A 114,771-nucleotide genomic window follows, 5' to 3' on the forward strand; every position below is an offset into this window, starting at 1 on the left:
AGCCCTACCGGGTTTTTCGGCTTAGGCCAGAACTCGTTGGTGGCAGTCTCATTGATTGCCACTACTTTACCGAGGTTATCTATAACAATAACACCAGTTTTTATGGTATCGCAGGCCTCTAAGAGCAGGGCAAATTTTTCCAAAGCCAACCCCTCACTGGTTAATGCAATATAGGCTTTTGTGGCAATCGCCAAAATATGCTGGCTATTTAATTATACCATCAAGTAAGTTTTGGGGACAGGGGATCTAATTCAATGTAGCAGTTTTCATACGCCCGATCACAATTAGTTCCAGGTTTTGTTTTTCAACCAGGCGATAAGTTAACAGGTACTTGTGGTTATGTAAGTCGAACTTGTGGACAAAGACACCTTTTAAATCACCTTTCTTTTCGACGCCTAAATCTGGATTCTTGATGATGTTTTTTATCACGGAGTCCAGTTCTTTTTTATCGGTGTGGGAAAATTTCTTCACTTTTTGGGCAAAAGATCTTGATTGATATACTTTCATGTGCTTTACCCGAAGTGGTATTCGGTTTTATCACCTTTTTCGAGTTCTTCGATGCCAAGCAAAATTTCTTTAACCAAAATGAAGGTTAAATCAGGGTTTTCTTCGATATTTTTACCGAGCATAGCCCAGTATTCGATTTGCCCGGTTATAGAACGGTGTTCAACTGCGCTGTATTTTTTTGCTTCCTCGGCCAACTTATCAGAAATTCTAATCGCTGTAGACATTTTTAAGGCCTCCCAAAATTATCTGGAATACATTCTTATGATATCAAAAGTAGTAGCAATATACAACATTATATTGCATATTGCTACAGTTATAATTTATTCCTGTTCGTCCAGCTTCTTCACAAAGGGTTTCTTCTGATCAAAGACCTCGTGAATGACCGGCATCCAGCGGCTGATCGGTATTCCCTGGGGGCATTTCTCCTCACATTCCCCGCAGGATATACAGTTGGCGGCGCGGATATCCTGCTGTAAAAATCCGTTGCTGTCGTAAACATGCTTCCACCATTTATATTTACCCCGGGAGGTGTCATACTGGTCAAACATGATGCCGTTGTTGTAGTTGGCAATGTTCTGGGGAATGTCAACGTTCTGTGGGCAGGGCATGCAGTATCCGCAGTCGGTGCAGGGTATGGTGGTCAACTCCTCGTATCGGGTTCTCACTTCATCGAAAATGGCCAGTTCTGCGGGAGTAAGAACGCCAATCTCCGAGCGGCCGGCGTAGCTAATATTATCTTTAACCTGCTCCAGGGTGCTCATTCCGCTTAGGACAACCGCTACTTCCGGCTGGTTCCAGAGCCACTGCAGGGCCCATTCAACGGGATTTCGTTTTCTTTGTGCTTTATCCCAAATCGGTTCGATCGAGGCGGGCGGGATGGCCAGGTTGCCGCCGAGCAGGGGTTCCATGATGGCCACAGCGGTCCCTTTTTCGGCTGCATAGCGCAGGCCTGCTGTGCCGGCCTGGTTTTCTATATCCATGTAGTTATACTGGATCAGGCACATGGGCCAGGGGTAGGAGTCGATGATCTCCTTAAAGGTTTCAAGTTCGCCGTGGAAGGAGAATGCCGGGTAGCGGATACGTCCGTCGGCCATGGCTTTGTCAAACCATTCAATGATGCCGAGATCGCGAATCCTGGGCCAGTTATTTTTATTCATACTGTGCAGCAGGTAGAAATCAAGTTGATCCACCTGCAGTTTGCTCAGTTGTTCGTTCAGGTAAAGGTCAAAATCGGCGGCCGTTTCAACTTTCCAGACGGGCATTTTGGTAGCCAGTTTTACCTTTTCCCGGTATCCATCCTTTAATGCTTTGCCGACAACCAGTTCGCTGTCACCATCGTGATAGGCATAGGCTGTGTCGACGTAGTTTACGCCGTGGTCGATGGCATAGCGGATCATTTTAATCGCTTCCGGTTCGTCAACTTTGTGCTCTTTGACAGGAAGGCGCATGGCGCCGAAGCCGAGAGCGGATACTTTGAAATCGAGTTTACCGAATTTACGATATTGCATAATTGATTCTCCTTATAAGTTAATCACAAATTACTCAGAGTACTGTTGATTAACTTTTGTGGGTTGGTCCACTACCTTGTGGTGGAAAACCTTCATCATTTTAATTTCTTCAACTAAATGGTGATAAATTCCTGCAGGTATGCAGAAGGAACTTGTTGTTGGAAAAGTGAATAGTAATCTTTAAAGCCGATGAGCAGCTGCAAACTTTGGAGGAATGATGATGCCCGATTTACCCCAGACTATCCGGAGTGGTGAACTGAAGCTTGAAGGGGTAATTCAGATGCCGCCTGCCGGCGTAGAAAAGGCGCCGGCAGTTGTTCTCTGCCATCCTCATCCGCTGTACGGGGGGAATTTGCAGAACAATGTGGTGGTGGCGGTGAGCCAGACTCTGGTTAAGCGGGGGTTTATTACCCTGCGGTTTAATTTCAGGGGTGTCGGTTTAAGCGAGGGTGAATTTGATGACGGCCGGGGTGAAAAGGATGACCTGTGGGCTGCGGTGGAAACAGTGGCAGGATTGCCGGAAGTTGACCGGAACTACTTGGGGGTTATGGGTTATTCTTTTGGCGGTATGGTGGCCTTAGCTGCAGCAAAGAATATCGATCTGATCCGGGCTGTTGCTGCTGTATCACCCGTGCTGACCGCGGATTTGTTGAACGGTTTTAATAAACCATCTTATTTTATCTGCGGCACAATGGACCATGTTGTCCAGACTGAACTTTTGATCGGGGAGGCGGAAAAAATGACCCCTCCCGGAGAGGTTGAAATTGTGCAGGGAGTAGATCATTTCTGGTTCGGCCGCGAGGATATAATGGCTAAAAAGGTAGCTTCATTTTTCGAAAGGACTTTATAAAATAATTCTTTTCGAGCAACCGGGTTCAAAGTAATTTGGCATGGACCACAGGCAATAAGTTAATAAGAAAATAATCAGAGTACAGTTTGTTAACTTATCTGGGCCGGACGACTACATTGAGGATAGAACCTGCAAGTGGGGAAAATAGCGTTTGTAAAAACCCCGATCACGGGTTAGCAGAGTACCGGCAAGGGTAAAAGCATGACCGCCAATTAAAAAATCAGAAATGATATGCTGCCGGCAAGTGATTGTTTCTAGACATTTTGGGCAAGTGATGATCTCCCGGCTACCGCAGCCGGCGCACCGCAGTTCAGGCGTACGGTTATCTGTATAATCCCGCCAAGCCCTCGATGCTTCCCACAGAGCATCGGGTCCGGAACTAATCAAATTGATACCGGTACTCTGCAATAAATCAGTTAAAACTGCCCTATCATCAAATTGGCTGGCCAGCTCGCCGAATACCACTTCCGATATAATCAGGCTGTGGTTGCGGCCTGTTTTTTTAAGCAGATTCAGGGAGCTTTCCAGGTGTTTTTGATCGGGCAGCAGAATGTCAAAAAGTATATTTGTATCAATGGCCGCTGTCATTCTCCGCGCAATTCCCTTACAATTAAATCACTGCTTTTTGACTGTCCCAGTAAGCCTACAAAGTGGTCAAACCTGTTGATGTCAACTTCTTTTTCAATAGTATATTCTCCGGCTGTTTCTTTGATTAACAGGTAATCGCCTTTAGCGAGGCCAAGAGCTTCACGTAGCTGTTTGGGAACAGTAAGCTGCCCCTTAGCAGTTATTTTAACCCTATACATTTATTTAACCCTCCAGGTAAGGATTCATTTCCTTACTTAATTGTAAGGAAATAACCGGAATTAGTCAAGGGCCTCTGAATTAATGTTGCCGACAAGATTAACTGTCTCCTTCAACGAGTTCCACATAGTTGCCGTGGACCCAGCCTTCTTTCTGCCCGGGAGTGATCACTTTAAGCCATTGGCCCTGGGTGTCAACAACATCGAGGATTGTTCCCGAACTGAGAATATCGATTATCAGGTAGGTAATTTCCGGACCGCTCCTTAAGTTAAGATTATCCGGGCCGGTATTGACTACAACTTTGTCACCGGCTTGCGGTGTTCGCGGCCTTTCGTCCACTTCTTCCGGGCTTTCCAAAAGGGCTGCTATGCGGGTTAAATCACCGGGGTAGACCAGCCTCTCCCGGATTACGCTTTCGCTCATATCTTCTATAGTCATTGTTACCCGCGGGACAGCATCCCCGGCAGCCTGAAAGTGCTGATAATGGGCAGCCAGCAAAAAGAGTTCCGAGGCTTTCGTCAAAATGCTGCTGAATTCTTCCTGGTCCCGATCTATAACCAGGGAGAATTCTGTATATGAACCGTCATAGGACAGATCATAGACGAAAGGATTCTGCCGGCGATCTGTGAATGCATCAATCTTTGCTACAAGCTTTTTTTCCGCATCCTCCAGCAGTTTCTCTTTCCCCTGGGGAGTCATTTTGAAGATCAGGGTGTCGCCTTCCCCGGGGGTTACTTCATTAACACCCTCCATTTCCAGGGCGCGGGCAATGGCCGCTTCAATATCCTGTCCGGCAAAAAGAGCCGAGGGAAGGGCAACCACCATTTCTTGTTCAGCCGGGGCAAACCTGGCCAATACCCTTTGGAGAAGGCCGGTTTGAGTACCGACAAACCAGATCAGGCCTAGAGCAACAATTAATATTAATAGAAGGGCCAGGGGAAAGAGCCAGCGTTTTTTCTGCCTGGCCTCTTTACCGGCCCTTGATCTTCTCAGGGGAGTTTGCTTTTCCTCAAAGGATCTTTCTTCACTGTCAAAATAGTTGTCATCAAATTTATCCACCCTGGTTTAACCTCCTCCGGGTAAAACATGAAAACAGTAAATACCGCATATAAACATTCTAACGTATTCCTGGATAAAAACAAAATAATCCCTTTTTGATAAATACTATGTGCTTTCCGAAATTTAGCAATCCGGTCTCTAAGGGGGTTATTGGGGACAGGTTGATAATTTTTTAAGATATAATGTAAAATATACTTGACATATAGTATAAAATTTATTACTATATGTTTATAAGATGTTACATTGAATTGAGGGAGCGTGCCAGTTATGACTTACCAGGTAAATAAAACAATAACCAATATAGTTTCAGGGGCAGCGGTTCTGATTGCCTACTGCGTCTATGCATTCGGAAGGTATCAGGCCGGTCTGCTGGCTGCCGATGATTTGAGGGCCTGGGCGATAACCATGCTTGTATTCATCGGTATTGGTGTTGCCGCGGCCATCGTCATTCAGATTGCCTTTCATATTCTTTTCTCAATCGCTATAGCCATCAGGGAAAACCTTAAAAATGGCACAGTAGATGATAAGGAAGTTGAGAAAACGATAGAGCTGGAAATGGTTGAAGATGAAATGGATAAGCTAATCGAGCTTAAATCGTTACGGGTCGGCTTCATCGTGGCCGGAATCGGATTTGTGGCAGCCCTTATCTCACTGGTTTTGTATCATCCACCGGTGGTGATGATCAATATCCTCTTCTTATCCTTTAGTATCGGTTCTCTGCTGGAAGGATTCACCCAGCTCTATTTTTACAGAAAGGGCGTTACAAATGTCTAAGAAGAAATTTGTAATCACCAATAATATCAGGAAATTGCGGTTCTTTGCAGATGAGATGACCCAGCAGCAGCTTGCAGAAAAAGCCGGGGTTTCCAGGCAGACGATCATCGCCATCGAGGCGGGTAAGTATGCGCCTTCCCTGGAACTGGCCTTTCGTATTGCTGATGCTTTCGGGGTTAAGCTGGAAGAGGTGTTCGAGTACGAAGTCATATAACAATAAATATCATTGAAAAACTTAATTTTCAATGATATAATCCCTTATAAAGGAGATGGTCCTATGGCAATGATTATTGAACGTTCCAGGATTACCGGTAAAGGCCAGGTCCAGCTCCCGGCCAGGATCAGGCAGGCTGCCGGGGTGAAAGTCGGTGATCAGGTTACATTCAAGATGGGTGATGATGGAAAGGTGGAAGTTGAATTTGTAATTACAAGGCCATTAACGAGGTACGCCGGGGCTTTACCAAAAAGGAAGGAATATCCCGGGCTTGATGAGGAAGAAAGGCTTACCAGGCAGTTGGTAGCGGAAAAAAGGGCTAAATACGATGAACAAGAATAGATCCTGGATTGATGCAAATATTATTCTACACTTTTTACTGAAAGATGATGAAAAACTTTTTGAAGCTTCTTTCAATCTTTTCGAACAGGCGGAAAAAGGAGATTTAGTTTTACATATTCATCCGTTAACTGTTGCAGAGGTAATCTGGACACTTGAGAGCTTTTATGGCTATGAAAAAAATGAGATAGCCGCTGTTTTTGGCGGATTGCTTGAGTCAGAAGGTTTGCAGGTTGAAAGTTTAGAAGTAGTCAGGAAAGCTATAGGTGATTATGTAGGAGAAAATGTCGATTTTATTGATGCTTTTCTGGCTGCATATGCTGCATTGATAGGTCCTGCAGCTATATATACATTCGATAAAAAACATCTCTCAAAACTGGAGGGAGATCTTTAGTTAATACCTTGATAGGATCTGTTTAAAAATAGTTTAGCTGATTTAATTGTGTTATTATGATAAATGACAGGATCAGGAAGCTGGTGAATAGAATGGTCAGGCTTGGTAAACCGGGTATGATTAATTTAAACAAAGCACAAATTGATGATATGGTTCGGTATATTGAAAGCCGTGGAGATATAATCGCTTTTTATCTTTATGGTTCACATGGTACTGAGTATCAGACTGTTTTTTCTGATGTTGATTTAGCCATACTTCCCATGCCAGCATCAGATTTCGATTTCAATGAAGAATTAAATATAATGTCAAAGCTGAATGATCTGGGCAATAGTGATGATATTAACCTGGTTAACCTGAAGAAAGCGCCGGTTACCTTACAAATGAAAGTTTTAGATAGCGGCAGACTTTTGTACTGTGCTGACGCAGTGTTACTTGCTGATTTTATTGAATCAGTAATTTTGAAATATAGTGATTTTGAACCGGATTTGCGCCTGTTCAATGAAGATTATGACTACAGCCTGAAAAAGGAGTACCTATGACTGTTGATCGAGAAAAGATAAGGCAAAAACTGCATTATATCCGGGAAAAGGTTAACCTGCTCGAGCAGTTTAAAGGTATGGATAAAAGCCGTTTTACTTCAGAGCCTTTTTATGAGGATGCAGCTATTCACATGCTTCAAGTTGCTATTGAATCTATGCTAGATATTTGTGCCCACATAATAGCCCGTGAAGGTTGGGGATTGGCCAAAACATATGTTGAAATTGTCGAGTTGGCTGCTAAAAATGGGTTGATTTCAGATGATATGGCTGAAGTTTATAAAAATATGGCCAGGTTCAGAAATAGGGTTATTCATTTGTACAACCGGGTGGATACAGAAGAAATCCTCAATATTATTAATAACCGCCTTGATGATTTTCAACCCTTTATATCTGCAGTAATTCATAAATATTTGCCGTAATCAATGATGTGCCACCGCTTTAGCTTCCTTTTTTCAGGTATGTTTGGTTACCCGCTTGCTCAAATTCCGTCTTAAAGTATACACTTTAACGCTCGATCATCGCCAGGAAATTTTCGACCAGCCTGGGATTGTAGGTAGTACCACGGCCGGTCTGGAGGATTGCTTTGATCTTATCGTACTTCATTGCTTCCTGGTAAGGCCGTTTGCTGCGCATGGCGTCATAGACGTCGGCGATGCAGACCATCTGGCTGGCAATGTTGGGCTGCCAGTTCGGCTTGATCAGGGGGTAACCTGAACCGTCGTATTTAATATGGTGCTCCAGGGCGGCGATCATGGTCAGCTTCGGTATATTCTGCTGGTAACTGATATACTGAGCCCCTTTTAAGGTGTGGGTTTCCATCAGGGCGCGTTCGTGTGCCGTCAGTGGTCCCGGTTTCTTCAGGATAGTTAATTTAACATATACTAAATTTGCTTGTCAAACCAGTTATTGGTATTATATGATCAGATGCAAGTATTGTCAGGGGGACGGGGTTGTTGACAACTAAGGGGGTATCCAATTGGTACGGGAAGAACAGGCCAGGAAAGAGATAGTCGAGGTAGGCAGGCGTATTTACGAGAAGGGCTTCGTTGCCGCCAATGACGGCAATATCAGTGTGCGTCTTACCGATAGCGAGATACTGACTACCCCGACAGGGGTGAGCAAGGGTTACATGAGTCCGGAAATGCTCGTTAAAGTAGACCTTGATGGCTGTAAAATAGCGGGCGATTTAAATCCCTCATCGGAGTTGAAAATGCACCTTGAGGTTTACAGGATGCGTTCGGATGTCAATGCCGTGCTGCATGCCCATCCGCCGTTAGCAACAGCCTTCGCCGTAGCCGGCCACCCTCTTGATAAGTCTGTGCTGCCTGAGATAATAATTACCCTGGGAAGCATTCCGCTGGTCAAGTACGGAACCCCCTCAACGGAAGAAGTTCCCGATAATATCCGGCCGCACCTGGAGAAACATGACGCTCTGCTGCTGGAAAACCACGGAGTACTCACCATGGGTGATGACCTATTCAGTGCTTTCTACAAGATGGAAAGTGTCGAGCATTTTGCAAAAATAAGCCTCTATGCACGTTTTCTTGGTGGCGAGCAGGAACTATCACCGGGGGAAGTGGAGAAGCTGCTCAAGGTAAGAGAAAATATGGGGATAAAGGGTCGACATCCCGACTGTTAAATTGTTTGTTTCTGCTTTACTCTTCCAGGTTAGCTACCTGCATGGATACTTTTTTCTCTCCATTGCAGATCCATTGGCTGCCCGTTTCCCGAAAGCCGTGCCTGGCGTGAAAAGCCTGGGATGGTTTGTTGGGCGGAATGGAATTGATCTCACAGCAGACCAGCGGGATATTGTGTTTGCGGGCATAATCAAATAGGTCTTTGTACAGTAAAGAACCGATTTTTTGGCCCTGGTATTTTTGATCAACCACGATCCGGTCGATATAGAGAAATTTTTGATGTCTCGCCGTGTGCCATTCATAGTTATCATTGCGATAAGGCACGCCGTCTTTCATAACCAGGATAAAAGCGGCAATATTACCGTCGACAACCGCCACCTTGTGATAGGCAGAAAGGGAGTGCAGGTGGCGAAGCCTCTCTTCATCCATTACGCTGGTGTATTCCACTTCACTGGCATTCAGTTCGACTATCTCAGGAAAATCCTGCCCCGTGGCGCTGCGGATTATTACATTTTCCATTTCTGACTCCTCCTGAGCAATTTGGTTCTTAGAGCAGGATAAACGATAGGATAATGGTTACCCCGACCATTATCACATTACTAAAGCTGTGCATGATCATCGGGTAATACATACTGCCGGTTTTTTCGTAACAGTCGCCGTAAAAGAGGCCCAGGGTGAAAGAGAAGATCACCTGAAATGGGCTATAGGTTAACTCGAATGGCGAGAATGAAAAGCCTACGTGGGCCAGGCCGAATATAAAGGCGGCGATGATATTGGCCACACTTACTCTGCCGTTGAATAGCCTTGTTTTAACAAAGAGGGCAAGAACGGTGATTGCAAATGCTCTGAAGATCAGTTCCTCGGATGGTCCGGAAAGTAACAGCTGGAAGCCCAGTTGGCCTGATATGTTAACGGCAGTAAGTGGATATGCAAAAGGCTGGAATGAATTGGTCAGTACAGATGTTGCAAAAGCCCCAACTGTGTATATGCTGAAGTAGAGAATAAATTTATGAACTAATTTTTTACCGATTACCCTGTCGCCCCAACTGAATCCGAAATCAAGAGGTTTAAATTTACCTGTAACGTAGATAATGATAAGGAAGATCAGAGCTTGAACGATATGGTGCACCGATACCCATGCGTAAGAGCCGTCAGGGTCGATAGACTGATAGTCAAAAAGGTTGGCGACTAAACCTGAAAGCCTGGGGACGGCTAACAGCAGAATAGTCAGCAGGATAACCCATAGTATTTTTTTTAGCACCTTGGCCATAATTACTCCAAGCTTAATTTAATGGTAGCGAGTCATATAAGTCTACCTAAGAATTTTAGCATATTTTTATTGGTCAGAGAAACTTTGATATTTATAATCAGGCAGGTTTTCCGCAGATTTTATTGAAAATATCAATTAACAAAATATTGTTAATCCGGGAGGAAAGGACTGTGAAAAAGTATCAGGTTCTGAGCCTGGAAGAATATAACCGGCCGGTCGATGAAGATAAGATTGAAGCGGTAATAAACAGCATGGCCGAACAGGGCTGGACCTTCACCCAGTTAAACAGCGGCGGGGGTGGGGAGTCCGGCTTTTTTATGTCCTGGGTATACCTGGTTTTTGAGAAGGAAAGATAAATCCCTTTAACCTAAAGGAGTGATTCTATTCATCCCAATCCGGAACCGGCCGTTTTTGAACAGCTAACATAGCAGCATTAAACGCTTCGTATATATCATCTTTCTTCTTATTCTTTAAAAATTGCTTAAAGAAATCGTTTGCTTCCAGTTCTCCTGCTTCTTTGGTAAGAGCATATAAAGCGAATTGGTTCATTGAAATTCCCTGGTTTTTTGCGATTTTTTCAATTCTGGTCTTGAGATCTTCAGGTATACGGACCGTAATTACACTCGCTTTACTCATCATTTTGCCTCCACAGTTTAATAAAATCTCCGGGAGTAACGACTCTTAACCGGTAATAATGAAGTTCATTGTTTGATTTATAATGTTTTACATTTGCCGTAATTAAATATTCACTCTGACTAGCTAATGCTAATTCAATAAACTTGTTGTCAGTCTCATCAAAAAGGTTTGGCCTAAATAAAAATGATATTCGCTTTTCTAGACCAGTTAAAGCCAGCAGATCTAATATTGCTTGGATGTTTTCTATACTCAGTCCGGTTTCAATCAAAGTCTTATTTCTTTGCAAAACCTCACAATATTCGAGAAAGACCGGAACTGAAAGGGCCAACTGAACCTTCTCATCTCTTATCAATTTCAGAATTTGGTGAGAAGCTCCCTTGTTACTGTATAATGCCTGATAAATAACATTGGTATCAACTGTTATAATCATACGCTAATGATAGCATATATGATAGCATCTTTCAAGTGATCTATCAATTCAAATCATTAATTGAAATTAATGTAAGATGGCTAGCTCAGATGATTTAATTCCATCTAATTATATTCAAAAACTCCTGGTGGAACTGGCTATTTGATACAGCAATTCCCTTGCTTTTCAAATCAAGCAGGTTACCCATGTGATCAGTACATTTTCCACCGGCTTCTTCAAGAATCAGCATTCCAGCCGCAAAATCCCAGGGGGAAAGCTTATATTCAAAATAGGCATCAAATCGCCCGCAGGCAACCCAGCATAAATCGAGAGCAGCGCTGCCGAAGCGGCGTATGCCGTGAATATTGGCTTCAAAAAGTTTTTCTATACTCTCCAGTGTTTTGCGCATCATTAAATCCCGGTCGTAATAAAAACCTGTAGCGATTATCGCTTCCTGGAGGGATCGAGCTTCTGAGACGCTGATGGAAGTGCCGTTCAGAAAAGCGCCGCTGCCTTTTACTGCGGTAAACATTTCATCCCGGTTAGGATCAAAGATTACGCCGGCGACAACCTGACCCGTCCTGGTATACGCAATCGAAATGCTGAAATGAGGGATGGTATGGGCAAAATTATTTGTTCCATCGAGCGGATCGATTATCCATAGGTCTTCAGCGCCTTTGTTTAACAATAAATCCTCTTCCTCGGCAAATATACCGTGTGTGGGAAAATGTTTCCGAATGCAGTCAGTTATTGTTTTCTGTGCTGTTAGATCAGCTTCCGTAACCAGGTTGCTTTTTGCTTTATCAGAAAAAGGCGTGTTTCCCAGCTTTTCCAGGATAATCTTGCCGGCCTGGCGGGCAGCTAAAATTGCTACGTCAATTTTCTTGTTTATGCTGGAGTCCATCTATAAATCATTCACTTTCTTCTTTTATAATATATTGGCAGTACCTGTAACTATTTTTTACAAAGCAACCTGTATATATTAATAATATCATAGATAATGAACTTTTATGACCGGGCAAAATGGGCAGAGATAACATAGGATGAACAGCATGTTATAATTAGTAATTGGGTGGAGAAATTTGAGCGCAGGAAAGGATTGATCCTATGTCTTCAGTGCTCTTTCGAGATGCCGTAATTGTGACCATGGATCGGGAAAGGCGAATAATAAAAGGCAATTTACTGATTGAGGATGACAGGATAAAAGAGGTTAATGCTGTTGATGATCATGCTGATAGGGTCGTCGATTGTTGTGGAAGGGTTCTTATACCAGGCCTGATCCAGACCCATATTCATTTGGTCCAGGCTCTCTTCAGGGGTCAGGCTGATGATTTATCATTGCTCGATTGGCTTCGCAAGAAGATCTGGCCGCTTGAAGCTGCCCATGATGCAGATAGTATTTACTATTCGGCGATGCTTGGAATTGCTGAATTATTAAGAGGCGGGACAACATCCATCGTTGACATGGCTACAGTAAATCATACTGAAACGCTCTTCGAAGCCATAATTGAATCCGGAATAAGGGCGATGAGTGGTAAATGTATGATGGATATCGGTGATGATACTCCTGCCGGCCTTTCTGAATCGACCGAAAACTCACTGACCAAGAGTATTCAACTGCTTGAAAAATGGCATGGCAGAGCGAATAACCGTCTGCAGTATGCCTTCAATCCCCGATTTGTGCTTTCCTGCAGCGAAGAACTGCTCATTCAGGTGAGGGAACTGGCCAGCCGTTACAAGGTGATGATCCACTCTCATGCTTCGGAAAACAGGGATGAAATTGCCCTGGTTGAAGAGATTTTAGGCAGGAGAAATATTCTATACTTTGATGATATCGGGCTGACCGGGAATAATCTTATCCTTGCCCACTGCATCTGGGTAAATGATGAGGAACTGGATATTCTGAGAAGAAGTGGAACGGTAGTAGCCCACTGTCCTTCTTCGAACCTGAAGCTGGGGTCTGGTATCGCTCCGATTGTGCAGATGTCTGAAATGGGTATAAATCTGTCTCTCGGTGCCGATGGGGCGCCATGCAATAATAATCTGGATCCCTTCCTGGAAATGCGCACAGCAGCGCTAATTCAGAAACCGATTCACGGTCCTACAGCGCTCCCGGCCGAAAAGGTTTTTGAGATGGCGACCCTGGGAGGAGCAAAGGCGATGAATATGAGCGGCGAGATTGGCTCTATTGAACAGGGTATGAAAGCTGACCTGGTTCTGCTGGAGATGAACCGCCCTCATAACATGCCCTCTAAAGGAAAAAGTATCTACGGGCGCCTTGTGTACGAAACGAAATCAACCGATGTATACATGACCATGGTCGACGGCAATATCCTTTATTATGATGACAGGCTGCAAACCCTTGATGAAAGAAACATCCTTAAGCAATCCGACAAGGCGCTTGCCCGCATCCTTGAGCGGGTTGGAGAAAGATGAATCTACTTTCCTCCCATCAAAAGGACCATTAGTGCTTTTGAGGTGTGAAGGCGGTTTTCAGCTTCGTCGTAGACTATGGAATGAGGTCCGTCGATTACTGCATCTACTACTTCTTTACCCCTGTCAGCCGGCAGAGCATGCATGTAGTTAACATTTTCCTTGCCGAGAGCGATCTTATCTTCAGTGCAGATCCAGTGCCGGTTAGCTTCGAGAAGGTCACTGCCCATTTTGTTGTCGGGATCGGTTACCCAGCTGCCCCAGTTTTTAGGAATTACAACATCGGCATCCTCGTAGGCTGCATCCATATCATTGGTTATAGTCAGGGTGCCCCCATTTTTTTCAGCATTTCCCCGGGCCTGTTCTATGACCCAGTCCGGCAGCTCGTAGCCTTTCGGATAGGCCAACCAGACGTCCATACCGTAGCGGGGAAACAGCAAGACCTGTGACAGGGGAACAGATATCGGTTTCTTATGGCTTGTGGCGTAGGTCCAGATTATCGACACTTTCTTCCGCTTCAGATCACCCATCTTCTCCTGCATAGTCATCAGATCGGCGATTGCCTGGAGCGGATGGTACAGGTCGCACTGCATATTAATTATCGGCACTGTTGAATTATCGGCCATTTCCCGCAGGTACTTGTTTCCGATTTCCCAGAAGCAGTTACGGCAGGCAATAGCATGCCCGTAACGAGACAAGATAATTGCCGTGTCTTTTGCCACTTCACCGTGCGAGATCTGCATAGTGCTTGTATCAAGATAATTTGCATGACCGCCAAGTTGGGCGATGCCGGCTTCCATGGAATTTCTAGTCCTGGTTGATTGTTCAAAAAACATGAGAAACATGGTCTTGTTTTCGAGATAAGGCGTATTGAGCCCCATGGCAAATTTCTTTTTTAGATCATAGGAAACCTCAAGCAGGGTATCGATTTCTTCCCTGGTCCATTCCTGTAGTGTTATGAAATGCTTATTTTTAAAACAAGTTTGCATATGGATCACTCCTTCGGGCGATTTATAGCTCCGTTAAACCGGCATATTTCCGGCTGTATAGAGTCGGGATAAGGGCGTACATAGCCGCCGCTTTGACCATTTCGTTTTTCCATGTTTTTTCGTTGGGAGCATGGGCCTGGTCTTCATGTCCCGGCCCGAAACCGACACAGGGGATGCCGAATTGTCCCATAATGGAGACTCCGTTGGTTGAAAATGTCCATTTGTCCAATTGGGGCTCCTGTCCAAACAGGCCGTTGAATGTATCTACCAGGGTCAATACAGCAGGGTGACTCTCTTCAATCATCCAGGCGGGAAAGTAGGAATCCATCGGATAGACCAGCCCGGTGTAAGATGGCTGACTGTAATCATACATTTCGACTTCGGCACCGGCTTCGCTGACAGCAGGGAGGTTTTTGACCTGGCGTATTGCTATCTCGGCGGTTTCGCCGATTGTCAGTCGGCGATCAATGGAGATGGAACAGCCGTCGGCCACGGCACAGCGGGAGGGTGAGCTGAAAAATATTTCTGATACGGTCAGCGAACCATTTCCCAGGAAATAATGTTCTCCCAGGTTCTCGTTCAGTGCTCTCAGCTCAATCAGGATCGGGGCCATTTTATAAATGGCATTATCGCCCCTCTCAGGAGCTGATCCATGGCAGCTCAAACCGCGGGTCGACAACTTTATTTCCATCCGGCCTCTCTGTCCCAGGTGGATCCGGCATGATGTGGGTTCGGTCAGGATTACCAGTTCAGGCCTGATCTTGCTTTCGCCGATAATATACTGCCAGCACAAACCATCGCAGTCCTCTTCCTGGACTGTCCCGGTTACCAACAGGGTATAATCTCCCTCCAGTTTAAGGTCCCTGATTATTTTGGCGCCGTATACCAGGGAAGCCATTCCGCCCAGTTGGTCCGAAGCGCCCCGACCGATAATGATCTCGTTGTCTTCATATCCACTCAATGGATCGTATTCCCAAAGAGCCCGGTCTCCCACACCCACATTATCAATATGGGCATCCATGGCTATAAGATGCTTTCCATGCCCGATATAGCCCAGGATATTACCCATGGGATCAATTTCGATCCTGTCGAAACCTATCTCTTCCATCTCCTTCTTTATTCTGTTTATCCGTTTTTCTTCATGGCCGCTTTCGGCAGGTATTGCTATCATTTCTCTTAAAAACTGGGACATGGCTGGCTTGTAGATTTCTGCCCTGCACAAGATCTCTTTATAGTCGATTTCCATTTGCAGTTTCTCCTTTCGGCGACGATTAATCATCCAGGGCTTTTTGTACAGCCCGGATAATATTCTGATAACCAGTGCAGCGACAAAAATGCCCTGCAAGTTCTGTTTTGATTTCTTCTGCTGAATATTGTTTGTTCTTACCAGTCATAGCTGTAGCAGTAATTACAACTCCGGGAGTACAAAATCCACACTGCACTGCCCCTTCGCTGATAAAGGTTTTTTGTACTTTGGATAGTTCTCCGTCCCGGGCAATTCCTTCGATAGTTACAATATCCCTGCCATCAGCCCACACTCCAAGGTAGAGACATGAATTAATCGGGGTGCCATCGACAAGTACAGTGCAAGCACCGCATTCTCCTGCTCCGCAGCCCTCCTTGGCGCCGGTAAGGTGCAACCTTTTCCTGAGCACTTCTAAAAGCGTTTCACCTGTATCAATTTCAAAATCGGCTGTTTTACCGTTTACGGATAATCTGATTTTTTTAAGCATTATTATTACCTCCTGCCCGGGATACAGCAGTTTTAAGAGCTCTGATTGTCAGCTCCCGGATCAGATGGCGGCGGTACTCGGCGGATGCCCGCCATGAGGATCTGGGACTGGTTTCTTCCAAGGTCATACTGCCGATTTGCTTAATCATTTCTGCCGAGACCTGATTTCCGCAAGCGAGTGATTCGGCCCGGGGGCAGCGTAGAGGTGTTGGCCCAGCTACACCCAATCCGATTCGGACCTTTTCAAAGTTTTGTTGTTTATCCAGGCGGCAGGCGACAGCAACACCGATAATGGCCAGGTCCATCGCTTTTCGTGGAGCAAACTTGATATATGTACCGCTGAATCCGGTATAAGCATCTTCGTCGATGTGAATCGCTGTCAACAGTTCACCGGGGCGCAGATCGGTCTGACCAGGCCCATGATAAAAATCCTTGACAGGTACCGTCCGTTCAGCATCCTGTGATTGCAGGAGAAGTTTTGCCTCATAGACCAGGAGGGCCGGAGCGCTGTCTGCAGAAGGGACGCCGTTGCATAGATTGCCGCCGATTGTTGCCATTTCACGAAGCTGAGGCCCGCCGATAGACATAGCCGCCTCAACTAACAGTGGCAAATTTTCTCTGATCAGTGGATGGTTGGCCAGTCTGCTGAAAGTTACCATGGGACCGATGCTTATGCTGCCGTTATCGAGCCGGTTGATCGTATAGAGGGGGTTGATATTGCGAATACTGATCAGCCGGACACTCTCTAAGGGGTTATTCCGCATATCAATCAGCAGGTCGGTTCCACCGGCAATAATTTTCCGCTCCGGTTTTTCTGAAAGCAGCTTTAGCACTTCGATAATCGACTCTGCTTCGATATATTCATCGATCCGGTACATCAGGAACACCTCCTTGAATAAGGCCGGCGGCCTTGAAATGTTCAAATGCAATCTGGGGCCGGATCGGTATCCTGTTGATAGCCACTCCCGTTGCATCAAGTATGGCGTTGCGGATGGCCGGCGCCGGTGATATAGTCGGTGGTTCTCCCAGGGACTTGTTGCCGTAAGGTCCTGTCGGTTCATAAGTTTCTACAAAATCTACCTGTATTTCCGGGGTATCCAGGATGGTAGGCAGTTTATAATCCAGCAGGTTGTTGTTGAGCGGTTTTCCTGTTTTTCCTTCAAATAGCAGCTCTTCGGAGAGAGCATAACCGAGGGCCATGCTTACTCCACCGTGAACCTGCCCTTCTGCAAGCTGCCGGTTGATGATTGTTCCGGAATCATGAACATTGACAATATCTGTAACATCAACCTGGCCGGTTTCGATATCTACTTCAACTGCTGCAAAGGTTACACCAAATGAAATGGCATTACTCTGTGCATTATTTGATACATCACTGGTTATCGGTTGGGCGTTTTCCCTGTTGTAGTAGCTGTAGAGGGCTACTTCGGAAATCGGCATGATCACCTGTGCTGAGTTTTTCGAGTCTTTAAGGACTATAGAGGAATCCCTGATGTCGAGATTATCCTCGGACAGGCCGGCAATTTCCCGGGCAGCGGATATCACCTTTTCTTTTATCTCGAGGGCTGCTTTTTTAACGGCCATGCCGGATATATAGGTTTGTCTTGAAGCATAACTTCCCGTATCAAAGGGGCTGATATCTGTATCTTGGGTGGTTACAACATGGACCATATCGGTAGGAATTCCGATCGTTTCGGCTGCAATCTGGGCCAGGACCGTATCGCTGCCCTGGCCTATTTCGGTGGCGCCGATTTGCAGTTGTACGGAACCATCCTGGTTTAAAATAGCCCGGGCTCCGGCAAGTTCCATACAGGTCGGATAAGTTCCTGTTCCATAACTTAAACAGGCTATTCCGAGCCCGCGTCGTTTTTGATCGCCTTTTGCATTGATATCTCTGTGCAGGGCTTTTTTCTCATCCCAGGCGATCATCGCTTTACCTTTTTCCACGCATTCCCTGATCCCGCAGCTTAATATGCGATTACCTGTATTAGGGTCAGTATAGCCGACTTTATTGAAGTTTTTCAGGCGCAGTTCGACCGGGTCAATGTTCAGTTTGCGGGCAATATTATCAAGGTGCGACTCGAGGGCAAAAGCTATCTGTGGCGAACCGTAAGCGCGCATTGCCCCGGCCACAGGTAGGTTCGTGTAGACAGTTTTCGGAGCGAATTCGATTGCTTCAAAGGAGTAAAGATATTTGAACTTTGAACCACCGGCAGCGATAACCGAGTGACCGTGAGAAGCATACGCTCCGGTATTGGAAAAGGCTTCAGTCTTGATACCCAGCAGCTTGCCTTCCTTGGTTACTCCGGTTTGCAGTTTTATTTTGGTCGAGTGGCGCGTCCGGGTGCAGGCCATGTATTCTTCCCTGGTCAATTCAAGCCTGACCGGCCGGCCTCCTACGGCCATGGTCATGGCTGCATTAAGTGGTTCAATGCAGGCATCCTGTTTTCCGCCGAATCCGCCGCCCACGTATGGCTTGATGATCCGGATTTTGCCCCAGGGTATGCCCAGGGCTTGCCCGACAATACGCCTACAGATATGCGGTATCTGGGTGGAAGATACAATAACCAATCGTTCGTCGCTTTCCATGTAAGCATAGGAAACATGGTTTTCAAGGGCGCAGTGCTGGACAATTCCGGTCTCCGTTTCGTCGGTAAAAATGAAGTCGGCTTTTTCCATGGCTTCCCCGAGATCGCCTATAACGTAACCTGCAGAACTTAAAACATTGGTGCCACGTTCTTCGTGAACCAGGGGAGCATCCTTGTTCAGTGCCGCATCTATCGTAAAAACCGGCTGAAGTATTTCATAATCAATTTCGATCAGTTTAAGCGCCCTGGCCGCTGTAAGATCATCAATAGCCACTACTGCCGCTACTTCATCGCCGACATACCTTGCTTTGCTGGTCAGGATTGTCTTATCGGCAACATCGCCGTGCCTGGTATCGAGTGAATAAGGGTGACCGGCGGTAGGATAGATATTCCGGGGCACATTCTGATAGGTTAAAATTGCCTCGACTCCGGGAAGTGCTTCGGCTTTTGTGGTATCGATACTTTTTATCCGGGCATGAGCGTAAGGGCTGCGAAGCACCTTGCCGACCAGCATGTCGGCAACAAAGAAATCACCGGTATATTTCGCCTTTCCTGTTACTTTGGCCAGGGCATCTGAACGTTGCGGGCTTTTCCCGATACTGGAACCTGCCATGTAACCCCAACTCCTTCCTTAAAATCGCTGCCATAATTTTTCGGCCAGTTTCCGGGCGGTTCTGTTAACTTTAAGTTCATCAATACCGGTCATTATCCGGTTGTGCATCAGTATTTTGCCGGCTGCTATGGTTGTATCCACCATGCTCCCTGAAACACCAAACACCAGGTGCCCGTAATAGTTGTCGGCAGTCAGGGGAGTGGGTGGATCGTAATTGATTGCGATTATGTCGGCAGCGGCTCCGGGTGTAAGTTCACCCAATTTGGGGGCAAAGAAGTTTGACAATATGCGACTGTTGTTGACAAACTGCATTCGGGGAACTTCTATCCAACCGATACGGGGATCCCCCTGGCAATGTTTATGCAGAATATGGGCAATTTTCATCCCTTCAAACATGTCGTTGGTCATCCCATCGGTGCCCATGCCGATGAGCACACCCTTATCGAGCATCTTTACGACCGGTGCGCAGCCGACTGCATTATTCATATTGGACTGTGGGTTGTGGGCGACGTTCGTCCCGGTTCGGGCAAGCAGGTCCATCTCTTTCTCGCTGATATGGACACAGTGTGCCGCAAGAGTTTTCGGTCCGAGAAGGTCATACTTGTCGAGCCTCTCAACTACACCCATGCCATACTTTTTACGACAATCTGCCGCGTCCTCTTTACTTTCGGCCACATGGATATGTATGCCGGTGCCAAGTTCCCGGGCGGCGAGGGCGCATTTTTCCATTGTTTCAGGGCTTATTGTAAACGATGCATGCATGCCAATAGTTGCGGTTATCATCGGTGAATTTTCATGGGTGCATTTATTAATAAAAGCGATATTTTCTGACAGGCCATTGTTCATTCTTTCCGGACCATCCCTGTCGCTCACTTCGTAACAGAGATTAACCCTGATCCCGGTTTCCCCGGCAGCATGGGCGATCTGTTCCAGGCTGCCGCTGATAGCGTTGGGACTGGCATGGTGATCAAGCAAGGTGGTGGTGCCGTTTTTTATAGATCCGATAAATGTAACCAGTGCGCTGTAATAGATATCCTCGGGGGTCAGGGCTTGATCGAGCCGCCACCATAGTTTCTTAAGGACCTGGGGAAAGCTGACCGGTGGTTCTTCTTTCAGGGAGATACCTCTGGCAAATGCACTGTAGGAATGGGTATGAACGGAGGTGAAGCCCGGCATGACCAATTTATTCCGGCAGTCGATGAAGGAAGCCCGGGGAAAAGTATTTTTAAGTTCTTCAGTGTCTCCGATCCGGGCAATCGTTGATCCATCGACCAGGACAGCTCCGCCCCGAATCACCCGGCAGTCAGTACCCAAAGTCAATAACGTCCCATTTCCCAGTAACAGCATTATTGCTCTCCCTTTATTTTTTTTAATTCAGCAGCAATTTTTCTTTTTGTGGCAGGTAGATCGGTAATCCGTACTCCGGTGGCATTGTTAATGGCGTTGATAATGGCCGGTGCAGTGGGGTTGAGTGGAAGCTCACCCATACCTTTTGCCCCGTATGGTCCATCCGATTCTTCCTCAACCAGGATGATTTCCATATCGGGAATATCCCTGATCCTAGTAAGGCCGATTTTGGCCAGGTTGTCGGTTATCATATAGCCCTGTTCCATGATAAATTTTTCGCTCATACCGTAGCCCACACCCATTACTACTGCACCTTCGATTTGGCAGCAGCTGTTTTGATAGTGGATTGCCCTGCCCAGGTCCTGGGCGGCGATAATTTTTAAGACCTTTACTTCTCCGCTGGATTCATCAACCTCAACGACAGCGGCCTGAGCGGCGTAACAATAGGTGAAGTGAACATTATATTTTTCCAACGGCAGGTGTGCTTCGTGATCAGCCCGCTCACGCAGGGGGTATGTAGTTGGAGCGGTATAGGTATATTCTCCGGCCAGGGAGAATCCTGCACGGTTTGCAGTCCGGGCCAGTTCGTGATAGGAGATGAAGCGATCGGGCTGGTCCAGGATAATCAATCCGCCCGGGGCAAATTTGTAATCAATATTGGCAAATCCGAAACACTCGGCAATGCATTTTCTGAGGGTGGAATTAAAAATATTGGCGGCTCCCAGTACGGCATGTCCAGAAATATAGGTTTGACGCGATGCGGTGGTAATCCCTCCGTCAGGGGTTTGGGCGGTGTCATTTGAAAGAACCTGGAAATCCTCGTAAGGAAGACCTGTTTCCTGTGCGGCCAGCTGCGTAAGGGCGGTGTCTGAACCCTGGCCCATATCGGTGGCGCCCACCTTGAGAATTAGATTTCCTTCCAGATCAATTTCAATCTTGGCCCCGGCCTGGTCGTTTTTACCTGCTCCAAGTCCAACATTTTTATAGGCTCCGGCAATTCCGATCCCAATTCTTTTCCCCGGAGTCGGCGCATGCAGCATTTTTTTATAACTTTGCAGTGAATTTTTAACCGCTTCCAGTGCTTTAAGATAGCCGCAGTCATTATTTATAACCTGTCCGGTGATTGTCGTTTTACCGGAGGCCAGGCTGTTTATTTCTCGCAGATCAAATGGATCCATCTGCAGCGCTTCAGCCAGTTTGTCCATCTGCATTTCCGAACCGAAGGCAACCTGGGTGGTACCAAAGCCCCTGAATGCGCCTGAAGGAGGGTTATTGGTGTATACACCGTATGCATCAGTTTTTACATTGGGTATGGAGTACGGCCCGGCGGCAATGATACCTGCCCGAAACACAACCGGCTTGCTGAGCGATTCATAAGCCCCGGCATCGAGGAATATTTTTGCTTCCATGGCAATTATCCTGCCATCAGCGGTTGCTCCGTGACGGTAGTGCATTTCAGCGCTGTGCCGCTTTGTGGAGATGATCAGCGATTCGCGACGGGTCAGGGTCATCTTGACCGGCCTGCCGGTAACAAGGGTGCCTAAGGCACAGTGGATCTGGACGGTCGGTTCTTCCTTTCCCCCGAAAGCACCGCCTGCCGGTGTGTATATAACTCGAACTTTATTGGTGGGCAAATTTAAAGTGGCAGCGATCATATCCCTGAAAGCATGTGAGCCCTGGCTGGCAGTCCAAACGCTGACTACCCCGTTGCTATCCATTCTCGACACGGCCGCCTCCGGTTCAAGGTAGGCATGCTCCACAGCCGGAGTTCTGTATACACCTTCAATAATAACAGCCGCTTCCTTGAAAGCTTTCTCTGTATCGCCCTTGCGGACAGGTATGTGATGTGCCATGTTACCTTCCGGGTGAAGGGAAAATGCTTTTTCGACCAGGCCTTCTTTAGCACTGAATATGCCGGGCAGCATCTCGTAATCTACATTTATAAAGGGTAGGGCGGCTTCGGCTTCTGTTTCGCTCTCAGCCAAAACCAGTGCTACCGGTTCACCGGTGTAACGAACCTGATCACCGGCGAGGACGGGCTGGTGGGGATTGAGGAGGCCGAAACCATTTCGGCCTGGAATATCATCAGCCAGCAGTATCTTCTTAACGCCAGGTTGGGCCAATGCTTTCTGGATTTCTATCTTTTTGATTCTTGCCGACGGATAGCGGCTTAATAGTAATTTCCCGAAAAGCTGACCTTCAAAATTCAGGTCATCGGCATATATAGGCGTTCCCTGCACTTTCGGCAGGGCGTCTTTTTTTAGGGGAGAAGCTCCGATAAGGGAATTTTCAATTCGGCTATCCCGGGGAAGATCAGATTGACGTGAAAGGATTATCTCGCCCCGTATGTTTTGGGCCGCAAGTTGAACTGCCCTTACAATTGCTGCATACCCGGTGCAACGACATAGATTAAAGCGGAGGGCTTCCTTGATTTCTTCGGGTGAAGGGTCGGTATTTACGTCCAGAAGAGCCTTTGTGGCCATGATCATGCCCGGTGTGCAAAAACCGCACTGGACGGCACCTTCTCGTATAAAAGCCTCCTGTAGAGGGTGGAGTTGACCATTCGATGCCAGGTTTTCAATAGTTTCGATTTGGCTTCCAGTCAACCTGTTAATCTTAACTGTACAGGCTCTCTTTGCTTTGCCGTCGATAAGTACCGTGCAACTTCCGCAGTGCCCTTGGTTACAACCTTTCTTGGTTCCCATCAAACCAAGTTCGCTCCTGAGGTAATCAAGCAAAGAAATATTCCCGGGACCTTCAACCTGACGGGAAAGACCATTAACTTTAAAAGAGATCGGGCCTGTCATTCGCCTCACCTTTATAAAGTAATTTCGCACAGAAAAGAAAAACTCCTCCTGTGTCAGAGGGACGGGGTACTTGACACGTTTTCTATCTACCGATATATTCAGCAGGGAGGTGTTAAGATGCCGAGACAGGCCAGGAGAAAAAGTAAAAGTGGGATATATCATATTATTATTCGAGGACTTAACAGACAGGTAATTTTCATAGACGAGAAGGATAATCTACGATTTCTCGAGACGTTAAAGCGTTACAAAGAAGAATGCGGTTATAAGCTATATGCATACTGCCTTATGGGTAACCATCTTCACCTGCTGATTCATATAGTTGAAGAACCACTTGAGCAGGTTATGAGGCGGGTCTGTGGAAGTTTTGTGTATTGGTATAACAAGAAATATGATCGAACTGGAAATCTTTTTCAGAACAGATTTAGAAGTGAAGCGGTTGAAGATGATTCATACTTTTTGACCGTGCTTCGGTACATTCATCAAAATCCTTACAAAGCCGGAATTGTAATGGAACATGAAGAATATATATGGAGTAGCTATAACAGTTATCGACATCCTGAAACAAATGAATTAAATCTGATTGATAGGGATTTCCCTCTGAAAATATTTGGAAATAATAATGAAAGGGCATTGAAATATTTTATAGAATTTCACAATCAGCAAGGAAATGATAAATGCCTTGATTTTAAAGATGATATTCGAAAAGGCGATCTTGAAGCAGCAGAAATTATTGAAACCGTATGTGGTGTTAACTGTTCAGGGTATCTGAGAAATTTGGAGAAGAAAAAACGGGATTTGATACTAAGACATTTAAAGAAAGAGCATAACCTGACAATCAGGCAGTTAGAAAAGTTTACCGGGATCAACAGGGGGATTATTCAGAGGGCTTGAGTGTGTCAAGTACCCCGTCCCTCTGACACAAAAGGGGTGGTTTGGCTGTGGGTGATCGGATGAGGGGAATTTCGATCGAGAAGTTGGTGAAATGGGTTTGTGAGGAATATGAAAATGAAAAATCAGTTTTTGGTATTCCTGAGAAACAATTTTTCTACCCAGCCAATCGTAAGAATGACTACAGCTATTGTGGTGAAGCAATAAGCAGTCCTTTAGGTCCTGCTGCTGGGCCGCATACCCAGTTAGCGCAAAACCTCGCGGCTGGTTTTCTTACCGGAGGCAGGGTTTTTGAGTTGAAAACGGTCCAGGTTCTTGACAGGCTCGAGTTTCCCAAACCTTGTATTAATGCCGAAGATGAATGTTATAATACCGAATGGTCCACCGAACTCTCTATTGAAGAAGCCTATGAAGAATATGTTAAAGGTTGGTTTTTGCTGCACATTCTTTCCCAGGAGCTGTTTCAAATCAGCAATCGCACGTTCATGTTCAACTTGAGTGTTGGATATGATCTGGCCGGGATTAAATCGGAAAAAGTTGATCGTTTTATTGAAGGTTTGAAAGATGCATCATCAGTACCGATATTCAGTACTTGTAAAAATGCCTTGATAAAAATGATCAAGCAATTTAGGTTTGTTGATGAAAGATATATTGAAAAAATATCGCCGTTGATCTGCAGTACTATAGCCCTCTCAACCATGCATGGATGTCCCCCACTAGAAATTGAAGCGATCTGCCGTTATCTCATACTTGAAAAGGGTTTACATACCTCGGTGAAATTAAACCCCACACTGTTGGGTTATCAGTATGTTAGAGATACTCTGGATAAGATGGGTTATAGCTATATTGTTTTAAATGAAGATACTTTCAGCCATGATCTGCTGTATGAAGATGCTGTTCCGATGCTGCAGAAGTTGATCAACTTTGCCGGTAAACATGGAAGGAAATTTGGAGTGAAGCTTTCCAATACCCTGCCCGTCCAGATTACCGGCGAGGAACTGCCCGGTGAGCAAATGTATATGTCAGGTAAGCCTCTTTATGCATTGACGATTAATCTTGCTTCGAAATTGGCCGAAGAATTTAAGGGAAATCTAAATATCTCTTTTTCCGGTGGGGCCGATCGCCATAATATATCGGAAATCCTATCAACGGGAATTCGACCGGTTACGATGGTTACAACTTTATTGAAACCAAATGGTTATGCCCGTTTTAAAAGCCTGGCTGAAATTGTTGACGAGCAGAAACCTGAAGAGCTACCCAGTATTGATCTGGACAGGCTAAAGCAAGCAGCAGAAGATTCTATTTCAAACCGGGCTTATCATAAAAAGAGAAACCACCCTGATAAAGTTTATATTAAGTTACCCATTTTTGATTGTAGAGATTCCTGTGGATTATGTGTGGCAGTATGTCCAAACAGAGCGAACTATTCGGTTCGGGTAAACGATCCAACGTTAAAATATGATGAACAGATTCTGCATATAGATGGAATGTGTAACGAATGCGGCAACTGTGCAACCTTCTGTCCGGAAAAAGGAAAACCGTATCTGGAAAAGCTAACTCTATTTTGGAACGAGGAAGATTTCAACAGCAGCAATAACTGTGGGTTTCTTCCAGTGGGAGAAAGTATTTGGGAAAAGGTAAAATTTAGAATAAATGATAAAATATATGAGATCAAATTAAGCAAAGCGGAAGACATAGCTGCAATGTCAGGCGGCACAGCATTACTGGAGATGATCAGGGTAGTACTAAGCGAATACCTTTACCTGCTATAAAATTGTTTTATGTGTTTTTGACTGTATCTTCAGGATGACGTTTCAGATTTAAATTTTAGATGTTGAGGAGGGTTATTATGGGCGATGAGATCAGGTGGATTTTTACCGGTGATATAGGGAAGAAGGAGAGTTTTTGGGGGAAGCCGCTGGATTTAATGGGAGAGATTGCTGTAAAGAATACAAGAAAATTCATTAAAAGCTTTCCTCAATATGAAGTTACACCCCTTCGAAGCCTTGGGAACCTTGCTGCATATACAGGGGTATCGGGTATATATGTTAAAGATGAATCATACCGTTTTGGCTTGAATTCCTTCAAAGTTCTCGGAGGAGGCTATGCTATCGGTCGTTATCTGGCAGATAAAATGGAAATAGATCCGGAAGATCTTACTTTTGAAAAACTTAAATCGGGTGATGTAAGGGATAAACTGGGAGAGATCACTTTCACGTCGGCTACTGACGGAAACCATGGTCGAGGTGTAGCCTGGTCTGCCCGCCAACTGGGACATCGGGCGGTAATCAATATGCCAGAAGGTTCATCACTAATACGGCTGAAGCATATAACCGATACCGGCGCCGAGGGTAATATTACAGATGTTAATTACGATGAGACAGTAAGGATTACTGCGGAAAATGCAAGAAAGCATGGGTGGATAGTTATTCAGGACACTGCATGGGAAGGATATGAAGATATTCCTAACTGGGTTATGCAGGGATATACCGTAATGGCCAAAGAGGCTTTGGAGCAGCTGAATCAACTTGGAGTTGAACGACCTACTCATATTTTTATCCAGGCAGGTGTTGGGTCTTTGGCTGCAGCAGTTATCGGTTATTTTGCTTCGGTATTCGGTAATAAACAGCCTATTTTTGTTGTAGTGGAACCTGATAATGCGGATTGTTTCTATCAATCAGCCCTGGCAGGTGATGGCATACCGAGAAATGTTACGGGTGATTTGACAACAATCATGGCTGGTTTGGCCTGTGGTGAGCCAAATCCATTCGCCTGGAAAATATTATGGAACCTGGTGGATATGTTCATATCCTGTCCTGATTATTGTGCTGCCCTGGGAATGAGGATCCTGGGTAACCCACTGGTAGGAGATGCCCAGATCATCTCAGGCGAATCAGGTGCAGTGACTGCCGGTATTCTGACCGAGCTGTTCAGAAATAATGATATGAAGGAAGCCAGGGAACAGTTGAAGCTGGATCGTGATTCGAAGATTTTATTATTCAGCACAGAAGGAGATACTGATCCGGAAATGTATAGAAAAATTGTATGGGATGGTGCTTATGCTATGCCAAAAATGTGTCAACAACCCCGTCCCCGATACACATTAAATCATCTTGCGGCCGACCCTGCCGGATAAGACCACTAAATCGTAAACCGGGGAGAATGGTGGGGCATAGGACAGGTCGAGCTGAAATATCTGGTCAAGTGTCATTTTTGCCGTAATTGCTGTTGCATATACATCGATTCTTTTTACACTGTCAACCGGGCCAAACATCTGAGCGCCAAGGACACGCCCTTCTTTTTTCTCGGCTACCAGAACTGCGGTTAAGAGTCCTCCACCCGGATAATAGTTAGACTTACTGTTATTGGAGAGTTTGAATTTGAAGGCATCATACCCGTGTTTATCTGCTTCGGCCAAGGTGAGTCCGGTCCGGGCCAGTCCGATATCAAATAGTTTTGTTATTGCTGTCCCGAGAACACCGGGAAAGGTTTCACTTTCCACACCACTGATGTTGACTCCGGCGATAACCCCTTCTTTGTTTGCCTTCAAAGCCAGAGCCACGTAATATGGTTCGCCGGTGATAATATTTTTTGTTTCAGTGCAATCGCCGGCAGCATAGATGTAGGGGTAATTGGTCTGCATCAATTTGTTAACCCTGATTGCGCCCTTGATACCGGTTTCAATCCCGCAGTTTTTGGCCAGAGTGCTCTCAGGCTCAACACCTGTGGCAACGATAACCAGGTCATAGGTGAACTTGTCGTGTTCGGTTTCAACTTCTACCAATCCACCTTTTTCCTTAACTGCAGTAACATGCTGGCTGAGATTTAAGATCACTCCCTGCTTTTCCATCTCCTTCTTGGCGGCGGTGGATAGTTCCTTTTCCAGGTTTCGTGATAAATCCTCCCGGCGGTGAATCAGATGTGTTTCAAGGCCTCTTTCACGCAAAGCTTCAATCATTTCGATGGCTATATATCCGCCCCCGATAACTGCACATTTTTTCGGGTTTTCTTTATCGATAAATCGGCGGATCGATTCTGCATCACCTAAAGTGACAGCGTTATATATCCGCTCTGAAGGGGTATAGTCAATTCCTGTCCTGACCGGTCTGGCGCCTGTGGAGATGAGCAGGAAATCGAAACTTTCAACCGAAGTTCCTGTCGGGGTGTCAACTGAGACTGTTTTAAGCTGCGGGTCGATGGAGAGCACCTTATGCCTGGTTTTTAAATTAACTTTTCGTTTTTGGACAGCCTCCTCCGGAGTGAATGAGATTAATTGATCGAGGTCTTCAACCAAACCCTGTATATAGTAAGGTATCCCGCAGGCTGCATAGGAGATGTAATCCCGTTTCTCAAATACGATTACTTCCCATTCCGGCTGCTGTCTTTTGATCTGGCTGGCTGCGCTCATACCGGCAGCATTACCGCCGATTATTACAACTTTTTTCATCTTCATCTCTCCCGCATATTCAGACGTTTTATACAGGTTGGATTTCTTCACCGGAAGAGGTTTTCCTTCAGGGTGAGTTGGATAAAAGAGATAGTGGCTGTAGTTGAAGTTTGGAGAAAAACATCGATGTAGTTACGATTATTGAGTAGGAACTTGTTTTCTGAGCAGGTTATCGATCCCGATGAGAACGAAGCCGATAATGATGAAGATAACTGAAAGTGCTAAAAGCCAGGCCAGGGCGTCTTTGAAACCGATTTCACCGATATCCATGAAAAAATAGGTATATACTCCGCTGAAAGCTCCCTGCGAAACCGTAATAATCCAGTAGAGAAGGGGGTAAATAACCCAATACTTGATATCAAAAAATTTCATCAGGCCTTTCTGGTCAAACAGAAGCCAGTCGAGAACAAAACCTAGAGGCGCGATGGTATGGGTAAGGTGATCCTTGAAGGCCAGGCCTTCTTTGAAAAATTCAGTGTAATGAGGTACAAGAACAATATGGAATACAAGACCGGTTACCAGGATACAGAGCATGACACTGCCTCTGACAATTGCGGAGAATCTGGTAAAACGGGGAATCATTATAAAATAGAAGGTTGTCATGGCAACCAGAATATTGCTTTGAATTGAAAAGTAAGAAATGGGGAAGAGATCTTCTTCGACAATAGGTTCAACAAAGGACATGTAGATCCCGTAAAGAACCAGGGCAAGAAATAGCAGTTTATAGATTACTGACACCGGACGGCTGCTTATATACATCTGCTTCCTCTCTTTGAGTCCAGTTTTCCAAGTTCATTCCATTTTACAATATATATTGGATGAGTGGTTATTAATTTTCTACTATTATTGTTATTTGTCGCAGATTATTTAAAATAGCATTTTCAGGTTGGGTTTATATGAAAATAGTTAAATAAAGGGAAATGAGGCTGTTGCGTATAATTAATTGCACAATAAATGAGATCTTCTGGACTGGAAAGGATGGTTTATATGGATCGCGTTAAATTACAGCAATTAAGCGGCTGGATGGGCTTTGTGGGCATCATAACGATAATCGGCGGTGTTTTATCGGCAATTGCCGGGGTATTTGCCTTTGTTGTCGGAGCTATCCCCGGTATAATCGCTATTATTTTAGGGATTAAATTGCGCAGTGCCAAGCAGTATGCTGATGCCATGCTGGCCGAAACTGTGTCGGAAGAATACTCGGCTAATTTCAATCAGTTTGTCGGAAATCTGAGTTCATATTTTAAAATTCAGGGGATCTTGATTATTGTCAGCCTGATACTGGGTTTACTGGCCGCACTTTTAAGTATTCTGGCTTTTATTCCTTACAGGGTGGAAACCTTTTTCTAAAATAATATTTTGCAGGTTATTTTTATTGGGGGAGGGCTAAGATGGCCAGAGATTCATTTACTTATGCAGATGGTTCGAAGTATGAAGATGAAATGAAAAAAGGCCTGGTTGCGAAAAGTGTTCTGGCCTGGCTGGTATTCTTTGGAGTGATGCAGCCATCATAATGATCAGGCGTAAAAGGATTCCAAGAATGCTCTATTCAATAACCGGCATTTTGTTATTTGCGTTAACAATGTTGGTTGTGCTCAGTATATCTGCAGCGGCGTTGGAAAAGCTTCCGGTGCTCACCAGGGAAGAGTTCGATCTTTGGCCTGAACTGCCTGAATATACGATCTTTAATCCCTTCCCCGGTAAAGGAGGAAACTGCACCTGGTATGCTCACGGGCGAATGATGCAGCTGGGTTACAGCAAGTATGCTCTGGACAGCATGCGATTCAATGCCAATACCTGGGCCGGGGCGGCAGACAGGGGGGCTTATGTTACTGATAGTCCACAGGTCGGTTCGATTGCTTTTTGGGACAGTTATCAGTTTTACGGCAGTGCGCTGGGGCATGTCGGCGTGGTGGAAGAAGTGAAGGAAAATGGCTCAATTTTGATTAGTGATTCGAGCAGCAGCGGCAGCGCGTACCGGACATTTTCTGTAAGTCCCGGTGATAGCAGGTGGCCCACTTCATTTATTGTCGTTCCTGAAGGACCCGAAAAGTCTCTCCTCTTTTCCCCGGGGACGATGGTAAGAACAACTGCTTACAGCCTGAATTTCCGCCAGGAAGGGATAAATCAACCATCACTTCTACTGCCGAAGGATTCCTTAATTATAATAAAAGATCATGTTAGCAATGGTATTTATGCTTCTCGCCCGGGCAGCACTTCATCATATTACTACTGGTGGTACGGAACTACGGAATTTGAAGGTGAGATCAGGCACGGTTGGGTGGCAGAAGAATACCTGGAAGCTTCAGGTTTTAATGAACCTGCGCCTTCACCTGCACCTAACCCAACACCTGTTCCGGTATACATTTATGGAGATGTGAGTGGAGATGGCACGATAGATGTCCGGGATGTGGCTTTGATCATGCAGTATAATCTAAATTTAACTTTGCTGGATAATGATCAAAAAATTGCTGCTGACGTAAACGGTGACGGGAAGATAGATGTCAGAGATGTCGCATTGATCATGCGGTATGCCTTAGGGTTGATTGAAGCCCTGGCTGATTGATCAGGTAATGATCAGGGCAATAGCGATTATACAGAGAAACACCCCAAACTTCTGGGTGCGGCTGACCCTCTCCTTCAGGATAATTACTGCCAGCAGAACAGTTACAGCCGGATAGGTGCAGGCCAGCACAGCGGCTATATCAACACGGGTCAGAGTAGTAGCCGTGAGGTAGAAAATATTGCTCAGCACATCCAGAAAGCCGGCTAAGAGAGCATACGGATTGGCTTTAACCGGGGGGAAGGGCATCCTTTTTACTGCGAGAAATATTAAAGCTACTGCGGCCGCTGAGAGTTTCCCGAATGCGAGCGGGGTGTAGAGATAACCCGGTTCTATCTGGGCGATGAAAATAAAAAATCCTCCAAAGCCAAGTCCGGACAGGATTCCAGGTAACAGGCCCCTGTAGCTCTCTTCTCCTTCCACGAAAAGGATTTTTGTTGTCAGCCAGATCCCCAGGGCGGCGATAATAAAGCCGAGCAGGGTTAATGGATCAGGCAGGCCGGCAACGAAAGCAGTGAAAATAACCGGCGCTGCAGCCGCCACTACACCGGAAGCTGAAGAGGCGATAGCCGCCCTGCCGATTGCCAGTGCATAATAAAGCATGGCCAGTCCCAGCGCTCCGAATGCCCCGGCCAGGGCAGCAAAGATAATGCTTCTCATTGAAGGCAAGCCGTCTCTTAAAAGTAACGCCAGCGCCGTAAGAATGATGGTTCCGGTAAGAGAGGATAGCCAGAGAACCTGGAACTGATTGTATTTCCGGGTAGCGAAACCTCCGCTGAAGTCAGCTCCACCGGCCATGGCAGAGGCAATTAAAGCGCTTAAGGCGCCGATCAAATGTGAGGGCAAATTATTTTACTCCTTTTCGATCAATCAGGGTCAGGTGAGATATCCGGTTCTACCTGGTAAGCATCAGCCAGGCGGTTTGTTCCGTTAAAAACGTCAACAACAAACATAATCTCCGATACAGCTTCATTATCCAGTCCAAGCCGCTTCACGGCGGCGGAGTGGGAGTGTATTCAGTATGTGCAGCCGTTTGTTGCCGAAACGGCCAGGGCAATAATCTCCTTGGTTAACCTGTCCAGCTTGCCCGGCTGGGTTGCCAGTTTTAGCTTGTTCCATGTCGCTTCCAGGTGGTCCGGGTTGATGGCAAGAGCCTGCCAGAAGTTTGATATGTAGTCCGTTTCCCTTGTTTTCTTGATATCATCGAAAACTTCTCTTACCTTGCCTGTTGCATCTGCATCCGAAACAGTGCGGAAAAGAGCCATTTAAAATCCTCCTTAGTTTATATATAGTTTATTATTACCTAAAACATTACTTTGACACAAGTAAACCTATCCCGATCCAGATTGTCCAGATACCACCAATCAGGGCGGCTAGTATGATGACAATCCCTAATGCCTTCGCAAAATTCACAGACATAACTCCTCGCCACTGAGGACGAAGGATTAACATTGGTGCTGTCATGTAGATATAGAGGGCAAATGGAATTGTGAGCAAGAGAATAATACCAAGAACAATAAAAATATAAGAAAACCAGGCCATTTTTTTCCCTCCCTTATTTATTTATACACGAATTTCCGGATAAGTTAAATGAAGCCGGGTTATTTTATGAAAATAAGCTTTGAAGTATAATAGAAACATGGAACTTCTTTCACCGGCCGGAAATCTTGAAAAACTGAAAGCAGCAGTTCGCTTCGGGGCTGATGCAGTTTACTGTGGCGCCGGTGCTTTTTCCCTGAGGGCACCGGAAACCTCGTTTTCACTGGATGAACTTGCTGAAGGGATTTCTTATGCCCGTCGACATGGCAGCCGGGTCTATCTGGCAATGAATATTTTTGCCTTCGACGAAGATTTCGAAGAGATGATCGACTATTTCAAGCAGGCAGTGGATTTGGGAATAGATGCAGTAATTGTTTCCGATCCCGGCATGCTTTCGTTGGTCCGGGATATGAAATCCGGGGTAAAGATTCATTTGAGTACCCAGGCCAATACAATGAATAGCGAAAGTGTGAAGTTTTGGAGAAACCAGGGAGTAGACAGGATTATTTTAGCCCGGGAACTCAGCCTGGATCAGATCAGCTGGATCAGGAAGAGTGTTCCCGGTATTGAGCTGGAAGTTTTTGTCCACGGGGCAATGTGCATGGCTTTCTCGGGTCGATGCCTGCTGTCGAAGTTTTTGAATGATCGCTCCGCGAACAGGGGGCTTTGCACACAGCCCTGCCGCTGGGAATATAATATGCGGGAAGTAAACCGTTCTGAAGATTTAACAATCATTGAGGAAGCGGGAGGTACGTTCATTTTAAATTCAAAAGATCTCTGCATGATCGAACATATCCCTGAGCTTGTTTCCTCCGGTGTAGACAGTATCAAAATTGAGGGTCGGATGAAGACTGTATACTATGTTGCGGCCACCACCAGGATTTACCGGGCAGCCTTGAATGAATACAGCCGTTTGGGAGAAGCCTTCAGTTTTAACCCGCAGTGGCTGGATGAACTTGAAAAGGTTTCTCACCGGCCGTACACAACCGGATTTTTTATGCCTGATCGGGAAGATGATACTGAATATACGAAGGATTCATCATATATCAGGGGTTATGATTTTGTCGGTATGGTCGAACAGCATATCCCTGAAAAGAATCTAATGCGTATTAAAGCGAGAAACAGGTTTTCGGCAGGAGACATGCTGGAAATTCTGGATCCTGAAAAAAGTGAAGTTATTCTGATTAAAGTTGGTCGTATAAGTGATACAGAAACAGGGGGAGTTCTGGAGGCGGCACATAATAGCTACCGGGTAGATATAAACCTTGCAAACAACCTGAGCACTCATGTAAGCAGTGATTCAATTATCAGGAGAAAGAGCGATAATTAATTAATATATCTTTCGGCTAGTTTATCCAATCTGTAATACTCATATGCACAAGTTATTTCAAACCCGCTTTTCTTATACAGAGTTAAAGCATTCTCATTTTTGCTTTCCACCTCGATTTCAATTGTTGAAAAGCCTCTTACTGTCAAATCTTTGATAATTAGCGTTAGAAGTTCTTTCCCGAATCCTTTACCCTGAAACTCCGGCATGATCCCCAAACCGTAAATTGAAGCCTTTGGCCTTTCAAAGTATGCCGAGCCGAGGCCGATCCTATTCCCCTCATATTCGGTACAATATTGACGGCGGCTGTCTAGATAAAAAATATTGTTCAAGATTGCTTTTGTTTCTTCATAATTATCATTGAAAATTGCCTCCCATATTTTATTTGTCTAGTTCAGATAGGGACGTGCTTTGTAATCTTCGCATTCGGCTTTCCTGGCATCTTTTTTAATCCGGTAATTCATATACCAGGTAATCAAACGGCGCATCAGTGGTGGAAAGGTAAAGGTCAGAAGTTCCTGACTTTTTCCGGGTATCGGTTCCCCTGCCAGTATTGCTTCTACCGCCAGCTGGAATCCTTCGATGAATCGTTGACCTTTCGTACCCAGGTCTTCTAAGTTTGCACCGTTAATCATTGGCCCACCGCCAAAAGCTATTCCTCCGCTCCAGGCCATGCCTGTTTGCCGGGCGAAATAATGGCAGTTTTCCAGTAGGGGCTGGAGGCGTGTTTGATCGGGAAAACCACACTGTCCTACTGCGAAGAATGTTTTCCCCTCGAGTACGTTTTTGTATTCATCAGCCAGTTTTTCCAACAGCCATATATCTGAGTAGGGTAAAGTATCGGAATAAACAGGAGCAATCAATCCCAGAATATCGCAGTCCGCTATTTTTTTAACCAGGATCTGCAGGTCTGTTTTACCATTAAAAAACGGTAAAAGATGGAGTATTTCAGCCTGGTGACCGGATCTTTCAGCAAGCTGTTTTATGGTCCGGGCAAAAGAGTATGATGTACCGGATTTGCGGGGGCTTCCATTGATCAGAATTATATTTTTCAAACCCGCATTGCTATTATTCATTTCTGCCACCTCTCTGAAGATTGTTGTGGAACCATTCTTTTATGCCAGCTGCGGATAGATCCGGTTCAGTAACCAGGGCAAGGTGGGATGACTGCAGGTTATGGGCATTATGGGCCACCAGCTTCTTAAAACTTTCGACCTCATCTTCCGGTAAGTTGCCGGCCAAACCGATGCCGATCAACATCTTGGGTCCATATCGTGAAGGGTGAACCATCGTGCACATCATCTTCGAATACACAACGGCCGGGGCTTTTATAAGCGCAGGATCCGCAACTTATACAGTGCTTGATATCCAGGTCTTCCAATCGAAACATCTGAAAATCTTCGGATTCCGGTAAGCCATTTTTTATGCCATCAATCAAATTATCTTCATACAAACTAATTTCTTTGGCTGTAAGGCCATTTAAAACAACTGTAGACATTTTTACCTCCTCATGCCAAAGATCAATAAATATTTTTTCAAAACCAACACTCCTAATCTTTTAAAGCTCCTATGTTATGTGCTATATAATTATAGAGTCGCTGCCGGGGTTATTAGAGCAGCCCAAAAATTCTTGCCACAACCGGTATCCAGGCTGCAGTAACCAGCACCCAAACAATGGTGGTTAGAGAACCGCTAACAAACATATCCCTTATTGAATAGTAGCCCTGCGAGTAAGTAATCAGTGGGACTGCATCAAGGGGGACCAGGAGGCATGCTCCTCCCAAAAATGCCAGTGGAATAAATAAGATAACGGGATTTATATTTATTAAAAGTGCCAGGCTATATAATGGTGCGACAAGGATTGTAATTATCGCCGGGGCAATCGGTATGGGCAATTTTAGAAGGGCAACGAAGAGGCCGATAACTACCAGCAGCATGAAAAGATCCAGGGTAACAAGCCTGTGTATAAAAAGGTTTACCAGCCAATCGCCTAATTCAGCTTTAATCGCTGCCTGACCGATTGAAATTACTCCACCCATCATAATTATGGCGTTCCAGCTGACATCACATGAAAACTCTTCCCACTCGAGAATTTTTATACCTGGCATGAAAAGCAAAATCATGCCGGCGACAGCAATTAAAGTTAGATTAAGCATTGGCACCCACGAACTGGCAACCCAGAGGATTATTACAGCTGAAATAATTACTAATAATTTCTTCTCCTGTATATCCATTTTGCGCGGAATCTCGTCATTCATAAGAAAATCAGTTATTATACTTTTATCTAGATCTGCCGGTTTAAACAACCTGTTCAAAATCAACCAGCAAACCGGCAAAAGAACTATTGTTACCGGGATGCCAAAAACCATCCATTCCAGAAAACTGACTGTTATACCGGAATGTTCTTCTAACAAGCTGAGGGTCAGGATATTTATTGAACTTCCGACGGGGGTCATGATCCCACCGATCATGCCGGCAAAAGGAATAGATATCATTATCACTTTTCCAAAATCAGCTTTACTCTGTTTGTCTCTCATTTTAGCCAGCAATCCCAGGGCCAGACCCATAAAAAGTGACGTAACAGGAACATTTGACATGATAGATGATAGGAGTGCCGTGGCAATCATGAAAACCAGGAGTATTTTGCTTGCACTGTTTCCTGATTTCTTGAGTAAACTTCTGATTAATCGCTGAGCAAGAGGAGTTTTAATTATGGCAAAGGAAATAGCAAAGGAGGCCAATACAAAAAAGATAACCGGGTTGGCAAAGTTTGCAAATGCCTCGCCCAGGGTGTTTACTCCGAATAGTGGTTGCAGGATCATTACCAGTAGGGCTGTTACCGAGAGTGGGACAACTTCGAGAATCCAAAATATTAATCCGATCAACAATATTCCCAGGGTTCTCTGGGCGATCTCTGTCAGACCAAACATAGGAGGGGCGAGTGCAGTAAATACCAGAACTATTGATGCGAGTAAAATACCTGTAAACATTTTTGTATTCATATTTACGCTCCTAACATTTGGATAGTAGATATCGATCAGTTTTATCTATATGATGGTCAAATGAACTTGATAATTTAAAAGTTACCCGGGCTGTGTAACCCGGGTACTTTATTTACCGGATACTATTATTGGTCCAATTTGATTTTACGGCTAATTGGTGTTGATTATTTATTCACCAGTTTTTCTGCTTCTTTATGAAGTCCCAGTTCTTTAAGTCTGGCAGCGGTGGGTGTTCCATCTTTATCCCATCCCCTGACCTCATAATATTCATCGAGCATTTTATTTAAATCCTCGCGGCTGATTAGCTGCCCCTTTGAGTTGCCTTCGGGGATGGGCTCACTAAGTATTCTTTCCGGAAAAGTATCATCCTTACGGTTTAATCCTGCTAATATGTTAAATACCCTGGCTACATTGGTGATTCTCTCTCCGACTTTTAGGACCTCATCAGGTGATAGTTCTATTCCAGTCAGCGCTTTTAGCAGGTTTGCAGTATTATCGGCAGCATCTAAAATAAAGGCCTGCCCGAGGAAGAAGCTGCACATCGGTGCACTGTCACAGGTGGAGGCAGTTATATCCTGGTTATATACCGTTTCCCTGCCTTTGCCTTCAATGGCAAAGCGATCTACCGGGGCAGGAACGGGTATGCCAAATATTTCGTGGTTCGAATAACCACGGTTATGATCTGCACCTGTGTATGAAGTGGCATAATTTAAACCATGTGCTTTGGCTCCGCGAATGTCGTATGCCGGCATCTCCAATCCCTTTACATGCATGGCAATTTTTTCTGAGCCTTTGCCTATTTTTTCAGCGGCGATCCTGACTCCGTTTGTCAAAAGGGCTCCAAAGCCTCGACGGTAAGCCATATCGATCAAGAGGTCCATCATTGCTTTATCGTTACCAAACCTGAGATCTATCCCACCGGTATCCTCTTTGGTCAGAAGGCCTTTTTCATAAAGTTCCATAGCCCAGCCAATCGTAACTCCGGCGGAGATAGAGTCGAGACCCAGTTCATCACAGAGGCGGTCTCCTGCAATGACTGCATCAAAGCTGTCGATGCCTACGGTTCCTCCCAGGGAATAAACCGTTTCGTATTCCGGACCTTCCGTCATTATACCGGCATAGTTACCCTCGCGGGCAATACTCATCTGGCTGCAGCCAACAGGACAGTTGTAACAGCGATGACGACCTATTTTCATTTCTTCAGCAGCATCCAAACCAAGTTTGTCGAAAGGATCCCACGCACCGGTAGCAGACCAGTTTTTGGTGGCAAATATGCCCATTTCAGAAGTTACTGCGTAAGCCAGGGGTGTGCCGAACTTGGAAAATTTAGGGTAGGTCACTTCACTGTCTCGCAGGGCTTTTCTCATGCTGGCCAGCGCTTTTTCGTATGCTTCCGGATCAGCAATGCCAATTTCATTGCTGCCACGTATTGCAATTGCTTTCAGGTTTTTTGAGCCCATGACCGCACCCATCCCTTTCCGGCCGAGTGCCCTGCGTTCGTTAATTATACAGGCCATATTGGATAGATTTTCACCAGCTGGTCCGATTGCCGCGACACGAATATTTTGGTCGCGCAGATCATCCTTGATGATCTGCTGGCAGTCAAATGTTCTCGTATTCCAAACTTTATCAGCCGGGCGGAAGATAATTTTATCGTTGTTGATCCAAAGGTAGCTGGGTTTTTCTGATTTACCTTCTATTATTATTGTATCGTAACCGGCTAATTTCATTTCTGCAGGGAAATATCCCCCGGAAAGAGCCATTCCCACGGCTCCGGTTAATGGAGATTTAGCAGTTACTGTCATCCGACTGGCGCAGGGAATTGTAGTGCCACAAAATGGACCGGAGGAGAAAATCAACTTATTGTCGGGACCCAATGGATCTGTGTCAGGCGACACTTCATCAAGTAGAGTTTTTATACCAAAACCGGCACCGCCGATAAAATTCCGGGCCATATCTTCAGATGTCGGTTCAAATGAATATGTTTGATTACTCAGGTTGATTCGTAGTGTCTTTCCTGTATATCCGCCTTTAAACATCATATCACTCCCTCTTTAATGATTAGTGAGCTTTATTAATCATACCAATTAACTGTTTACAAATCATAAGTTTTATATAAAATATTTAAAACAGTTTCCGGGTCAGTTTCTTTTGGAATAAAGTTACCACAGTCATCATGTAATACTTCAGGGGCCATCCTGGCGAGTTCATCTTTACTGATATTCAAATCTTTCATTATGGGTAATCCCAGTTTTTTTGTAAAAACCCTGATTTCATTTGCTACAACCTTTCCCAGATCTTCCGGGCTTATTTCATCAACATTAATGCCCATTGCTTTTCCGGCTATCTTCACTTTTTCCGGTACTGCATCGGCAACATATTCAACAACTTCCGGCAAGGCAATTGCACACAGAGTGCCATGGGAAACATGGAAATATGCTCCCAGAGTATGGGCGATTGCATGACCAAGCTGGGGCGGGGCATCGTTGAATGCAATCCCGGCGATCATCGCTGCCAGGCTTAAATTACTTCTAATCTCAGGATTGGAAGGATCCATAAGAGCCGCAGGTAAATTATTATACACTAAACTGATCACCCGTTCCGAAAGAATATCGGAAACCGGGTTGGCCAGGGCTGAGGTCAGAGCTTCTACCCCGTGCGAAAAAGCATCTATACCTGTTACCACAGTTAATTCTGCAGGGAGGCCAACGGTGAAACCAGGGTCAACTATGGCCAGACTGGCTACACAGGGAGCTCCTATTACGCCGCTTTTCTTATCGGCATCTGTATCGGTTACAACACTAATAGCATTGGCTTCGCTGCCTGTACCGGCAGTGGTGGGTATCAAAATCATAGTTTTTCCGGGTTTTAAAGGAATACTTTTGTCAAAGTATCGGATAATCGGTGATGGGTTGCCCAGAAGAACGTTGATTCCTTTAGCTGCATCCAGTGCGCTACCTCCTCCGACACCAACGATGCTATCGATTTCTTCTGCTTTGGCAAAAGCGGCACCTTCCTCAATCATGCTGGCCGGAGGATCTGGCATGACTTTGTCATAAGCTACCGTTTGGATTCCTTCTTTGTTGATTAAGCTGATAATTCTGTCAGCAATTCCAGATTTCTTGATCACTTTTCCGTGGACAACAAGCACTTTTTTGCATCCCAACTCTTTGACCTTGACTCCAACCTGTTCTGAAGCTCCGTGACCGAACATAATCGGAGGCGTTGGGTTAATATTGTAAATCATTTAGTAACAACCCCTTTCAAATTTTTGTTACATGCCGAAGCAACCAGAGCCATTTTTCAATTAAATATTAAGGTTTATCAACATACAATCTATTCATTTAAAAACTAACAATGCTCAACTCGCTTGCATTTATAGCATATAAGCAGCAAATGAGTAATTATGCCAGGCAGGGGGTGAACACTAAATATTCTTGTTTGACAAAATGCTACAAATATTATATATCTATATATATAGAGATTTCAACTTATTTTTTATGAAGACAAATAAAACAGGCTCAAAGTGGGGGGTGTTAAACAATAACTTCCTAAATTATAGAGAACGGTTACAATGCCATCTGTACGGAAAAAATTTACTGGGGGTAAATTGTATGGCAAAAAAAATCCTGCTTGTCCTGTTTGTTTTCGGTTTGATATTGACTTTAATCACAGCTGGTTGTGCTCCTGAAGAAGTAGTACCGGATGAAGAACCGCTGGAGGATAAGGATGTTCTGATTTTTGGAGGTTCGAGATCGCAATCAGGCCCGTTTGCTGTTTTTGATGAAGTTGCATTCGGACCAATTTATCGCATGTGGGCAGATGAAGTTAATGAACGCGGTGGTATCTATGTGGAAGAATACGGTAAGCAGATTCCGGTTGAACTCCTGATCTATGATGATACATCCGACCTGGGCACAATGACCAGACTTCTGGAAAGACTGATGGTCGAAGATCAGGTAGATTTCCTTCTGCCGCCGGTCAGTACTGCTTTCCTGAAGACGGCATCCGAGTTGGCAAATGAAAATGGTTATATCCTTCTGGGAGCTGAAGGAGGAGCCAAGGAACTGGAACCACTGATGGCCAGTTTGCCCTACTTCTTCTCAATACTGAACCATGCAACCCATCAGGTACCAGCCCTGGTCGATATGCTGGCTGATGCCGGTGTCGAATCGGCAGCGATTATGTTCATTGCCGATCAGCACGGGATTGAGTATTCAGGGGATGCTGTTCCGCTGCTGGAAGCCAAGGGTATTGAAATTATTTTCTCCACGAGCGTTCCGCCCGAAGTCGACGATGTTTCGGCTTTGATCAGCGAAGCGCAGGTAGCCGGAGCTGACGCCTTCCTTTCTTTCTGCTATCCGGATCAGAACTTCCTGCTTATGGGACAGATGATCGAAATGGGATACAGCCCCGATGTTTTACTACTTGGTCCCGGAGGCAACTTCCACTTCTTCCCGGGGATTTTTGGACCTATGGCAGAAGGTGTTATGTCCTGGGGAGCATGGAATGAAAAGAGTGGCACTGGTGCTGCCGAGTTTTATGAAAAATTCACCGCCTACTACGGAGGAGAAGACTTATTAGATTGGTGGGGCCACCTGCCCTATTATTCCTCGCTACAGATCCTGGAGCAGGCAATAGAAAGAGCCGGGACACTCGATCAATCTGTGATCAGGGATATTATTGCTACCGAGGAATTCGAAACTGTAATGGGAACTATCCATTTTGTAAACGGCCAGCTGCCTGCCGAGGCTTATGTCGGACAGGTTGGCCAGTGGCAAAACGGAAAGTATGAGGTTATTGCCCCGGCTAACCAGGCCACGGCTGCACCAATGGTTCCCAAGCCCAACTGGGCCGGTCAGTAAGTCACAAATTCAAATCGAAGAATAGCAACTGATTCTTGAAGGGTAACAATGACAGGCTGCCTGAAAGGTGCTTAACTAAAACCGACCATTCATAAGGTAGGTATAATACCTGGAGGGCAGCCTGTAACTTTACAGATTGCACGGGCGATAGGAGTTGGTTCGATGGCTATTGCAATTATTAATATTCTTGTCAGTGGTTTGGTATTGGGCGGTATTTATGCCTTGATTTCTGTCGGTTTAAGCATGCAGTACGGAGTTGCCAGGATCTTAAATGTTGCCCACGGTGAATTCATCATGGTTGGTGCTTTCATAACCTGGTTGCTTTTTACCGGCTACCAGATTAACCCCATCTTTGCCCTCGCTGTCAGTGGGCCTTTTTTATTTTTAATCGGCTACCTGGTTCACCGGTTTCTTTTTAAAAAGCTCAAAGAAAATTCACCCACTATCGCAGCATTTGAGGGCAATTCAATTTTACTGGCATTCGGAATCATGTTTGTTATCCAGAGCCTGGCAACAATTGTCTGGGGTTCCCAGGTGAAAGGATATAGCTTCATGGCTTATTCTGTATATCTTGGCGATATCCGCTTTTCTGCAAACCGCCTCATGATCCTTGTATTTGCAGTTGTTCTTTGCGTCCTCTTCTATCTTTTTCTGACGAAAACACGGACCGGTAAAGCGATCAGGGCTGCTGCTCAGGACCCGGAATCGGCAGGGATCATGGGTGTTAATATTAATAAAATGCTGGCCCTCTGCTTTGGCCTCGGCGCTTTAATGGCCGGTTTTGCCGGGGTGCTTTTAAGTATGGTTTACCCGATTCAAACCACGATGGGCTTACAGTATACCGTAATTGCAATCATCGTCGTTGTCCTGGGCGGGTTGGGCAGTATACCGGGCAGCCTGTTGGGGGGCTTCATACTGGGCCTCATCGGGGGTATAGTAAATGCGATAGAACCCGGACTAACTCTTGCTGCCTACTATATACTGTTCATGCTGCTTTTGCTCATCCGGCCGATGGGCATCATGGGGAGGTAAGATATGAATAATATTGCCTTTATTAAAAATAACAAATTTATTATTCCCCTGATTCTGGTAATAATTTTGGTCTTTTTTGCTTTGGTTCCAACATTTGCCAGGCCATATACAGTTATATTGCTGACAAGTGTGATTATGTTTATTGTCATGACCGTAAGCTGGACAATTTTTTCCGGATCAACCGGCTATATTTCCCTGGCCACTGCGGCTTTTTTTGGCGTGGGAATCTATATGGCAGCGATTTTCAGTAAGATTCTGCCGATTCCTTTAGTCGTACTATTGGGAGGAGTGGTAAGTTTTCTGCTGGCCTTTTTAGTCGGGGCAATTACCCTCAGGTTACGTGGAGTATACTTTGCCATATTTACTTTCGGCCTGGTTGAGTTGATCAAGCACGTTACCCTCTGGTGGGAAATAAATATAATTGGGACAAGAGGGCACTTTATACAGCGGGTAGATAACATTTCAGTTTTTTATATTATGCTGACCATTCTGGTTTTACTGTTGATTACTACATTTTTTATTCGCAAATCAAAATATGGTCTGGCGCTGACCAGTATAGGCAGCAGCGAAGAAGCGGCTGCACACATTGGAATTAATGTTATTATGGTAAAAATTTTTACATTTGCCACAAGCGCATTTTTTGTAGGGCTAACAGGAGCAATTATTGCAACCAGGTGGGGTTATATTGACCCGTATATTGCTTATAACCCCTTTTATTCTTTTTTACCGGTTCTAATGGCAATATTTGGTGGGTTAGGTAACCTTATCGGTCCGATCCTGGGAGCTGCTGTCTTTGCTTATCTACAGGAGTACCTGATTACAAGGTTTCCTTACCATTACATGTTGATTTTTGGTACTATAATGGTTATAACTATCCTTTATCTGCCCAGTGGTTTGATTGGCCTGTTTCAGAAAATCCCTTGGAGAAGTATAGGAGGAAAAAAAGCAGATGCTTCAAGTTGAAGGGCTTACTAAAAGCTTTGGAGGGTTGACAGCAGTATCCAATGTTGACTTTCACATTGAAGCCGGGGAAATTGTAGGCCTGATCGGTCCGAATGGAGCCGGTAAAACAACTTTGTTCAATTTACTTTCCGGCGCACTTGTTCCCCAGGCTGGGAAAATTATTTTTAAAAATGAAAATATTCGGGGGTTAAAACCAAATTATATTTGTCATAAAGGGTTGGCCAGGACTTTTCAATTAGTCAAGGTATTCCCTGAAATGTCGGTTTATCAAAATATTTTGCTCGGATCCATCTTTGGCAAGCCTGAACAAAAAACCCGTGAAGCCGCCGAGGAGGAGACAGGGGAAATCCTTGAATTTATGGGGTTAAATGATTTACACCATATTCCTGCCGGCAGTCTGACCCTGGTTAACCAGAAGAAGGTTGAAGTAGCCAGGGCGTTGGCAACAAAACCTGACCTGTTGTTGATAGATGAGGTAATGGCGGGGTTAAATCAGACTGAAGTGACCCAATCGATGGAGCTGGTTACCAGAATCCAGGAGAGAGGTATAACCATCGTCATGATTGAACATGTGATGAAAGCGATCATGAATATATGCAAGAGGATCATAGTCCTTCATCACGGCCAGAAGATAGCGGAAGGAACCCCTGAAGAGATATCCTGCAGTAAGACGGTAATAGAAGTTTACCTGGGAGAGTGATCTGACTAAAATGCTGGAGATCAGTAAAATAAATGTTTTCTATGGAAATTCGCAGGCTTTATGGGATGTTTGCCTGAGGATTGATGAAGGAGAGATTGTTGCCCTTGTCGGAGCAAACGGTGCAGGCAAAACCACGCTGCTAAACACTATCGCAGGTTTGTTAAAGCCAAATTCCGGCGTCATATCTTTTTTGGGTGAAGATATAACCGGTCTGACCCCGGATTTAGTAGTGGCAAAAGGTATTTCCTATCTGCCTGAAGGTGGCAGACTTTTCCCTGACATGTCGGTTTTGGAAAACCTTGAGATGGGGGCTTACCTCATGGATAACTGGAAGAGGAAAAAGGAGATGCTTGGCAAGGTATACGAGATATTTCCTCGCTTAAAAGAACGGGAAAAACAGATGGCTAAAACATTAAGTGGCGGTGAACGGCAGATGCTGGCCATGGGCCGCTGTTTAATGTCAGATCCGAAGCTGGCCATGTTCGATGAATTGTCTTACGGTATGGCTCCAAAATTGGTCAAGGAATCTTTTCAGATCATCGAATCTCTCCGCAAGCACGGTATTACAGTCTTTTTAATCGAGCAAAATGTTAAACAGAGTATGGAAATTGCCGATCGGGCGTACCTGATTGAAAATGGCCGTATAGTGAACGAGGGAGCCTGTGACTTTTTGCTCGAAACAGAACATGTGAAAAAAGCATATCTTGGCTTATAGAGACTTAAAAAAATTATTTGTGGGGTAAACTAACAATGAAAGATAGCGAAAAGAAACAGTTAGTTGATTTGGCTGAAAAAAAAGCAGTTGAAGCGCAGTTGAGAGATGATACCTGTGCCAGAAGCACTCTGCATGGTTTAAGTTGCGTTTTTCCGTTTATTTCAGAAAAAATGGTTTCTGCCTCATGGGCGTTAACCGGAGGTGTGGCTGCCAGCAGTGGCAGCTGTGGCGCTCTTTGCAGCGGACTTTTGGCTGTGGGAGCAAAATATATGCCGAGTGTTGCCGAGGCAGAAGAAGGAAGCGAAGAAGCCCGGAAGAAATTTGAGTATGGCCGTGACAAGTTATTCGAATACCGTGATGCATTTTTAAAAGAATTTGGTGCGCTTACCTGTCCTGGTGTTCAGCAGAAAATTTTTGGCCGAAGCTATAACCTGCTTGATGAAAAAGAACTAATGGAATTTTTAAGTATGGAAGGGCATGAAGTTGAATGTGCGGCAGTAGTGGCAAAGGCCGCCAGGATGGCCGCAGAATTGATTCTTGAGGACGATTAACTCATAACTGGGAAAGCATAAGCTCTTTACATATTCTGACTCCTGCATCAGCTTCATTCGCCCAGTAGTCGGTTCCAACCAGATTGGAAACCGGCTCATCAATCTGGCTTCCGCCGATAATAATGTAAGGCTTTTTGGGCCACTTTGCTGTTTCTTCTTTCAGCAGGGCGATGGTTTCCTTCATGCTGTCATAGGCAGCTGTAATTAACCCGGAAAGACCTATTATATCCGGTTTTAATTTTGATGCTTCGGTTACAAAACTACCAGGTGATACATCCACGCCAAGATCGTAAACAGTAAAACCGTGGCAGGTAAAAAGCATCTTAACTATATTTTTCCCCAGATCATGAATATCGTCCTTGACTGTCCCGAGTAGGATTGTTCCTGATGCTTTTTCTTCGCTTTTGCAGTCCTGTAAAACAGGTTCGATCAGTTCCATGATCTGCCTTAGGATTTCACCGGCCATGATCAGTCCGGCTATAAAGTATTTGCCTTCACTGTAACGTTCACCGACAATACGCATCCCTTTCTGGCAATCCTGAACTATTGACAGGGGGTCTTCCTGTGCATCAAGGCGTTTTTTAACTATGGCAAGGGACTTGTTTTCATCCAGTTCAACAATGTTTGTTATAAGGTCATCCTTTTTTGACTTCATTAGGCCAGAACCTCCCTGTTTCGATAACCAATAGTTGAAGTAAAGCGCAGCCTGTCACCGCGGCATATAAACCATCCCCAGCTTACGGGCTTATCATTGTAATCGTAGAAAATGTGTTCCAAATTGAAAGCAGCTGTTCCTTCATCTGCCTGTAGAAGGCTGGCCTCATCGTCATTGATAACCGTGGTTTCGATGCTTAGATCGCCATACTTAAAATCACTGGTTTCGTCACCCTTGAATAGACCGCGCAGAGAAGTGACGCCGAGTTCGGATTCAACGACAGCACGGCCCGGGTCATAAATAAGGTATTCGCGGTGATAGAGAAGTGGTTCGTCATCACGTGAAAGCAATCTGCGGATATAGATTATCCTTTCATCTTCAGTAACTTTTAACTTCTGTGCCGCTCTCTGGTCAGCCGATACTATTCTTGCTTCCAGTATTGAAACTTTTGTCCGGTCATCATTAAAAATCTCTTGCAGCTCAAGGAGATGAAAAGAAGCTGATTCAAGTTTTATTGGTTTGACAAATGTTCCCCGACCCTGAGCTGTGGCAACTAAACCCTGATCGGAAAGGATATTGATTGCTCTTCTAACGGTCATCGGGCTGACTTGATACAATTTACAAATCTGTGATTCAGAAGGAAGGCGATCGCCAACCCTCAATTCCCCGGAGGTGATCTGTCGTTTTAAAATATAAACCAACTGAACATAAGCCGGTTCAAATGAATTGCGGTCAATGCTTTCAGCGGATGTTTCAAAACCCATCCGACTATTTTCTCTTGCCATAATATCTCCTTTTTGCTGCATGAATACTTTGCATCTTTTAAAGACGGTGTTTAATTTATCTATATGAATATACCATAACTTCACCGAAGAAGAAAGTCAATGGTATGGCTTGACAGAATTCCCTATATAAATATACAATATACCTATCAACAACATAAAAACAATTCTGTAATTGACTTCACAAATTAATAAGATTGTTTCATGAAAACCATTAATCATTAACTTTTTAAAAGGTTTATCGGTATATATGTATAAATTATTTATTAAAGGAGGTTTTGATTTTGCAGGGAAAGTTGGTAACTTTACTGTCAGATTTAAAGGAATCAGAGGCAATTGATTATGTAAATGAGGCCTTGAGTAAAGGTGATGATCCTACCAAATTGCTCGAAGAAGCAAAAGAAGGAATGACCGTTATCGGTAACAGGTTTTCGAAAGGCGAGTATTTTATCCCCGACCTTATATACTCAGGCGAAATCATGAAAAACATCGTGGGGCTGCTTGAACCAAAGCTCAAGGAAGCACGAGGTAGTGAAGAGCAGGATTTAGGAAAGGTAATTATAGCAACGGTCGAAGGTGACATCCATGATATAGGTAAAAACCTCGTTGTCTTCATGCTTGATGCAAGCGGCTTTAACGTTTATGATCTTGGGGTAGATGTTCCGGTGCAGGATATCGTCGCCAAGATCAAGGAAACGAGCGCTCCTGTCGTTGGTTTGAGCGGGTTTTTAACCCTTGCTCATGAATCAATGAAGAAAACTGTTGATGCCATAGAATCAGCCGGCTTACGTGATAAGGTTAAGGTAATGATCGGCGGAGGCCAGATTGACGATATGGTAAAAGATCACATAGGCGCTGATGCTTACGGCTTAGATGCTACTGATGCAGTTAAGTTGGCAAAACAATGGATAGGAGGTTGAACCATGGATAAAAATTGGGAACAGATGACTGCTGCTGAAAAGCAAGAAGTCCAGTTTCAAAAATTGCTTTCTCCGAAAGATCCTGAAGGGAACGACGTAAAATTTCAAAGCCCCGAAGCTGAGGCTCTCTATAAAGCAAATATAACCAGAATAAAAGATGCCATACAATTGAAAAAAACTCCGGATAGGGTTCCAGTCACCATTTACCCCAGCATGTTTCCCTACTATTTCTCAGGGGTTACCCTGAAAGATGCCATGTATGATTATGATTTATGTGTCTCTGCATTTAAGAAATATATTCTGGAATTTCAGCCGGATATGCATATCGGAGCCTCCGTGCTTGGTCCCGGCAAATTTTTTGAGTTAATGGATTACAAACTTTATGCCTGGCCGGGTCATGGTGTTGGAGATAATCACTGTTATCAATGCATTGAGAAGGAATACATGACGGAAGACGAATATGATATTCTTCTTTCCGATCCTTCTTTTTATTTCCAGAATTTTTACCTGCCCCGTGTTTTTGGCTCTTTACAGGGGTTTTCAATGCTCCCACCGTTCACCGGAATCCTCGAGATGTACGGAGTTGCCTTTAACTTTATTCCCTATGGTTTACCTCCTGTTCAGGAAACTTATAAAACCCTGTTTGAAGCCGGGGCTGAAGCGTTGAAATGGGCCGGGGCTATGGGCGGTTGTGACGCAGAATTAAGAACCCTGGGATATCCCAATATTTTGGCCGGATACAGCAAGGCGCCCTTTGATGTTATCGGTGATACACTTCGGGGAACTCATGGTGTGATGATTGACATGTACCGGCGGCCTGAAAAGTTACTTAAGGCACTTGAACAGCAGATACCGATCATGACTGCCATGGGCATTAATACGATGAAAATGACCGGTAATCCGTTGGTCTTTATGCCTCTTCACAAAGGTGCTGACGGTTTTCTGTCAGATGAGCAGTTTAAAAAGTTTTACTGGCCTCAACTGAAACAGATCGTTGAGGGATTGGTTGAAGGTGGATGCGTGCCATGGCTTGCCCTTGAAGGACGCTGGAATTCACGCCTGGAAGTTATGCAGGATATTCCGGAAGGCAAGACAATATTAATGATCGACCAGTCGGATATCCAAAAAGCAAAGAAAACGGTAGGTCAAAAAGCTTGCCTGACAGGTAATGTGCCTTCCTCGCTATTGAATCTGGGCACTCCTGATGATGTGAAGGAATACTGCAAAATGCTCATCGATACTGTAGGCAAAGATGGTGGACTCATTCTGGCCAACGGTGCATTTCTTGATGAAGCAAAACCGGAAAACGTAAAAGCTATGGTTGAATTCAGCAAGGAATACGGAGTGTATAAATAGTCTGAAATAGGCAGATATAGCATATAAATAAAACGGGGCTATCCTTATTTGTTTAAGGATAGCCCCTCTATTCTCAACATTGTTTATAATGGTTTTATCAGGCAGATGAAATTCCGAATATTTGATCCTGACTGATGAATTCACCGCAGGTACCCATATCATTAAGAGTTATTTTTTCACCCGGTTTGATCACTACAAAATCTTTTTGCCATTCATTAGTTAAAGCCCGATCCAGGATAGAAAGATCACCCTTTATTACTTTATGCTCAAGATTTAATTCAACAGCAATTTTTTTGGTTTCTTCAATAAATTCTGCGGAATCAAAAGCGCCGGTATCAATTACAATGAGATGAGTATAATGCTTAAGCATTATGCCGAATATTTTTCGGGTTTTTTCAAGGCCATACTTCTCAATACACTGTAGGTACTCATGCCATATATTATTTTCGTAACGAAGCCATCCTTTTGTCAGGTAATATGCCCTGGTGTTTTCTTCAATATTTCTACGTTCCCTGTTTCCACCGAGAAACATGGATATGCAATCATCAACTTTGGGGATAACAAGTTTTGCATGTTTTGAGGAAAGATGAAGTAGAGAATTACCACATAACCCGAAGAGTAATACAATATAATTATAAACCCCTATTTTGTCTATGCATTCCTGTAAATTTTGTCTAAGGCGGTCTGGGTAATTATGTAATCCCGAGTCGATCCAGTATATTTTATGATTAGTTTTAGTTTTACTGACTGCCAGATTTATTTCGTCCTCAAGGGTTTTGCAGGCAATTATAGCTGTTTTCATTTGTATTACCTCCATGTTAATGCTGTCTATATTGATCCATCTTAATACTTGACCGGCTTTCCGATATTATCCGCCGCTTAATAGAGGGAGGATTGAGATATGATCCCCATCTCCCAGTTCTGTTTCGAGACCTTTCAGGAAGGTGATATCCCGTCCGTTTATCAATATACGCAGTGTTTTTTCACCCTGGTCTGTCCGGGTTAGCGTTACAAGTTCTTTTCCATACTTATCGGCAAGGATGTTAAGAAGCTCTCCAATGGATGTCCCCTCAGGCAGCTTTATTTCAAGCTTTCCCTTTGTTTGGAGCAGTTTACCGACTTCCGCTACTCCTTTTACCGTAATATTGATCATTCTAGTCACCCCATCTTAAACCATGTAACATCTTTTTTAACAGTTGGTTATTCCTTTGTCAATATTTCGCTTCAAGCAGGAATCGCGATGCTATATATTTAACTATATAATATTATAATATTTTTTTGGACTTTTAACCAGGAGGTATGCAGATGGAAGTCAGATGCAATACACACGGGAAAGATTTGTTATCTACGAAAGTTTACTTTAGTGATGAAAAGGGGTTTGAGGTTTCTTCGGTTATCGTGATGGGAAAAGAGGAGTGCGCTTTGATTGATACCCAGTGGACATTATCAAACGCTCATCGGGTTATCGCTGAAGTGCTTGAAACTGGAAAAGTACTTAAAACTATCTATCTTACCCATGCTCATCCGGATCACTATTTCGGCACCGGTCATATTGCTGAAGCCTTTCCCGAAGCCAAAGTAATTGCGCTTCCCGAGGTATGTAAGACAATTAATGATCAATTTTTTGGCAAAATGGAACACTGGGAACAGGTAATCGGGGTAATTAATGTACCGCGAAAAATCATTAGGATTGAGCCATTAAACGAGCATTATTTTGAGCTGGAAGGGCATAAAATTGAGATTTTGCCTACAATCATGGGCGATCTTAAGTACAACACGGTAGTTTGGATTCCCTCGATCAGCACGTTATATGGGAGCGATGTTTTATTCAATCAAGCTCATCCATTTACCTGCGAGGTTACGGCAGAGGAACGCAGACAGTGGATCAAGGATATTGATCAACTGGAAAGTATGAATGCAGAAGTGGTTATTCCCGGCCATCAGAAACCGGGTATGCCCTTCGATGAGAGTTCATTTAGTTTCACGCGCGATTACCTGGTAGCGACTGAGAAAGTCCTCCAAAAAACAGATGATGTTGCAAATTTCTATTATTCTATGGTTACACTTTTCCCTGAAGCAAATTTGTTTATCAGTAATGAAATGAATGCAAATGTATTCAAAGGAGATCGCGACTGGAATTGGCGAGAAGATTAAATAGAAGTTCTAATGTTATCAAAGGGGTGATCATCTAAATGAAATTAAAAAATAAAACTGCCCTTGTAACCGGAGCAGGCAGTGGTATTGGCGCCGCTATAGCAAAAAGGTTTGTTGAAGATGGGGCAAAAGTTTGCATAGTAGGGCGGCGTAAAGAGTATCTCGAGAAGGTTGCCGGAGAGCTCCCTCCCGGTATGGTTAAACCGTGCCAGGGAGATATATCAAAAACCGAAGATATCAAGATGATGGTTGATGCAGCCATAGGGTTTGGTGGTGGGGTTGATGTACTGGTAAACTGTGCAGGAGTTAACTACCCCGGTGGTGTGACCAATATCGAACTCGAAGATTGGAAAAAAATATTTGATGTAAACTTAAATGGACCCTTTTTATTGATGAGATCTGTTATACCGCACATGATCAAAGCAGGTGGAGGCTCGATCATAAATATCTCCTCGATTGGAGGATTGAGGTGCTTATCCGACAGGGTCGGTTACTGCACTTCAAAAGCAGCTTTAATCATGCTTACCCAACAGGCTGCCCGTGACTATGGCAAAGATAATGTGCGCTGTAATGTGGTTTGTCCGGGTTTTGTTTTTACACCGATGACTGAAGGGCATTTTGGTGAGTTCGGAGAAGTTGACAAATCTCAATTTCGAGCAGTACCTATGGGTAGAGGGGCTCTGCCGGGTGAAATCGGAGGTATTTGCAGTTACCTGGCCAGTGATGATTCATCATATATGACCGGATCAGTCCTCGTAATCGATGGGGGTACAACCATTGTGGATCCCTTTGAGATCGGACTTAACGGTTAATGCATCTGAAATATCTTTTTTTAAAGGTCTGCCGCAAACCAGCGACAGACCTTTTCTTTAATAACAGACTACCCAACCTTTACGACTAGTGCTGCCGCCGTATCACCGGCTGCACAACCGGTGACCAGGGCATATCCGCCTCCTATAATAACTGCTTCTTCTATAGCCTCAATAAGCAGGCGCGCCACTGTAGGAGCCTGTGGATGACCGAAAACCATGGAACTGCCGTAATTATTAATTGAGGCAGCTTCAACACCGAGTTTCTTGGCCAGGTACATATCATTGACGATAAAGGGATTGTGGTTTTTGATTACAGCCAAATCTGTTGCCTTCAGGCCTGCCCGCTCAAGGGCTGTTAAGGCTGATGGAACTGGAGCCATCGGCATAAAGGCTTTTTTTGTGCGGGCGAATCCGTAAGAAATAATCTGAATGGGGATCTTGGGATCGGCGCTCAGTTTCGCCGCCTTTTCCCTGGTTGTAACTATAATTCCGGCATTTCCATCTGCAGGGTGGGTTTGCGCACCGACAGTTAGAATGCCACCTTCCAGAGTGGGACGTAAACGTTCCAGGGCCTCTTTTGAAGTAGTTGCCACTCCTTCATCTGTTTCCACCAGCAGAATTTCTTTCCTTGACAGAGTGGCTTCCACCGGGAACATATAACGTTTTTGAAATGCCCTGTCATCAGCAAGTGATTTATTATATTGTTCATAGCGGATTAATACAAGCTCATCTGCTTCCTGGCGGGTAAAACCTTCCTCTTTAACAACGTTTTCTGCCGTAACGATCATACCGTAACCTGTTGAAGGATCTGCACGCATATTATCTAAATTCCAGTTTTCCGATATGACTTCCCCTCCTGGGCCCAAGGGATTTGGCCAGACGGTATGAGGTCCGTTGGAACATCGGTCTACAAGTAAACAATAGGCAGTATCCACGTTGCCTATCTCCACAGCCATGCTTGCGTTAAATACTGTTGTGGTGGCCGTCGAACACGCCTGCATAATGGTCATTCCGGGAATATCGGGTGCACCCATCATGAAAGCGGCCCAGGTGGCGCCGAAAAAGACACGGTGCTGTCCGACGGTGATACCCAGGTACAGGTAGTCTAATTCCTGTGGATTGATATTTTTACTTTCAAACCAGCGTTTGCTGGTTTTAGCACCCAGTTCAATGGCATTATCGTTTTGCAAACTGCCCTGCCATTTGCAAAATGGCGAGCTGTAATAACCTTTGTAAGGGATATAGCTCCTGGAAAACATATTTGCACTCCTTTCTATTTACCTGAATATTTTGGTGGGCGACCCGGCGGTGATTGTAAACCGGCCAGAGCATCATCTGTTGCGAAAATATCATAAAGCCGGGCCAGTTCCAGTTCTATGGCCTCTTCAGTTGATACCCCGGATTGAGCATCCATCAGTTCGTTCGCCATCTGCAGGGCGATCGGCGCTTTGGTAGAAACGATACTTAAAGTTTTTTCTGCCAGCGCAGGATCTACACCCTGCGGCATCTCACCTTTTAATAGTCGACTGATGTTATCACTGCCGCCTAAAATTTTTGCCGCCTTAAATTTTTCCGGAATTTCTCTTGGCCGATACTTGTCGAATTTTCCATTTGCGATGATGTCTCTGATTGCATTTTCGATATCGGCTTTTTCAACCAGTTTGGTAACAATCCCGAGCGCATGAGCATCTGCTGCGTTGATTAGTTTGCCGGTGAAAATATAATATTTTGCCAGTTCAAGCCCGAGGTGACGTTCCAGGCGAAACATCCCGCCAAGTCCGGGGAAAATGCCGATTGCTGCTTCCGGGAAACCGAGAGAACCATTCGGTGTGGCTACAATAGCCTGGCAGGCCAATGCTACCTCGCTTCCGCCACCCAGCGAAAGGCCATCTAAAAGGGCGATGGTCATTTTGGGTGAGTTTTCGAGCTTTAAGAGTATATCATGTCCTTTACGGGTAAAGGCATAGGTTTTATCGACAGTTTTGGATTTTATATTATCAACAAAGAACTTGATATCTGCACCGGCGATGAAAGCCTTTCCTGCGCCCCTGATCACGATTGCTTTGACGGAGTTGTTTTTCTCGGCTTGATCAAAATTCTTTTCCAGCTGCTCCATAACAACCGGGTTTAGCGCATTCATTGCTTCCGGTCGGTTGATTGTTATGTAAGCAAGGTCGCCGGTTATTTCAAGGTCAACGTATTTAAACTCGAAGGGGGTACCTTTTTCTTTCTGCTTAATCAGAAGCTCCGGCATTTTGAAATCGGGATGCCTATTACTCAGTTCTTTTACCAATTGATAGGCTTTTTCGATGCCGAGACTGTTTATCAGTTCAAAAGGTCCCTGACGCCATGCCAAACCGATTTTGATTGCCCGGTCGACATCTTCGATAGTAACCACACCTTCGTCTACCTGGGCGCAGGCAACGCCGATGGCAACAGCATAGAGGCGCTCGGCAATGATATCCATCTTGCTCTCATCTATTTCGCCTTCCAGTGAAAAATCTGCATTTAAGTCTTCAACCTGATGCCGCAGCAACTCGGGTGGAGCATAAAAATTGCCCAATTCTCTGCCCAGGTTTTTTGCGCCATGCAATCCGATAACGGTTCCTCCGGACATATTCCAAAGTTCGAAGAGTCCGATTCCGATTCCGAAGGCCCGTTTGGTTCCTTCATTAACAGTTGGCACATTGGCGATTCCTTCTTCAATAATACGTATAGCTTCCACATACCAGGGAATAAAAATGCGGTTAACACAGAAACCGGGAGAGTCTTTTACCAGAATAGGAGTCTTGCCATGCATACTGGTAATCTGGAGAACTTTTTCCCGGGTTTCTTCACTGGTGCCATCGTGAGGGATTATTTCCACCAGGCGGTTTTTGGCCGGGTGAAAGAAGAAGTGGGTGCCGATAAACCTGTCCTGACGCCTGGTCCACTTTGCCAGGTTGCCCACATAAAAACTGGAGGTATTGGTGGCAAATATGGTTTTCGGTTCACAAATTTCATCAAGTTTTGCAAATAACTCGCCTTTAACTTTTTCGTCTTCAAAGATGGCTTCAATTACCAGGTCTGCATCTTTGAGCTCTTGTAAATCAATGGTACCATTGATCCGGTTCATGATTTCTTCAACCTGCTCCGGAGTGAAGATCTTACGTTCCACCCCCTCCTGTAGGGTTTGCCGGATATTGTTCAGACCGCGCTCGATAAATTCTGTTTTGGTATCGACCAGGGTTATTTGCAGTTTCTCCTGGGCCAGTTTTTGAGCAATTCCGCTGCCCATATTTCCGGCTCCAACGATACCTATTTTATAAGTTTTTCCCATTATAAATATCTCCTTTCCCAAGATAATTTTTAACTTTGCAATTAGCTAGTCCATATCAAATAAGGCGGACTTTAACTGCCATATCCTGATTGAATGATTTTCCTTAATTCACCCCATGAGTCAGAAAAAATGTTAACAGGCATGGTTTTCAGGTTGGGTGAAATTCTTGGTTTAAAGCCCATTTGTGCCAGGACATCTTTTTCCAGATCCACTCCCGGAGCGATTTCAATCAATGTTAAACCTTCTTGCTCGAGAGAAAAGACAGCCCTTTCAGTAACGTACAAGGCAGGTTGTTTTATCTTACGAGCATAGCCACCGCTGTAGGTGATCTGATCAACCTTATCGACAAATTTTTGTATTTTACCCTCATTTATTATGTTTAATCGGTTATTTGCAACTGAAACTTCAAGACCACTGGCAGTGAAAGAGCCGCAGAAAACCACTTTTTTTGCATTTTGGCTTATATTAATAAATCCCCCGCTGCCGATTACACGGTTACTGAATCTGGTTACATTGATATTTCCATCCTTATCGGCCTGGGCCATCCCCAGGAACGTTAAGTCAATGCCCCCACCGTCATAATAGTCAAACTGAACATGATGTTCGATTATGGCTTCAGCATTATAGGCATGACCAAAATCAGGTGGGCTCGCCGGAACTCCGCCTATAGTTCCCGATTCGGTGGTCAGATGCATCAAATCCGCAGCTCTTTCTTCTGCAGCCACGGCAGCAACATCAGCAGAAATACCTATACCGAGGTTAACTATAGCATCAGGACTGAGTTCCATGGCTGCCCGTCGGGCAATCACTTTGCGCTCGTTGAGGGTTAATGGCGGGAGAGCAGATAAAGGGACCCGGATGTCTCCGGCGAATGATGGATTAAAGTATACTCCTTCAGTTTGAAAATGGTTATAGGTATCTTTACATTGAACAACATGGTCAATCAATATACCCGGAACTTTTACCCTTTTAGGATGAATTGTATTTGGCTGGGCTATATATTCAGCCTGTGCGATAACTATTCCACCGCAATTCTTGGTTGCCTGGGCCAGGGGCAGTGTTTCCAAAAAAATACCTTCTTTATCCATGGTCAGGTTGCCGTTTTCATCGGCAACTGTACCCCTGATTAAAGCAACATCAACCTGGAAGGTTTTATAGAAGAGATATTCCTCATTTTCGATTTCTATTACCTTAACAATGTCTTCGACAGTTATAGAATTCATTTTTCCGCCTTCAACACGCGGATCGACAAATGTTCCGAGCCCTACTTTTGTGATCAGGCCGGGTCGCTTGGCAGCTATTTCTCGCCACAGTTGGACGATCACACCCTGGGGAAGGTTATAAGCTTCAATTTTATTCTCCTCAACCAGCTTGCGCATTCTGGGAGCCTGTCCCATATGCCCGGCGATCCATTTTTTAACCAGACCTTCATAGCCTAAACGGGTTACACCTCTATCCCTGCTGTCACCTGCTCCTGAACTTGACACAACTGTTAAATCCCTGGGAGCTCCTGTTTCCAGAAATCTTCTTTCCAGTGCCTGGGCTACTTCTTCAGGCCATCCCGCCAACCCCATCAGGCTTATTCCCAAAGTTGCATTATCCTTGATAAAACTAACAGCCTCGTCAGCAGTCTTTACTTTGGACAATATAATCATCCTTCCATAGTTAGTATACCGGGGAGTTATAAAATAGAATGATAAAATTAATTTAAGAAGATCAGTTAAACCTTAAATAATTGTCCTGATTTATTATATATTCATATATATAACATTATATAACATCCGCGAAGGTTATGCCATTGGAAAAAGAAGAGTGTTTTGTAATCTTTTCTTTAATGATAAACTAATATCGTCGTATGCAGAAGTTTGAAAGCAGAAATCTGAAAGGAGTAAATAATATTAAAACCAGGAGAAGATCAAATCTTAATGAAAAAAACGGTACTGAAAAACAGGATAAACTGTGGACAGTTAATTATATCCTGATATGCCTGGTTTCCTTGTTTTTATTTATGTCCTTCGACGGTATGATTCCCACTCTGCCAATATATATTGAGATACGTGAGGGGTTGGCCGGTTCAGCCGGACTACCTCTGGCAGCTTTAACTCTGGGAGCTATACTTGTAAGGCCCATTGCCGGCAGGGCTCTTGATAAGTATGGACGTAAAACAATATTTTTCTGCGGTTTACTGCTCTTTTTACTTCCTGCAATTTCTTACATATGGATGCCTTCGGCACAGGTGCTTATTATATCACGCTTCATACAGGGCATAGGTTTTGGTATAGGTACTACTGCCATGTTTACCCTGGCTTCCGATATAATTCCTCCGGGCAAAATTGGAGTTGGTATGGGCTATTTTACAGGCACAATGAGTTTATCATTGGCCATCTCTCCCGCAGTAAACTCATGGATTCTCAGTGAATATTCTTTTCGAACAGTATTTATATTGACTTCAATATTTATCCTGGCGGCATTCGCGATGGCAATTCAAATAAAATACCCGGCATTCACCCAAAAAGAGCAAATGCCGAAATTAAGATTAATATCGAAGTCCGGCTTAAAACCGGCTTTGGTTATCTTTTTTGTTGCATTGAATTTTAGTACTGTTATGTCATTTTTATCCGTTTATGCTGCCACCAAGGGTATCACTGTGGTAGGCGTTTTCTATACAGCCATGGCTCTGACTTCTTTAATTTTCAGACCGATATCCGGTTATATGGTAGACAGGTATAGAAAAAACGGCTACAACCTGGTTATTATAATGGGAATAATATTATTGATTACTGCCACGGTAATTATCGCAAACATATCTAATACATATTACCTGGTTCTCGGAGGGCTAGTATATGGTGCGGGATTTGCATTTATCCAGCCGACCATGCTGGCTCTGAGTGTCAGGAATCTCCCAATTGAGCAAAGAGGTGTGGCAAATGCCACTTACTGGACCGCTCTTGATTTTGGTGTCTTTCTCGGCGCAGTCACCCTGGGTTTCCTGGCAGCTTCATTAGGCTATCACATAATGTTTTATGTAACTATAATTCCCCTGATCATCGCCTTTTTTGCATACTTCTTATATGATTCGCTGAGCTCCAAAATAGGTAAAGATGATAGCAAATGAAGCTGGATGCTGTATAATAAAAAAAGCTGAAGTTGTTTAATCATGGGGGGTGGATCGGATTGATCATGCAGACTCTAAATCTGTATAGCCGGGTGGAACTCCCGGACTCCCCGCCACTTAACTATCCGGCTCTAGATTATTATTGAAATGCGGTGATTGAAAACGTTTGATTGGACGGATATTCAAAAACAAAGATTACAGGAACTTGGAGCAGCGGAAGCCGATTTTACACTCCATTTCAGGAGCGCTGAAGAACGAAACAGTCGTTACCAGGAGATCGAAACTGAACTGGTGCGCCGGGGTAAGGAACAGCTGCTCGATTATCGCGATCACATTCGCAGGCCGGCAATCCTGCAGCTTGAGCACTGCCTGGTGGATGTATTAACAGAAAAAGGTTTTTCCCAGGTTACCACACCCCTGCTGCTCTCAAAAGGACTGCTGGCGAAAATGACTATCACCGAAGAGCACCCACTGTTCAGGCAGGTATTCTGGATAGATTCCAAACGCTGCCTACGTCCGATGCTTGCTCCTAACCTCTACTATGTTCTGAAGGATTTGCTGAGAATATGGCCACATCCGGTAAGCATATTCGAGATTGGCCCCTGTTTTCGCAAGGATTCTCAGGGAGGAAGTCATATGCAGGAATTTACCATGCTCAACCTGGTTGAGATGGGTTTACCCGAAGCGGATCGTCAGAAAAGGATCAGAGAATTGGCTCAACTGGTTATGAATGCTGCCGGAATAGAAAATTATAGTCTGGAGACAGAGAGTTCTGATGTGTATAAGGAAACTATAGATGTGCTTTGCGGTGACCTGGAGCTTGGCTCGGGAGCAATGGGTCCGCATGAACTGGATCTGCAGTGGGGAATTGACGTCCCCTGGGTGGGAATAGGTTTTGGTTTGGAACGCCTGGTTATGGTCCGGCAGGGTCATAATAATATACAGAAATCGGGTAGGAGTCTTACATACCTTAATGGTATTCGATTAAACCTTAAGTGATCTATTTAATTGGTGCGCGGGAATAATGAAGCTGGGTAAATCAACAGGTGAGATTTAATGAACAAAGAGATGAGAGAAACAAAAATCAGGCAAATTAAAGGCAAAGCCAGGGAACTGAAATTTCTTGAAGATGAAGAAATCTTATTCCTGCTCAATCTTCGTGAAGAGAATGAAACAAAACTACTTTTCAAAGCTGCCCGGGAAATGCGCAGCAGCTATTTCGGTAAAAAAGTATTTCTGTACGGGTTTATATATTTTTCCACCTATTGCCGTAATGATTGCACATTCTGTTTTTACCGGCGTTCAAATCCCGAGAGTGAAAGATACCGCAAGTCGAGAGCGGAGATTATCGATACTGCAGAAAAATTAACTGAATCAGGTGTTCACCTGCTGGATTTGACAATGGGGGAAGATCCTAATTATTTTTCCACCGGCTGTTTTGAAGAGCTGCTCGAGACGACGGCCCTGGTAAAAGAACTTACCGGAATGCCGGTTATGATCTCACCCGGCGTGGTTCCGAAAGATATTTTAAGTGAGTTTTGCCGGATAGGAGTTGACTGGTATGCCTGTTACCAGGAGACACATAACCGGAAACTTTATGAAAAATTAAGGATCCACCAGGATTATGACGAAAGACTCAATTTAAAATATTATGCGCATGAGCTTGGTATGCTGGCCGAAGAGGGTTTGCTGGCAGGTGTTGGAGAGACAGCTGAAGACGTGGTTCAGTCCTTCAAGGTAATGAAGGAACTAGAAGCTGACCAGGTAAGGGTGATGAGTTTTGTTCCACAGAAAGGGACTCCCCTGGAAAATGTTAAAGTTATACCCCGTCTGCGGGAAATGGTGATCATTGCCATTATGCGCTTGCTTTTTCCTGATCGGTTAATTCCCGCATCACTTGATGTAGACGGTATTTCCGGTTTGAAAGACCGACTTAATGCCGGCGCGAATGTGATAACCTCTTTAATACCTCCTGATCAGGGTCTCTGTGGAGTATCCCAGAGTACACTTGACATCAGGGAAGGCGGAAGAACAGTGGCCGGAACTCTACCGATTTTGAAAAGCTGCGGTCTGGAATCAGCTTCAAAATCAGATTATGCAGAATGGATTAAAAACCGAAAGAAATTATATATTCAAGTATAATAAACCCGGGAGGTCATTAAATGCGTGCTGCTGTTATTGGCGGAAGGCTCCAGGGTCTTGAAGCCGTTTATTTGGCCAGAAAAGCCGGTTGGGATATAGTGCTGGTAGATATTAAATCTTCAGTTCCTGCTCAGAATATGGCTGACACTTTCTACTTAACTGATGCCCGAAGAAAAGACGAACTGGCGGCAGTTTTGTCCGGATCGGACATTATCATACCCGCTCTTGAAAACAGGGCCGTTTTAGCCAATCTCATTGATACTGCAGAAGTGCTGGATATTCCTCTGGCTCTCGACTTAAATGCATATGATCTTTCTTCATCGAAAATTGCTTCCGATCAGCTCTTTGAGGATATCGGAGTGGCTTATCCAAAACATTGGCCTGGCTGCTGTTATCCCCTGATTGCCAAACCAACCGGAGCAAGTGGGAGTGAAGGGGTGATTCGGCTGCAGGATGAATCCGATCTGGAGTTGTTCAGAAAAAAGATAGGTGATGAAGAAGACCGATGGGTTCTCCAGGAGTATCTTACCGGTCCATCCTATTCTATTGAAATAATCGGCTATAAAGGGGAATATCTACCTTTGCAGGTAACCGGCCTTGAAATGGACGATATATACGATTGCAAAAGGGTTCTTGCGCCGGCTGACCTGTCTGAGGAATTAAAGGATCACTTTTCCGCGTTAGCGACAAATATTGCAGAAGAAATTAATTTGAATGGTATTATGGATGTGGAAGTGATTTTAAATAAAGGTGTTCTCAAAGTGTTGGAAATAGATGCTCGTCTGCCCAGTCAAACCCCAACTGCAGTTTTCCATTCGACGGGAATAAATATGCTTGAAACTCTTACCGCGACGTTCATAAATGGTCGGTTGAACAAAGATGTTATAGTTGAAGATAAGAAAGCGGTTATTTTTGAACATATTTTTGTCTCCCCCGGTAAAATTACTGTTAGTGGGGAACATGTAGTATCTGAAGCTGGTCCGCTGGCCCTTCTGGAAGATTTTTTCGGTGCTGACGAAGCATTAACCAATTATGCCCCGGGTATGGAAAAATGGATGGCCACATTAATCATAACCGGCAGTGATTCAACTGATGTCCGTAATAAAAGAGAGTCAGTAATCAAGCGGCTTATGACTGAAATGGATCTAATAGATTATCTGGATCCTGAACCCCGGGTTCAAGATATTAAATCGTGAGAGGGCGATAATGTGACCAGATTGATTTCGGAACAGGTGGTAAATATACCACATACCCTCAATGAGTATGATGAAGATTTGAAGCGAAAAACCAGTTATTCACTAAAAGAGATCGCTGTGTTGGCTGTCGGAACAGGGGCGGCAATTATCAATCCTGAAGATTATAAGGTCGCCGTTATTCCTGTTGCATCAGGCCAGGGAATCATCAGCGGGTTTTCTGAAGCAGTACGGGCGATTGCTGTTTACCTGGGATTTAACTCGTACATAACGGAGGCAGCAGACCTGGGTGGTTTGATCGAGGCCTACCAGGGTAATACCGATGCTATAATCCTGGCAGATGACTTTAATTATGCGGCTATTAATTTAAATAACCGTAAAGTTGCTGACAATACGGGAGCAACTGCAAAAGGTTATGTCACCGCCCTGTCAAAAATGGCCGGAGGAATTAAAGACAAGGAAGTTTTATTGATTGGAGCCGGACCGGTTGGCATGAGGGCAGCAGAAAACCTGTGTGAGGCAGGCGCCATTCCGGTAATTTATGATAGAGATAAAAGAAAGGAGCAGGTACTGGCCGAAGGTCTGAAAAAGAAATTTCACATGGGCATCAAGTTTGGTCTGAGCCTCGGCGAAATCTTGGATAGGGTCACACTAATTTTCGATGCCTCACCGGGAAGAAATTTGATCAAGGCTGATCAGCTTTCAGAAAAAACTATGGTTGCCGCTCCAGGCCTGCCCCTTGGTTTCGATCAGGAGGCCTTAAAAATAATTGAGCCCAGGCTGATACACGATCCCCTGCAGTTGGGAACGGCTGTGATGCTTTTTGATGTTTTCACCAAACCGTTTCATCAGCTATACCTGGAGGAGTAAGGTTATGGACACAGTAAAGAGATATTACCGTAAAAGGGTTGAATTTTTTCGTCTGCTTCAGAAGATGAAGCTATGGCCTTCCCGTAAAGGCATATTACACGGGATAAAAACTTTTGAGATAAAAGGCAACCAGGCCATGATCACTACCCATTGCAACGAGACTTTTCTGGCTTACAATTCAAAGAACAGCAGGGCTGCCCGTTTTTTACGTAACAAATGGAATTTTACCCCCTGCCCAACCTGCAGGGTTCCGTCCTGGAAACTTGACAAGTACTCCTCGACCCGCTTCAGCCAGTCCTACGGGTCAGATCTGACCGATAACGAATCCTGATTTATTATTGGAACAGTATAATAAGCTTTTTACAATAACGGATATTGAAGTTATTAAACCATACTAGTTGGAAGGAGGCATCATCTATAATGAAAGATTATATTAATAGGCTTCAGCCAAAACCGCTGACTGATCTTGTTCAACATCTTCAGGGGATGATTCAGGGCAAGTTATGGCTGAAAGTATTAATTGCCATGGTACTGGGTGTTGCTACAGGGATTATTTTATCGCCCCAGATTGGGTTGGTGCCACTGAATACTGCTGAAGTTGTAGGCAGTTGGTTGGCTATACCAGGTAACCTTTTCCTTGGGTTGATCCAGATGATCGTTGTGCCGCTGATATTTGCTTCTGTAATTCGCGGACTTGCTTCAACTGATGACCTGGATCAACTCAAAAAAATTGGAATCAGATTTGCTTTTTTTATTATCTTAACTACTACTATAGCTATAATTATTGGCTTGAGTGCGAGCATGATCATTGGTCCGGGTAATTATGTAGATGCCGGTTATGCCACGACTCAGGTAGATACCGGGGATCTAATTGGAGATGAAGAAGAGGTTCCGGAAGTTCCGGGAATTGTCGCTCTCCCGGATATAGTGGTAAACTTAATACCGGAAAATCCTCTTGGTTCAATGGTTGAACGTGAAATGCTGCAGGTAGTCTTATTTGCTATTGTTATCGGCTTTGCCCTTGTTGCCATGCCCCCCAAACAATCGCAACCACTTTTAAGTCTGATGGGATCGCTGCAGGAAGTATGCATGACAGTCGTTCGTTGGGCAATGTACCTTGCCCCGCTGGCGGTTTTCGGTCTGTTGGCTCAGATCACAATCAGGGTCGGGCTTGATGCCCTTATTGGCATGGCCATATATGTAGGAACGGTTATTCTGGCCCTTATTGTGATGATTATTGTTTATCTGCTGATTGTCGGATTTTGGGGCCGTCAAAATCCAGGGCATTTTTTGAAGGCTATAAGGGAAGTTCAACTGCTTGCTTTTTCAACATCAAGTTCAGCGGCAGTTATGCCCCTGTCAATGCAGACGGCTGAAGAGAAGTTGGGAGTCAGAACCTCAATATCACAGTTCCTGATTCCACTGGGTGCAAGTATTAATATGGCCGGAACGGCGCTTTATCAGGCAGCTGCTACTGTTTTCCTGGCCCAGGTTTTCAACGTGGATCTTGGACTCCCTGCCCTCTTGTTGATCCTGGTTACAACAGTGGGCGCTTCGATCGGTTCACCGGCGACACCGGGGGTAGGTATTGTAATCCTGGCCATGGTTTTAAACAGTGTTGGTATTCCGGCAGCCGGTATAGCTCTTATAGTGGGTGTTGATCGCATTCTCGATATGAGCAGGACAGTGGTAAATGTTACTGGTGATCTTGCTGCCTGTATAGTCATGGATCGTTGGATTGGTAAAGATAAACCGGCAAAAAATAATTCGGCAGAAATAGTAGAGAGCACTTAACTGGCTGTTAAATTTATGCGGTTGATCTATTCCATATAATCTAGCTGGTTGAATTTATATTTAGAGCAGAAAGCAGGGAAAATATGAAAAAGATACTTTTTGTCGATAATTCAACTGATCATGACCTCTACAAACCTATGGAGCACTGGAAACCTTTATTTACCTTGCCATTCAAGGTTTATCATGCACCTCATGAAGAAGCTCCAGGTTTGGATACTTTTACCCATATGCTGATATCAGGTTCGCTTTCAAGCACCCTGGAAAACAAAGCCTGGATGATAGCTGAAGAAGAATTTATTAGAAAATCGATCGATCATGGCAAAGTGATCCTGGGTAATTGTTTCGGTCACCAGATTATCGCTAAAGCCCTGTTTGGAGAGAAGGCTGTCCGGGTTAGAGAACATCCTGAAATTGGATGGCCGGATATGACTGTTAAAAAAAGAGACATATTATTTGGTGAGCAGGGAGATATAGTGAACGGCTTTGTGCTTCATTTCGACGAGGTGGTCAATCTTCCGGAGGATGCAGTTGATCTGCTGCTAGATTCGGTTGAATGTGCGAATCTGGCATTTAAACTTAAAGAGAAGCCGGTTTGGGGTATCCAACCTCATTTTGAAATCGGTATCGTCCAGGGTTTTTCTGTAATTGAATTGGTTCAGGGACCAGGAATTCCCGGAAAAGAAATATTTATGAATGCCATTGAGAAACAACCAAAAGATAGCGGATTAATAACAAGGATTATGAGGGAGTTTCAAGAGCTTGTGCCCCTTCCCGTTTAAAAAGTATCCGGTGCTGCCCGTGAAGCGGCAGCAAAAATGGGTGCCAACGGTCGTTAACTTCTAACTGACTTTAAATCTGAATATATTTATATAAACCAGTATGAGGAATGGCAGAATTATAAGCGGCCATTCCTTCTTTCTTTTTAAGAGTTAAGTTACTGATACAGCAGGTAATCACAGCAGGAAATAGAATAAACGGTGAGAGGAGGGAAGTTATATGTCAGGTAATGTGCTTAATAAAATGCAGGAGGAACTGTGCAGCACAAGCAGATGGGACTTTTCGGATTTGAAAGTTCTTTATATCAACTGTACTTTAAAAAAATCACCTGAGCTTTCACATACTGAGGGCTTGATAAAAGTGTCAAAGGCAATAATGGAAAAGAACAGAGTTACAACTGAATTAATCAGGGCAGTTGATTACGAAATAGCCAGCGGTGTTTATGATGACATGACCAAACATGGATGGGATAAGGACGAGTGGCCGCTTATATACAGGAAAGTGCTTGATGCAGATATCCTAGTTCTTGGTTCGGCAATATGGCTTGGAGAGAAAACATCTGTCTGTCAGAGGATTATTGAAAGGCTTTACGGTCAATCCGGTGAGTTGAATGAGCATGGTCAATACGCTTACTACGGTCGTGTCGGCGGGTGCCTGATTACCGGAAACGAAGATGGAGCTAAACACTGCGGAATGGGAATTCTTTATTCGCTGCAGCATCTGGGCTTTGTAATTCCTCCCCAGGCTGATGCTGCCTGGCTGGGTCCGATTGGACCGGGTCCTTCGTACCTGGATCCAGATTCGGGAGGGCCGGAGAGCGACTTCACTAACCGAAATGCAACTTTTATGACCTGAAATTTACTGCATTTGGCAAGAATGATCAAGGATAATGGAGGAATACCCGCCCACGGCAACCAGAGAAGCAAATGGGCTGCGGGCTGTCGGTTTGATCATGCCAATCCTGAATACAGGTAATCTATGATTAAATATTATTCAGGCTTGATAGGGGATGGCAAACCTGGTATTTCCCGTAGAAGACTTCAATGCTTGATATTTTAAAGTTTTACAAATGGTTATGATCAAGGATGAAAGCAAGATGACGGATTTAAATAGTGCAACTGCGCCGGCTTCAACTCATATTATCAGAACTTATCTCATTACCAGCGGTCTTTTCACATTGGCTACTGCAATGATCTGGGGAGTAAACACCCTGTTTTTATTGGACGCAGGATTGGATATATTCGGGGTAATGGTAGTGAACGGAATATACAGCATTGGTCAGGTGTTATTTGAAGTGCCCACAGGGGTGGTCGCTGATACGATTGGCAGAAGGGCTTCATTCTTGTTCGGTATCGCCACCCTGCTTGTTTCAACCCTCTTATATCTTGCTTCAGCTGTTTATAACTGGGGTATTGGCGGGTTTATAGCCGGTTCAGTTTTGCTCGGCATAGGCTATACTTTTCAAACCGGCGCAGTGGATGCCTGGCTGATTGATGCCCTCGACGCATCCGAATATAAAGGAAGAACAGATGCGGTTTTTGCCAGGGGTGGTATCATTTTCGGAATAGCTATGTTAAGCGGTACTCTTGCCGGAGGGTTTCTCGGTCAGATCAATCTGGCTGTTCCCTATATAACCAGATCTATCATTCTAACAGTAGCTTTTACGACAACCTTTCTGTTGATGCACGATATCGGTTTTGAACCTCGAAAACTGCGTGCTTCACATTTTCTTACGGATACAAAGAGTATATTTGATGCCGGTGTTCGATTTGGCTGGCGCAACCCGGTTATTAAACCACTTTTGCTGGTTTCGATGGCCCAGGGCTCATTTTTTATGTATTTCTTTTATGCCTCCCAACCTTATATACTGGATTTACTGGGACGTCCTGATCTTGTGTGGGTTTCCGGCGCTTTTGCCGCGCTCTTTGGTCTGTCCAGCTTGATCGGCAATCTATGTGTTAATCTTATAACTCGAACCAAATGGGGAGAAAGCGCACCCAGAGTATTAATTGCCGGTGCAGTGGCTTTTTCTATACTTGCCCTGTTAGCCGGACTGACAGGTTTGCTATCTCCAGCTGGTGGCAGTGTAACAGGATTTGCTGTTGTAATGGTTCTTATTTTTATACTGGGCGCCGTAATGGGACTGGTCGGTCCGATTCGCCAGGGTTATATTAATGCATATATACCTTCAAAGCAAAGAGCTACAGTTCTTTCTCTTGACTCGTTCTTTTCAGATGCGGGAGGAGCCATGGGACAGCCTGTTTTTGGATGGCTGGCCAGAAGTATATCCACCCCGGTGACCTATATTATCGGTGGAGTTGTAACATCCATTGCGGCACCACTTTACATGCGCTCGGGACGGAATACAGAGGTTGCTATTGATGTCGGTTCTGCAGTGGAATGTGCCAGGGACGGCACATGTGAACCGATAGAGTCTGTGAAGATTTAATAAATAAGATTTTTATTCGAGGTGATATAAGTTGGGGGAAGAAAAATTGACGTTTCTTGGTAATCCTAAATTAGAGGCAAAACGAATATTATTGAGAAAGCTAGATATTTCCGATGCGCAAGATGTTTTTGATTATGCCAGTGACCCGAAAGTTTCAAAATATTTGACCTGGGATAGACATAAATCAATAGATGAATCGATCGAATATATCAGGAAAGCACTTGACCGCTACGAGAAAGATGAAGCAGGTGAATGGGCTGTAATCCTCAGGGATATTAATAAAATGATTGGAGCAATCGGTTTTGTCCAGCTTGATCCACATAATTTCTGCGGGACGATTGGATATGTCATTGGTTCGAAGTACTGGGGCAAAGGTCTGATGACCGAAGCAGTAAGAAAGTTAATTGATTTTGCCTTTTCTGAAATGGGCCTTAACAGAATAGAAGCTTATCATGCTATTGATAACGAAGCTTCGGGACGGGTAATGCAAAAAGCAGGTATGAGTTTTGAAGGAGTGCTGCGGCAGAAAATGTTTGCCAAGGAGAAATTTTGGGATGTCCGGGAATATGCGGTTATTAAAGATGACTGGGGAAGGGTTTAGTTTTAAATTTAGCGAATTTATCTTAAACCGGTTTGAAAAATTTGGGAGGGATAGATATTGTCAAAGCCTGAGATCTACTACTCGGTTAAAGCACAGCGGGGCTCTAACCTGCGCTGTAAGGGATGGAAGCAGGAAACAATCCTGCGTATGCTGGAAAATAACATGGAGAACGCCGAAAAGCCTGAAGAGCTTGTCATCTATGGGGGAATCGGCAAGTGTGCCCGTAACTGGGAATCTTATCATGCGATTGTGAAAGCGCTTAAAGATCTCGAAAATGATGAAACACTGGTCATGCAGTCCGGAATGCCGGTAGCTGTTTTCAAAACTCACCGCCTGGCGCCCCGTGTGGTTATGGCCAATACCAATATAATGAAAGCCGACTGGCCGACGTTCTATGATCTGCAGGACAAGAACCTGACCATGTTTGCCCAGTATACGGCCGGTCCCTGGGAATATATCGGTACCCAGGGAGTTATCCAGGGCACTTTTGAAACACTGTCTGCCGTGGCCAGGAAATGTTATAACGATTCGCTGGTGGGGAAAGTTTTATTGACGGCAGGAGCCGGGGGAATGGGCGGAAACCAGACCAGGGCGATGACCATGCACGGTGGAGTGGCTATTTTATGCGACGCTAACCGGGAAATTATTGAGCGTCGAATCAATAAAAAATTTATCGATGTTATGGCCGGATCTCTTGATGAAGCGATTTTGATGGCCGAAGAATATGCCGGGAAGAAAAAACCAATCGGGATCGGCATTGAAGGTAATGCAGCCGATATTTTTGAAGAAGCGTTGACCAAAGATTTCAAGCCCGATATAGTAACCGAGATGTGTCCCTGCCACGATCCATTTTCATATATTCCGTCCGGTTATACTCCACAGGAAGCAGATGAATTAAGAACCAGAGATCGAATTCTTTATTTGGAAGAAGCGAGAAAAACAATGATCAGACAGTTGCGGGCGATGAATAGTTTCTTTGCCCGGGGTGTTCCAACTTTTGAATATGGAACGAGTATTCGTAAGGAATGTCGGGATGGGGGGATGCCCGAGGATGAAGCAATGACCATTCCCGGATTTGTAGCTGAATATATCCGTCCTCTTTTCTGCGAAGGCCGGGGACCTTTCCGCTGGACATGTGTATCGGGAGAATCAGGCGATCTGAAAAGATTGGATGAGCTCTGCCTGGAGATGTTTGCCGAAGACTTGTTGGTTACCAGATGGATAAAACTGGCCAGGGAACATATTCCAATAGAGGCTCTACCGGCCAGAATATGTTATCTCGGTTTCGGGCAGCGGAAAAGATTTGCCCTTGCTGTCAATGCCCTGATCAGGACAGGAGAGGTCAAAGGTCCTGTTGCTTTCTCAAGAGATAACCTCGATTCCGGTTCCATCGTTAACCCGACCTTTGAATCTGAAAATATGCCCGACGGCAGCGATTTAATCTCAGACTGGCCCATGTTGAATGGACTGCTCAACGCCGTAGGCATGTCAGACCTGATTGCTATTCAGGCCAATTACTCTATGGGAGAAGCGGTGCATACCGGGGTTACAATGATTGCTGACGGGACCGATGAGGCTGATCTTAGGCTTTCGGTGTGCATGACTGTTGATTCCGGGATCGGTGTGGTCCGACATGCCCAGGCCGGTTATGAAACAGCGAAAACAGTTGCAAATGGCGAAGGTAATTTAACCGGTGAGAAAATAAAAATCCCGTTATGGTGGACACCGAAAGCTACTTTCGGGCCACGGGACCTTGAAAGCAAGTAAGCAGATAATAATGGAGGAACTGTTTCAATGAAAGATAAGAAGGCGGACCTGATTATTGCCAATGCAGCTGAACTGCTTACCTGCTCAGGAAAAGATGGTGGGTTCGAAATAATAGAAAATGGCTGGTTGGCGGTAAGTGGGGATCGCATTATTTCTATAGGCAGCGAGAAGGAAGCAGCCCCCCTGATCGATAATGAGAAAACCGAAATTATTGATGCCAGAGGGAAGGTAGTCCTTCCGGGCTTCATTGACTGTCATACCCACCTGGTATTTGCCGGATCCAGGATAGAAGAGTACACGGCAAAGCTGATCGGCACAGATCTTTCTATCCTGGCGGAAAAGGGAATCAAAACAGGTATCCTTGTAACCGTTGGGCAGACCAGGGATGCATCGGCGGAATATCTGCTGGAGACAGCGCTGGAAAGGCTTGGCCGTATGCTTGAATCAGGAACTACAACGGTTGAGAGCAAGAGCGGCTATGGCCTTTGCACAGCAGCTGAACTAAAGATACTCAGGGTGAATAAAGCGCTCAGAAATAATTCCCCGGTGGATGTATGCACAACATTTCTGGGTGCACACGGCTGGCCGGATGATATGGCACGTGAATATTATATGGAAATAATTAGCAAAGAGATGATTCCTGCTGTAACGGAAGAAAAGCTCGCAGACTTTTGTGATGTATGGTGTGATGAAGGATATTATTCTGCAAAGGAATCGGAACAGATTCTAAAAAAGGGTCTTGACTACGGTTTGAGATCTAAAATACACACTGATGCCTACTCTTATATCGGCGGTTCAGACCTGGCTGCTGAAATGAAGATGATTTCAGCCGATCATCTGAACTTTACACCGGTTGAAGCGATGAAAAAATTGGCTAAAGCAGGAGTTACCGGTGTGCTGCTTCCCGCACTCGATTTTGTTGTGCGTCATCCCAGACCATTCGATTACCTTGAGATGAAAAGACAGGGTATGACAGTTGCCCTGGCCACGAACTTATGCCCGGGATGCTGGGTTGAATCAATGCAGTTTGTTATACTGCTTGCCTGCCGGTTGTACGGTATGACTCCCCTGGAAGCAATTGCTGCAGCAACCCTGGGAGGGGCCATGGCACTCGGCATTGAAGGTGATACCGGTTCTCTGGAAAAAGATAAATTTGCCGATATTCAGATTTGGGATGCTCCGCGACACGAGTACGTAGTTTATCGTGCTGGCGGAAACCTGGTTGAGAAGGTCTACAAGAAGGGTCGGTTGGTTGTAAATAGATCTGTCTAGAGTCATCTGAATAAGTGTATAGCGAGGTTTTTAATATATGTTTGATCATTCCCTGATAAAAAAATTACTGGATACAGAAGATTACAGTACCGGTGGTGGTTCTGCATCAGCTCTGGTCGGAGCTTTTTCTGCTGCCCTGGTTGCCATGGTCGCCCGTCTTTCTGAAGGGAAAAATTTTGGTTTGGATGACGTCAGGTATGCAGAAATCTATGTTCAAACTGAAAAGCTCCGCAACAGTCTGCTTGAAGGTGCTGTCAGTGATATGAACGCTTTTGCCCTGGTCAGGAAAGCTTACGCCATGACAAAAAATACTGATGCAGAGAGACAACGGCGCTCCGATGCTATTCAAAAAGGATTTATTGAAGCTGCGAAGGTTCCAGCCGAAAATGCCTGTTTATGCAGAGAGGTTTTGGATTTGGCGAAAGAACTGGATGGAAATTCTAATCCGGATGCCGGATCTGATCTTGAAGTTGCGTTAAACCTGGCAGCAGCCGCTTTGAAAGGATGCCTGGCGAATGTCAGGATAAATCTACCGATGATCAAAGACCAAGGTAAGGTTAAAGAGTTGACAGCATTGGTAAATGATTTATGAGAATCAGTGAAGCTTTGCCGGGAGGGATATTATGAAAGTATTGATGTGTGTGCCTAATATCAGTGAAGGCAAAAACCTTGAATTGATCAACAGGATATCAAGTGCGGTTGATAGTGTTTCCGGTATTAAATTGCTTGAAGTATCGTCTGATAAGGATCATAACCGGACGGTGTTCAGCTACCTGGGTATTCCGGAGAAAGTTCTTGAAGCCACCAGAATACTAGCTGAGCTGAGTATTGATGGGATCGACATGCGCAGGCATAAAGGTGATCATCCGCGAATGGGTGCTGTTGATGTTGTTCCCTTTATCCCTGTTAGAAATATTGCGACGGAAGAAGCTATTGGGATAGCGAGGGAATTTGGAAGCTTCCTTGGCGGCAGGGGTGTTTCCGTTTACTATTATGAAGATGCGGCAACCCTTCCCGAACGAAAAAACCTGGCCAGGGTTAGAAAGGGCCAGTATGAAGCGCTCCCTGAAAAGTTGAAAGATGCAGCCTGGAAGCCGGATGAAGGACCGGCGGAATTTAACGCACAGACCGGGGCAACTGCGGTGGGTGTTCGTTTCCCATTAGTTGCTTTCAATGTTAACCTGGGCACGACCGATGTCAAAATTGCCGATACTATCGCACGGAGAGTCCGCCATATAAACGGGGGATTTCGGTTTGTTCGGGCTATTGGGGTTAATCTAAGTGATCAGAGTATTGTCCAGGTATCAATGAATTTGACTAGCTACCGGGAAACCCCGATTCATCTGGTGATGGAAGCAATTCGTTCTGAAGCCGCCAGGTATGGGGTACCCGTTGTTTCGTCTGAGCTGGTAGGACCGGTTCCCCTGGGTTTGATGGAAGAACTGGTCAGGTATTATCTCCAGGTTCATGATTTTTCGGTAAACCAGTTTATCGAGTCAAATCTGCTTGAATAGATATTTTGAGGTGATAATAAACAATGAAAGTTGTTATAGATGGTTCCAGTCTGACTATTGATAAGATCATAAAAGTAGCCCGTGAATTTGCAGAAGTTGAAATCGCCGGGGAAGCGCTTGAGAGCATTAAAGTTTCTCGGGGTGTTATAGAAAAGATACTTGCCGATAAAAAGATTGTTTACGGTGTTAATACAGGTTTTGGGCAATTGAGCAATGTTTCGATCAGTGAAGATGAACTCGATCAGTTGCAATATAACCTGGTAGTTAGCTGCGTTGCAGGTGTTGGCAGACCTTTGCCTGTTGAGGTGGTCCGGGCAATGCTGCTTTTGAGGGCCAATTCTCTGGCTGGAGGCTATTCAGGAGTAAGGCCGGTTATCGTGGAAACTATGGTGGCAATGTTGAACAAGAAGGTCCACCCGGTGGTTCCTGAAAAGGGTTCTGTCGGAGCCAGCGGGGATCTTGCACCTTTATCACACATGGCCCTTGTCCTGATGGGACGGGGTGAGGCTTATTTTGCGGGCGAACTGCTGCCCGGTTATGAAGCGATGCAGAAAGCGGGAATCCCCACGGTTACCCTGAAAGCAAAAGAAGGGCTGTCACTCTGTAACGGGACTCAGGCGATGACAGCGTTGGGAGCGCTTGCTGTCTATGATGCTGAAAAACTGGCCTACTATGCCGATGTAATAGGCTCTCTTTCTGCGGAAGCGTTGGAAGCTGTTCCCCTGGCGTTTGATCGTAAAATTCATGATATCCGTCCTCATCCGGGTCAGGTAGAAACAGCAGAGAATATCAGGTATCTGCTTGAGGGAAGTGAAATTCTGGCCAATCCATCGAAAAAAAGAGTTCAGGATGCCTATTCCCTCCGCTGTATGCCCCAGGTTCACGGGGCTTCAAAGGATGCTATCGGGTATGTAAAAAAGGTTATAGAAACTGAAATAAACTCGGTTACCGATAATCCTCTTGTATTTTCTGAAACAGAAGAGGTCTTATCAGGCGGTAATTTCCACGGCCAGCCGATTGCCTTGGTGATGGATTTTCTGGCTATAGCTCTTTCTGAGCTTGGTAATATATCACAACTTAGAACGGAAAGGCTAACCAATCCGGCTCTCAGTATGGGTCTGCCCGCTTTTCTGATTGAAAAGGGCGGTTTGAATGACGGTTTCATGGTTGCCCAGTATACGGCAGCATCGCTGGTCAGTGAAAATAAGGTGTTGGCCCATCCGGCTTCAGTAGATTCCATACCTACATCTGCCGATCAGGAAGATCATGTATCAATGGGGACTACTGCTGCCAGAAAGTGCAGGGAAGTGCTCGAAAATGTTCAGTATGTGCTTGCAATTGAGGCAATATGCGCCTGCCAGGGTATCGACTTCAGAAAGTATAAACCGTCACCGGCTTTGCAGGGGGTTTATCAGAAAATAAGAAACAAAGTTAGTTTTATGGATGAGGATCGCGAGATGAGCAAAGATTTTGAGGAAGTGGTAAGTTTGATCCGCAGCGGAGAATTGCTGCCGGACCAAGCTTAATCTTTTCTACCATTGTCATGTGTCATGGAAGGTGTTATGGAAGGGTTGAGAAGAAAATTTTTAAAAGGGACAGTAAGCCGGTCCCCTTAAGTTTTGAAGGCTCTGTTCTTAACCGGCGCAGATAGCGTCTTCTTCTACCCGGTATATGTCGGGGCAAAAGTTCTGGGGGTACCTGGGAGTGATATTCTGAAAAAATTTTTTCAAAGTCAGCATATCCCGCTTATAGCAACCGGTTGGCATAAAATGAGGTCCAATAATGGCCAGTTTTTTCGCGTAATCGAGACTGCTGAGAACTATTGGAACATTGGCCTTGAGAGCAGTATGATAAAAACCAGTTTTCCATACCGGAGCGTATTTTCTGGTGCCTTCAGGGGTGATCAGGAGAACAAGGCTATCTTTTGCAGAAGTTATACTTTCTGCCAGGGCATCTACCATTGTATTGGTTTTTGAACGATTAACACTGATGGCACCTGATTTCTTGAATAATGTCTTCAGCAGGGGAAATTTAAGCCAGTCTTCCTTAATTAGATATCTAACTGGTATTTTCAACTTATAAAATCCGGCGAGGGCATAAATAAAATCAAAATTGCTCGTATGGGGAGCCCCTACAACTATACATTTTTTAATGTGTGAAGGGAATTCCCCCACTAGTTTCCATCCGGAAATCCTGAACATCATTACGGTAATTAGTTTAAGCAATTAACAACCTCCTTCGAAATCCACGTGGTAATATTTTAACATTATCAATAATTATTACAATAGCATAATATGGGAGCTTAATGGTCGGGAATGTTGTCGAGGCTGCATCCGCAGGCATCACCGCAGCATTTACTCTTAATATTCAGCTTATCCATTATGACAGCGTAGGCACAACCAACCCCGGGTCGGACATAAATAGCTCCGGGTTGACAGTTTCGGGCACATGCACCGCATTCCATGCAGGCGTCGCGATCAACTATCTCGCTTACTTTATTTTCAAGGGTAAATACCTGTTGGGGGCAAACTTTCAGGCACATGCCGCAGCCGTTACATTTGGCTTGGTCTAATTTCAAGGTGACAACATTTTTTAAATAGGTAAATTTCATTTTCTAATCTCTCCCTCATAATTTAGCTTTTCATGTTCACTAGTTACTAAATTAAATATCCGGTAACGAGAGCAATAAGTCCCAGGGCAGAGCTAATTATTATAAAAGGCAGGGCCGGAGTCATCTCTTTGATCACACCTGATAAAGATGTATAAGTGGTGGAACCGGTAAAATTTAAGCTGAGATAAGAACTGATAGCCGGTAGTGCCAATAGGTAAGCTATAGTTATCATCCAGTTTATTTCCCGGGCAATAAAAAGCAGGTAGAGAACTGTCCAGACAGCCCCAAGCAGCCATCCCTTCCAGGCAAAAGATCTCCCCGGTATGTACGGCAGCAAGGCTGGGACGAGAATAGTTCCAACCAAAGAGGCAATAAGAAAAGGTAGAATACCGGATGCTGTCCGGGAAATCAGATCCGGTATACTGAGTGGTAACTGGTTTAAATAAGTACTGATAATGTTCAATATTAATAATACTGCAGTCAGGATAAGCAGTGGTTTGACAATTGCAGTTAATTCTACAGGTGTTAAAACCAGGCGGTCGGCCAGTGAAAAATCAGGGTGACGCATGCCTGGAGTTGCTTTATAACCGGCAGAAATAAACACCTGAATATCAGCCGCCCTGACCGGCCCGTATATAACTTTAAAACCAGTTTGCCTGCGTATTTCATGAGCCGCTATACCCGGGGCTCCGAGTTGGGGAACAATCAAGATTTTTTTCGATACAAGGTTTCCGAGATCAGTGAAATCGATCATCCTGACCAGTTCTTCTGTACCAAATGAACCTTTGCCGGCAGCACACCAAACATTTATGCCCCTTGTGTCGAGAACAAGTAACCAGACATTAAGGCCGGTTAGTTCTTTGCGCAGATAGTCAAAACTTAACTTGTAGTTTGCCGATACAAGTACAGGCGATTCAGCATCCGGCTCTCCGATTGCATATATACCGGGTTCAACTGCATAGTCCATTCTTCCAACACCCCAGCGGGCTTTGATGGTTCCGATGAGGTCTTTGGGAGTATATTCGGTAGAAACACTATAAATTTTTCCTATTGGAGTATGGATCTGTCCGTTGGACCAAGCGGCATCTGCCGGATTTTGGTAGTTACGTGGTTCCTCTGAAGCTGAGCAGCATTCATGGTTTTTCTCTTCATCAAACATGGGTAAAGTTTTTAACTCTTGTGTCAACTTTTCATATCCTCCTCGCAGCATTGATCATAACCTGTTTTTATAACTGCGCCGGCCAGTAATGCAATGCTGTCAATAACCTGGGCCTGCTTTTCTGCAGGTATCAGGTCCATGATATTCCGGTAGAAACTATCATAGGTGCAGTTTAAACTATCATAGAGCAGTTTACCCTTCTCGGTGAGGGTGATGTTAACTGCCCGCCTGTCCTCAGGATTAACCTCTCTTTTTACAAGGTCACCTTTGACCATGCTGTCAACTGTCCTGCTGAGAGTGCTGTTATTCAGACTTAACAATGAAGCCAGATTATTGAGAGTTATCGATTGATCATTTCCGATTTCCATCAGGGCATGACATTGGGCGAATGTTATTCCACAACAGCGGGCATCGTTTTTCGACTGAAAGATCAGGCTACGCTGCAATTGGCGAATTGCTCTTTGCAGAACACGTATTTCTTCATCTTTTACCACAGGCAAAACCTCTTTACTTGAATTTAAGTTGGCATATACAACAGTTGCATTATACAACTATTAGTTGCACAAGTCAACCCTTTTGGCAGGGTTTTTTGTAATATGTTAAGATAACAGATGGAGTAAGTAAACCTTTCGAACTAGTGTGTTTGCTGTAAAGATGATTAATAAATATTGGCCTTGAGGGTTATAACAATGAGGATCATTTTGAATAATAAGATTTTAGCGATGATAATTGTTTTTGTTGGGTTAGTAGCCCTGTTTTTTTTAATCAAAAATGCTGTTGAACCAGACCGGTATTTCTCTGCTGAAGGTAATGCTCACAACATAGAACCGCAGGATGAAGTTAAGAATGAGACTGGTGAACCTGGTAATAGTGAGATAATCGAAAGCCGATTTGATTTAAATGGGGGTTCTATTGAGGTTATTGAGTTGATTCCGGACAGGGATTCAACCCACTTGTACCTGAACCTTGAAAAGGTTTCTGCTTTCCGTATATATCCCTCAGAGATAGATGAATGCATAACTGGTGAAGGTAACGAAAGATTGGATGAGCTTATCCAGAAGATATACCTGGTTGATATAGAGGGGAGAGAATATAAGTATGGAGAAGGTAATTATGAATATACCCATACTTACAGCTCAGCCTGTGCAACCGGAGAAATTTGGTCATCGGAGGTTTACCTGGAGCTGCCGCCGCTTGAAGGGAGTCCAGGGCATGTGATCCTGGTTGTTCCTCTCAGCGAAGAGCGAGAATATACCATAAAGGTGACACTTGAATAATAGATATGAAAGGGTAGGGGTTAATAGTGAGATATGATTTTGACCGGATTATTGATCGGAAAAATACATGTTCTCTGAAATGGGATTGCTATGATCGCTATTTCGGAGAAAAAGAACTGCTACCGATGTGGGTGGCTGACATGGATTTTGCAGCTCCGGAGGAAGTTATTGATGCCCTGACTGATAAAGCCCGGTTTGGAATATATGGATACACCGAAGCGGGAGAGAATTATTACCTGGCAGCGATCGATTGGTTGAAGAGGAAACACAACTGGATTGTTGAAAGAGAGTGGCTTCATTTCAGTCCGGGTGTGGTTCCTGCGTTACACTGGTTGGTTAAAATATTTACCGAACCGGGAGACAAAGTTATCCTGCAGCCACCTGTTTACTACCCTTTCTTTAATGCAATTAGCAATGGTGACTGCCAGATAGTAAATAATCCTTTAAAATTGGATGACGGCCTTTATTCAATTGATTTTGATGATCTCGAAAAGAAAATTGACGGTAAGGTAAAGATGCTTTTTTTATGCAGCCCGCATAATCCCGGGGGAATAGTCTGGGATAAAGAAGATCTTGAAAAACTCGGCTCCATTTGTATGGACAATGATGTTATGGTTATTTCGGATGAGATACATGCTGACCTTACTCTTTACGGTTATCAGCATGTACCCTTTGCGTCTATCTCGGATAAATTTGCACTGAACTCTGTAACCTGTGTTGCACCCAGTAAAACATTTAACCTGGCTGGACTGCAGGTGTCAAATATCATCATTCCCAATCCGGATTGGGTTGAGAAGTATAAATATACCCTGGAAAAGAATGCTGTATCCGGGCCAAATCTATTTGCGATAGCAGCAGCAGAAGCTGCATATAACTTTGGAGATCAATGGCTTGATGAATTGACAAGTTATATTGAAGGGAATCATAAATTGGTCGAAAATTATCTGCAGGAAAGAATCCCGGCTCTGAAAACAATCAAACCTCGCGCATCTTATTTAGCCTGGATTGACTGCCGAGAGCTGGGTATGGCTACCGATGATCTGAAGCTTTTTATGGAAAAGAGGGCAAAACTTGGTCTGAACCAGGGGTACATTTTTGGCGAGGGAGGGGAAGGCTTTGTGAGGATGAACCTCGGCTGTTCACGTAAGTTGATTGAGGAGGCCCTGAACCGCCTTGAAAAGGCAATAAATAGCCTGTAAAGTATTAGAGTATCTTCATAACAAGAATTTGACATTGAACTTAAATTATTGTAATATTATATTCAAATCATTATCCTGACCGATTAAAGGCAACCCTTTCGAAAGGAAGGTGCGCAAAGCTATGGGTCTAAGGTTCGTTATGAACTAAGACCGCCAGGCTGCCGAAGACGGGATTTTTTATTTCAGTCAGGATAAACTGAACTACAGTCGATTTAAGAAGGAGGCTGAAATAAAATGAATAAGAAAGTTTTTATCCTTGCCCTGGTAATTTTGTTAATTATCGGCGGAGTAGCCTTTGCCGACCAGACTGATGGTTTATTTACATCTGATGCAGAAAACGGTGATGATGTAGGAAACGGAGAAAACGATGAGAACGGTAACGGCGATGATGGAGATGACAATGGCAATACTAACGGTGATAATGAAGAAGGCTCCGATGAGAATGGTGAGAACGAAGATGAGAATGGCGATGAAAACGGAGATCCTGATGACGAAGAAGCCGATGAGCGCTCCGAAGTGGCGAAAGCAGTTCACAGTGTGTTAACCGGAGATGCCGACCTTGAACCAGGTGATGAAGGTTTCGGCCAGGCAGTTTCGGAGCGGGCCAAAGATCCGGATATTCATCTTGGTCAGGAAGTATCTCAGGCTGCCCGCGCAGCTAACGGAAGCCTTGATAAAAGTAATGGGAATAACGGAAACAGTGGCAATAATGGAAATGGAAATGGCAGCGTGAATGCAAGTGCAAACAGAGGTAATGGAAACGGTAATGGCCGGTAATCCGGTCGGCAGGCGGTTTTAAGGCCTGCTAATAAATTTAAAAAATTTAATAGAACAAATAAGTGTACGAAAAGTGGACAGGCTTTAGATCGTACACTTATTTTTATTCCCTGATTTTTCTGTAATCTGGTTTGTCCTTTTTTTGAACTAATCGTTTGCCCTGAAATACTATATCAGATCCATATTTCCTTTTTAAGTGATCTTTGGTAAGCATAAGATCTTTTTCCTTTTCTTTATTTGGCAGTTTGTTAAAAAGTGAGATCTGGCTGCCTTCTTCAAATCCTGAAACCTGAACCCCGATAAGCCTCCAGGGAGGTTTACCGCAGTTGTTGTTAAAAAGATCTCCGGCTGTTTGATATATGTCAGAATCGCTGTAGATAGTTTCCGGGAGAGTTTTACTGCGTGTTATTGTTCTGAAGTCCTGGTATCTCAATTTAATTGATACAGTTCGGGCAGTCAAACCAGTTGCCCGCAATCTGAAACCAACTCCTTCAGATAGCTCATAAATTACGCTTAGCATAATTTCAATTTGATAGATATCTTCGGGGAAAGTGGTTTCTTCAGAAATTGATTTTACTTCATGCTGTTGTTCCAGAAGCCTGCTATCCAGGCCTTGGGCAAATTGATGTGCTGTTTCAGCATAGCTGCCCAGGATCCGTTTCAGGGAACCGGTCGGGTATAGGGCTAAATCTCTGACATTTTTGATTCCGACCTGATGCAGACTTCTTTCTGCAGCTGGTCCGATACCCGGTAGCGTTCTAACCGGCAGAGGCCACAGTCTTTCTTTAATCTCGTCGATCCAGAGCGATTCCACCTTATCAGGCTTGGCCAGTTCGCAGGCAATTTTAGCGAGTAACTTGTTCGTAGATACACCGACACTCATCGGAAGTTCCAGTTCTTTTTTTACAGCATCATGTATGCTATGTCCAACACTTATGCCCTCTCCTTTCCCGACGGCAAGGTATGCTTCATCAATCGAGACCGGTTCAATTTCCGGTGTGAAACGCTCAAATATTTTCATGACCTGGTTTGAAACTTCTTTGTAACGTGACATCCGACCTCGCAGAATTATAGCATCCGGGCAGAGTGTGATAGCTTTTTTCATCGGCATAGCTGAATGAACACCATACTTTCTGGCTTCGTATGAACATGTTGATGCCACCCCTCTTCCTTCGGGGTTCCCTCCAATTATGACCGGTTTCCCCCGGAGTGCCGGGTTATCTCTTTGTTCAACAGAAGCAAAAAAAGCGTCAAGATCACACAGCAGTATTTCTCGGTTCTTTTTCATGGTTTTATCGTAGAATTTTTTAATAAAAGTGTCAAATAAATCCGGATTGTAAGTATTTAAAACGAAAGGTATTTAACCGGATGATCAAGAAATATCCGTTTATCTCAAATAATCTTAATAGTGCGGGGGTGCTCAGGATGGATGAAGGTAAATGGTTAAGCTACAATGAGTTGGCATGGATAGAGCCGGTTCTTTCTCCGCCTGATAAACATACCGAAGAAACAGAATATTATTGCCGGTTAATAAAAGAAGCTGCTGGAATAACTCCTGAGACCATCCTGCATCTGGGCAGCGGAGCCGGTATTAATGATTTTACACTTAAAAGACATTTTAAAGTTACCGGTGTTGATATAAGTGATGGCATGCTGGCTGCCTCCAGGAAGCTTAATCCTGAAGTAGAATATATCAAAGGTGACATGAGAACGATAAGGTTGAACAGGGAGTTTGATGCTGTTATCATTCCCGAGTCAATCGGCTATATGACAACTGTGGAAGATCTGCGCAGGGCAATCGTAACCGGCTATGGTCATTTGAGACGGGGTGGTGTGCTGCTGATAACTGCTCATGTCAGGGAGGAATTCCGGGAAAACAACTTTGCTTATACCGGATCAAAAGATAATCGCGAAGTTACGGTATTCGAGAACAATTACATTCCCGATCCGGAAGGTTCTATCTACGAAGCGACAATCATCTACCTGGTACGCAAAGAGGGAGAATTAAAAATCTATACGGACCGGCATCTGATAGGTCTATTTGATACCTGCACCTGGTTAGATCTGCTGGCTGAAACCGGGTGTAATTTGAGGCAGTTTGTCCTGAATGATTCATATGATCCTTACATCCTCGGTGAAGGAGAATATCTTCAAAAAGTTTTCATTTGTATCAAACCGGAAGGGGAAATCGACAGACCGTTTTTAAGCACTTAACCTGGGAAGATTATTTGTTTCCTGATATACAGCCGGAACAAATACCTTTGAGGTAAAATCTTTTACCTTCCACCAGATAATTTTCTCGCAGTCCTGGTATTTCGGGCACATGGTAATCTTTCAGACATTCACATTTACCACAGGAACGGCAGAAAAAATGGGGATGACAATGGTTTTCACCTGAACAAGTACAGAGGGCAAAAAGCCAGGTGCGATTTTCATCTTCCACACGGTGAACAAGCCCTGCTTCAACAAAGGTATCGAGAGAACGGTAAATACTTGCCGGGTCATATTGCAAATTCGAAAGACGGTTCATTAGCTCCTTATGGGACAGCGGTTTATCAGCCTCAAGTAAGGCTCTTACGAGAGCTTCTCTTCCGGTTGTAGCTTTTAATCTGTAATGTTTTAAAAGTTTTTCAGCTTCGAGTTCGCTCATTATTTTTCATCTCCTGCGTAAAAGAGATAAGAGAAAAATCGCGGTCATCACCAGGACGATTGATGCTCCGGGTGGTACCGGAAAGAAAAACGAAAGGATCAATCCACCCATGCTTCCCAGCAGACCAGTGAGTATAGATACAGCCATCATGCCCCTGTAGTTTTTACACGCCCGCTGGCCTGTTGCGCCGGGAATTACTATTAAGGCGGCAACGAGGACCACTCCTACAAGTTGAATAGCAACCATAATAGTTAAACCAATTGCGGCCAACAGGGCCATGTAAAGTGCAGTTGTTGGCAGACCACTGGCCGTGGCCATCTCTTCGTCAAAACAGATTGATAAGTATTCTTTGAAAAAGAGGATCAAGAAAGATACGACAACCATCATGGTTATGCCCATTAGCCATAATGCACCTGAAGAAACAGCCAGTATATTACCAAAGAGCAGGGAAAACAGTTCCGGGTAATAACCCTTGAAATTACTGATCAAGGCTATACCAAGGGCCATACCGAATGCATAAAAAACGCCAATTATGGTATCTTCACTTATTTTATCCCGCCTGCTGAGATAGCCTGTAGTCATAGCTGTGGCAACTGCAAATATACTGCCGGTCAAAACCGGATTAATACCAGCTGCAAGACCGATGGCAATTCCACCAAGAGATGTATGAGAGATCCCGGCGCCGAGGAATGACAGCCTTTTCAGGACCACAAAAAAAGATAGAGTAGAACAAAGAAGACCGACCATGATAGCAGCTAACAAGGCTCGCTGCATGAAAGTGTAGGCAATTAATTCAGTCACATTTATGCACCTCCCTGCCCGGAGGTTGGAGCAGATCGAACTCGCAGCGATAGGCTTCCTCCAGATGGGGGCTGACCAATACATCTCCCGGATGCCCGTGAATGTGCATAATCCGGTTAATGCAGATCAGCCGGTCAGCGATAGCTGACACAGAGACAAGATCATGAGAAACCAGTATTATTGTAAGATTATTTTCCAGTTTAAGGCGCTGTAGGAGCTTGTTGAATTTTTGTTGTGACGGGAAGTCGAGCCCGTTATTTGGTTCATCCAGTAGAAGCAGCTCCGGGTTACGAACAAGAGCACGGGCCAAAAGTATTCTTTGTTGCTCCCCACCCGAGAGATCCTGGAAAGGCTTCTGAATATATTCCTGCATGCCAACAAGTTCAAGGGCTCTAAAAATAACTTCGGAGCTATTCTTCAACCTGCGCAGGATGGTTCCCCGACTGAGCAATCCTGTGCTAACCACATCGGAGGCAGAGAGGGGAAATCGCTTTTCAAAGAGTTGCGTCTGAGGCATGTAGCCTATTTTATCCCGAATGCTGTTCAGTTGATCTATAGATTTATTCAAGACCTTCAGTTCACCCTTTACAGGTGGAATAAGGCCTAGGATAGTTCGGAGCAGGGTTGTTTTACCAGCTCCGTTTGGTCCGATTATCCCAACTAATTCACCGGCCATGACATCGAAAGAGATATTTTCAAGAACAGGGGGTCCATTAAATTTAACACCCAGGTTACTGAAGCTGATTATTGGATCCATTTTCAAATCACCCCTGTTTATTTACTCAAGAGCCTTTTGAAATATATCCAGGTTGAAGCGCATAAGATTTATGTATGAATCTCTTCCTGGTATTGTGCTCCCGCCCAGTGGATCAGCTGTGTATATTTTCGTTTCTGTTTCTTCAGCGATTCTATCAGCGAGAGCTGAAGGAAATTGCGGTTCAGTCAGGATAGCTCCGATATTGTGTTCATTAATCAGATCAATCAGTTCCGCTATCCAGCCGGAAGAAGGTTCCTGTCCCGGGAAACTGGCAATTACGGCAATTTCATTTAGACCGTAGCGGTTTGCGAAATATCTCCAGGCCGAGTGAAAGGCTATAAACCCGGTACTATTGAAATTACCTACTGCAGCTGATATGTCGCTGTCAAGCCGGGAGAGGTCATCGCGATAGCTTTCCAGATTTACTTCAAAGTAGGTTTGTTTATCAGGTGAGAGATTTATCAGCTTATCGGTTATTACCGGGGATATTTGATCCCGGACAATAATTGGGTCTAACCAGTAATGAGGATCTAAATCTTTATGAAGGTGATCTGAATGATCATGATCACAATTTTCATGACCATCATGCTCATCGAGCTCGAAGCATTCACCAGTTTCCATCAGGTTGATATAGGTTGATAGATCCAGTAGAACCAAGTCCGAACCTGCCGACCTGGCCAGCTGGACAGACCAGTCATCCAGACCTGCACCAATGGAGATAAATAGATCGGCATTGGCAATTAACCTGGCCTGATCAACTGTTGGTTCGTAGGTATGCGGACTCGAACCTGCCGGCAGCAGGTAAGAGGTCGATATTTCATTGCCACCCAATTGATCTGTAATATCAGCCAGGGGGAAGATGGTGGTAACTATCTTGATATGCGAAGATGAATCATTGTTGCCCGATAAGTCGCCGGTTTTGCATCCACCTGAAACAAGGACGAGGAAAAAGATCAACAGGAAGGCGGGAAGTATTTTTTTCTTCATTTAATGCTCTCCAATTTATTATTCTTTACGTAAATGCAAATGACTTGCGTTTACGTAAAGAATAGCATAATGATCAGACCGTGGCAAGAAAAGATAAACATTTTTCAAAAAAATAAGCAATAAGCTAATCAATGTTATTATCCTTCTTTATAGGATTTATGCAGAGCGCTGTCGAATATTTTATATATTCTGATAAGGGGTGATCTTAATGTATCACATTCTGCTAGCAGTGGATGGTTCGGAACATACGAAAAAGGTTGTTGAAGAGGCCCTGTTGATTGCTGAAGCGATGAAAGCCAAGATTTCTGTAATAACCGTTGTGGGAGAAAATATATTCAGCCCCCGTGTTTCGGTTCATTTTTCCGATGAGAACTGGGAGATGATTCACCGTTACCTGAGAGAAGAGGCTGAAGAAATTGTTAATAATGCTGCCAAACCATTTATGGAAAAAGGATTGGATGTTAGCACTGATGTTATAATGGGACATCAATCACCGGCGGATGCGATATGCGAGAGAGCAAGTGAACTGAAGGCAAACATGATTGTCGTCGGCAGCCGCGGATTAAGAGGTATAAAAGAGATGTTTTTGGGAAGTGTGAGCAACCGCGTAGCTCATCTGGGCAGCACAAATATCATGATTGCAAAATAGAAGGAAAGATTGAGCCAGAGAGATCTGAAGTGTTTATCCGATCGCAAATGCAGTCTTTAAAAGAAATCGCAATGATACTATGATTTAATTAACCAAACAAATGAAAGGGGTAATATTATACCTGATTTCGGTCATCCATTTTCCGGATTATCATCGGAACGCAAGCTTACTCACGAGGAATTGATCAGGGCAGTCCGCTTTATGGTTGCAGTCGAGTATGAAGCGATTCAGCTTTACATGCAGCTGGCAGAGTCAATTGATAATCAGCTGGCAATTACTGTTCTTAAAGATATTGCTGATGAGGAAAGAGTTCATGCCGGAGAGTTTCTACGACTGCTGAAGGAACTTGATCCGGAAGAAGAAGAACTGTACCAGGAAGGTTATGAAGAGGTAGAGGAACTGATGGAGGAGCTCGAATAAGGAGTAGGTGCCATTTGCTTTATCACCGACCGCTATCTGCTACAAGAAAAATAGTAAAATATCTTTTATTGATCCTGTTAGTTTTATTCACTATGCTATCGGTACTACCTTACCTTATACCTGTACGACAGTTGAATACGAGTCGGCATGATCTGAGTTTTATTAACAGTAGTTTTGCCAAAATTGATGATCAGGAAATACATTACCGCCTGTGGGGCGCCGACGATGAACAGGCAGAAAAGATTCTCCTAATTCATGGGTTTGGCGCTTCTACTTTTTCATGGCGATTTACAGCACCATACCTTGAAGAACACGGTTACACGGTTATAGCTTCCGACCTGCCCGGCTTCGGGTTGTCTGAACGAAAAGCCGGCTTAGACCATACTTCAGAAGCCAGGGCTGAATTAATGTGGGAGTTACTTGATAAGATCTGCCCTGAAAGTAAATGGCATCTGGTCGGCCACTCAATGGGAGGGGCTGTAGTTACGGCAATGGCCCTGCAAGAGCCGGATAGAGTAGAGAGTTTAACACTTGTTGCGGGAGCGGTTTTTGGCGCGGAAAACAAATTTATTCAAACTCTTTTTCGATATCCTCCATCCGGGCGCTGGGTTAAAGTTTTGGCCACGCATATGATTTTAAGGGAAAATAGAATTAAAGAATTGCTCGCTTCCGCATATGGTCGCGAACCGGTTTCTGATGAGGTGGAGGGTTATTTTCAGCCTGTGACCGTTGAAAAGAGCGAGGAGGTTTTTGCCGATCTTATGAAAACCGGCATTACATCCATGGCAGATCGAGTGGAAGAAGTCGAATTGCCTGTACTCCTGGTCTGGGGGGAGGAAGATGCCTGGGTGCCTCTTGAACAGGGGCGGAAGCTGGTTGATAAGTTTCCCCGCGCAGATCTGGTGATCATTCCCGAAGAAGGGCATGTTCCGATGGAAACATCTCCGGTGATATTTAATGAGATCCTGCTTATATTTATCAGTGAAGTAACTGATCGTGATTAGGGTAGTACATCACTGAGGATCCTGTAGAAGTTTTTAGAGGTAATCCGGGCGATATCTTCCGAAGTGAACCCTCTTCTTTTGAGGCCGGTTATCAAGCCGGACAATCCAGTAACATCTTCCAGACCATGAAGTACTTTATCGATGCCGTCAAAATCTGAACCGATACCCAGGTGCTCTGTTCCGATAATATCAGCGATATAAACAAAATGGTCAAGCAGCCTGTCAAAAGTTGGATTCTTCGGATCGATAAAATCAGGGTAAAATGATACACCGATAACACCGTCGTTTTCGCTCAGCTTTTTTAGCTCTTCATCTGAAAGATTTCGTGGGTGGTTGCATAGAGAGCGGGCATTTGCGTGGGATACCACAACCGGTTTGCTGCTGGTTTCAACTGCTTCAAAAAAACCATCTTCGTTAATATGGGCCAGGTCAACCAGCATGCCCATTCGGTTCATTTCGACGATCACATTTTTCCCGAAGCTAGTCAAACCTTCACCTCTTATTCCACTGCCTACACCTGTAGCCAGCTGATTTTGTTGGTTCCAGGTCAGACCAATGGCGCGGATGCCCAATCGGAATAGACTTTGGAGGACAGCAATTTCTCCTTCAAGCGCTTCACCACCTTCAATACAGAGTAGAGCTCCAATCTTATCGCTGTTAAAAAGGTTTTTTAAATCTGCAGCGGAGTATATGGTGATAAAATCATCAGGGCAGCTTTCCATGGTTTCAAAATATCGCTCCAGAAGCGTAAGGCAGCGCTTTAATGATCCGACTGGCTTATACTCTTCTTCGATATAGAGGGCGAAAAATTGTAGTTTAACATTACCTTCTTTTAAACGGGGAAGATCGAGATGGCCCTCCCCGTTTCTCTTCGAAAAATCATAATTATCTGTATCAAATAACCTGACCGTATCGCAATGGCCATCTATTATCGGGTATTCCATATACTGTGATCACTTCCTAGTCTATTCTTCTTCCGGTTTTGGTTTCTCTTTTACAAAATAGTATTTGATCCTGCGTCCACTGCTTTTTACTGCATCTCCAAGACCCCGGGCCAGATTTTCACCTTTCTGAAAAGTTGTCTTTCCGGCATTATAAGTTTTTTTCGAGGTTTGTGTAATCAGATTTTGCCCGTAACGGAAAGGTCGTTTTCCTGCTTTTGCCGTAGCTTTGATTACAGCTTTGGTTACGATGTATGTTGATTCGCTCAAAACTTTTGCCAGCAGGGCGGCAGCCTGTACTGCCGCAGCATGTCTCAGCTGAGTTTTTTCAGGTTTTACCAGTGAGGAACAATATTGTTTTGTAATCACCCCCACTCGTAAGGTTAGATAGGCATTTGATGAACCCTGGATTATTGAATTGGTAATCAAATTTGCTGCGGTGTTAAAAGCTGGAGTCAGTGATGAGAGGGAACTACCCATAATTGAAGCGATTACCGGTTCAAGCTGATCTTCGAGCAACTCCAGGTTTTCGATCCTGGTTGCCAGGAAAGCGGTAGCGAAAACGTTACCGTAGAGATAGGCCAGTTCACGCAGATTAGGCCGCTGATTGTAAAGCAGAGATACCTGCCAGATCATCCTGAATTGGCTGAGGGCAACAATCACGGCGTCTAGTGCGCCATATTGAGAGATGGCAGTCATGATAAAAACGCCGCCTGCAGCTTCTTTAAGCCTGCTGTCGGCCAATATATCAAGTTCTTTTAGGGCAGCATCTATCGCTTCGCGATCCTCCGGATCTATTTTGTCATCTTTCACATGTGGATTTCTTGACAGCCTTTTGGCAAGCTGTTGAAGGTATCTGCGGTATTCTTCTCCCTCTGTATCTTCCGGAGGGAACAGGGTCAGCGGTCTCTTGAAAATTAAAAACAGGGGAACGATGATAACCGCGGCATAAACAGCCAGTAATAAATATAAAACTATTTGCCCCAGGACAGGATGAATTCCGGTTGCCAGCGATACAGCCTGACTTGTCTGATTAATGACAAATAAGATAAAGAGAAGGGTCAGGAATGCAGTAATTGTGACCATAATTTTTTTAATAAATCCAGACATTAAGTCACCTGCTCTCAGATTACTTTCAATTCCCTGCCAACCTTGATAAAAGCTGAAATTGCCTTATCCAAATGTTCTTTTTCGTGGGCTGCAGATAGCTGAACCCTGATCCGCGCTTTACCCCTGGGGACAACAGGGAAGGCAAATCCGATAACATAGATTCCTTCTTTTAACATCAGGTCGGCCATCTTCAGGGCTAGAGGTTCATTGTAGAGCATGACTGGAACAATTGCGGTTTCTCCAGGAACTACTGTGAAACCGGCATTAATCATTTTTTGGCGGAAATAAGCTGCGTTTTCCATAACTTTATCACGTAATTCGTTGGAACTTGAAAGCATTTCAATAACTTTCAATGTGCCTCCGACCACGGCAGGAGCAAGAGAATTAGAAAAGAGGTAAGGTCTGGATCGCTGGCGAAGCATCTCGATCAGTTCGATTCTTCCCGATGTACACCCTCCCATAGCTCCTCCGAGTGCTTTGCCGAATGTAGTTGTGATCAGGTCTATTTTGCCTTCCAACCCGAAGTGTTCGAAGCTTCCCCGGCCGGTCTTTCCGATATAGCCTGTCGCGTGGCTGTCATCAACCATAACCAGGGCATCATATTCTTCAGCCAGCTTACAGATTTCAGGAAGTTTGGCTATATCTCCATCCATGGAGAATACACCGTCGGTTGCGATTAAACGATACCTGGACTGCTTTGCCTCCTCAAGGCAGTTACGCAGCTCTTTCATGTCAGAATGTTTATAACGGTATCGCGCAGCTTTACACAACCTGACTCCGTCGATAATCGAAGCATGATTTAACTCGTCAGATATTATGGCACTATCTTCTCCAAGCAGAGGTTCAAAGATACCACCGTTAGCGTCAAAACAGGCTGCGTATAATATAGTATCTTCGGTATGCAGAAATTCAGATACCTTCTGTTCAAGTTCTTTGTGAATCTGCTGAGTGCCGCAGATAAACCTGACTGATGAAAGTCCGTAGCCCCACATTTCCATAGTATTCCTGGCTGCTTCAATAACTGCGGGATGGCTGGCCAGGCCAAGGTAATTATTTGCACAAAAATTAAGGACTTTTTCACCGGAAGAAATTGAAATATTTGATGATTGCGGACTCGTTATGATCCGTTCTTTTTTATATAACCCGTCCTGCTGCAATACCTTAAATTGTGAACGTAAATCTTCAAGAATCTTTTTTGACATGTGATCCACCTTCCTGAACAGACTTTTTCCGACAAAGTTTTATTTCAGCTTTTTGGAAAGGATAGAAAGCATATCTTTGGTCATCGCTGTAAGATCATATTTTGGATTCCAGCCCCATTCGCTGCGGGCTGCTGAATCGTCAAGCGAATCAGGCCAGCTATCGGCGATAGACTGACGGACGGGATCAATTTCGTAATCGATTTCTAATTGAGGCAAATGTTTCTTTATCTCAGCAGCGAGCTGGAGTGGAGTTACAGTGATTGCCGAAACATTGAAAGCATTCCGATGCTGCAATCTAAAAGGATCTGCTTCCATAAGCTGGACCGCTCCTTCAAGTACATCGGGCATGTAGATCATATCTATAGAGCTATCTTCTTTTAAAAAACAAGTGTAGCGGCTTTTCTTAAGAGCATCATAAAAAATGTGGACGGCATAATCAGTAGTACCGCCACCAGGCATGGCAGCACTTGAGATAACGCCGGGATACCTGAGACCGCGAATATCAAGATCATATTTCAGGTGATAGTAATCGCAAAGCAGTTCACCGGAAACTTTGGATACACCGTAAATGGAAGTCGGTCTGGTAAGGGCATCCTGAGGAGTCTTAACTTTCGGTGCATCGGGACCAAAAACAGCTATTGAACTGGGGAAAAAGAGAGAGCACTTATATGCCCGGGCAATCTCGAGGACATTCACCAGTCCGTTCATATTAATTTCCCATAGCTCCTGTGGGTTGCTTTCCCCCCGGGCTGATAGCATGGAAGCCAGATGATATATAGTATCTATCTCATATTTCTTAACGGTATAATCAATCTGTTCAGGCCGGGTAATGTCAATAAGTTCAAAAGGTCCTTCATAGAGGATTGTGCATTCCTCCCTGATCCTTCTGCCGGAAGCAACGACATTTTCCAGGCCGTAAATATTTCTGAGATAGGGGACCAATTCTGTTCCGATCTGGCCCATTGCACCGGTAACCAATATTTTTTTCACTGCAGATTTTTCCTCCCTAAATATGTTTGCCTCCAGCGAGACATAGTTAATCAGACTTAGTGATTAAGCCTGAATATTTAATAATTCTGTTTTTAAAGGTAGATCCCTTTATTTGCTATTACCGGAACAATGCTTACCCGGGTGTCAATAACAAAGGTTGGAATAAAAATATGTTATAATAAAAAACCAAACTCCATGATAAAGCTGGTGAACTGTAATGAAAATGATTAAAACCGCATGTTCGTTGGATTGCTGGGATCAGTGTGCTTTTTTGGTTGGAGTAGAGAATGGGAAAATAGCTTCCATCGGGCCTGATCCGGATCAACCGATTACAGCCTGCAGCATTTGTGTCAAGGGAAAGAAGCATCTGGAAAGATTTTATCATCCCCATCGGTTGATGAACCCTTTACTGAAAAAGGCTGGTAGTTTTACACGAGTAAGCTGGAATGAAGCTCTTCATACTATGGCGGAAAAGATATCCAAATCATTAAATAACCACGGACCGCTCTCACTGCTCCACTTTTTTGATGGTGGATACGGGGGGCTTCTGAAGAATATTGAATCAAGATTTTTCAGTGCTCTTGGAGGATGCACCATGCATCGGGGCAGCCTGTGCTGGGGTGCCGGATTGGCGGCACAGCGTTATGACTTTGGCACGATCATGTCACACCACCATGAGGATTTGATCAATTCAAAACTGATTGTTATCTGGGGCCGGAATCCTGCTTATACCCAGGTTCACTTGCTACCCTATATACGCAGAGCCAGTGAAAAAGGGGCAAAGGTTATTTTGATTGATCCAATCCGGACCGCCACGGCTGGTCTGGCCGATGAGCATGTCAGAATCAATCCCGGTACTGATGGTGCGCTTGCCCTGGGCATGGCGGGAATTATAATTGAGTCAGGGATTGCTGATTTTAATTTCATATCCAGTTATACCACCGGTTTTGAACAGTATAGGGAACTGTGTGCTGACTACACGCCGGACAAAACCGCAGAAATTACAGGGATCCCTTCAGAAAAAATCATGAAACTTGCACTGGATTATGCCGGCCATAAACCAGCTTCTTTAATGATCGGTTTTGGAGTGCAGCGACACAGCAACGGGGGGAATACTATCCGGGCTATTGATGCCCTCGCTGCTGTAACCGGTAATATAGGGATTGCGGGTGGCGGTGCCAATTATGCCAATTTCAGAACCACCCGCCTGATTGATCATGATTACCTCGGCGGAGTGGATCTTAACCCAACTCACCGCATATATTCGAAACCAAAGCTTGCAGAAACAATTATGAATTTAAAAGATCCCGAAATTGATTTTCTTTACATTAGCCGCTCAAACCCGATGGTTCAGATCGGTGACAGTGAATTAATGCGTGCGGCTCTATCAAAGGTACCGTTTGTTGTTACTGCCGACCATTTCATGACCGATACCGCTGCGGCATCCGATCTGGTTCTGCCGGCTGCCTGTTTCCCCGAAGCAGAAGATATTTTCTTCACTTCGATGAGCCACCAGTATCTAAATTATGGACCAAAAATTATCGACCCTCCAGGTGAATGCCGGGTTGAATACGACTATCTGAAGGAATTGGCAGATCTTCTGGGCGTTGAGGGATTTCCGGAAGCTGATTCATCCGAACTGCTGACCCGGGCTATACGACCTCTCACTGCTGCCCTGGGGATCACTTTGGAAGATATCAAAGAAAAATCTCCGCTGCTTCTTCCGGGAGGCAATGAAATCCCCTGGGCTGACCGGGTGTTTGAAACTGCAGATGGGAAATACAACTTCGATTCGGAGAAAGCTGTTAATGATGGGGCTGATGGTTTGCCCCTGTACCACGAACCTATTGAGCTGAGTGACCAGAATATCCGGGGAAAAGGTTATCGTTATTGGTTTGCCACACCACATCCACGAAATTCCATACACTCCATTCACCGCCTGAACAGCGCCGATGAAATCTGGGCTTACATCTCTTCTGAGACTGCCCGGTTCGAGAATCTTGTTGATGGTGAAGAGGTCAGGGTTTCTTCAATCCGGGGAACCATTGAGTTAAAAGTGAAGATAAGTGACAACGTGCCTCCCGAGACAGTCATGGTTTATGAAGGATGGTGGCATAATACCGGTAGTGTTGTAAATAAACTTGCCCCTGACCGGGTTACCGATATCGGTGATCAGGCCGCTTACTACGATTGTTTATGTCGAATTGATAAAAAGAATATGCAAGTTAAAGCATGATCGAACATAAATTCCGGGATTATTTTGTATCTGACTTATTTTGTGTTACTATAAAAATCAAAGTCAGGGATATCCTTATAAAACATATAACTATAATAGAAACTCCAGTAATTCACCACTACGCTGCAAATTTAATTTCATGTTGATCACGAAAGGTTTGTTTATTCTGTACTTCATACCGGTTATTTTAATCATTTTATTACTGGCCTGGCTGATTTACAGAAAACAGCTGCAGAACCTGGTCAGGCCTTTAAAATACAGAGCTCAGTTTTCAGGAGCCCCTTTGTATATAGCTGGAAGTACCAGTGGTTCTCCCATGAGTGAGATGGGAAGCCATTTAGGTTTTAAAACGGTTCCTGAAAGCGCCAGGGCGGGATGCAGCGCTCTTTTTGCTACCATTACATCACTTGGAGCAGGCAGGCTGTATGACTTCGCTTTCAGACTTTATGCAGATGGTGATAAGAAATATTTTAAGTTATCCAAACCGCGAAAAGTACATTTTAATCCATACTGCATTGAAGAAGAAGCAGAAGACCTTCATTTCCGCATGCGCAGCAGGTTGTTTTTTATTCAGCATAATCTTGCTATTTTTGAATCTGTGTGGGAATCTGACAGAGAAACGAGAGTCCAGCCGGCCTGTTATTTTATACCAACTGCCGGGCGGGATCTGGAAAATCCTTATCCGCATTTTAACGGGTTCACTTTTTTCAAGGAAAACGGGAGAGGTATTCACCTTTCCAATTATCATCGGATTCCCGGTCAGAAGCTTTATATTTATTTCCTGCCTTCGGAGGGAGGACAGGCTGGAAAGAAAGAACTGCGTGGGCCCAAGGTAAGATTGCTCCCCGGAGAGATTTTTAAATGGTCGATTATAATCTCATTTTCAGCAGATTTTTCTGATTTACCGAAACTAAGGGCAGAGAGAGCACTTGATCATCTGGAGAAATTGATAGAAACTGCAGAAAACCGCTGGAGAAAATTTCACAGCAGTATTACTCTTCCCTGTGAATCGGAAAAGGAATCGGCGAGAAGGACTCTTGAACTTGCTTCCTGGGCCTTAAACAATAGTTTGTACTACCCGCGAGGTAATATGAAACGTTGGGGTTCAGTACCATCAAAAGTTTACTTCCCATTTATATGGGGTTGGGATACTCCGCAGCATGTTCTCGGAATAAGCGAATGGAACCCCGGGAAAGCTGCTGAAGTGCTGCTCACCCAGCTCGAAGGCAACAGCCGGGCCAGGGATAAAGCCCGGTTTAAACTGAGGGTTAAAGGGATAACAATTTTTTCAGGTTCCGAGCGCAGCCATATCCCCAGTAAAGTTGATGATTCTTTAAAAGGGGTGCTTGATCTGTATTCTCAGCCACCCCTGCAATCCTGGGCAGCTGTCAGGGTTTATGAACGATTCAGCCATGCCGGGGAAAGAGAAAAATTCCTGAAAATGGCACTACCTCCCTTACGCGAGAATTTGCACTGGTGGGAAGAAAATCGAAAACTGAAAAATGGTTTCTTTTCTTATCTGAACGGTCTTGAATCAGGGCTTGATGACAGCCCCCGTTTCTACCCACCCAGTTTTCTTCCCAGTTTTATTATCGGACTGGTTCCGCGTTTTTTCAGTGCGGTTGATTTAAACTGCTGGCTGTTCCAATCTTATCTTAATGTGGCTTACCTCTGCAGGAAAGCCGGATTGATAGATGAAGCAGCAAGATATAATGAACATAGCGGCGAACTGAAGAAGAAAATAACCGAGGGGTTATGGTCTTCGAAGCAGGAAGCCTGGTTGGACAGACGTAACGGAACATTTATCGAGGTGATGACTCCGGCAATATGGTGGCCGGTTTTTACAGGAGCCTGTAATTGCCTGGAGAAAATCCGGACGGTTATAGAAAAACACTTATTGGATCCTGATAAATTCTGGGGTGAATATGGCATTCCAAGTGTTGCTTTCAATGACTATAACTATAACAGCAGGAAGGATGGTTATTACTGGCGAGGACAGATCTGGATGATAAACAACTACGCTGCTCTGGAGGTTTTGTACCGCTTCGGTTACACGAGAGAAGCTTCGCTGCTGCATGAAAGGATTACCCGCACATTATACAATTCTGCAGGGTTGTATGAAACCTATAATGCAGAAACCGGGGCCATAGGTTGGAGTTCACGCGGGCCGGGGGACCCGGCTGTAATGCAGTTCGGTATGTCTTCAGCATGGGCAATACAGATTCTTTACTGTCGTTATCAGCATTTTTGTTATATCTTCCCTGAAACAAGGGAGCTGACAGGATATATTCAGTGGGCGACAACATTTGATCATTCCCCTCGACTGTCTCCACCCAGCGTGGAATCAGAGCCAGATGAAGCCGTACTGCAGGTTGATTTGCCCGGAGGGCAGGGCTATGATCTTCCCAAATTGAACTTTAAAAGCCTTGACAACAAACCGCTCTTATTGTCTTCCGAACTTAGCCTGAGATTTGATATTTCTGCCGGAAGAAGCAATCAAGATGATGAAATAGTTTTTATCTGGATGGGCCAGCGTTACAATGTAAAACCTGAAATGAATTATATTCTCAGAATCAACGGGGCTGGCGGTGAATTAATCACAATCTGACTTAGAGAAAAAGATTACAGGAGGTTTAATTTTGTTCATTGATTTAATGGTCCGGGGTTTGATAGTCCTCATTTTTCTATCAGGATCTCTCGTTATCAGTTACTATATTACCCGTTTAATAGCATTAATAATCCCTTTCTTTATCATCAGTGAGATATTACTATGGTCCGGTACTGTGGTATTATCATCGCTTATACTGATGGGAGTTGCTTACTATTACGTATACCATGGTTTTGGCACACAGGCAGACATTATCCGTAGGTTTTCCGATGCGGATAATAAAGTTGTCCTCACCTTCGATGATGGTCCGGGAAAACTTTATACAGAAGAAATTCTGAAAGTCCTTTCTGCCAAGAAAGCAAGGGCAACATTTTTTATGGTTGGCAGCCAGATTGAAAAATATCCCGAGATTGCCCGGAAGGTAGTTGAGGAAGGGCATGAAATAGGCAACCATACATATGGACATATTACCGTCCCCAACACATCACCACCTCAACTGACGGCCCAGATCATGCGGACAAACCTGCTTCTTCTTCAGAATACAGGCACATACCCGCAGTATCTCCGGCCGCCGCGGGGGCTTTATGATATGCGGATGCGCCGTATCGCTAAATTGCTGGGGCAGGAGTTGATCTTGTGGAGCATATCATCACAGGATTGGCATCCCAGGTCTACTGCTTCAGGTGTTACACGTAGAATTCTTGAAAGAGTTTCTGCCGGAGATATCATTTTGTTTCATGACAGCGGTTCTCTGCTGGGTGGTGAAGGAGCAAACCGCTGTTCCACTGTGGACGCGCTGGGGCCCGTAATTGACGGCTTAAGAGCAAAAGGACTGGAGATAGAAAGCCTGGAAAACCTGTTGGCCCGAAGATCAGGTCAGGAAAAGTGATGAGCAGTAAGGAAGGGTAGAAGTGTCACTCCGGTATCTGGTATAATTTATTCAGCTTAACAATTAAATAATCCCGGAAAAGTAGGGTGGGAAAATGAAATTTGAGCAACTGCTGAAGAGTAAAAAAGTTTTACTTATCGACGGCGGAATGGGTACTGAACTGGCAGTCCGGGGATGTGAGATGGGTGGAATCAGCAATTTAACTCACCCTGATTCGGTCAGAGAGATCCATCGTGAATACAGTACTGCCGGAGCTGATATCATTATCACCAATACGTTTACGATGAACAGAATCAGTATAGAAGCGCATGATAGTTTAATTGATGTCCAAATGGTAAACCGGGCCGGAGTTAAAATTGCAAGAGAAGCGGTTGGTAAGGATAAGCTTGTTTTCGGTGATTTGGGACCAACCGGCCAACTACTTGAGCCTTATGGAAATTTTACAGAAGAACAATTCATCAAAAATTATGCCGAACAAGCTGAGATCTTTGATGAAGAGGAGGTTGACGGCCTGATTATTGAGACAATGAGTGATCTTAGAGAGGCAGTTTGCGCTCTTAAAGCCTGTAAAAAAGTAAGTTCCCTTCCGGTTATTGTCTCACTGGCATTTTCAACTATTGACAAAGGGGGAAGAACAATAATGGGCAGTTCTGTTACCGAAGCGGCGAAAGCTGCAGAACAGTACGGAGCTGCAGCAGTTGGCGCCAATTGTGGTGATATCGACCCGGCCGGGATGGCCGAAATTGTCAAACGCTACAGAGAATCAACAAAACTGCCGATTATTGTCCAACCCAATGCCGGAAGACCGAAATTGATCAATGGCAAGACCATGTTCGACATGAGTCCTGATTATTATGCCGCAGGAGTTGTGCAATCAGTATTGAATGGTGCTTCTCTGGTTGGTGGTTGCTGTGGAACCACCCCGGCCCATATCGGGGCTCTCAGTAAGTCTATAGAAAAGTTAATGTAGAAAAGTTAATGCAGTAGGATTAAACCTTTTCGGGGGGCTGGTAGGCAACCCCGTAAGTTTCGACGGTTATTGATTTTATTTTTTGCTCAATATTCGGTTTATCGAAGCTGTCACGATCGACAGCTGCGATTTGATCTGCAGTGTCCATACCCTCCATTACGCGGCCGAAAGTGGCATACTGACCGTCAAGGTGTCCTGCATCAGCAACGGTAATGAAAAACTGGCATCCGGCGGAATCGTTATGCTGGGCGCGGGCCATTGAGACCATTCCGCGAGTATGTTTAAGGCTGTTGTTAAAACCATTGGCTGCAAACTCGCCCTTGATGTTATATCCCGGCCCCCCTGTCCCTTTCCCCCTGGGGCAGCCTCCCTGGATCATAAATCCGGGAATAACCCGGTGAAAAGTTAACCCGTCAAAAAAGTTGCTTTGGGCAAGATGAATAAAATTTCTTACCGTATTCGGAGCATTCTCAGGATCAAGCTCAATCATGATCTGATTTCCGTTTTCCATTTCAATAGTTGCCAGTGGTTTTTTATCCGGCATCGTTTAATTTCCTCCCGAATCGTTTATTAAGCCAATGTTAGTTTTCCCTCTTTATACTGTTTACGGCATAGAGACCGTTGAAGTTTACCTGAACTTGTTTTCGGCAGAGTTCCGGTTTTTACAAGGCAAATTTCTTTTAGCGAAACTCCGCAAACACTCAAAACCCTGTAACGGATATTTTTTTTGATTTCATCTGTGTTATTCTTAATTTCGGCAACAACTACTATAGATTCCTTCCCCTTGCTGCTGTCAATGCCAAAAGCGATGACATTACCTGCCCTGACTCCTTCAATTGCTCCGGCAGCCCTTTCGATATCTTCGGGATAAATATTGCGGCCGGCGACGATGATAATATCTTTGAGACGTCCGCATATAACCAATTCCGGGGGACCTCCGCCGGGTCCGGAAACGAAATAGCCGAGATCACCGGTGTGCAGCCATCCATCGGCCAGCAATTTTTCTGTAAGATCCGGTCGTTTGTAATAGCCGGAAGTTAATGATGCACCCTTTATTTGTAGTTCGCCGATTTCACGTTCTGTCAAAATCTTACCTGAATCCGGATCGCAGATTCTCATTTCAAGTCCGGGAACAGGAGAGCCGAGGAGAGGCAACCGTCGGGTTGTCGGTAAATTTGGATCAGAGGGGTTGGCGATTCTTTCATCTTCAAGCATTTTTCTGTCTACCGGGTCGCAAACCATGCCGCGCATAACCGGGGGAAAGGTGCCGGCAATGGTCACTTCTGCCATGCCGAAGGCGCAGAACTCAGCTCCCGGACGAAACCCATGTCTTTTAGCAGCTGCAACAAAATTTTCAACCGAGTCGGGATCTACCGGTTCGGCTCCGTTTAATGCAAGGCGGATATGGCTTAAGTCCAGAAAAACTCCACTATCGCTCAATCGCCTCAAAGCCCGGGTGGCTAAAATATAAGAAAAGTTGGGGCCGGCAGTGATTGTTCCCCTGTAGTCGCTAAGCCAGCACATCCAGTCCGCAGGGCCGGAGAGAAAATCCTGGGGTGCGGCAAGAACAAGTGAACAACCCTTGATCATTGCCGTGGTAAGGATGCCGATCAAACCCATATCATGATACAGGGGCAGCCAGGAAACCATTACATCATTTATCAGGTCCAGGTCAACCACTTTATCCATGGCATCGACATTGGCACAGATTGCCCGGTGGGGGAGCATCACTCCTTTTGGTTCTGAAGTTGATCCGGAGGTAAACTGCAGTATTGCAAGTGCATCCGGATCAGGTTCAACTTTACTGTAATCAAGCGGTTTTAGACCGGTTGAAGCCTGCAAAAGATCGTCGATCAGCATTACAGGGGGATCACCGGCTTGTGGCTCATACATTGCTCCGAGAGCAGGATCCAGTAATAATGCTTTTGCGTCACAATAGGCAACTGATGCCCTTGTCTGACTAACAAATTCGTTTAACGAGCTCATTCGCATCGGTATGGGTAATACAATAACACAACCACCCGCCAGCCAGATTGCCTGAATTGCAATAATCAACGGTCGATTGGTTAAACCGAGAATAGCGACATGATCGCCCGTTACAATGCCTTGTTTTTGTAGCGCTGCGGCCATTGCCTGGGCTTCCTCATACAGTTCAGCCCAGCTGATGTTTACCGGTTTTTCACCTCCGGCAGCTGAACCGACAAATGTTATCCCGTTGTGGCCACGTGCGACATGGCTTATTCTTGGTAGAAGGCTGTCAGTAATTTCAGTTTTAATATTTTCCATCCTTCATCCCTTCTCTTTTCGATGTCTAGTACAAATTGTATTTACACTAACCTGCTTATTGTAGCTTAAAATGCTGAACCATTCAACCCGTTAATAATAATTAACATAACGTCTAACTTTATAAATTTGGTATTATGGATTTGATTTTTAGCAGGTAACAGTAAACAAGGTTATAATTTAATTATGGGGGATTTTTGAATCGGTCACCAAATTGAGAATATATAGTTGGCATTAATGTAAAAAATATGTGGGGAGAGTGATTTGATTGAAGTGCGATCTGTGCAGAACAAACAGCCGTTACTACCGTTCTTTGATTGGTGTTGAGTAAAGAAGAAAGGATATCAAAATGATCAATGATCCTGTATCCAGGAGTGAGCGTGTTTTACTTATAGTTAATTCCCTATCTGAACATGGAGATCGTCGCTTCCGGTGGTTATATCAATTTACCGAGACAGCCGGTGTAGGGATAGCCAGACGTTTTCTTGGTAAACATTACCGTTTTATACATGTCTTAAAGGACCGAAATGCCAGCAGATCAAAATTCCTATCCTCGCTTGATCAGATTTTCAGAGATATAAGGGTTAACACCCTGGATCTCTTCATCCAGCTTCATGGTGAACCTGGCCGGATCAGATTTTATGACCAGTGGATTTCATCAAATCATCTGGGCCGGGAGATTACACGTATTTCCAGTACAGGCTGCCTGCGACTTGTATATAATCTATCCTGTTATGGTGATTCTCATTCCGCCGCTTTTCTCCGGAGCGGATTTAATGCATCGGTTGGAGCCTTTAAGGTCAATGCCAGTGCTGCCACGGAATACCCGAGATTCTGCAGGCTTTGGCCGAAAACCGGTATATATTCACGGTCAAAACTGGTTTTGTCCGATGTAGTCAGACGCTCTGATTCCCCCTTCTCCCGTAATACTCAGGATAGAATAGTCAGACGCTATTTCAGGGATGTAGATAGCATAAAAAGAATTAGGGGAAACAGCAACTTAACCATCAATACCTAGTGCTCTGCGTACTAAGTTATTAACTTAATAAACAATAAGTTAATAAAAGTACTCGGGATACTTGTTTTAACTTATTTTAGATGTTGAAACGGAAGTTGATGATGTCTCCGTCGGAGACAGTATAGTCTTTACCTTCGAGGCGGAAATGGCCGGCTTCTCGGACTTTAACTGTGCTGCCCAACTGCTGTAAGTAGTCATAGTGGAACACTTCAGCCCTGATAAAACCGCGCTCGATGTCGGAGTGGATTTTGCCGGCGGCTTCCCTTGCTGTTGTGCCCTCTTTAATGGTCCATGCCCTTACTTCATCTTCGCCAACGGTAAAGAATGAGATCAGGCCGAGGCGTTTGTAAGCAAGGCGGGACAGTTTACCCAACCCTGATTCAACAAGGTTTAGATCATCCATAAACGTTTGGCGATCTTCCGAATCAAGCTGGTTTATTTCCATTTCGACCCGGGCACTGACATTGATTGCCGGTATTCCAGTTTGGGCTGTAAATGTTTCTATTCTATCTTTGCCGGGATAATTTAACTTTTGCAGCTGACTTTCATCCAGGTTGATCACCAGGAAAAGAGGCTTTTCGCTTAAGAAAGCCTGTCCGTTTAGAATCTGTTTTTCAACATCGGTCAATTTAACACTACTGACAGGCTGCTCATTTTCCAGGGCGTCCAGTAATTTTTTGTAAATGGGAACCTGCAGGATGCTCTCTTTAGCTGCCTTATGATTATTTAGAAGACGGTCGATTCTTTTTTCCAGAGCATCAATATCAGCCAAAAGCAATTCTGCTCGGTAATTGATAAGATCACTATACGAAATGGACGGATCGGTCAAGCAGCCGTTATCGTTAAAAACTTTGAGGACCTGAACGAGAGCATCGGTGCTGCGCACTTCCTCCAGCAATCTTGAGGCGCGCGCCTTACTGTCTTTCATCTTTACCCCGGGGATATCTTTGAACTCAATTCGGGCATATGTCGTTTTACGTGGTTTGTATAGAGCGCTTAAATAATCTATACGCAGGTCAGGAACTACAGCACTGCCTACAATAACTTCATCAGCCATACCCATTCCGGTTGGCCGGTTATTATTAGTTAAAAGGTTGAATAAAGTCGTTTTACCCGCACCGGGCATACCTACCAAACCAATCTGCATTTACAATCATCTCCACTTTCATATGACCAACTTGCCTATTCTAACATAACAGCGCCATAAAGAAAACAACAAAAAGGATAAATTAGCCGATTAGTAGAAGATAAAATCATGCTGAAAACAATCTTAAGGCTGATATTACTGCTGATAATTTTCCCGGTTATTATCTTTTATCATCAGGGCTGTACCGAACAGCCGGAACCTGATCACCTTAAACCGGCTGAGGTGGAAGAGGATGAAGATGATAAACCGGATTTGATTGAAAAATTTATTGAATCCATGTCCCTTCGTCAAAAGGCTGCCGCGTTAGTGATAGTTGGACTGGAGGAAGATATGGTTACTCCGAACCTGGAAGATCGATGGCGCAGCTTTCCTTTTGGCGGAGTCATTATTTATGAGCGGAATATTATAAAAGACGAATGGCTTGTTGATTTTACCAATGAACTGCAGGATCTTGTACCTTCGGGCCGGTCACTTTTGATCTGTATAGATGAAGAGGGTGGTTCGGTATCCCGAATCCCCGAAATGGATTTTCCTTCAGCTTCGGAAATGGGGAATATGAGTGTAGAGGAAGTATACTCAATCGGGCTGGAGATGGCAGAAAGGCTTGCCGGTTATGGGGTTAACATGAACCTGGCTCCCGTTCTGGATATCAAAACAGACAGTCGAAACCTGGTGATTGGCAACAGGTCTTTCAGCAGCGATCCAGCCCTGGTAACAAGCCACGGGATTTCTTTTTTTCGGGGTTTAAATGATGGCGGTATAATTTCTGTCGGCAAGCATTTCCCGGGGCACGGCTCGACTGTTGAGGATTCGCACCTGGAATTACCGGTGTTGAATAAGAATCTGGAAGAATTACTGTCCTTTGAGCTGATTCCCTTTCAAAAAGGAATTGAGGCAGGTATACCGGTTATTATGACCGCTCATATTGTAGTGTCCGGTGTTGATGACAAACCGGCTACCATGTCTGCAGAGTTGATTGGGTTATTACGAAATGACTTCGGATATGAAGGAGTAATCATTTCTGACGATCTTGAAATGGCGGCGCTCACGGATAACTACAGTTGGGAAGAAATCATACTCGGAACATTCATGGCCGGTGTAGACCTGCTGCTCATCGGCCAGGACAGGGAGATGCAGGAAGAGGCGGTAATTATAATTGAAAATGCATACAACCAGGGTTTGATCACTGAAGATCGTTTGAATAGGTCACTATACAGGATACTAAAGCTTCAGGATGATTTCAACCTGCTGACTGCATATACCCCATAATATAATTAATTTTCCCAGGAAAATTTGAAGAGTGAAAGGAATGAGGGTAGATGTTTCTCAATAACAAAATTGACAAGGCTATGGAGCTTAAACTTGATAAGGAATTTTATCATATGCCCCGATTCAAAGCAGGAATCAGGCGCGCTCCGGCCAGGAATTTTACTCTGAGCAGAAACCAGGCTGAAATCGCTTTAAAAAATGCTTTACGATACATACCGCCGGAATTTCATGATAAACTTGCACCTGAATTCCTTGAAGAGTTAACCACCAGGGGACGGATTTACGGTTATCGGTACCGCCCGCCCGGAGATATTAAAGGTAAGCCTGTTGAACAATATTCAGGAAACTGTCTTGAAGGTAAAGCTGTTCAGGTAATGATCGATAATAACCTTGATTTCGATGTTGCGCTCTATCCATACGAGTTGGTTACCTATGGTGAAACCGGGCGGGTTTGTCAGAACTGGATGCAGTACCGCCTGATCAAAAAGTACCTGGAGGTTATGACTGAAAACCAAACCCTGGTTGTTGAATCAGGTCACCCCCTGGGTCTTTTCCGCTCTAAACCCGATGCGCCCAAAGTAATAATTACCAACGCTCTCATGGTGGGGATGTATGATAACCCGGAAGATTGGAATGTTGCCGAGCAGATGGGAGTGGCCAATTATGGTCAGATGACTGCCGGTGGTTGGATGTATATTGGACCCCAGGGAATCGTTCATGGGACATTCAATACCATTCTAAATGCGGGAAGGATCAAACTTGGTATCAGTGAAGATGAAGATCTGAAGGGATTTCTATTTGTCTCTTCCGGCCTGGGAGGCATGAGCGGAGCCCAGCCAAAAGCAGTTGAGATAGCCGGTGGAGTAGGTATAATAGCCGAAGTTGATCTATCCAGGATTAATACAAGGCATGAGCAGGGTTGGGTAGGTGTGGTTACCGGTGATATTGAGGAAGCATTCAGCTTGGCTTCAGAGGCCCAAAAATCCCGGAAACCTTTATCAATTGCATATCATGGTAATATTGTGGACCTGCTTGCTTATGCCGTAAAGTATGAAATTAAAATTGATCTCTTATCGGATCAGACTTCATGCCATGCCCCATACGATGGAGGTTATTGCCCTCAGGGCTTATGTTTTGATGAAAGAACAGACCTTCTGCGTCAGAACAGGGCGGAACTTAAGAGAAGAGTGGATCTTTCTTTAAGAAAACATTTTGAACTGATTCAAACCCTGGTCAGGAAGGGTACCTATTTCTTCGATTACGGCAACTCATTTTTAAAGGCAGTTTTTGATGCTGGCGTAAAAGAAGTCTCAAAAAACGGTTTGGACGAAAAAGATGGTTTTATATTCCCATCCTACGTGGAAGATATAATGGGCCCACAGCTTTTTGATTACGGCTATGGACCCTTTCGTTGGGTTTGCCTGAGTGGTAAAAAGGAAGACTTGAGAAAAACTGATCGAGTCGCTTCGGAATGCATAGACCCAAAACGGTGCGGTCAGGACAGAGATAATTATGTTTGGATCAGGGATGCGGAAAAGAACCACCTTGTAGTGGGAACCCAGGCTCGGATACTTTATCAGGATGCTTCCGGCCGGACAAGAATAGCCTTGAGATTTAACGAGATGGTCCGTAATGGAGAGGTTGGGCCGATCATGCTGGGCCGGGATCATCACGATGTTAGCGGTACCGACTCTCCATTCCGGGAGACTGCCAATATTAAAGATGGCAGCAACGTCATGGCCGAGATGGCAGTTCACTGTTTTGCCGGAAATGCGGCAAGAGGGATGAGCCTGGTTGCCCTGCATAATGGTGGCGGGGTCGGTATAGGTAAAGCAATCAATGGTGGTTTCGGGATGGTTCTCGATGGCAGTGAACGAGTAGACAAGATCCTTTCCACAGCTATGCCCTGGGATGTTATGGGTGGCGTAGCCCGCCGTGCCTGGGCAAGAAATGAACATTCCATAACCACAGCGATCGATTATAACCTGGATAACAGGGGAACCGATCAGATAACCCTGCCTTATCTTACCGATGAATCTATGATCAGCAACCTGGTCAAAAAGACTTTTAAATCATAACTGAAATTGAGCAAAATGCAGGGCGGTGAAAGAGATGAAGGTATCATTACTTGTGGAAAATGCAGCCCAGCTTGTAACATCCTCCGGTGCTTCAGCCAAACCTCTTGCCGGTTCAAAGCAGGGAGTACTAAATATAATTGAGGATGGTTCCATTGCAGTTATGAATGATCTGATTATTGCCGTGGGGACGACGGATCAGGTAAGAGCCCGGGTTGAGGTTTCTGCTGAAACAGAAGTTGTGGATGCCCGGGGGAAAATAGTTCTACCGGGTTTAATCGATCCACACACCCATGTAGTTTTCGGAGGTTCACGAGAATATGAACTATCCATGAAACTGCAGGGCATTCCTTACCTTGAAATTCTGGCTGGAGGAGGCGGAATTTTAAACAGTGTTGAAGCAACCCGGGCTGCTTCAATGGATGAGCTTGTTGCAAGAGGCATCAAGTACTGTCATCAAATGTTGGAACAGGGAACAACCACTGCCGAGGCAAAAAGCGGTTATGGGCTCTCCACGGAGGCTGAATTAAAAACCCTGCAGGCAGTACGTGAAGTTGATGCCAGCCAACCGGTCGATCTTGTGCCGACCTTTCTGGGCGCCCATGCTGTTCCAAAAGAATATAGGGAGGCGCCTGACCGCTACCTGGATCTGGTCATTGAAGAGATGCTACCCCTGGTTGTTAAGAATGAACTGGCACGCTATTGTGATGTTTTCTGTGAAGAAGGAGTCTTCTCTGTCGAACAGTCAAAACGGGTCTTGAGCGCAGCCCGTGATATGGGGCTTGAATTAAAAATACATGCTGATGAGATAGTTCCCCTGGGAGGTGCAGAATTAGCTGCAGAGCTCGGGGCGGTTTCTGCCGATCACCTGCTGGTTATTTCCGACAGGGGGATCATCAGGATGGCTGAAGCGGGAGTAATTGCTGTTTTACTTCCGGGAACCACATTTTATCTAAAAGAAGAGCATTATGCCCCGGCCCGAAAATTGATTGATGCCGGAGTTCCCGTTGCCCTGGCAACTGATTTTAACCCAGGGAGTTCCCCGAATAATAATTTACAGTTAATTATTAACCTGGCCTGTCTTTACCTGCGGATGACTCCCCCGGAAGTAATCAATGCAGTTACCATTAATGCTGCTCACGCCCTCGGTCGTGCTGCTGAAATAGGCAGCCTGGAAAAGGGTAAAAAAGCTGACCTGGTAATCTTTGATGCTCCCAATTATGATTATCTGGCCTATCGCTACGGGACGAACCTGGTTGACAGGGTAATCAAAAATGGCCGGATTTGCTTATAACAATCTGATAGAAATTTGTAAACCAAATATATTACAGGGGTGATAGTCCGGATGAATGAAGTTATTGACGACAGACTGCAGTTAAAGCCCGGTCTTGATTCGGCAATGCGTCTTTATCTTTTCGTGTTTCTTCTATTGCTTGTCCTGGGTTCAATATTCCAAAGCATCCATTTTGAACTGGGTATGATTGCAACCCAGTGGGGATTGATTTTGCCTCCTGCTCTCTGGTACTGGTCACGGTACCGGGTTGATAAAGCAGAATTTGCCAGGTTGCGAGGGTTAAAGCTGGTTTTTATCCCGCCGATTATCATTCTCTCCGCATCGTTCTGGATATTAAATATGGGGCTTGCTGCAGCGCTCGTAACCGGATTGATGGAACTGGGTTACCAGCCGATCACGGTTATTGAGCCGCCAAAAAGTTTAGCAGAATACCTGACATATATTGCAGTTCTTTCTTTTTCTGCAGGGATTTGCGAGGAGTTTTTATTCAGGGGAACTATTATGCCGGCGATGGAAGATCGTGGAAAGCTCCAGGCAGTTGTCTTCAGTTCATTTCTCTTCGCCCTTTATCACGTCTCTTTCACCAACCTGTTAAGCACTTTTATCCTGGGTTTGGTTATGGCGGTGATAGTAATTAAAACCGGTTCCCTGTGGGGAGGAATTCTCTATCATATGTTGAATAATTTTTATGCGGCCACATACCTGTATGCAGCGGGTAACGTTGAAGCCACGGCTGAAACAGATCCGGGAAGTTTCCTGGTTTTGATGCCCTTGTTTATCCTGGCCCTGGGGGGAGTTTTCTGGGGCATGAGGATCTTGAATAAACGTACCCATTCAGAACCGCTATTCGCCTATAGAAGCGGATGGCTGCCCCGTGGCTGGTTTAAATGGCCGCTGGCAATAAGCTTGATCTTATACCTGGTAATGGCTTTAATTGAATTTGCTCTCGGGTTTAGCTGGTTTGAATTTAATGGATTCTAATAATTATTGGTTGAAACTTAAATGGTAATCCACAATAATTTAAAGGAGGGATAATAATGAGTCTGCATGATAAGAGAATTGCCATTTTCCTGGAACAGCTGTATGAAGATCCGGAATTTTGGTACCCCTATTATCGTTTTATTGAGGCCGGAGCAGAAGTGACGGTTATTGCTCCGGAAGCAAAGGAATATAAAAGTAAGTACGGTTACCCTGCCCTGGCCGATATTTCAGCTGCTGAAGCAAAAGCGCAGGAATATGATGCAGTAATTATCCCGGGTGGATATTCACCCGATCATATGCGTCGTTCTGATGATCTGATCCGGTTTCTGAAGGAAGCTTACAACCTGGGGAAAGTGATTGCAGCCATCTGCCACGGACCCTGGATGCTGGCTTCGATTGGAGCTGCGAATGGTAAGAAGGTAACTTCTTTTTATTCAATCAAAGATGATCTGGTGAATGCCGGGGCCCAGTATCTTGATCAGGAAGTGGTCAGAGACGGAAATATCATTACCTCGCGGATGCCCAGGGATCTTCCTGCTTTCTGCCGGGAAGTGATCAAAGCTTTGTAAGGCTATCAAGCATATCCACCGGGGTGGTTTTTCATTTTAAGAAAAACACCCCGGTTTTTTGTTACCATTTCGATCCGGCCTGTAGCCAACAAATGATTTACATATTTTAATAACTCAGCAGGATGAAGGTCCATTATTGCCTGCAGATCTTCCACTGTACATGGTCTTCTGGAAAGAATCCGGAGAATTTGATTGGTGTAAGCTTTGTCACCAGAACCGGCAAAGGCGATGTAATCAAGGCGAGGATTATTCTTCAGATAATCTTCAAGCTCTGCGATTACGCTATCCACCGGTATATATTCCTTTCTGGTAATTGTTAAATCTGTTGTTTCACCGCATTCGCAGTAAACACAGTTCAGGGTACAGGTTTTATAAGGAATTAGATCGACGCCCAGAGAAATACCCAGGCGGCGTGATGGAACAGGTCCGAACAGGTGCTTCAGCTTCACTTTAATCACCTTCCAATCTACTTGTTATTTTACCCCGATTTTAAAAATATATCTGTACAAATGAAAAAACAAAAATAATTATTGATATATACCCAAAACTATCATAGTCTACACTAACGCATAGAATGGAGGCAAAGTTATGGAAGGTAAAAAAGGGACTGAGGATATTCGATTTGTTAAAGAGGGTGGTGCTATTGAGAAGCTTTCGCAGCCGGAAATGAGCAGTATCGGAAAAACTATTGCAGTGATGAGCGGGAAGGGCGGAGTCGGAAAATCTTCGGTTTCAGCATTGAAGCGATTGTAAATGGAGTTTCTGTTGTAGAATATTCAGGCGGGTCTACAAGCAGTAAGGTTGTAGAGACATGGGTTAATTTTGCATCACTGCTCAATTAAGATTGCCTTTCGCTGAACTATTTGTTACTATGAATTACCGGTATTATCCTACACTTAAAGGAGAGCTGACATGCCGCGCCCCTATAAGCCGAGATTTGTAAGCGCGAAGCCGCACGTTACTTTCTTTAAACCGGCCGGCATACCAAAATCTGCCCTGGGAGAGATTGTCCTTACAGTAGATGAATTGGAAGCTCTTAAACTGAAAGATATTGAAAAACTGGGACAAAGCGAATGTGCGGAGAGGATGAAGATTGCCCGGAATGCAATAGATAGTTAACTTGCAGATCACTTTTCGCAGTGAAGTGGTTATTGCCAGACTGGTAAATTAAAAATAAGCTATAATCCTTGTATAGCTTATTTTTTGGGAGCAGATTTTTGATGAATTATTTTAAAGCAAAAGATGAGAATTCCGCAGGGATTTTCTACGGGATTATTGCGTACCTCATGTGGGGCTTTCTTCCCTTGTACTGGAAATTGATGCAGGAAGTTCCGGCTGTTGAGATTTTAGCCCACAGGATTGTCTGGTCTTTTGTTTTTATGCTCCTGGTTGTTCTTCTGACTGGCGGTTTAAAAGAAACACTTAAAGTGATGGTTGTCAGAAAAAAGTTATTAATGATATTTCTGTGTGGGTTAATTATAAGCGTTAACTGGTTAACCTATATCTATGCGATAAATGCCGATCATGTGATTGAAACCAGTATGGGATATTACATGAACCCCCTGGTTGTGGTTCTTTTTTCAGTTATAATATTAAAGGAGAAAATGATGCGCTGGCAGGTAGTGTCAATAATTCTTGCTTCAATTGGAGTTTTGATCATAACCTTTCAATACGGAAGAATCCCCTGGATAGCTCTTTTCCTGGCAGTAACATTTGCTCTTTACGGACTCATTAAAAAGATTATCAAACTGAACCCTGTAACAGGTTTGGTTCTTGAAACCCTTATAGTGTTGCCGGTGGCCTTAATTTATATCTTTAGCCTGGAATCAACCGCTTCCGGAGCGATGAGCAGTTCACCGGCAGCTCTAAAGTTTATATTGGCCGGGACAGGAATCATTACCGCAACCCCTCTTTTATTTTTTGCACGCGGAATAGAGTTGACAACTTTCTCAATGATGGGATTTTTACAGTATATTGCTCCCTCGATTACTCTGCTGCTGGGTATATTTATCTTTAAAGAAGATTTTACAGTGCCTCATATAATAAGTTTTGGATTTATCTGGGTTGCGCTGGCAATATTTACCCTGGCCAATGTTGGAGTGTTGAAAGAACCGGAGTTGTTAAAAGTAAAAGTTTAAATATCGGCAGAAATATTTTCAAATGCATTAGACAAGCAAAAATGGTAATGGTATAATAAATACCGACAATTAAATAGAGGCCTGTCAGGTGTTGTAAGACTTAATAAGGGAAGCCGGTGAAAATCCGGCGCGGTCCCGCCACTGTAAGTGGGAAGCATCTCCGAAATGCCACTGGTTTAGTATACCGGGAAGGCGGGGGATGCAGTGAACACGAGCCAGGAGACCTGCCTGATAGCGCGCTTAACCCCTTCGGGCGAAAGGGTAAGGCGGGGTAAAAACCACGTTTTCCTTACCGTGGTTTTTTGTTTATATAAAAAGCTCCAGCTTTCCCTGATGAATGCTGGAGCTTAAAATTTTAAAAGGAGCTGTGAAAACTTGAAAAAAGGCCTGTTTATTTTTATTGTTTTGTTGTTTGGTTTTATGCTGTTAATGGCCGGATGCAGCGGCACTGATAACGGGGTTGAAACTGATCTTCAACCGGATTCAGATAAGGTTACAAGTCCTCCCCTGCCAGAAATGCCGATTGTTATCACCGATCAGATGGGCCGCGAGGTAGTGATTGAAGAAATTCCCCAGAGGATTATCTCACTTTCCCCGAGTAATACGGAAATAGTTTTTGCCCTTGGTTTGGGTGATAGGGTGGTCGGTGTTACAGAATACTGTAACTATCCTGCCGAGGCTCTGGAAAAAGATATCGTTGGCGGATTTTCAACCCCCAATATTGAGAAAATAATTGAATTGGAGCCGGACCTGATCCTTGCTTCGACCATTCATGAAGAGGAAGTTCCCCGTCTTGAAGAACTGGGGATTCCGGTAATGGTAATTGAATCTTCTACAGTGGCTGATTTGTTTGTCAGTATCCAGCTGGTCGCCATCGTTGCTGATGTGCCTGAAGCCGGAGAAAGCCTGGTATCATCCATGCAGGACAGAATTAATGCTGTAGGATCAGTTGTCGCTGAAGTGGACCAGGATGAAAAGATTAAGGTATACTATGAAGTATATTCAGACCCCGTTATGACGGCGGGACAGGGAGCTTTTATCAACGAGATAATTACCCTGGCCGGTGGAATAAACATTTTCGGTGACATCAATGAAAATTATCCCCAGGTCAGCGCTGAAGTTGTTGCTGAAAGACAGCCGGATATTATTTTATACCCCGATTATCATGGGACTGCGGATTTGGTTCTTGATTCTATGGCCGGCAGGCCTGGATGGGAGAGTATACCGGCAATTCAGAACAGCCGGATTCAAGCAGCTTCAGATGATATTTTTGCCCGACCGGGCCCGAGGATTGTTGAAGCGATTGAAGAAGCAGCGAGACTTTTTTACCCGGAACTGTTCTAAACATTAAAGTGAGGTAATAACAGCTGTTACATAAAAGTATTTTTACTGAAAAAATAAAATCGGGAGGCATAACCAGGCCGTTATTCATGACTGGGCTGGTTATGCTGCTATTTTTAACGATTGTCCTGGGTACGATGCTTGGGGCGGTTTCGATAGGATGGCGAAATATACTGGTTATGCTCTTTGATGCACTCCCTTTCTATTCTTCTGACAGGGCACTGGAAATAGCCCCGGTATACAGAGATATTCTGCTGCAGATTCGCATACCCCGTGTTTTACTGGCAGCTGCTGTTGGAAGTTCGCTGGCTGTTTCGGGAGCAGTTTTCCAGGGGTTATTCCGAAACCCTATGGCAGATCCATATGTTATCGGTATATCTTCCGGGGCTGCCCTTGGAGCCGTTTTTGCCATGCTCAGCGGATTTTCCCTCTCCGTCGGAGGTTTTGGTGCTGTACCCCTATTCGCCTTTTTCGGGGGTACTTTAACGATTTTGCTCGTTTATAGTATGGCCAGAGTTGGCCGTGCTGTCCCGGTAATGACCCTGTTGCTGGCCGGGATAGCTATCAGCTCATTTCTTTCAGCTCTTGTTTCACTTCTCACTTATTTTGCCGGAGAAAAGCTCCACCAGGTAATATTCTGGTTAATGGGTGGCCTGAGCGGGGCAACCTGGCTGCAGGTTAAGGTGATGGTGCCTTATGCTTTGATCGGTTACTGCTGCGTATCTCTTTTTTCAAGAGAACTCAATGCCATGCTCCTGGGTGAAGAAACTGCCAGTCACCTGGGAGTAGATACGGAAAAGGTTAAAAAGATTCTTCTGGCAGGAGCTTCATTTCTTGTTGCTGCAGCGGTTTCAACCAGCGGGATAATTGGCTTTGTCGGCCTTGTGGTTCCTCATTTCATAAGGTTGGTTGCAGGCCCGGATCATCGTTTCCTCATCCCTGCCTCGGCACTGCTCGGAGGGATTTTACTAATTGCTACAGATACACTGGCCCGGGTGATTATTGCTCCGACAGAGTTACCGGTTGGGATAATTACCGCCCTCATTGGTGCGCCCATGTTTATATACCTGCTGAAAAAACGAAAAAAATTAAAGTATTTTGGTGGTGGAGGTTAGCAGCTTGGGTATAAATATTGATGTACAAGGATTAAAACTAACCTATGATACTCATCCGGTTCTGGACGGTACTGAATTTACAGTTGCAAAGGGCGACCTGGTGGCGTTATTAGGGGCAAATGGTGCGGGAAAATCAACACTACTGCGCTGTATCAGCAGAATACTGCTTCCAAATTCCGGCTCTATACTTCTTGACGGGCGGGAGCTGCAGAGTTTTCGGACCAGGGAAGCTGCCCGGTTGATGGCAGTAGTTCCCCAGGAAACAGCTGCGGATTTTGATTTTACCGTTGAAGAAATTGTAATGATGGGTCGTTTTCCTTATTTGCGTCGATTTCAGAAAGAAGAGCAAAAAGATATTGAGATCGTGCGACGTTCCATGGAAATGACCGGTGTTTCACATCTTGCAGAACGGTCGATCGCTGCGCTGAGCGGTGGAGAAAAGCAGAGGGTAATTATGGCCAGGGCAATTGCCCAACAGCCTGAAATACTTTTGCTGGATGAGCCGACAGCCAACCTGGATATTGGCTATCAGTCAATGCTGCTTGAACTTGCTTCGCGGCTAAATCGTGAACAGGAAGTTACAGTTATTGCTGCCATTCATGACATAAATCTTGCGGTACACCACTTTAACCGTTTTATCCTGCTTGCCGGTGGGCGTGTTCTTGCTGCCGGCAGAGCTGAAGAAGTTATCACTGCTGAAAACATTCAAATGTCTTACGGGGTCCCGGCATCTACGTACCGCCACCCTCTTCACGGTGTTTTACAGGTCAG

121 protein-coding genes, 1 pseudogene and 2 riboswitches (1 of these 124 only partly in view) are annotated in these 114,771 nt (G+C 44.6%); of the genes and pseudogenes, 67 read left to right on the plus strand and 55 right to left on the minus strand.

What is annotated here, in order from left to right; genetic code table 11:
- The 4 genes from SCJ97_04220 to SCJ97_04235 all read right to left on the minus strand — a co-directional run.
- Positions 1-194, minus strand: a 194-nt coding sequence (locus tag SCJ97_04220) for a hypothetical protein (GenBank protein MDW7739246.1), incomplete at its 3' end; no start/stop codon positions are given.
- 52 nt (positions 195-246) lie between these two features.
- Complete coding sequence (locus SCJ97_04225) at positions 247-507, minus strand: type II toxin-antitoxin system RelE/ParE family toxin (protein MDW7739247.1); 261 nt, start codon at positions 505-507, stop codon at positions 247-249.
- Positions 508-512: 5 nt separating this feature from the next.
- Positions 513-731: a hypothetical protein gene (locus SCJ97_04230; GenBank protein MDW7739248.1), complete on the minus strand. Its 219-nt coding sequence runs from the start codon at positions 729-731 to the stop codon at positions 513-515.
- Between the two features lie 96 nt (positions 732-827).
- Positions 828-2,015: an aldo/keto reductase gene (locus SCJ97_04235; protein MDW7739249.1), complete on the minus strand. Its 1,188-nt coding sequence runs from the start codon at positions 2,013-2,015 to the stop codon at positions 828-830.
- Positions 2,016-2,235: 220 nt separating this feature from the next.
- On the opposite strand from SCJ97_04235, the gene SCJ97_04240 reads away from it, so the two are divergent.
- On the plus strand, positions 2,236-2,865 hold the full coding sequence (locus SCJ97_04240; protein MDW7739250.1) for a CocE/NonD family hydrolase: 630 nt from the start codon (positions 2,236-2,238) through the stop codon (positions 2,863-2,865).
- Positions 2,866-2,976: 111 nt separating this feature from the next.
- Here SCJ97_04240 and SCJ97_04245 read toward each other — a convergent pair whose 3' ends face one another.
- From SCJ97_04245 to SCJ97_04255, 3 genes are all read right to left on the minus strand, one after another.
- The gene (locus tag SCJ97_04245) at positions 2,977-3,453 is read right to left on the minus strand and encodes a PIN domain-containing protein (GenBank protein MDW7739251.1); all 477 of its coding nucleotides are present in this window, start codon (positions 3,451-3,453) and stop codon (positions 2,977-2,979) included.
- On the minus strand, positions 3,450-3,671 hold the full coding sequence (locus SCJ97_04250) for an AbrB/MazE/SpoVT family DNA-binding domain-containing protein (protein ID MDW7739252.1): 222 nt from the start codon (positions 3,669-3,671) through the stop codon (positions 3,450-3,452). The genes SCJ97_04245 and SCJ97_04250 overlap by 4 nt, the downstream gene beginning before the upstream one ends.
- A gap of 97 nt (positions 3,672-3,768) precedes the next feature.
- A complete protein-coding gene (locus tag SCJ97_04255) occupies positions 3,769-4,728 on the minus strand; it encodes an SH3 domain-containing protein (GenBank protein ID MDW7739253.1) in 960 nt (319 codons plus the stop codon).
- Positions 4,729-4,995: 267 nt separating this feature from the next.
- Between SCJ97_04255 and SCJ97_04260 the strand changes: the two genes are divergently transcribed.
- The 6 genes from SCJ97_04260 (at position 4,996) to SCJ97_04285 (ending at position 7,407) form a co-directional block, all read left to right on the plus strand.
- Entirely contained in the window at positions 4,996-5,502 is a 507-nt protein-coding gene (locus SCJ97_04260; GenBank protein MDW7739254.1) for a hypothetical protein, read from the plus strand.
- The gene (locus tag SCJ97_04265; protein MDW7739255.1) at positions 5,495-5,716 is read left to right on the plus strand and encodes a helix-turn-helix transcriptional regulator; all 222 of its coding nucleotides are present in this window, start codon (positions 5,495-5,497) and stop codon (positions 5,714-5,716) included. The genes SCJ97_04260 and SCJ97_04265 overlap by 8 nt, the downstream gene beginning before the upstream one ends.
- Positions 5,717-5,779: 63 nt before the next feature.
- Positions 5,780-6,058, plus strand: a complete 279-nt coding sequence (locus tag SCJ97_04270) for an AbrB/MazE/SpoVT family DNA-binding domain-containing protein (GenBank protein MDW7739256.1) — start codon at positions 5,780-5,782, stop codon at positions 6,056-6,058.
- Complete coding sequence (locus SCJ97_04275) at positions 6,045-6,449, plus strand: PIN domain-containing protein (GenBank protein ID MDW7739257.1); 405 nt, start codon at positions 6,045-6,047, stop codon at positions 6,447-6,449. The genes SCJ97_04270 and SCJ97_04275 overlap by 14 nt, the downstream gene beginning before the upstream one ends.
- 56 nt (positions 6,450-6,505) lie before the next feature.
- Positions 6,506-6,988: a nucleotidyltransferase domain-containing protein gene (locus tag SCJ97_04280; protein MDW7739258.1), complete on the plus strand. Its 483-nt coding sequence runs from the start codon at positions 6,506-6,508 to the stop codon at positions 6,986-6,988.
- Positions 6,985-7,407 carry a DUF86 domain-containing protein gene (locus SCJ97_04285; protein MDW7739259.1) on the plus strand — a complete coding sequence of 141 codons (423 nt, stop codon included), beginning with the start codon at positions 6,985-6,987 and terminating at the stop codon, positions 7,405-7,407. Before SCJ97_04280 ends, SCJ97_04285 begins: the two co-directional genes overlap by 4 nt.
- An 85-nt stretch (positions 7,408-7,492) precedes the next feature.
- Here the strand turns inward: SCJ97_04285 and SCJ97_04290 are convergent, their stop codons facing one another.
- Complete coding sequence (locus SCJ97_04290; protein ID MDW7739260.1) at positions 7,493-7,807, minus strand: hypothetical protein; 315 nt, start codon at positions 7,805-7,807, stop codon at positions 7,493-7,495.
- Positions 7,808-7,964: 157 nt separating this feature from the next.
- Here SCJ97_04290 and SCJ97_04295 point away from each other — a divergent pair, with 157 nt between their 5' ends.
- Positions 7,965-8,627, plus strand: a complete 663-nt coding sequence (locus SCJ97_04295) for a class II aldolase/adducin family protein (GenBank protein ID MDW7739261.1) — start codon at positions 7,965-7,967, stop codon at positions 8,625-8,627.
- Positions 8,628-8,643: 16 nt separating this feature from the next.
- Here the strand turns inward: SCJ97_04295 and SCJ97_04300 are convergent, their stop codons facing one another.
- On the minus strand, positions 8,644-9,144 hold the full coding sequence (locus SCJ97_04300; GenBank protein MDW7739262.1) for a GNAT family N-acetyltransferase: 501 nt from the start codon (positions 9,142-9,144) through the stop codon (positions 8,644-8,646).
- 28 nt (positions 9,145-9,172) lie between these two features.
- Positions 9,173-9,895: a type II CAAX endopeptidase family protein gene (locus SCJ97_04305; protein ID MDW7739263.1), complete on the minus strand. Its 723-nt coding sequence runs from the start codon at positions 9,893-9,895 to the stop codon at positions 9,173-9,175.
- Between the two features lie 170 nt (positions 9,896-10,065).
- Here SCJ97_04305 and SCJ97_04310 point away from each other — a divergent pair, with 170 nt between their 5' ends.
- Positions 10,066-10,251 (plus strand): DUF4177 domain-containing protein, encoded by a 186-nt coding sequence (locus tag SCJ97_04310; protein ID MDW7739264.1) that lies wholly within the window; start codon positions 10,066-10,068, stop codon positions 10,249-10,251.
- A 25-nt stretch (positions 10,252-10,276) separates the two neighbouring features.
- On the opposite strand, the gene SCJ97_04315 is transcribed toward SCJ97_04310, so the two are convergent.
- From SCJ97_04315 to SCJ97_04325, 3 genes are all read right to left on the minus strand, one after another.
- Positions 10,277-10,531 carry a toxin-antitoxin system HicB family antitoxin gene (locus SCJ97_04315; GenBank protein ID MDW7739265.1) on the minus strand — a complete coding sequence of 85 codons (255 nt, stop codon included), beginning with the start codon at positions 10,529-10,531 and terminating at the stop codon, positions 10,277-10,279.
- Positions 10,524-10,961 (minus strand): putative toxin-antitoxin system toxin component, PIN family, encoded by a 438-nt coding sequence (locus SCJ97_04320; protein MDW7739266.1) that lies wholly within the window; start codon positions 10,959-10,961, stop codon positions 10,524-10,526. The genes SCJ97_04315 and SCJ97_04320 overlap by 8 nt, the downstream gene beginning before the upstream one ends.
- Positions 10,962-11,055: 94 nt before the next feature.
- A complete protein-coding gene (locus SCJ97_04325) occupies positions 11,056-11,844 on the minus strand; it encodes an inositol monophosphatase family protein (protein MDW7739267.1) in 789 nt (262 codons plus the stop codon).
- Between the two features lie 203 nt (positions 11,845-12,047).
- Here SCJ97_04325 and SCJ97_04330 point away from each other — a divergent pair, with 203 nt between their 5' ends.
- Complete coding sequence (locus SCJ97_04330) at positions 12,048-13,376, plus strand: 5'-deoxyadenosine deaminase (GenBank protein ID MDW7739268.1); 1,329 nt, start codon at positions 12,048-12,050, stop codon at positions 13,374-13,376.
- A 2-nt stretch (positions 13,377-13,378) separates the two neighbouring features.
- Here the strand turns inward: SCJ97_04330 and SCJ97_04335 are convergent, their stop codons facing one another.
- Genes SCJ97_04335 through SCJ97_04365 form a run of 7 tightly spaced genes read right to left on the minus strand, consistent with a single transcriptional unit; the run spans position 13,379 to position 23,449 of the window.
- Positions 13,379-14,362, minus strand: a complete 984-nt coding sequence (locus SCJ97_04335; GenBank protein ID MDW7739269.1) for an ornithine carbamoyltransferase — start codon at positions 14,360-14,362, stop codon at positions 13,379-13,381.
- A gap of 22 nt (positions 14,363-14,384) precedes the next feature.
- Positions 14,385-15,608, minus strand: a complete 1,224-nt coding sequence (locus SCJ97_04340) for a YgeY family selenium metabolism-linked hydrolase (protein ID MDW7739270.1) — start codon at positions 15,606-15,608, stop codon at positions 14,385-14,387.
- Positions 15,609-15,633: 25 nt separating this feature from the next.
- Positions 15,634-16,101: a (2Fe-2S)-binding protein gene (locus SCJ97_04345; GenBank protein MDW7739271.1), complete on the minus strand. Its 468-nt coding sequence runs from the start codon at positions 16,099-16,101 to the stop codon at positions 15,634-15,636.
- Positions 16,088-16,972, minus strand: a complete 885-nt coding sequence (gene xdhB, locus SCJ97_04350) for a xanthine dehydrogenase FAD-binding subunit XdhB (GenBank protein ID MDW7739272.1) — start codon at positions 16,970-16,972, stop codon at positions 16,088-16,090. The genes SCJ97_04345 and xdhB overlap by 14 nt, the downstream gene beginning before the upstream one ends.
- A complete protein-coding gene (gene xdhA, locus SCJ97_04355) occupies positions 16,956-19,295 on the minus strand; it encodes a xanthine dehydrogenase molybdenum-binding subunit XdhA (GenBank protein MDW7739273.1) in 2,340 nt (779 codons plus the stop codon). Before xdhA ends, xdhB begins: the two co-directional genes overlap by 17 nt.
- An 18-nt stretch (positions 19,296-19,313) precedes the next feature.
- Positions 19,314-20,642, minus strand: a complete 1,329-nt coding sequence (gene ssnA, locus SCJ97_04360) for a putative aminohydrolase SsnA (protein ID MDW7739274.1) — start codon at positions 20,640-20,642, stop codon at positions 19,314-19,316.
- Positions 20,642-23,449 (minus strand): molybdopterin cofactor-binding domain-containing protein, encoded by a 2,808-nt coding sequence (locus tag SCJ97_04365; GenBank protein ID MDW7739275.1) that lies wholly within the window; start codon positions 23,447-23,449, stop codon positions 20,642-20,644. The genes ssnA and SCJ97_04365 overlap by 1 nt, the downstream gene beginning before the upstream one ends.
- Positions 23,450-23,566: 117 nt before the next feature.
- Between SCJ97_04365 and SCJ97_04370 the strand changes: the two genes are divergently transcribed.
- The 3 genes from SCJ97_04370 to dpaL all read left to right on the plus strand — a co-directional run bounded on the left by SCJ97_04370 (position 23,567) and on the right by dpaL (position 27,473).
- On the plus strand, positions 23,567-24,340 hold the full coding sequence (locus SCJ97_04370) for a transposase (protein MDW7739276.1): 774 nt from the start codon (positions 23,567-23,569) through the stop codon (positions 24,338-24,340).
- Positions 24,341-24,387: 47 nt separating this feature from the next.
- Positions 24,388-26,109, plus strand: a complete 1,722-nt coding sequence (locus SCJ97_04375; GenBank protein ID MDW7739277.1) for a selenate reductase — start codon at positions 24,388-24,390, stop codon at positions 26,107-26,109.
- A 77-nt stretch (positions 26,110-26,186) separates the two neighbouring features.
- Complete coding sequence (gene dpaL / locus SCJ97_04380) at positions 26,187-27,473, plus strand: diaminopropionate ammonia-lyase (GenBank protein ID MDW7739278.1); 1,287 nt, start codon at positions 26,187-26,189, stop codon at positions 27,471-27,473.
- On the opposite strand, the gene SCJ97_04385 is transcribed toward dpaL, so the two are convergent.
- Both SCJ97_04385 and SCJ97_04390 read right to left on the minus strand, forming a co-directional pair.
- The gene (locus tag SCJ97_04385) at positions 27,441-28,784 is read right to left on the minus strand and encodes an FAD-dependent oxidoreductase (protein ID MDW7739279.1); all 1,344 of its coding nucleotides are present in this window, start codon (positions 28,782-28,784) and stop codon (positions 27,441-27,443) included. The two genes, dpaL and SCJ97_04385, sit on opposite strands and share 33 nt — an antisense overlap.
- Positions 28,785-28,922: 138 nt before the next feature.
- Entirely contained in the window at positions 28,923-29,543 is a 621-nt protein-coding gene (locus tag SCJ97_04390) for a Pr6Pr family membrane protein (GenBank protein MDW7739280.1), read from the minus strand.
- A gap of 195 nt (positions 29,544-29,738) precedes the next feature.
- Here SCJ97_04390 and SCJ97_04395 point away from each other — a divergent pair, with 195 nt between their 5' ends.
- Genes SCJ97_04395 through SCJ97_04405 form a run of 3 tightly spaced genes read left to right on the plus strand, consistent with a single transcriptional unit; the run spans position 29,739 to position 31,350 of the window.
- Entirely contained in the window at positions 29,739-30,134 is a 396-nt protein-coding gene (locus tag SCJ97_04395; GenBank protein ID MDW7739281.1) for a DUF5362 family protein, read from the plus strand.
- Positions 30,135-30,175: 41 nt separating this feature from the next.
- Complete coding sequence (locus SCJ97_04400; GenBank protein ID MDW7739282.1) at positions 30,176-30,298, plus strand: hypothetical protein; 123 nt, start codon at positions 30,176-30,178, stop codon at positions 30,296-30,298.
- On the plus strand, positions 30,298-31,350 hold the full coding sequence (locus SCJ97_04405; GenBank protein ID MDW7739283.1) for a CHAP domain-containing protein: 1,053 nt from the start codon (positions 30,298-30,300) through the stop codon (positions 31,348-31,350). Before SCJ97_04400 ends, SCJ97_04405 begins: the two co-directional genes overlap by 1 nt.
- Here the strand turns inward: SCJ97_04405 and SCJ97_04410 are convergent, their stop codons facing one another.
- Genes SCJ97_04410 through SCJ97_04420 form a run of 3 tightly spaced genes read right to left on the minus strand, consistent with a single transcriptional unit; the run spans position 31,351 to position 32,889 of the window.
- Positions 31,351-32,193 (minus strand): EamA family transporter, encoded by an 843-nt coding sequence (locus SCJ97_04410; protein MDW7739284.1) that lies wholly within the window; start codon positions 32,191-32,193, stop codon positions 31,351-31,353.
- A 20-nt stretch (positions 32,194-32,213) separates the two neighbouring features.
- Positions 32,214-32,612, minus strand: coding sequence for a carboxymuconolactone decarboxylase family protein (locus SCJ97_04415; protein MDW7739285.1), 399 nt, complete (start codon positions 32,610-32,612; stop codon positions 32,214-32,216).
- Positions 32,613-32,658: 46 nt separating this feature from the next.
- Entirely contained in the window at positions 32,659-32,889 is a 231-nt protein-coding gene (locus SCJ97_04420; protein MDW7739286.1) for a hypothetical protein, read from the minus strand.
- A gap of 79 nt (positions 32,890-32,968) precedes the next feature.
- Between SCJ97_04420 and SCJ97_04425 the strand changes: the two genes are divergently transcribed.
- Positions 32,969-34,216 carry a U32 family peptidase gene (locus SCJ97_04425; protein ID MDW7739287.1) on the plus strand — a complete coding sequence of 416 codons (1,248 nt, stop codon included), beginning with the start codon at positions 32,969-32,971 and terminating at the stop codon, positions 34,214-34,216.
- On the opposite strand, the gene SCJ97_04430 is transcribed toward SCJ97_04425, so the two are convergent.
- From SCJ97_04430 to SCJ97_04455, 6 genes are all read right to left on the minus strand, one after another.
- Entirely contained in the window at positions 34,213-34,593 is a 381-nt protein-coding gene (locus SCJ97_04430) for a GNAT family N-acetyltransferase (protein ID MDW7739288.1), read from the minus strand. The genes SCJ97_04425 and SCJ97_04430 overlap by 4 nt on opposite strands.
- 9 nt (positions 34,594-34,602) lie before the next feature.
- A complete protein-coding gene (locus SCJ97_04435) occupies positions 34,603-35,289 on the minus strand; it encodes an NAD(P)H-dependent oxidoreductase (GenBank protein MDW7739289.1) in 687 nt (228 codons plus the stop codon).
- A complete protein-coding gene (locus tag SCJ97_04440) occupies positions 35,282-35,512 on the minus strand; it encodes a hypothetical protein (protein MDW7739290.1) in 231 nt (76 codons plus the stop codon). The genes SCJ97_04435 and SCJ97_04440 overlap by 8 nt, the downstream gene beginning before the upstream one ends.
- Before the next feature lie 311 nt (positions 35,513-35,823).
- A complete protein-coding gene (locus SCJ97_04445; GenBank protein ID MDW7739291.1) occupies positions 35,824-37,215 on the minus strand; it encodes a DASS family sodium-coupled anion symporter in 1,392 nt (463 codons plus the stop codon).
- Between the two features lie 164 nt (positions 37,216-37,379).
- Positions 37,380-39,254 carry an aldehyde ferredoxin oxidoreductase family protein gene (locus SCJ97_04450; protein MDW7739292.1) on the minus strand — a complete coding sequence of 625 codons (1,875 nt, stop codon included), beginning with the start codon at positions 39,252-39,254 and terminating at the stop codon, positions 37,380-37,382.
- A gap of 56 nt (positions 39,255-39,310) precedes the next feature.
- A complete protein-coding gene (locus tag SCJ97_04455) occupies positions 39,311-40,462 on the minus strand; it encodes an iron-containing alcohol dehydrogenase (GenBank protein ID MDW7739293.1) in 1,152 nt (383 codons plus the stop codon).
- Between the two features lie 367 nt (positions 40,463-40,829).
- On the opposite strand from SCJ97_04455, the gene SCJ97_04460 reads away from it, so the two are divergent.
- The 6 genes from SCJ97_04460 to SCJ97_04485 all read left to right on the plus strand — a co-directional run bounded on the left by SCJ97_04460 (position 40,830) and on the right by SCJ97_04485 (position 46,041).
- Positions 40,830-42,080 (plus strand): amino acid ABC transporter substrate-binding protein, encoded by a 1,251-nt coding sequence (locus tag SCJ97_04460; GenBank protein MDW7739294.1) that lies wholly within the window; start codon positions 40,830-40,832, stop codon positions 42,078-42,080.
- 162 nt (positions 42,081-42,242) lie between these two features.
- Positions 42,243-43,112, plus strand: coding sequence for a branched-chain amino acid ABC transporter permease (locus SCJ97_04465; GenBank protein MDW7739295.1), 870 nt, complete (start codon positions 42,243-42,245; stop codon positions 43,110-43,112).
- 3 nt (positions 43,113-43,115) lie between these two features.
- A complete protein-coding gene (locus tag SCJ97_04470) occupies positions 43,116-44,075 on the plus strand; it encodes a branched-chain amino acid ABC transporter permease (protein ID MDW7739296.1) in 960 nt (319 codons plus the stop codon).
- Positions 44,062-44,775 (plus strand): ATP-binding cassette domain-containing protein, encoded by a 714-nt coding sequence (locus tag SCJ97_04475; protein MDW7739297.1) that lies wholly within the window; start codon positions 44,062-44,064, stop codon positions 44,773-44,775. The genes SCJ97_04470 and SCJ97_04475 overlap by 14 nt, the downstream gene beginning before the upstream one ends.
- A 10-nt stretch (positions 44,776-44,785) precedes the next feature.
- Complete coding sequence (locus tag SCJ97_04480; GenBank protein ID MDW7739298.1) at positions 44,786-45,490, plus strand: ABC transporter ATP-binding protein; 705 nt, start codon at positions 44,786-44,788, stop codon at positions 45,488-45,490.
- 35 nt (positions 45,491-45,525) lie between these two features.
- A complete protein-coding gene (locus SCJ97_04485; GenBank protein ID MDW7739299.1) occupies positions 45,526-46,041 on the plus strand; it encodes a C-GCAxxG-C-C family protein in 516 nt (171 codons plus the stop codon).
- A gap of 1 nt (position 46,042) precedes the next feature.
- Here SCJ97_04485 and SCJ97_04490 read toward each other — a convergent pair whose 3' ends face one another.
- Together SCJ97_04490 and SCJ97_04495 are read right to left on the minus strand one after the other, a co-directional pair.
- The gene (locus tag SCJ97_04490; protein MDW7739300.1) at positions 46,043-46,696 is read right to left on the minus strand and encodes a cobalamin-dependent protein; all 654 of its coding nucleotides are present in this window, start codon (positions 46,694-46,696) and stop codon (positions 46,043-46,045) included.
- Positions 46,696-47,502: a GntR family transcriptional regulator gene (locus tag SCJ97_04495; GenBank protein MDW7739301.1), complete on the minus strand. Its 807-nt coding sequence runs from the start codon at positions 47,500-47,502 to the stop codon at positions 46,696-46,698. The genes SCJ97_04490 and SCJ97_04495 overlap by 1 nt, the downstream gene beginning before the upstream one ends.
- 260 nt (positions 47,503-47,762) lie before the next feature.
- Here SCJ97_04495 and SCJ97_04500 point away from each other — a divergent pair, with 260 nt between their 5' ends.
- Positions 47,763-48,398 (plus strand): cobalamin-dependent protein, encoded by a 636-nt coding sequence (locus SCJ97_04500; GenBank protein MDW7739302.1) that lies wholly within the window; start codon positions 47,763-47,765, stop codon positions 48,396-48,398.
- A gap of 3 nt (positions 48,399-48,401) precedes the next feature.
- Positions 48,402-49,754, plus strand: a complete 1,353-nt coding sequence (locus tag SCJ97_04505; protein MDW7739303.1) for a uroporphyrinogen decarboxylase family protein — start codon at positions 48,402-48,404, stop codon at positions 49,752-49,754.
- A gap of 97 nt (positions 49,755-49,851) precedes the next feature.
- Here SCJ97_04505 and SCJ97_04510 read toward each other — a convergent pair whose 3' ends face one another.
- The gene (locus SCJ97_04510; GenBank protein ID MDW7739304.1) at positions 49,852-50,556 is read right to left on the minus strand and encodes a DUF1638 domain-containing protein; all 705 of its coding nucleotides are present in this window, start codon (positions 50,554-50,556) and stop codon (positions 49,852-49,854) included.
- A 66-nt stretch (positions 50,557-50,622) separates the two neighbouring features.
- Positions 50,623-50,907: a MoaD/ThiS family protein gene (locus tag SCJ97_04515; GenBank protein ID MDW7739305.1), complete on the minus strand. Its 285-nt coding sequence runs from the start codon at positions 50,905-50,907 to the stop codon at positions 50,623-50,625.
- Between the two features lie 152 nt (positions 50,908-51,059).
- Here SCJ97_04515 and SCJ97_04520 point away from each other — a divergent pair, with 152 nt between their 5' ends.
- The gene (locus tag SCJ97_04520) at positions 51,060-51,908 is read left to right on the plus strand and encodes an MBL fold metallo-hydrolase (protein MDW7739306.1); all 849 of its coding nucleotides are present in this window, start codon (positions 51,060-51,062) and stop codon (positions 51,906-51,908) included.
- A 38-nt stretch (positions 51,909-51,946) separates the two neighbouring features.
- Positions 51,947-52,720: an SDR family oxidoreductase gene (locus SCJ97_04525; protein MDW7739307.1), complete on the plus strand. Its 774-nt coding sequence runs from the start codon at positions 51,947-51,949 to the stop codon at positions 52,718-52,720.
- A 68-nt stretch (positions 52,721-52,788) separates the two neighbouring features.
- On the opposite strand, the gene SCJ97_04530 is transcribed toward SCJ97_04525, so the two are convergent.
- The 3 genes from SCJ97_04530 to SCJ97_04540 form a co-directional block, all read right to left on the minus strand.
- Positions 52,789-53,979 carry a thiolase family protein gene (locus tag SCJ97_04530; protein MDW7739308.1) on the minus strand — a complete coding sequence of 397 codons (1,191 nt, stop codon included), beginning with the start codon at positions 53,977-53,979 and terminating at the stop codon, positions 52,789-52,791.
- Positions 53,980-53,993: 14 nt separating this feature from the next.
- Positions 53,994-56,039, minus strand: a complete 2,046-nt coding sequence (locus SCJ97_04535) for a 3-hydroxyacyl-CoA dehydrogenase NAD-binding domain-containing protein (GenBank protein MDW7739309.1) — start codon at positions 56,037-56,039, stop codon at positions 53,994-53,996.
- Positions 56,040-56,110: 71 nt separating this feature from the next.
- Positions 56,111-57,694: a CoA-transferase gene (locus SCJ97_04540; GenBank protein MDW7739310.1), complete on the minus strand. Its 1,584-nt coding sequence runs from the start codon at positions 57,692-57,694 to the stop codon at positions 56,111-56,113.
- Between the two features lie 200 nt (positions 57,695-57,894).
- Here SCJ97_04540 and SCJ97_04545 point away from each other — a divergent pair, with 200 nt between their 5' ends.
- From SCJ97_04545 to hutH, 16 genes and pseudogenes are all read left to right on the plus strand, one after another.
- A complete protein-coding gene (locus tag SCJ97_04545; protein MDW7739311.1) occupies positions 57,895-59,154 on the plus strand; it encodes an MFS transporter in 1,260 nt (419 codons plus the stop codon).
- 156 nt (positions 59,155-59,310) lie between these two features.
- The gene (gene pylSc, locus SCJ97_04550; GenBank protein ID MDW7739312.1) at positions 59,311-60,153 is read left to right on the plus strand and encodes a pyrrolysine--tRNA(Pyl) ligase large subunit; all 843 of its coding nucleotides are present in this window, start codon (positions 59,311-59,313) and stop codon (positions 60,151-60,153) included.
- Positions 60,154-60,210: 57 nt separating this feature from the next.
- Positions 60,211-61,296 carry a methylornithine synthase PylB gene (gene pylB, locus SCJ97_04555; protein ID MDW7739313.1) on the plus strand — a complete coding sequence of 362 codons (1,086 nt, stop codon included), beginning with the start codon at positions 60,211-60,213 and terminating at the stop codon, positions 61,294-61,296.
- Between the two features lie 20 nt (positions 61,297-61,316).
- Positions 61,317-62,492 carry a 3-methylornithine--L-lysine ligase PylC gene (gene pylC / locus SCJ97_04560; GenBank protein MDW7739314.1) on the plus strand — a complete coding sequence of 392 codons (1,176 nt, stop codon included), beginning with the start codon at positions 61,317-61,319 and terminating at the stop codon, positions 62,490-62,492.
- 12 nt (positions 62,493-62,504) lie between these two features.
- Entirely contained in the window at positions 62,505-63,359 is an 855-nt protein-coding gene (gene pylD, locus SCJ97_04565) for a 3-methylornithyl-N6-L-lysine dehydrogenase PylD (GenBank protein MDW7739315.1), read from the plus strand.
- 4 nt (positions 63,360-63,363) lie between these two features.
- Entirely contained in the window at positions 63,364-63,690 is a 327-nt protein-coding gene (gene pylSn, locus SCJ97_04570; protein ID MDW7739316.1) for a pyrrolysine--tRNA(Pyl) ligase small subunit, read from the plus strand.
- 89 nt (positions 63,691-63,779) lie between these two features.
- On the plus strand, positions 63,780-65,153 hold the full coding sequence (locus SCJ97_04575; protein MDW7739317.1) for a dicarboxylate/amino acid:cation symporter: 1,374 nt from the start codon (positions 63,780-63,782) through the stop codon (positions 65,151-65,153).
- 83 nt (positions 65,154-65,236) lie between these two features.
- Entirely contained in the window at positions 65,237-65,932 is a 696-nt protein-coding gene (locus SCJ97_04580) for a type 1 glutamine amidotransferase (protein ID MDW7739318.1), read from the plus strand.
- 217 nt (positions 65,933-66,149) lie between these two features.
- Positions 66,150-66,905 (plus strand): annotated as a pseudogene (locus SCJ97_04585) (flavodoxin family protein).
- Positions 66,906-67,026: 121 nt separating this feature from the next.
- Complete coding sequence (locus SCJ97_04590) at positions 67,027-68,379, plus strand: MFS transporter (GenBank protein MDW7739319.1); 1,353 nt, start codon at positions 67,027-67,029, stop codon at positions 68,377-68,379.
- A gap of 91 nt (positions 68,380-68,470) precedes the next feature.
- Positions 68,471-68,980, plus strand: coding sequence for a GNAT family N-acetyltransferase (locus SCJ97_04595; protein ID MDW7739320.1), 510 nt, complete (start codon positions 68,471-68,473; stop codon positions 68,978-68,980).
- Positions 68,981-69,034: 54 nt separating this feature from the next.
- Entirely contained in the window at positions 69,035-70,747 is a 1,713-nt protein-coding gene (locus SCJ97_04600) for a urocanate hydratase (protein MDW7739321.1), read from the plus strand.
- 27 nt (positions 70,748-70,774) lie between these two features.
- Positions 70,775-72,019 (plus strand): imidazolonepropionase, encoded by a 1,245-nt coding sequence (gene hutI / locus SCJ97_04605; GenBank protein ID MDW7739322.1) that lies wholly within the window; start codon positions 70,775-70,777, stop codon positions 72,017-72,019.
- A 37-nt stretch (positions 72,020-72,056) separates the two neighbouring features.
- A complete protein-coding gene (locus SCJ97_04610) occupies positions 72,057-72,611 on the plus strand; it encodes a cyclodeaminase/cyclohydrolase family protein (protein MDW7739323.1) in 555 nt (184 codons plus the stop codon).
- A gap of 31 nt (positions 72,612-72,642) precedes the next feature.
- On the plus strand, positions 72,643-73,533 hold the full coding sequence (ftcD, locus tag SCJ97_04615; GenBank protein ID MDW7739324.1) for a glutamate formimidoyltransferase: 891 nt from the start codon (positions 72,643-72,645) through the stop codon (positions 73,531-73,533).
- Positions 73,534-73,556: 23 nt separating this feature from the next.
- The gene (gene hutH, locus SCJ97_04620) at positions 73,557-75,059 is read left to right on the plus strand and encodes a histidine ammonia-lyase (GenBank protein MDW7739325.1); all 1,503 of its coding nucleotides are present in this window, start codon (positions 73,557-73,559) and stop codon (positions 75,057-75,059) included.
- Between the two features lie 108 nt (positions 75,060-75,167).
- Here the strand turns inward: hutH and SCJ97_04625 are convergent, their stop codons facing one another.
- From SCJ97_04625 to SCJ97_04640, 4 genes are all read right to left on the minus strand, one after another.
- Positions 75,168-75,758 (minus strand): 1-acyl-sn-glycerol-3-phosphate acyltransferase, encoded by a 591-nt coding sequence (locus SCJ97_04625; protein MDW7739326.1) that lies wholly within the window; start codon positions 75,756-75,758, stop codon positions 75,168-75,170.
- 77 nt (positions 75,759-75,835) lie between these two features.
- Positions 75,836-76,144: a mercury methylation ferredoxin HgcB gene (hgcB, locus tag SCJ97_04630; GenBank protein ID MDW7739327.1), complete on the minus strand. Its 309-nt coding sequence runs from the start codon at positions 76,142-76,144 to the stop codon at positions 75,836-75,838.
- 46 nt (positions 76,145-76,190) lie between these two features.
- Positions 76,191-77,330, minus strand: coding sequence for a mercury methylation corrinoid protein HgcA (hgcA, locus tag SCJ97_04635; GenBank protein ID MDW7739328.1), 1,140 nt, complete (start codon positions 77,328-77,330; stop codon positions 76,191-76,193).
- Entirely contained in the window at positions 77,327-77,797 is a 471-nt protein-coding gene (locus SCJ97_04640) for a MarR family transcriptional regulator (GenBank protein ID MDW7739329.1), read from the minus strand. Before SCJ97_04640 ends, hgcA begins: the two co-directional genes overlap by 4 nt.
- A gap of 207 nt (positions 77,798-78,004) precedes the next feature.
- On the opposite strand from SCJ97_04640, the gene SCJ97_04645 reads away from it, so the two are divergent.
- The 3 genes from SCJ97_04645 (at position 78,005) to SCJ97_04655 (ending at position 80,556) form a co-directional block, all read left to right on the plus strand.
- Positions 78,005-78,580, plus strand: a complete 576-nt coding sequence (locus tag SCJ97_04645) for a hypothetical protein (protein MDW7739330.1) — start codon at positions 78,005-78,007, stop codon at positions 78,578-78,580.
- A 26-nt stretch (positions 78,581-78,606) separates the two neighbouring features.
- Positions 78,607-79,779 (plus strand): PatB family C-S lyase, encoded by a 1,173-nt coding sequence (locus SCJ97_04650; GenBank protein ID MDW7739331.1) that lies wholly within the window; start codon positions 78,607-78,609, stop codon positions 79,777-79,779.
- 78 nt (positions 79,780-79,857) lie between these two features.
- Positions 79,858-79,945: riboswitch (cyclic di-GMP riboswitch) on the plus strand.
- Positions 79,946-80,013: 68 nt separating this feature from the next.
- Positions 80,014-80,556, plus strand: a complete 543-nt coding sequence (locus SCJ97_04655) for a hypothetical protein (protein ID MDW7739332.1) — start codon at positions 80,014-80,016, stop codon at positions 80,554-80,556.
- A gap of 103 nt (positions 80,557-80,659) precedes the next feature.
- On the opposite strand, the gene dinB is transcribed toward SCJ97_04655, so the two are convergent.
- Positions 80,660-81,844 (minus strand): DNA polymerase IV, encoded by a 1,185-nt coding sequence (gene dinB, locus SCJ97_04660; GenBank protein MDW7739333.1) that lies wholly within the window; start codon positions 81,842-81,844, stop codon positions 80,660-80,662.
- A gap of 137 nt (positions 81,845-81,981) precedes the next feature.
- Between dinB and SCJ97_04665 the strand changes: the two genes are divergently transcribed.
- Complete coding sequence (locus SCJ97_04665) at positions 81,982-82,770, plus strand: class I SAM-dependent methyltransferase (GenBank protein MDW7739334.1); 789 nt, start codon at positions 81,982-81,984, stop codon at positions 82,768-82,770.
- Between the two features lie 10 nt (positions 82,771-82,780).
- Here the strand turns inward: SCJ97_04665 and SCJ97_04670 are convergent, their stop codons facing one another.
- The 4 genes from SCJ97_04670 to SCJ97_04685 are packed head-to-tail and all read right to left on the minus strand — an operon-like array spanning position 82,781 to position 85,751.
- Positions 82,781-83,206 carry a Fur family transcriptional regulator gene (locus SCJ97_04670; protein ID MDW7739335.1) on the minus strand — a complete coding sequence of 142 codons (426 nt, stop codon included), beginning with the start codon at positions 83,204-83,206 and terminating at the stop codon, positions 82,781-82,783.
- A 6-nt stretch (positions 83,207-83,212) separates the two neighbouring features.
- On the minus strand, positions 83,213-84,007 hold the full coding sequence (locus tag SCJ97_04675; GenBank protein ID MDW7739336.1) for a metal ABC transporter permease: 795 nt from the start codon (positions 84,005-84,007) through the stop codon (positions 83,213-83,215).
- Positions 84,000-84,764: a metal ABC transporter ATP-binding protein gene (locus SCJ97_04680; protein ID MDW7739337.1), complete on the minus strand. Its 765-nt coding sequence runs from the start codon at positions 84,762-84,764 to the stop codon at positions 84,000-84,002. Before SCJ97_04680 ends, SCJ97_04675 begins: the two co-directional genes overlap by 8 nt.
- Positions 84,765-84,785: 21 nt before the next feature.
- Entirely contained in the window at positions 84,786-85,751 is a 966-nt protein-coding gene (locus SCJ97_04685; protein ID MDW7739338.1) for a metal ABC transporter substrate-binding protein, read from the minus strand.
- Positions 85,752-85,959: 208 nt separating this feature from the next.
- Between SCJ97_04685 and SCJ97_04690 the strand changes: the two genes are divergently transcribed.
- From SCJ97_04690 to SCJ97_04705, 4 genes are all read left to right on the plus strand, one after another.
- On the plus strand, positions 85,960-86,400 hold the full coding sequence (locus SCJ97_04690; GenBank protein ID MDW7739339.1) for a universal stress protein: 441 nt from the start codon (positions 85,960-85,962) through the stop codon (positions 86,398-86,400).
- 117 nt (positions 86,401-86,517) lie between these two features.
- Entirely contained in the window at positions 86,518-86,820 is a 303-nt protein-coding gene (locus SCJ97_04695) for a ferritin family protein (protein ID MDW7739340.1), read from the plus strand.
- Between the two features lie 7 nt (positions 86,821-86,827).
- Positions 86,828-86,971: a hypothetical protein gene (locus SCJ97_04700; GenBank protein ID MDW7739341.1), complete on the plus strand. Its 144-nt coding sequence runs from the start codon at positions 86,828-86,830 to the stop codon at positions 86,969-86,971.
- Complete coding sequence (locus SCJ97_04705) at positions 86,952-87,824, plus strand: alpha/beta hydrolase (GenBank protein ID MDW7739342.1); 873 nt, start codon at positions 86,952-86,954, stop codon at positions 87,822-87,824. The genes SCJ97_04700 and SCJ97_04705 overlap by 20 nt, the downstream gene beginning before the upstream one ends.
- On the opposite strand, the gene SCJ97_04710 is transcribed toward SCJ97_04705, so the two are convergent.
- Genes SCJ97_04710 through SCJ97_04725 form a run of 4 tightly spaced genes read right to left on the minus strand, consistent with a single transcriptional unit; the run spans position 87,821 to position 92,067 of the window.
- Complete coding sequence (locus SCJ97_04710) at positions 87,821-88,768, minus strand: dipeptidase (protein ID MDW7739343.1); 948 nt, start codon at positions 88,766-88,768, stop codon at positions 87,821-87,823. The genes SCJ97_04705 and SCJ97_04710 overlap by 4 nt on opposite strands.
- 21 nt (positions 88,769-88,789) lie before the next feature.
- A complete protein-coding gene (locus tag SCJ97_04715; GenBank protein ID MDW7739344.1) occupies positions 88,790-89,875 on the minus strand; it encodes a DUF697 domain-containing protein in 1,086 nt (361 codons plus the stop codon).
- A 14-nt stretch (positions 89,876-89,889) separates the two neighbouring features.
- The gene (kbl, locus tag SCJ97_04720) at positions 89,890-91,077 is read right to left on the minus strand and encodes a glycine C-acetyltransferase (GenBank protein MDW7739345.1); all 1,188 of its coding nucleotides are present in this window, start codon (positions 91,075-91,077) and stop codon (positions 89,890-89,892) included.
- A 39-nt stretch (positions 91,078-91,116) separates the two neighbouring features.
- The gene (locus tag SCJ97_04725) at positions 91,117-92,067 is read right to left on the minus strand and encodes an NAD-dependent epimerase/dehydratase family protein (protein MDW7739346.1); all 951 of its coding nucleotides are present in this window, start codon (positions 92,065-92,067) and stop codon (positions 91,117-91,119) included.
- Positions 92,068-92,284: 217 nt separating this feature from the next.
- Here SCJ97_04725 and SCJ97_04730 point away from each other — a divergent pair, with 217 nt between their 5' ends.
- The 4 genes from SCJ97_04730 (at position 92,285) to SCJ97_04745 (ending at position 98,770) form a co-directional block, all read left to right on the plus strand.
- On the plus strand, positions 92,285-94,303 hold the full coding sequence (locus SCJ97_04730) for a molybdopterin-dependent oxidoreductase (protein MDW7739347.1): 2,019 nt from the start codon (positions 92,285-92,287) through the stop codon (positions 94,301-94,303).
- A 139-nt stretch (positions 94,304-94,442) separates the two neighbouring features.
- Positions 94,443-96,911 (plus strand): trehalase family glycosidase, encoded by a 2,469-nt coding sequence (locus SCJ97_04735; GenBank protein ID MDW7739348.1) that lies wholly within the window; start codon positions 94,443-94,445, stop codon positions 96,909-96,911.
- A 31-nt stretch (positions 96,912-96,942) separates the two neighbouring features.
- Positions 96,943-97,800, plus strand: a complete 858-nt coding sequence (locus tag SCJ97_04740; protein MDW7739349.1) for a polysaccharide deacetylase family protein — start codon at positions 96,943-96,945, stop codon at positions 97,798-97,800.
- 94 nt (positions 97,801-97,894) lie between these two features.
- Positions 97,895-98,770: a homocysteine S-methyltransferase family protein gene (locus SCJ97_04745; GenBank protein ID MDW7739350.1), complete on the plus strand. Its 876-nt coding sequence runs from the start codon at positions 97,895-97,897 to the stop codon at positions 98,768-98,770.
- Positions 98,771-98,789: 19 nt separating this feature from the next.
- Here SCJ97_04745 and SCJ97_04750 read toward each other — a convergent pair whose 3' ends face one another.
- Both SCJ97_04750 and SCJ97_04755 read right to left on the minus strand, forming a co-directional pair.
- Positions 98,790-99,314, minus strand: a complete 525-nt coding sequence (locus tag SCJ97_04750; GenBank protein MDW7739351.1) for a peptidylprolyl isomerase — start codon at positions 99,312-99,314, stop codon at positions 98,790-98,792.
- Between the two features lie 26 nt (positions 99,315-99,340).
- Complete coding sequence (locus tag SCJ97_04755; GenBank protein MDW7739352.1) at positions 99,341-101,056, minus strand: AMP-binding protein; 1,716 nt, start codon at positions 101,054-101,056, stop codon at positions 99,341-99,343.
- Between the two features lie 346 nt (positions 101,057-101,402).
- Between SCJ97_04755 and SCJ97_04760 the strand changes: the two genes are divergently transcribed.
- Positions 101,403-102,071: a hypothetical protein gene (locus tag SCJ97_04760; protein MDW7739353.1), complete on the plus strand. Its 669-nt coding sequence runs from the start codon at positions 101,403-101,405 to the stop codon at positions 102,069-102,071.
- Positions 102,072-102,147: 76 nt separating this feature from the next.
- Here SCJ97_04760 and SCJ97_04765 read toward each other — a convergent pair whose 3' ends face one another.
- Positions 102,148-103,218, minus strand: coding sequence for a DUF933 domain-containing protein (locus tag SCJ97_04765; protein MDW7739354.1), 1,071 nt, complete (start codon positions 103,216-103,218; stop codon positions 102,148-102,150).
- Between the two features lie 108 nt (positions 103,219-103,326).
- Between SCJ97_04765 and SCJ97_04770 the strand changes: the two genes are divergently transcribed.
- From SCJ97_04770 to SCJ97_04790, 5 genes are read left to right on the plus strand one after another with little or no spacing between them, the layout of a single operon-like run.
- Positions 103,327-104,487, plus strand: coding sequence for a glycoside hydrolase family 3 protein (locus SCJ97_04770; protein MDW7739355.1), 1,161 nt, complete (start codon positions 103,327-103,329; stop codon positions 104,485-104,487).
- A 50-nt stretch (positions 104,488-104,537) separates the two neighbouring features.
- Complete coding sequence (locus SCJ97_04775) at positions 104,538-106,565, plus strand: urocanate hydratase (GenBank protein MDW7739356.1); 2,028 nt, start codon at positions 104,538-104,540, stop codon at positions 106,563-106,565.
- A gap of 34 nt (positions 106,566-106,599) precedes the next feature.
- Positions 106,600-107,856: an imidazolonepropionase gene (gene hutI / locus SCJ97_04780; GenBank protein MDW7739357.1), complete on the plus strand. Its 1,257-nt coding sequence runs from the start codon at positions 106,600-106,602 to the stop codon at positions 107,854-107,856.
- A gap of 51 nt (positions 107,857-107,907) precedes the next feature.
- Complete coding sequence (locus SCJ97_04785; GenBank protein MDW7739358.1) at positions 107,908-108,837, plus strand: CPBP family intramembrane glutamic endopeptidase; 930 nt, start codon at positions 107,908-107,910, stop codon at positions 108,835-108,837.
- 56 nt (positions 108,838-108,893) lie between these two features.
- Positions 108,894-109,406, plus strand: coding sequence for a type 1 glutamine amidotransferase domain-containing protein (locus tag SCJ97_04790; protein ID MDW7739359.1), 513 nt, complete (start codon positions 108,894-108,896; stop codon positions 109,404-109,406).
- 5 nt (positions 109,407-109,411) lie between these two features.
- Here SCJ97_04790 and SCJ97_04795 read toward each other — a convergent pair whose 3' ends face one another.
- A complete protein-coding gene (locus SCJ97_04795; GenBank protein ID MDW7739360.1) occupies positions 109,412-109,855 on the minus strand; it encodes a hypothetical protein in 444 nt (147 codons plus the stop codon).
- Between the two features lie 139 nt (positions 109,856-109,994).
- Between SCJ97_04795 and SCJ97_04800 the strand changes: the two genes are divergently transcribed.
- The 6 genes from SCJ97_04800 to SCJ97_04825 form a co-directional block, all read left to right on the plus strand.
- Positions 109,995-110,159, plus strand: a complete 165-nt coding sequence (locus tag SCJ97_04800) for a hypothetical protein (GenBank protein ID MDW7739361.1) — start codon at positions 109,995-109,997, stop codon at positions 110,157-110,159.
- Positions 110,160-110,318: 159 nt separating this feature from the next.
- On the plus strand, positions 110,319-110,525 hold the full coding sequence (locus SCJ97_04805; GenBank protein MDW7739362.1) for a DUF134 domain-containing protein: 207 nt from the start codon (positions 110,319-110,321) through the stop codon (positions 110,523-110,525).
- A 101-nt stretch (positions 110,526-110,626) separates the two neighbouring features.
- Complete coding sequence (rarD, locus tag SCJ97_04810) at positions 110,627-111,544, plus strand: EamA family transporter RarD (GenBank protein MDW7739363.1); 918 nt, start codon at positions 110,627-110,629, stop codon at positions 111,542-111,544.
- 69 nt (positions 111,545-111,613) lie between these two features.
- Positions 111,614-111,791, plus strand: a riboswitch (cobalamin riboswitch).
- 128 nt (positions 111,792-111,919) lie between these two features.
- Positions 111,920-112,888, plus strand: coding sequence for a cobalamin-binding protein (locus tag SCJ97_04815; GenBank protein ID MDW7739364.1), 969 nt, complete (start codon positions 111,920-111,922; stop codon positions 112,886-112,888).
- An 86-nt stretch (positions 112,889-112,974) separates the two neighbouring features.
- Positions 112,975-114,000, plus strand: a complete 1,026-nt coding sequence (locus SCJ97_04820; GenBank protein MDW7739365.1) for an iron chelate uptake ABC transporter family permease subunit — start codon at positions 112,975-112,977, stop codon at positions 113,998-114,000.
- A 4-nt stretch (positions 114,001-114,004) separates the two neighbouring features.
- On the plus strand, positions 114,005-114,771 hold the 5' portion of the coding sequence (locus SCJ97_04825) for an ABC transporter ATP-binding protein (GenBank protein ID MDW7739366.1). Its footprint extends 511 nt past the window's final position; only the first 767 of its 1,278 coding nucleotides appear in the window; its start codon is at positions 114,005-114,007; the stop codon falls past the right edge of the window.

This window comes from Bacillota bacterium (assembly GCA_033549065.1).
In the GTDB taxonomy this organism is placed as follows: Bacteria; Bacillota; Dethiobacteria; order DTU022; family DTU022; genus JAWSUE01.

Excerpts from the sequence above, each read along its gene's own strand:
- SCJ97_04535 (MDW7739309.1), bottom strand. The coding sequence starts at position 56,039 with ATGGGAAAAACTTATAAAATAGGTATCGTTGGAGCCGGAAATATGGGC.
- pylC (MDW7739314.1), top strand. The coding sequence starts at position 61,317 with ATGCGTGCTGCTGTTATTGGCGGAAGGCTCCAGGGTCTTGAAGCCGTT.
- SCJ97_04800 (MDW7739361.1), top strand. The coding sequence starts at position 109,995 with ATGGAAGGTAAAAAAGGGACTGAGGATATTCGATTTGTTAAAGAGGGT.
- ftcD (MDW7739324.1), top strand. The coding sequence starts at position 72,643 with ATGAAAGTATTGATGTGTGTGCCTAATATCAGTGAAGGCAAAAACCTT.
- ssnA (MDW7739274.1), bottom strand. The coding sequence starts at position 20,642 with ATGCTGTTACTGGGAAATGGGACGTTATTGACTTTGGGTACTGACTGC.
- SCJ97_04575 (MDW7739317.1), top strand. The coding sequence starts at position 63,780 with ATGAAAGATTATATTAATAGGCTTCAGCCAAAACCGCTGACTGATCTT.
- SCJ97_04305 (MDW7739263.1), bottom strand. The coding sequence starts at position 9,895 with ATGGCCAAGGTGCTAAAAAAAATACTATGGGTTATCCTGCTGACTATT.
- SCJ97_04735 (MDW7739348.1), top strand. The coding sequence starts at position 94,443 with ATGTTGATCACGAAAGGTTTGTTTATTCTGTACTTCATACCGGTTATT.
- SCJ97_04365 (MDW7739275.1), bottom strand. The coding sequence starts at position 23,449 with ATGACAGGCCCGATCTCTTTTAAAGTTAATGGTCTTTCCCGTCAGGTT.
- SCJ97_04385 (MDW7739279.1), bottom strand. The coding sequence starts at position 28,784 with ATGAAAAAAGTTGTAATAATCGGCGGTAATGCTGCCGGTATGAGCGCA.
- SCJ97_04510 (MDW7739304.1), bottom strand. The coding sequence starts at position 50,556 with ATGAAAACAGCTATAATTGCCTGCAAAACCCTTGAGGACGAAATAAAT.
- SCJ97_04450 (MDW7739292.1), bottom strand. The coding sequence starts at position 39,254 with ATGTTTAAAGGCGGATATACAGGAAAGACACTACGAATCAACCTGAGT.
- kbl (MDW7739345.1), bottom strand. The coding sequence starts at position 91,077 with ATGTCAAAAAAGATTCTTGAAGATTTACGTTCACAATTTAAGGTATTG.
- SCJ97_04580 (MDW7739318.1), top strand. The coding sequence starts at position 65,237 with ATGAAAAAGATACTTTTTGTCGATAATTCAACTGATCATGACCTCTAC.
- SCJ97_04730 (MDW7739347.1), top strand. The coding sequence starts at position 92,285 with ATGAAAATGATTAAAACCGCATGTTCGTTGGATTGCTGGGATCAGTGT.
- SCJ97_04455 (MDW7739293.1), bottom strand. The coding sequence starts at position 40,462 with ATGATTTACAATATTAACCCAACGCCTCCGATTATGTTCGGTCACGGA.
- SCJ97_04665 (MDW7739334.1), top strand. The coding sequence starts at position 81,982 with ATGGATGAAGGTAAATGGTTAAGCTACAATGAGTTGGCATGGATAGAG.
- SCJ97_04420 (MDW7739286.1), bottom strand. The coding sequence starts at position 32,889 with ATGGCCTGGTTTTCTTATATTTTTATTGTTCTTGGTATTATTCTCTTG.
- SCJ97_04495 (MDW7739301.1), bottom strand. The coding sequence starts at position 47,502 with ATGCAGCAAAAAGGAGATATTATGGCAAGAGAAAATAGTCGGATGGGT.
- xdhB (MDW7739272.1), bottom strand. The coding sequence starts at position 16,972 with ATGTACCGGATCGATGAATATATCGAAGCAGAGTCGATTATCGAAGTG.
- SCJ97_04745 (MDW7739350.1), top strand. The coding sequence starts at position 97,895 with ATGAAATTTGAGCAACTGCTGAAGAGTAAAAAAGTTTTACTTATCGAC.
- SCJ97_04690 (MDW7739339.1), top strand. The coding sequence starts at position 85,960 with ATGTATCACATTCTGCTAGCAGTGGATGGTTCGGAACATACGAAAAAG.
- SCJ97_04435 (MDW7739289.1), bottom strand. The coding sequence starts at position 35,289 with ATGAATAATAGCAATGCGGGTTTGAAAAATATAATTCTGATCAATGGA.
- SCJ97_04265 (MDW7739255.1), top strand. The coding sequence starts at position 5,495 with ATGTCTAAGAAGAAATTTGTAATCACCAATAATATCAGGAAATTGCGG.
- SCJ97_04790 (MDW7739359.1), top strand. The coding sequence starts at position 108,894 with ATGAGTCTGCATGATAAGAGAATTGCCATTTTCCTGGAACAGCTGTAT.
- SCJ97_04805 (MDW7739362.1), top strand. The coding sequence starts at position 110,319 with ATGCCGCGCCCCTATAAGCCGAGATTTGTAAGCGCGAAGCCGCACGTT.
- SCJ97_04280 (MDW7739258.1), top strand. The coding sequence starts at position 6,506 with ATGATAAATGACAGGATCAGGAAGCTGGTGAATAGAATGGTCAGGCTT.
- SCJ97_04460 (MDW7739294.1), top strand. The coding sequence starts at position 40,830 with ATGGCAAAAAAAATCCTGCTTGTCCTGTTTGTTTTCGGTTTGATATTG.
- dinB (MDW7739333.1), bottom strand. The coding sequence starts at position 81,844 with ATGAAAAAGAACCGAGAAATACTGCTGTGTGATCTTGACGCTTTTTTT.
- SCJ97_04750 (MDW7739351.1), bottom strand. The coding sequence starts at position 99,314 with ATGCCGGATAAAAAACCACTGGCAACTATTGAAATGGAAAACGGAAAT.
- SCJ97_04820 (MDW7739365.1), top strand. The coding sequence starts at position 112,975 with ATGACTGGGCTGGTTATGCTGCTATTTTTAACGATTGTCCTGGGTACG.
- SCJ97_04590 (MDW7739319.1), top strand. The coding sequence starts at position 67,027 with ATGACGGATTTAAATAGTGCAACTGCGCCGGCTTCAACTCATATTATC.
- SCJ97_04765 (MDW7739354.1), bottom strand. The coding sequence starts at position 103,218 with ATGCAGATTGGTTTGGTAGGTATGCCCGGTGCGGGTAAAACGACTTTA.
- SCJ97_04400 (MDW7739282.1), top strand. The coding sequence starts at position 30,176 with ATGGCCAGAGATTCATTTACTTATGCAGATGGTTCGAAGTATGAAGAT.
- SCJ97_04485 (MDW7739299.1), top strand. The coding sequence starts at position 45,526 with ATGAAAGATAGCGAAAAGAAACAGTTAGTTGATTTGGCTGAAAAAAAA.
- SCJ97_04225 (MDW7739247.1), bottom strand. The coding sequence starts at position 507 with ATGAAAGTATATCAATCAAGATCTTTTGCCCAAAAAGTGAAGAAATTT.
- SCJ97_04445 (MDW7739291.1), bottom strand. The coding sequence starts at position 37,215 with ATGAATACAAAAATGTTTACAGGTATTTTACTCGCATCAATAGTTCTG.
- SCJ97_04275 (MDW7739257.1), top strand. The coding sequence starts at position 6,045 with ATGAACAAGAATAGATCCTGGATTGATGCAAATATTATTCTACACTTT.
- SCJ97_04270 (MDW7739256.1), top strand. The coding sequence starts at position 5,780 with ATGGCAATGATTATTGAACGTTCCAGGATTACCGGTAAAGGCCAGGTC.
- SCJ97_04405 (MDW7739283.1), top strand. The coding sequence starts at position 30,298 with ATGATCAGGCGTAAAAGGATTCCAAGAATGCTCTATTCAATAACCGGC.
- SCJ97_04480 (MDW7739298.1), top strand. The coding sequence starts at position 44,786 with ATGCTGGAGATCAGTAAAATAAATGTTTTCTATGGAAATTCGCAGGCT.
- hutI (MDW7739357.1), top strand. The coding sequence starts at position 106,600 with ATGAAGGTATCATTACTTGTGGAAAATGCAGCCCAGCTTGTAACATCC.
- SCJ97_04490 (MDW7739300.1), bottom strand. The coding sequence starts at position 46,696 with ATGAAGTCAAAAAAGGATGACCTTATAACAAACATTGTTGAACTGGAT.
- SCJ97_04290 (MDW7739260.1), bottom strand. The coding sequence starts at position 7,807 with ATGGAAACCCACACCTTAAAAGGGGCTCAGTATATCAGTTACCAGCAG.
- SCJ97_04755 (MDW7739352.1), bottom strand. The coding sequence starts at position 101,056 with ATGGAAAATATTAAAACTGAAATTACTGACAGCCTTCTACCAAGAATA.
- SCJ97_04540 (MDW7739310.1), bottom strand. The coding sequence starts at position 57,694 with ATGATTATATTGTCCAAAGTAAAGACTGCTGACGAGGCTGTTAGTTTT.
- SCJ97_04250 (MDW7739252.1), bottom strand. The coding sequence starts at position 3,671 with ATGTATAGGGTTAAAATAACTGCTAAGGGGCAGCTTACTGTTCCCAAA.
- SCJ97_04530 (MDW7739308.1), bottom strand. The coding sequence starts at position 53,979 with ATGTTTTCCAGGAGCTATATCCCTTACAAAGGTTATTACAGCTCGCCA.
- SCJ97_04775 (MDW7739356.1), top strand. The coding sequence starts at position 104,538 with ATGTTTCTCAATAACAAAATTGACAAGGCTATGGAGCTTAAACTTGAT.
- SCJ97_04710 (MDW7739343.1), bottom strand. The coding sequence starts at position 88,768 with ATGGAATACCCGATAATAGATGGCCATTGCGATACGGTCAGGTTATTT.
- SCJ97_04440 (MDW7739290.1), bottom strand. The coding sequence starts at position 35,512 with ATGTGCACGATGGTTCACCCTTCACGATATGGACCCAAGATGTTGATC.
- SCJ97_04390 (MDW7739280.1), bottom strand. The coding sequence starts at position 29,543 with ATGTATATAAGCAGCCGTCCGGTGTCAGTAATCTATAAACTGCTATTT.
- SCJ97_04545 (MDW7739311.1), top strand. The coding sequence starts at position 57,895 with ATGCAGAAGTTTGAAAGCAGAAATCTGAAAGGAGTAAATAATATTAAA.
- SCJ97_04715 (MDW7739344.1), bottom strand. The coding sequence starts at position 89,875 with ATGTCTGGATTTATTAAAAAAATTATGGTCACAATTACTGCATTCCTG.
- SCJ97_04770 (MDW7739355.1), top strand. The coding sequence starts at position 103,327 with ATGCTGAAAACAATCTTAAGGCTGATATTACTGCTGATAATTTTCCCG.
- SCJ97_04465 (MDW7739295.1), top strand. The coding sequence starts at position 42,243 with ATGGCTATTGCAATTATTAATATTCTTGTCAGTGGTTTGGTATTGGGC.
- SCJ97_04760 (MDW7739353.1), top strand. The coding sequence starts at position 101,403 with ATGATCAATGATCCTGTATCCAGGAGTGAGCGTGTTTTACTTATAGTT.
- SCJ97_04370 (MDW7739276.1), top strand. The coding sequence starts at position 23,567 with ATGCCGAGACAGGCCAGGAGAAAAAGTAAAAGTGGGATATATCATATT.
- SCJ97_04315 (MDW7739265.1), bottom strand. The coding sequence starts at position 10,531 with ATGAGTAAAGCGAGTGTAATTACGGTCCGTATACCTGAAGATCTCAAG.
- SCJ97_04330 (MDW7739268.1), top strand. The coding sequence starts at position 12,048 with ATGTCTTCAGTGCTCTTTCGAGATGCCGTAATTGTGACCATGGATCGG.
- pylSn (MDW7739316.1), top strand. The coding sequence starts at position 63,364 with ATGGACACAGTAAAGAGATATTACCGTAAAAGGGTTGAATTTTTTCGT.
- SCJ97_04785 (MDW7739358.1), top strand. The coding sequence starts at position 107,908 with ATGAATGAAGTTATTGACGACAGACTGCAGTTAAAGCCCGGTCTTGAT.
- SCJ97_04320 (MDW7739266.1), bottom strand. The coding sequence starts at position 10,961 with ATGATTATAACAGTTGATACCAATGTTATTTATCAGGCATTATACAGT.
- SCJ97_04655 (MDW7739332.1), top strand. The coding sequence starts at position 80,014 with ATGAATAAGAAAGTTTTTATCCTTGCCCTGGTAATTTTGTTAATTATC.
- SCJ97_04340 (MDW7739270.1), bottom strand. The coding sequence starts at position 15,608 with ATGGAAATCGACTATAAAGAGATCTTGTGCAGGGCAGAAATCTACAAG.
- SCJ97_04525 (MDW7739307.1), top strand. The coding sequence starts at position 51,947 with ATGAAATTAAAAAATAAAACTGCCCTTGTAACCGGAGCAGGCAGTGGT.
- hgcB (MDW7739327.1), bottom strand. The coding sequence starts at position 76,144 with ATGAAATTTACCTATTTAAAAAATGTTGTCACCTTGAAATTAGACCAA.
- pylB (MDW7739313.1), top strand. The coding sequence starts at position 60,211 with ATGAACAAAGAGATGAGAGAAACAAAAATCAGGCAAATTAAAGGCAAA.
- rarD (MDW7739363.1), top strand. The coding sequence starts at position 110,627 with ATGAATTATTTTAAAGCAAAAGATGAGAATTCCGCAGGGATTTTCTAC.
- SCJ97_04515 (MDW7739305.1), bottom strand. The coding sequence starts at position 50,907 with ATGATCAATATTACGGTAAAAGGAGTAGCGGAAGTCGGTAAACTGCTC.
- SCJ97_04235 (MDW7739249.1), bottom strand. The coding sequence starts at position 2,015 with ATGCAATATCGTAAATTCGGTAAACTCGATTTCAAAGTATCCGCTCTC.
- SCJ97_04325 (MDW7739267.1), bottom strand. The coding sequence starts at position 11,844 with ATGGACTCCAGCATAAACAAGAAAATTGACGTAGCAATTTTAGCTGCC.
- hutI (MDW7739322.1), top strand. The coding sequence starts at position 70,775 with ATGAAAGATAAGAAGGCGGACCTGATTATTGCCAATGCAGCTGAACTG.
- hutH (MDW7739325.1), top strand. The coding sequence starts at position 73,557 with ATGAAAGTTGTTATAGATGGTTCCAGTCTGACTATTGATAAGATCATA.
- dpaL (MDW7739278.1), top strand. The coding sequence starts at position 26,187 with ATGGGCGATGAGATCAGGTGGATTTTTACCGGTGATATAGGGAAGAAG.
- SCJ97_04230 (MDW7739248.1), bottom strand. The coding sequence starts at position 731 with ATGTCTACAGCGATTAGAATTTCTGATAAGTTGGCCGAGGAAGCAAAA.
- SCJ97_04300 (MDW7739262.1), bottom strand. The coding sequence starts at position 9,144 with ATGGAAAATGTAATAATCCGCAGCGCCACGGGGCAGGATTTTCCTGAG.
- SCJ97_04520 (MDW7739306.1), top strand. The coding sequence starts at position 51,060 with ATGGAAGTCAGATGCAATACACACGGGAAAGATTTGTTATCTACGAAA.
- SCJ97_04610 (MDW7739323.1), top strand. The coding sequence starts at position 72,057 with ATGTTTGATCATTCCCTGATAAAAAAATTACTGGATACAGAAGATTAC.
- SCJ97_04395 (MDW7739281.1), top strand. The coding sequence starts at position 29,739 with ATGAGATCTTCTGGACTGGAAAGGATGGTTTATATGGATCGCGTTAAA.
- SCJ97_04285 (MDW7739259.1), top strand. The coding sequence starts at position 6,985 with ATGACTGTTGATCGAGAAAAGATAAGGCAAAAACTGCATTATATCCGG.
- SCJ97_04335 (MDW7739269.1), bottom strand. The coding sequence starts at position 14,362 with ATGCAAACTTGTTTTAAAAATAAGCATTTCATAACACTACAGGAATGG.
- SCJ97_04260 (MDW7739254.1), top strand. The coding sequence starts at position 4,996 with ATGACTTACCAGGTAAATAAAACAATAACCAATATAGTTTCAGGGGCA.
- SCJ97_04470 (MDW7739296.1), top strand. The coding sequence starts at position 43,116 with ATGAATAATATTGCCTTTATTAAAAATAACAAATTTATTATTCCCCTG.
- SCJ97_04245 (MDW7739251.1), bottom strand. The coding sequence starts at position 3,453 with ATGACAGCGGCCATTGATACAAATATACTTTTTGACATTCTGCTGCCC.
- SCJ97_04670 (MDW7739335.1), bottom strand. The coding sequence starts at position 83,206 with ATGAGCGAACTCGAAGCTGAAAAACTTTTAAAACATTACAGATTAAAA.
- SCJ97_04680 (MDW7739337.1), bottom strand. The coding sequence starts at position 84,764 with ATGGATCCAATAATCAGCTTCAGTAACCTGGGTGTTAAATTTAATGGA.
- SCJ97_04685 (MDW7739338.1), bottom strand. The coding sequence starts at position 85,751 with ATGAAGAAAAAAATACTTCCCGCCTTCCTGTTGATCTTTTTCCTCGTC.
- SCJ97_04475 (MDW7739297.1), top strand. The coding sequence starts at position 44,062 with ATGCTTCAAGTTGAAGGGCTTACTAAAAGCTTTGGAGGGTTGACAGCA.
- xdhA (MDW7739273.1), bottom strand. The coding sequence starts at position 19,295 with ATGGCAGGTTCCAGTATCGGGAAAAGCCCGCAACGTTCAGATGCCCTG.
- SCJ97_04240 (MDW7739250.1), top strand. The coding sequence starts at position 2,236 with ATGCCCGATTTACCCCAGACTATCCGGAGTGGTGAACTGAAGCTTGAA.
- SCJ97_04505 (MDW7739303.1), top strand. The coding sequence starts at position 48,402 with ATGGATAAAAATTGGGAACAGATGACTGCTGCTGAAAAGCAAGAAGTC.